Source organism: Pseudoxanthomonas daejeonensis, assembly GCF_010093205.1.
Taxonomy (GTDB): Bacteria; Pseudomonadota; Gammaproteobacteria; order Xanthomonadales; family Xanthomonadaceae; genus Pseudoxanthomonas; species Pseudoxanthomonas daejeonensis.
Genome location: NZ_PDWN01000009.1, coordinates 57672 through 169924, shown reverse-complemented (window position 1 = coordinate 169924; position 112253 = coordinate 57672). Strand labels below are relative to the sequence as shown.

At 69.7% G+C, this 112253-nt stretch carries 108 protein-coding genes (2 of these 108 cut by a window edge); 30 read left to right on the top strand and 78 right to left on the bottom strand.

The genetic code is table 11. The annotated features are described in order from the left end of the window. The 3 genes from CSC65_RS10750 to CSC65_RS10740 form a co-directional block, all read right to left on the bottom strand. A protein-coding gene (locus tag CSC65_RS10750; RefSeq protein ID WP_162410567.1) for a zinc-dependent alcohol dehydrogenase crosses the window boundary here: on the bottom strand, positions 1 to 221 show its start. 943 nt of this gene lie to the left of the window's left edge; the window shows 221 of its 1164 coding nt (coding positions 1-221); it begins with the start codon at positions 219 to 221; its stop codon lies beyond the left edge, outside the window. Continuing rightward, positions 221 to 727 (bottom strand): YciE/YciF ferroxidase family protein, encoded by a 507-nt coding sequence (locus CSC65_RS10745; RefSeq protein WP_162410566.1) that lies wholly within the window; start codon positions 725 to 727, stop codon positions 221 to 223. Before CSC65_RS10745 ends, CSC65_RS10750 begins: the two co-directional genes overlap by 1 nt. A gap of 299 nt (positions 728 to 1026) precedes the next feature. After that, positions 1027 to 1227 carry a hypothetical protein gene (locus CSC65_RS10740; protein ID WP_162410565.1) on the bottom strand — a complete coding sequence of 67 codons (201 nt, stop codon included), beginning with the start codon at positions 1225 to 1227 and terminating at the stop codon, positions 1027 to 1029. Between the two features lie 136 nt (positions 1228 to 1363). On the opposite strand from CSC65_RS10740, the gene CSC65_RS10735 reads away from it, so the two are divergent. The 5 genes from CSC65_RS10735 to CSC65_RS10715 all read left to right on the top strand — a co-directional run bounded on the left by CSC65_RS10735 (position 1364) and on the right by CSC65_RS10715 (position 5391). After that, positions 1364 to 2038, top strand: a complete 675-nt coding sequence (locus tag CSC65_RS10735) for a riboflavin biosynthesis protein RibA (protein ID WP_162410564.1) — start codon at positions 1364 to 1366, stop codon at positions 2036 to 2038. 132 nt (positions 2039 to 2170) lie between these two features. Continuing rightward, positions 2171 to 2662, top strand: coding sequence for a hypothetical protein (locus CSC65_RS10730; protein WP_162410563.1), 492 nt, complete (start codon positions 2171 to 2173; stop codon positions 2660 to 2662). Between the two features lie 271 nt (positions 2663 to 2933). Then, entirely contained in the window at positions 2934 to 3887 is a 954-nt protein-coding gene (locus CSC65_RS10725) for an acyltransferase (RefSeq protein WP_425501347.1), read from the top strand. Positions 3888 to 3917: 30 nt separating this feature from the next. Beyond that, on the top strand, positions 3918 to 5039 hold the full coding sequence (locus CSC65_RS10720; RefSeq protein ID WP_162410562.1) for a PAS domain-containing sensor histidine kinase: 1122 nt from the start codon (positions 3918 to 3920) through the stop codon (positions 5037 to 5039). 4 nt (positions 5040 to 5043) lie between these two features. Next, on the top strand, positions 5044 to 5391 hold the full coding sequence (locus CSC65_RS10715; protein ID WP_162410561.1) for a response regulator: 348 nt from the start codon (positions 5044 to 5046) through the stop codon (positions 5389 to 5391). 40 nt (positions 5392 to 5431) lie between these two features. Here CSC65_RS10715 and CSC65_RS10710 read toward each other — a convergent pair whose 3' ends face one another. Continuing rightward, on the bottom strand, positions 5432 to 6574 hold the full coding sequence (locus CSC65_RS10710) for a serine hydrolase domain-containing protein (protein ID WP_162410560.1): 1143 nt from the start codon (positions 6572 to 6574) through the stop codon (positions 5432 to 5434). A gap of 199 nt (positions 6575 to 6773) precedes the next feature. Between CSC65_RS10710 and CSC65_RS10705 the strand changes: the two genes are divergently transcribed. The 3 genes from CSC65_RS10705 to CSC65_RS10695 all read left to right on the top strand — a co-directional run bounded on the left by CSC65_RS10705 (position 6774) and on the right by CSC65_RS10695 (position 11040). After that, the gene (locus CSC65_RS10705; RefSeq protein WP_162410559.1) at positions 6774 to 7256 is read left to right on the top strand and encodes a YciI family protein; all 483 of its coding nucleotides are present in this window, start codon (positions 6774 to 6776) and stop codon (positions 7254 to 7256) included. 316 nt (positions 7257 to 7572) lie between these two features. Then, positions 7573 to 9312, top strand: a complete 1740-nt coding sequence (locus tag CSC65_RS10700; RefSeq protein WP_162410558.1) for a TIR domain-containing protein — start codon at positions 7573 to 7575, stop codon at positions 9310 to 9312. Between the two features lie 24 nt (positions 9313 to 9336). Then, positions 9337 to 11040, top strand: coding sequence for a hypothetical protein (locus tag CSC65_RS10695; RefSeq protein ID WP_162410557.1), 1704 nt, complete (start codon positions 9337 to 9339; stop codon positions 11038 to 11040). 33 nt (positions 11041 to 11073) lie between these two features. Here CSC65_RS10695 and CSC65_RS10690 read toward each other — a convergent pair whose 3' ends face one another. Continuing rightward, positions 11074 to 11277 carry a hypothetical protein gene (locus CSC65_RS10690; protein WP_162410556.1) on the bottom strand — a complete coding sequence of 68 codons (204 nt, stop codon included), beginning with the start codon at positions 11275 to 11277 and terminating at the stop codon, positions 11074 to 11076. A 17-nt stretch (positions 11278 to 11294) separates the two neighbouring features. Further along, positions 11295 to 11630, bottom strand: coding sequence for a YkgJ family cysteine cluster protein (locus CSC65_RS10685; RefSeq protein ID WP_425501349.1), 336 nt, complete (start codon positions 11628 to 11630; stop codon positions 11295 to 11297). 316 nt (positions 11631 to 11946) lie between these two features. On the opposite strand from CSC65_RS10685, the gene CSC65_RS10680 reads away from it, so the two are divergent. From CSC65_RS10680 to CSC65_RS10655, 6 genes are all read left to right on the top strand, one after another. After that, positions 11947 to 12864: a M14 family metallopeptidase gene (locus CSC65_RS10680; RefSeq protein WP_162410555.1), complete on the top strand. Its 918-nt coding sequence runs from the start codon at positions 11947 to 11949 to the stop codon at positions 12862 to 12864. Between the two features lie 245 nt (positions 12865 to 13109). Continuing rightward, positions 13110 to 13985, top strand: coding sequence for an HDOD domain-containing protein (locus CSC65_RS10675; protein ID WP_162410554.1), 876 nt, complete (start codon positions 13110 to 13112; stop codon positions 13983 to 13985). 108 nt (positions 13986 to 14093) lie between these two features. Further along, complete coding sequence (locus CSC65_RS10670) at positions 14094 to 14513, top strand: BlaI/MecI/CopY family transcriptional regulator (protein WP_162410553.1); 420 nt, start codon at positions 14094 to 14096, stop codon at positions 14511 to 14513. Then, positions 14506 to 16596, top strand: a complete 2091-nt coding sequence (locus CSC65_RS10665) for a M56 family metallopeptidase (protein WP_162410552.1) — start codon at positions 14506 to 14508, stop codon at positions 16594 to 16596. Before CSC65_RS10670 ends, CSC65_RS10665 begins: the two co-directional genes overlap by 8 nt. A gap of 436 nt (positions 16597 to 17032) precedes the next feature. Then, positions 17033 to 19645 (top strand): hypothetical protein, encoded by a 2613-nt coding sequence (locus CSC65_RS10660; protein ID WP_162410551.1) that lies wholly within the window; start codon positions 17033 to 17035, stop codon positions 19643 to 19645. Positions 19646 to 19648: 3 nt separating this feature from the next. Beyond that, on the top strand, positions 19649 to 20566 hold the full coding sequence (locus tag CSC65_RS10655) for a hypothetical protein (RefSeq protein ID WP_238390354.1): 918 nt from the start codon (positions 19649 to 19651) through the stop codon (positions 20564 to 20566). Positions 20567 to 20601: 35 nt separating this feature from the next. Here the strand turns inward: CSC65_RS10655 and CSC65_RS10650 are convergent, their stop codons facing one another. From CSC65_RS10650 to CSC65_RS10390, 53 genes are all read right to left on the bottom strand, one after another. Beyond that, positions 20602 to 22476 carry a chemotaxis protein CheA gene (locus tag CSC65_RS10650; protein WP_162410549.1) on the bottom strand — a complete coding sequence of 625 codons (1875 nt, stop codon included), beginning with the start codon at positions 22474 to 22476 and terminating at the stop codon, positions 20602 to 20604. 16 nt (positions 22477 to 22492) lie between these two features. Continuing rightward, on the bottom strand, positions 22493 to 23116 hold the full coding sequence (locus CSC65_RS10645; protein ID WP_162410548.1) for a protein phosphatase CheZ: 624 nt from the start codon (positions 23114 to 23116) through the stop codon (positions 22493 to 22495). Next, a complete protein-coding gene (gene cheY, locus CSC65_RS10640; protein ID WP_052633590.1) occupies positions 23113 to 23505 on the bottom strand; it encodes a chemotaxis response regulator CheY in 393 nt (130 codons plus the stop codon). Before cheY ends, CSC65_RS10645 begins: the two co-directional genes overlap by 4 nt. Before the next feature lie 71 nt (positions 23506 to 23576). After that, a complete protein-coding gene (locus CSC65_RS10635; protein ID WP_162410547.1) occupies positions 23577 to 24320 on the bottom strand; it encodes an RNA polymerase sigma factor FliA in 744 nt (247 codons plus the stop codon). Further along, positions 24317 to 25198 (bottom strand): P-loop NTPase, encoded by an 882-nt coding sequence (locus CSC65_RS10630; protein WP_162410546.1) that lies wholly within the window; start codon positions 25196 to 25198, stop codon positions 24317 to 24319. Before CSC65_RS10630 ends, CSC65_RS10635 begins: the two co-directional genes overlap by 4 nt. Continuing rightward, positions 25185 to 26621 carry a flagellar biosynthesis GTPase FlhF gene (gene flhF, locus CSC65_RS10625; RefSeq protein WP_162410545.1) on the bottom strand — a complete coding sequence of 479 codons (1437 nt, stop codon included), beginning with the start codon at positions 26619 to 26621 and terminating at the stop codon, positions 25185 to 25187. Before flhF ends, CSC65_RS10630 begins: the two co-directional genes overlap by 14 nt. 36 nt (positions 26622 to 26657) lie before the next feature. Next, the gene (gene flhA / locus CSC65_RS10620; protein ID WP_425501348.1) at positions 26658 to 28724 is read right to left on the bottom strand and encodes a flagellar biosynthesis protein FlhA; all 2067 of its coding nucleotides are present in this window, start codon (positions 28722 to 28724) and stop codon (positions 26658 to 26660) included. A 23-nt stretch (positions 28725 to 28747) separates the two neighbouring features. Beyond that, positions 28748 to 29902 (bottom strand): flagellar biosynthesis protein FlhB, encoded by a 1155-nt coding sequence (flhB, locus tag CSC65_RS10615; RefSeq protein ID WP_162410543.1) that lies wholly within the window; start codon positions 29900 to 29902, stop codon positions 28748 to 28750. Positions 29903 to 30042: 140 nt separating this feature from the next. Further along, positions 30043 to 32247 carry an EAL domain-containing protein gene (locus CSC65_RS10610; RefSeq protein ID WP_162410542.1) on the bottom strand — a complete coding sequence of 735 codons (2205 nt, stop codon included), beginning with the start codon at positions 32245 to 32247 and terminating at the stop codon, positions 30043 to 30045. A 201-nt stretch (positions 32248 to 32448) separates the two neighbouring features. Beyond that, complete coding sequence (gene fliR / locus CSC65_RS10605; RefSeq protein ID WP_162410541.1) at positions 32449 to 33243, bottom strand: flagellar biosynthetic protein FliR; 795 nt, start codon at positions 33241 to 33243, stop codon at positions 32449 to 32451. A gap of 17 nt (positions 33244 to 33260) precedes the next feature. Continuing rightward, positions 33261 to 33530 carry a flagellar biosynthetic protein FliQ gene (locus CSC65_RS10600; protein ID WP_162410540.1) on the bottom strand — a complete coding sequence of 90 codons (270 nt, stop codon included), beginning with the start codon at positions 33528 to 33530 and terminating at the stop codon, positions 33261 to 33263. A gap of 2 nt (positions 33531 to 33532) precedes the next feature. Then, positions 33533 to 34309, bottom strand: coding sequence for a flagellar type III secretion system pore protein FliP (fliP, locus tag CSC65_RS10595; protein ID WP_162410539.1), 777 nt, complete (start codon positions 34307 to 34309; stop codon positions 33533 to 33535). 1 nt (position 34310) lies between these two features. Then, positions 34311 to 34712, bottom strand: coding sequence for a flagellar biosynthetic protein FliO (fliO, locus tag CSC65_RS10590; RefSeq protein WP_238390361.1), 402 nt, complete (start codon positions 34710 to 34712; stop codon positions 34311 to 34313). An 8-nt stretch (positions 34713 to 34720) separates the two neighbouring features. Next, entirely contained in the window at positions 34721 to 34996 is a 276-nt protein-coding gene (fliN, locus tag CSC65_RS10585; protein ID WP_238390360.1) for a flagellar motor switch protein FliN, read from the bottom strand. Between the two features lie 59 nt (positions 34997 to 35055). Further along, positions 35056 to 36075, bottom strand: a complete 1020-nt coding sequence (gene fliM / locus CSC65_RS10580) for a flagellar motor switch protein FliM (protein WP_162410537.1) — start codon at positions 36073 to 36075, stop codon at positions 35056 to 35058. A 16-nt stretch (positions 36076 to 36091) separates the two neighbouring features. Further along, complete coding sequence (locus CSC65_RS10575; RefSeq protein WP_162410536.1) at positions 36092 to 36622, bottom strand: flagellar basal body-associated FliL family protein; 531 nt, start codon at positions 36620 to 36622, stop codon at positions 36092 to 36094. 240 nt (positions 36623 to 36862) lie between these two features. Then, positions 36863 to 37975, bottom strand: coding sequence for a flagellar hook-length control protein FliK (locus CSC65_RS10570; RefSeq protein WP_238390353.1), 1113 nt, complete (start codon positions 37973 to 37975; stop codon positions 36863 to 36865). 11 nt (positions 37976 to 37986) lie between these two features. After that, positions 37987 to 38445: a flagellar export protein FliJ gene (gene fliJ / locus CSC65_RS10565; RefSeq protein WP_162410535.1), complete on the bottom strand. Its 459-nt coding sequence runs from the start codon at positions 38443 to 38445 to the stop codon at positions 37987 to 37989. Then, the gene (locus CSC65_RS10560; RefSeq protein WP_162410534.1) at positions 38442 to 39875 is read right to left on the bottom strand and encodes a FliI/YscN family ATPase; all 1434 of its coding nucleotides are present in this window, start codon (positions 39873 to 39875) and stop codon (positions 38442 to 38444) included. Before CSC65_RS10560 ends, fliJ begins: the two co-directional genes overlap by 4 nt. Next, entirely contained in the window at positions 39872 to 40489 is a 618-nt protein-coding gene (locus tag CSC65_RS10555) for a FliH/SctL family protein (protein ID WP_162410533.1), read from the bottom strand. Before CSC65_RS10555 ends, CSC65_RS10560 begins: the two co-directional genes overlap by 4 nt. Beyond that, positions 40486 to 41505, bottom strand: a complete 1020-nt coding sequence (gene fliG, locus CSC65_RS10550; RefSeq protein WP_162410532.1) for a flagellar motor switch protein FliG — start codon at positions 41503 to 41505, stop codon at positions 40486 to 40488. The genes CSC65_RS10555 and fliG overlap by 4 nt, the downstream gene beginning before the upstream one ends. After that, a complete protein-coding gene (gene fliF / locus CSC65_RS10545; protein WP_162410531.1) occupies positions 41492 to 43216 on the bottom strand; it encodes a flagellar basal-body MS-ring/collar protein FliF in 1725 nt (574 codons plus the stop codon). The genes fliG and fliF overlap by 14 nt, the downstream gene beginning before the upstream one ends. Positions 43217 to 43235: 19 nt before the next feature. Beyond that, positions 43236 to 43616, bottom strand: coding sequence for a flagellar hook-basal body complex protein FliE (gene fliE / locus CSC65_RS10540; protein WP_162410530.1), 381 nt, complete (start codon positions 43614 to 43616; stop codon positions 43236 to 43238). Positions 43617 to 43748: 132 nt separating this feature from the next. Continuing rightward, complete coding sequence (locus CSC65_RS10535) at positions 43749 to 47282, bottom strand: glycosyltransferase (RefSeq protein WP_238390352.1); 3534 nt, start codon at positions 47280 to 47282, stop codon at positions 43749 to 43751. Then, positions 47279 to 48538 carry a CDP-glycerol glycerophosphotransferase family protein gene (locus CSC65_RS10530; protein WP_238390351.1) on the bottom strand — a complete coding sequence of 420 codons (1260 nt, stop codon included), beginning with the start codon at positions 48536 to 48538 and terminating at the stop codon, positions 47279 to 47281. The genes CSC65_RS10535 and CSC65_RS10530 overlap by 4 nt, the downstream gene beginning before the upstream one ends. Positions 48539 to 48576: 38 nt before the next feature. Then, a complete protein-coding gene (locus tag CSC65_RS10525; protein ID WP_162410529.1) occupies positions 48577 to 49704 on the bottom strand; it encodes a DegT/DnrJ/EryC1/StrS family aminotransferase in 1128 nt (375 codons plus the stop codon). Between the two features lie 87 nt (positions 49705 to 49791). Continuing rightward, positions 49792 to 51078 (bottom strand): ATP-grasp domain-containing protein, encoded by a 1287-nt coding sequence (locus tag CSC65_RS10520; protein ID WP_162410528.1) that lies wholly within the window; start codon positions 51076 to 51078, stop codon positions 49792 to 49794. Between the two features lies 1 nt (position 51079). Further along, positions 51080 to 54970, bottom strand: a complete 3891-nt coding sequence (locus CSC65_RS10515; RefSeq protein WP_162410527.1) for a CDP-glycerol glycerophosphotransferase family protein — start codon at positions 54968 to 54970, stop codon at positions 51080 to 51082. Between the two features lie 28 nt (positions 54971 to 54998). Continuing rightward, complete coding sequence (locus CSC65_RS10510; RefSeq protein ID WP_162410526.1) at positions 54999 to 55391, bottom strand: FAD synthase family protein; 393 nt, start codon at positions 55389 to 55391, stop codon at positions 54999 to 55001. 78 nt (positions 55392 to 55469) lie between these two features. Continuing rightward, a complete protein-coding gene (locus CSC65_RS10505) occupies positions 55470 to 56129 on the bottom strand; it encodes a TylF/MycF/NovP-related O-methyltransferase (protein ID WP_162410525.1) in 660 nt (219 codons plus the stop codon). Positions 56130 to 56141: 12 nt separating this feature from the next. Beyond that, positions 56142 to 57164, bottom strand: a complete 1023-nt coding sequence (locus tag CSC65_RS10500) for an XcbB/CpsF family capsular polysaccharide biosynthesis protein (protein WP_162410524.1) — start codon at positions 57162 to 57164, stop codon at positions 56142 to 56144. Positions 57165 to 57267: 103 nt separating this feature from the next. Beyond that, positions 57268 to 58716, bottom strand: a complete 1449-nt coding sequence (locus CSC65_RS10495; protein WP_162410523.1) for a sigma-54 dependent transcriptional regulator — start codon at positions 58714 to 58716, stop codon at positions 57268 to 57270. Next, a complete protein-coding gene (locus tag CSC65_RS10490) occupies positions 58713 to 59093 on the bottom strand; it encodes a response regulator (protein WP_162410522.1) in 381 nt (126 codons plus the stop codon). The genes CSC65_RS10495 and CSC65_RS10490 overlap by 4 nt, the downstream gene beginning before the upstream one ends. A gap of 12 nt (positions 59094 to 59105) precedes the next feature. Then, positions 59106 to 60533 carry an RNA polymerase factor sigma-54 gene (gene rpoN, locus CSC65_RS10485; RefSeq protein WP_162410521.1) on the bottom strand — a complete coding sequence of 476 codons (1428 nt, stop codon included), beginning with the start codon at positions 60531 to 60533 and terminating at the stop codon, positions 59106 to 59108. A gap of 179 nt (positions 60534 to 60712) precedes the next feature. Beyond that, on the bottom strand, positions 60713 to 61345 hold the full coding sequence (locus CSC65_RS10480; protein ID WP_162410520.1) for a response regulator: 633 nt from the start codon (positions 61343 to 61345) through the stop codon (positions 60713 to 60715). Between the two features lie 72 nt (positions 61346 to 61417). Further along, positions 61418 to 61990, bottom strand: a complete 573-nt coding sequence (locus CSC65_RS10475; protein WP_162410519.1) for a PilZ domain-containing protein — start codon at positions 61988 to 61990, stop codon at positions 61418 to 61420. Then, positions 61987 to 62226, bottom strand: coding sequence for a hypothetical protein (locus tag CSC65_RS10470; protein ID WP_162410518.1), 240 nt, complete (start codon positions 62224 to 62226; stop codon positions 61987 to 61989). The genes CSC65_RS10475 and CSC65_RS10470 overlap by 4 nt, the downstream gene beginning before the upstream one ends. Positions 62227 to 62264: 38 nt before the next feature. Further along, on the bottom strand, positions 62265 to 62570 hold the full coding sequence (locus CSC65_RS10465; RefSeq protein ID WP_162410517.1) for a hypothetical protein: 306 nt from the start codon (positions 62568 to 62570) through the stop codon (positions 62265 to 62267). Further along, complete coding sequence (gene fliS, locus CSC65_RS10460; protein ID WP_162410516.1) at positions 62567 to 62980, bottom strand: flagellar export chaperone FliS; 414 nt, start codon at positions 62978 to 62980, stop codon at positions 62567 to 62569. The genes CSC65_RS10465 and fliS overlap by 4 nt, the downstream gene beginning before the upstream one ends. A 123-nt stretch (positions 62981 to 63103) precedes the next feature. Continuing rightward, entirely contained in the window at positions 63104 to 64444 is a 1341-nt protein-coding gene (gene fliD, locus CSC65_RS10455; RefSeq protein WP_162410515.1) for a flagellar filament capping protein FliD, read from the bottom strand. Positions 64445 to 64706: 262 nt separating this feature from the next. Next, positions 64707 to 65531, bottom strand: a complete 825-nt coding sequence (locus tag CSC65_RS10450; RefSeq protein WP_162410514.1) for a flagellin domain-containing protein — start codon at positions 65529 to 65531, stop codon at positions 64707 to 64709. A gap of 498 nt (positions 65532 to 66029) precedes the next feature. Continuing rightward, positions 66030 to 67232 (bottom strand): flagellar hook-associated protein FlgL, encoded by a 1203-nt coding sequence (gene flgL, locus CSC65_RS10445; RefSeq protein ID WP_162410513.1) that lies wholly within the window; start codon positions 67230 to 67232, stop codon positions 66030 to 66032. Beyond that, positions 67232 to 69112 carry a flagellar hook-associated protein FlgK gene (flgK, locus tag CSC65_RS10440; RefSeq protein WP_162410512.1) on the bottom strand — a complete coding sequence of 627 codons (1881 nt, stop codon included), beginning with the start codon at positions 69110 to 69112 and terminating at the stop codon, positions 67232 to 67234. Before flgK ends, flgL begins: the two co-directional genes overlap by 1 nt. Before the next feature lie 5 nt (positions 69113 to 69117). Continuing rightward, positions 69118 to 70278: a flagellar assembly peptidoglycan hydrolase FlgJ gene (flgJ, locus tag CSC65_RS10435; RefSeq protein ID WP_162410511.1), complete on the bottom strand. Its 1161-nt coding sequence runs from the start codon at positions 70276 to 70278 to the stop codon at positions 69118 to 69120. After that, on the bottom strand, positions 70278 to 71423 hold the full coding sequence (locus CSC65_RS10430; protein WP_162410510.1) for a flagellar basal body P-ring protein FlgI: 1146 nt from the start codon (positions 71421 to 71423) through the stop codon (positions 70278 to 70280). Before CSC65_RS10430 ends, flgJ begins: the two co-directional genes overlap by 1 nt. Positions 71424 to 71465: 42 nt before the next feature. Next, the gene (flgH, locus tag CSC65_RS10425; RefSeq protein ID WP_162410509.1) at positions 71466 to 72152 is read right to left on the bottom strand and encodes a flagellar basal body L-ring protein FlgH; all 687 of its coding nucleotides are present in this window, start codon (positions 72150 to 72152) and stop codon (positions 71466 to 71468) included. A gap of 31 nt (positions 72153 to 72183) precedes the next feature. Further along, on the bottom strand, positions 72184 to 72969 hold the full coding sequence (flgG, locus tag CSC65_RS10420; RefSeq protein ID WP_162410508.1) for a flagellar basal-body rod protein FlgG: 786 nt from the start codon (positions 72967 to 72969) through the stop codon (positions 72184 to 72186). A 559-nt stretch (positions 72970 to 73528) separates the two neighbouring features. After that, a complete protein-coding gene (locus tag CSC65_RS10415) occupies positions 73529 to 74278 on the bottom strand; it encodes a flagellar basal body rod protein FlgF (protein ID WP_162410507.1) in 750 nt (249 codons plus the stop codon). Positions 74279 to 74327: 49 nt separating this feature from the next. Beyond that, positions 74328 to 75551 (bottom strand): flagellar hook protein FlgE, encoded by a 1224-nt coding sequence (gene flgE / locus CSC65_RS10410; protein WP_162410506.1) that lies wholly within the window; start codon positions 75549 to 75551, stop codon positions 74328 to 74330. A 47-nt stretch (positions 75552 to 75598) separates the two neighbouring features. After that, a complete protein-coding gene (locus CSC65_RS10405; RefSeq protein WP_162410505.1) occupies positions 75599 to 76264 on the bottom strand; it encodes a flagellar hook capping FlgD N-terminal domain-containing protein in 666 nt (221 codons plus the stop codon). A gap of 11 nt (positions 76265 to 76275) precedes the next feature. Next, on the bottom strand, positions 76276 to 76683 hold the full coding sequence (gene flgC / locus CSC65_RS10400) for a flagellar basal body rod protein FlgC (protein WP_162410504.1): 408 nt from the start codon (positions 76681 to 76683) through the stop codon (positions 76276 to 76278). Positions 76684 to 76712: 29 nt separating this feature from the next. Continuing rightward, complete coding sequence (flgB, locus tag CSC65_RS10395) at positions 76713 to 77126, bottom strand: flagellar basal body rod protein FlgB (protein ID WP_162410503.1); 414 nt, start codon at positions 77124 to 77126, stop codon at positions 76713 to 76715. A gap of 101 nt (positions 77127 to 77227) precedes the next feature. Then, on the bottom strand, positions 77228 to 78175 hold the full coding sequence (locus CSC65_RS10390) for a chemotaxis protein (protein ID WP_162410591.1): 948 nt from the start codon (positions 78173 to 78175) through the stop codon (positions 77228 to 77230). A gap of 128 nt (positions 78176 to 78303) precedes the next feature. On the opposite strand from CSC65_RS10390, the gene flgA reads away from it, so the two are divergent. The 4 genes from flgA (at position 78304) to CSC65_RS10370 (ending at position 80999) form a co-directional block, all read left to right on the top strand. Then, entirely contained in the window at positions 78304 to 78930 is a 627-nt protein-coding gene (gene flgA / locus CSC65_RS10385; protein WP_162410590.1) for a flagellar basal body P-ring formation chaperone FlgA, read from the top strand. Between the two features lie 127 nt (positions 78931 to 79057). Further along, positions 79058 to 79369, top strand: a complete 312-nt coding sequence (flgM, locus tag CSC65_RS10380) for a flagellar biosynthesis anti-sigma factor FlgM (protein ID WP_162410502.1) — start codon at positions 79058 to 79060, stop codon at positions 79367 to 79369. A gap of 3 nt (positions 79370 to 79372) precedes the next feature. Further along, positions 79373 to 79717, top strand: coding sequence for a flagellar protein FlgN (locus CSC65_RS10375; RefSeq protein ID WP_162410501.1), 345 nt, complete (start codon positions 79373 to 79375; stop codon positions 79715 to 79717). A 133-nt stretch (positions 79718 to 79850) separates the two neighbouring features. Continuing rightward, positions 79851 to 80999, top strand: a complete 1149-nt coding sequence (locus tag CSC65_RS10370; RefSeq protein ID WP_238390359.1) for an ATP-binding protein — start codon at positions 79851 to 79853, stop codon at positions 80997 to 80999. Positions 81000 to 81039: 40 nt separating this feature from the next. On the opposite strand, the gene CSC65_RS10365 is transcribed toward CSC65_RS10370, so the two are convergent. Together CSC65_RS10365 and CSC65_RS10360 are read right to left on the bottom strand one after the other, a co-directional pair. After that, complete coding sequence (locus CSC65_RS10365) at positions 81040 to 82758, bottom strand: EAL domain-containing protein (protein ID WP_162410499.1); 1719 nt, start codon at positions 82756 to 82758, stop codon at positions 81040 to 81042. 5 nt (positions 82759 to 82763) lie between these two features. Then, positions 82764 to 84794, bottom strand: coding sequence for a PAS domain S-box protein (locus CSC65_RS10360; RefSeq protein ID WP_162410498.1), 2031 nt, complete (start codon positions 84792 to 84794; stop codon positions 82764 to 82766). Between the two features lie 210 nt (positions 84795 to 85004). On the opposite strand from CSC65_RS10360, the gene CSC65_RS10355 reads away from it, so the two are divergent. Next, entirely contained in the window at positions 85005 to 87797 is a 2793-nt protein-coding gene (locus CSC65_RS10355) for an EAL domain-containing protein (RefSeq protein WP_162410497.1), read from the top strand. Between the two features lie 244 nt (positions 87798 to 88041). Here the strand turns inward: CSC65_RS10355 and CSC65_RS10350 are convergent, their stop codons facing one another. The 6 genes from CSC65_RS10350 to CSC65_RS10325 all read right to left on the bottom strand — a co-directional run bounded on the left by CSC65_RS10350 (position 88042) and on the right by CSC65_RS10325 (position 92512). Next, positions 88042 to 88260: a hypothetical protein gene (locus CSC65_RS10350; protein ID WP_162410496.1), complete on the bottom strand. Its 219-nt coding sequence runs from the start codon at positions 88258 to 88260 to the stop codon at positions 88042 to 88044. A gap of 103 nt (positions 88261 to 88363) precedes the next feature. Next, a complete protein-coding gene (locus CSC65_RS10345) occupies positions 88364 to 89557 on the bottom strand; it encodes a methyl-accepting chemotaxis protein (RefSeq protein ID WP_162410495.1) in 1194 nt (397 codons plus the stop codon). Between the two features lie 89 nt (positions 89558 to 89646). Then, complete coding sequence (gene hflD, locus CSC65_RS10340) at positions 89647 to 90258, bottom strand: high frequency lysogenization protein HflD (RefSeq protein ID WP_162410494.1); 612 nt, start codon at positions 90256 to 90258, stop codon at positions 89647 to 89649. A 170-nt stretch (positions 90259 to 90428) separates the two neighbouring features. After that, positions 90429 to 91529: a tRNA 2-thiouridine(34) synthase MnmA gene (gene mnmA, locus CSC65_RS10335; RefSeq protein ID WP_162410493.1), complete on the bottom strand. Its 1101-nt coding sequence runs from the start codon at positions 91527 to 91529 to the stop codon at positions 90429 to 90431. Between the two features lie 28 nt (positions 91530 to 91557). Then, positions 91558 to 92016 carry an NUDIX hydrolase gene (locus tag CSC65_RS10330; RefSeq protein WP_162410492.1) on the bottom strand — a complete coding sequence of 153 codons (459 nt, stop codon included), beginning with the start codon at positions 92014 to 92016 and terminating at the stop codon, positions 91558 to 91560. 4 nt (positions 92017 to 92020) lie between these two features. Beyond that, positions 92021 to 92512, bottom strand: a complete 492-nt coding sequence (locus tag CSC65_RS10325) for a type III secretion system chaperone family protein (RefSeq protein ID WP_162410491.1) — start codon at positions 92510 to 92512, stop codon at positions 92021 to 92023. A 97-nt stretch (positions 92513 to 92609) separates the two neighbouring features. Between CSC65_RS10325 and clpS the strand changes: the two genes are divergently transcribed. Further along, positions 92610 to 92930: an ATP-dependent Clp protease adapter ClpS gene (gene clpS, locus CSC65_RS10320; RefSeq protein WP_162410490.1), complete on the top strand. Its 321-nt coding sequence runs from the start codon at positions 92610 to 92612 to the stop codon at positions 92928 to 92930. Positions 92931 to 93054: 124 nt separating this feature from the next. Beyond that, entirely contained in the window at positions 93055 to 95340 is a 2286-nt protein-coding gene (clpA, locus tag CSC65_RS10315; protein WP_162410489.1) for an ATP-dependent Clp protease ATP-binding subunit ClpA, read from the top strand. Between the two features lie 108 nt (positions 95341 to 95448). Here clpA and CSC65_RS10310 read toward each other — a convergent pair whose 3' ends face one another. The 6 genes from CSC65_RS10310 to trxB form a co-directional block, all read right to left on the bottom strand. Further along, positions 95449 to 95799, bottom strand: a complete 351-nt coding sequence (locus tag CSC65_RS10310; protein ID WP_162410488.1) for a hypothetical protein — start codon at positions 95797 to 95799, stop codon at positions 95449 to 95451. Positions 95800 to 96032: 233 nt separating this feature from the next. Beyond that, the gene (locus CSC65_RS10305; protein WP_162410487.1) at positions 96033 to 96398 is read right to left on the bottom strand and encodes a hypothetical protein; all 366 of its coding nucleotides are present in this window, start codon (positions 96396 to 96398) and stop codon (positions 96033 to 96035) included. 252 nt (positions 96399 to 96650) lie between these two features. Next, positions 96651 to 96869: a translation initiation factor IF-1 gene (infA, locus tag CSC65_RS10300; RefSeq protein ID WP_162311621.1), complete on the bottom strand. Its 219-nt coding sequence runs from the start codon at positions 96867 to 96869 to the stop codon at positions 96651 to 96653. Between the two features lie 76 nt (positions 96870 to 96945). Next, positions 96946 to 97695: a leucyl/phenylalanyl-tRNA--protein transferase gene (aat, locus tag CSC65_RS10295; protein ID WP_162410486.1), complete on the bottom strand. Its 750-nt coding sequence runs from the start codon at positions 97693 to 97695 to the stop codon at positions 96946 to 96948. Positions 97696 to 97723: 28 nt separating this feature from the next. After that, entirely contained in the window at positions 97724 to 98854 is a 1131-nt protein-coding gene (locus tag CSC65_RS10290; protein ID WP_162410485.1) for a GNAT family N-acetyltransferase, read from the bottom strand. 85 nt (positions 98855 to 98939) lie between these two features. Further along, positions 98940 to 99893: a thioredoxin-disulfide reductase gene (gene trxB / locus CSC65_RS10285; protein ID WP_162410484.1), complete on the bottom strand. Its 954-nt coding sequence runs from the start codon at positions 99891 to 99893 to the stop codon at positions 98940 to 98942. A 221-nt stretch (positions 99894 to 100114) separates the two neighbouring features. Here trxB and CSC65_RS10280 point away from each other — a divergent pair, with 221 nt between their 5' ends. The 7 genes from CSC65_RS10280 to CSC65_RS10250 all read left to right on the top strand — a co-directional run bounded on the left by CSC65_RS10280 (position 100115) and on the right by CSC65_RS10250 (position 107746). Continuing rightward, the gene (locus CSC65_RS10280; protein ID WP_162410483.1) at positions 100115 to 102472 is read left to right on the top strand and encodes a DNA translocase FtsK; all 2358 of its coding nucleotides are present in this window, start codon (positions 100115 to 100117) and stop codon (positions 102470 to 102472) included. A gap of 140 nt (positions 102473 to 102612) precedes the next feature. Continuing rightward, on the top strand, positions 102613 to 103206 hold the full coding sequence (gene lolA, locus CSC65_RS10275) for an outer membrane lipoprotein periplasmic chaperone LolA (RefSeq protein WP_162410482.1): 594 nt from the start codon (positions 102613 to 102615) through the stop codon (positions 103204 to 103206). A gap of 138 nt (positions 103207 to 103344) precedes the next feature. Further along, complete coding sequence (locus CSC65_RS10270) at positions 103345 to 104640, top strand: replication-associated recombination protein A (RefSeq protein ID WP_162410589.1); 1296 nt, start codon at positions 103345 to 103347, stop codon at positions 104638 to 104640. Positions 104641 to 104643: 3 nt separating this feature from the next. Continuing rightward, on the top strand, positions 104644 to 105069 hold the full coding sequence (crcB, locus tag CSC65_RS10265) for a fluoride efflux transporter CrcB (protein WP_162410481.1): 426 nt from the start codon (positions 104644 to 104646) through the stop codon (positions 105067 to 105069). A gap of 89 nt (positions 105070 to 105158) precedes the next feature. Next, positions 105159 to 106715 (top strand): phospholipase D-like domain-containing protein, encoded by a 1557-nt coding sequence (locus tag CSC65_RS10260; protein WP_162410480.1) that lies wholly within the window; start codon positions 105159 to 105161, stop codon positions 106713 to 106715. Between the two features lie 106 nt (positions 106716 to 106821). Continuing rightward, positions 106822 to 107313, top strand: coding sequence for a hypothetical protein (locus CSC65_RS10255; RefSeq protein ID WP_162410479.1), 492 nt, complete (start codon positions 106822 to 106824; stop codon positions 107311 to 107313). 97 nt (positions 107314 to 107410) lie between these two features. Next, a complete protein-coding gene (locus CSC65_RS10250) occupies positions 107411 to 107746 on the top strand; it encodes a zinc ribbon domain-containing protein YjdM (protein ID WP_162410478.1) in 336 nt (111 codons plus the stop codon). A 38-nt stretch (positions 107747 to 107784) separates the two neighbouring features. Here CSC65_RS10250 and CSC65_RS10245 read toward each other — a convergent pair whose 3' ends face one another. Beyond that, a complete protein-coding gene (locus CSC65_RS10245; protein ID WP_162410477.1) occupies positions 107785 to 108024 on the bottom strand; it encodes a DUF2789 domain-containing protein in 240 nt (79 codons plus the stop codon). A 217-nt stretch (positions 108025 to 108241) separates the two neighbouring features. On the opposite strand from CSC65_RS10245, the gene CSC65_RS10240 reads away from it, so the two are divergent. Further along, the gene (locus tag CSC65_RS10240; RefSeq protein WP_162410476.1) at positions 108242 to 109396 is read left to right on the top strand and encodes an NAD-dependent epimerase/dehydratase family protein; all 1155 of its coding nucleotides are present in this window, start codon (positions 108242 to 108244) and stop codon (positions 109394 to 109396) included. A 126-nt stretch (positions 109397 to 109522) separates the two neighbouring features. Further along, positions 109523 to 109786 (top strand): DksA/TraR family C4-type zinc finger protein, encoded by a 264-nt coding sequence (locus tag CSC65_RS10235; RefSeq protein WP_162410475.1) that lies wholly within the window; start codon positions 109523 to 109525, stop codon positions 109784 to 109786. Between the two features lie 29 nt (positions 109787 to 109815). Here CSC65_RS10235 and CSC65_RS10230 read toward each other — a convergent pair whose 3' ends face one another. The 4 genes from CSC65_RS10230 to CSC65_RS10215 all read right to left on the bottom strand — a co-directional run. Then, positions 109816 to 110430 carry a mechanosensitive ion channel domain-containing protein gene (locus CSC65_RS10230; RefSeq protein ID WP_162410474.1) on the bottom strand — a complete coding sequence of 205 codons (615 nt, stop codon included), beginning with the start codon at positions 110428 to 110430 and terminating at the stop codon, positions 109816 to 109818. 46 nt (positions 110431 to 110476) lie between these two features. Continuing rightward, positions 110477 to 111517 carry a sensor domain-containing diguanylate cyclase gene (locus tag CSC65_RS10225; RefSeq protein ID WP_238390350.1) on the bottom strand — a complete coding sequence of 347 codons (1041 nt, stop codon included), beginning with the start codon at positions 111515 to 111517 and terminating at the stop codon, positions 110477 to 110479. Between the two features lie 136 nt (positions 111518 to 111653). Further along, a complete protein-coding gene (locus CSC65_RS10220; protein ID WP_162410472.1) occupies positions 111654 to 111884 on the bottom strand; it encodes an RNA-binding S4 domain-containing protein in 231 nt (76 codons plus the stop codon). 13 nt (positions 111885 to 111897) lie between these two features. Continuing rightward, positions 111898 to 112253, bottom strand: the final stretch of a protein-coding gene (locus CSC65_RS10215) for a tetratricopeptide repeat protein (RefSeq protein ID WP_238390349.1). It continues 763 nt past the right edge of the window; 356 of the gene's 1119 nt are visible here — the last part of the coding sequence; its start codon lies beyond the right edge, outside the window; its stop codon occupies positions 111898 to 111900.

Genomic DNA, 112253 nt, shown 5'->3' with positions numbered 1-112253 from the left:
GTGACCTCGCGCCCGGCCTCCTCGACCACGCCCATGAATTCGTGGCCGAGGATGTCGCCATCCTCCATCCCCGGGATCTTGCCGCGGTAGATGTGCAGGTCCGAGCCACAGATCGCGGTGGCGGTGACCCGCAGGATGATGTCGTCCGGTGCGACCAGCGCCGGATCCGGCACGGTCTCGACCCGCACGTCGCGCGCCCCCTGGTAGGTGAGGGCCTTCATCACGCAGCCCTGGATTCGCGCGCGGCGCGCTGGTTGCCACCCTGCTCGGCGAGCAGGGTCAGTTTCGCGTCGGTGGCCTTTTCCTCTTCCAGCGTCTCCAGGATCAGCGGCAGGGCCTGCTTGTAGCCCAGCTGCTTGGCCAGCGCGGCGAGGGTGCCGTAGGCGGCGATCTCGTAGTGCTCCACCTTCTGGGCGCCGCCGATGAGGGCCGCATCGCGCAACGGTCCGGCATCGATGGAGTCGATGATCTCCTTGCCTTCCTCTACCAGGCCCTCCATGGCGGCGCACTTGATCCGCTTCAGGCGGATGTCCAAGACCTCGACGATGCGGTCGATGCGTTCGATCTGTCCCTCGGTCTCGGCGAGATGGGTGGTGAAGCCGTCGGCGAGCGCGGGGTTGTCGGCTGCGCGCGCCAGCCTGGGCAGCGCCTTGGTCAACTGCTTCTCGGCGCTGTAGATGTCGGACAACTCATGGACGAACAATTCTTCGATGGTCTTGATGGTCATGTGGATTTGTTCCGATGTCGTGGTTCATGGGGTGGGGTGGGGTGGGCGCGGCCTGCGCTCGGCTTGCCGGTCGCGACGCTCGCGGATTCCAGGCTGGCCTTCCCGGGCGCCGGGCTGCACGGCGGGATCGTTGCGTTGGTCGCCCTCGCGCTTTTGCCCGTCTGCTCTCCGCGCCGCGGAAGCGGGGGATGCGCGGGAGGGGATTGCTCATGCTTCATGGCGTTCGCCTCGCAAACCCGTCAAACCAAGAGGGCCTCCGTAGAGGCCCTCTCCGCGATGACTGCGGCTCGTCTATGGGATCAGCGCTGCTGGCCCTGGTCGTTCCTGTTCTGGTCCTTGTCGCGATTGCGCTGCTGGTCCTGGTCCTGCTGTTGCTGCTGGCGGTTCTGGTCCTGCTTGCCCTGCTCGTCGTCGCGCGGGTTCTGCTGACCCTGCTGGCCCTGCTGGCCCTGCTGGCCCTGTTGCTTCTGGTTCGGCTGGTTCTGGTTCTGATTGGCCATCTCGGCGCTCCTGCTGCCATGGCCGGGTGCCATGGTTCGATTGCAGGATGCACAAGGCCGCATTACCCATGCGGCGTGTTTTCGGTGAAGGCCTGCTTTACATCTGTCGCTGGCCAAATCGTTCATCAAATGCCTGGTGCTGCACAGGCTGGCCTGCATCACCAACCTCCTTGCGGACTGCCTGAACATTCGCCCGATTTTCGCGTCCGGGCCTCACGTTCCACTGATCGCTCGGGTGGGAGCCTGCATGCGTTCCCAAATCAACGGCAGGCACGCCATGAACCTCCTTTCCTCCGTCACCGGCGAGATGTCCGACAGCAAGGTCGCGGCAGTGTTCGACAGCGAAGCGGAGGCGCGCGCGATCGCGCGCCAGGTCCAGCACATGCTCGGCGCGCAGCAGGGGCAGGTGCAGGTCATCACCCCGCTCGACACCCGGCCCGGTCGCAAGATGGAACCGGAAGGCCGCGGCATCTTCCGCACCATCCTCGTCGCGCACTACAAGCTGGGGCTTATCGGTTTGGCGATGGGCGCGACACTCTTCGCCGTGCTGTACATGTCCGGACTCGAGGCGGTGGTGCTGTCCCCCGGCCTGGCCGCCGCCCTGATCGTCGGCTACGGCGGCGTGTTCGGACTCATGGCCGGCGGCCTGGTGTCGCTGCGGCCCGATCACAGCCCCTACGTCGCCAAGGTCCGGACCGCGCTGAAGGAGGGTCGCTGCGCGGTCGTCGTGCACGCCTTCGACGACGCCCAGCGCGATCGCGCCCAGGAAATGCTGGCGGCCCACGGCGGCGACACCATCCGCACGCTGTGACCGTCGCCCTGTACTGCCGCGCAGCCACGGCGGCATTGGCCCAGAGGCCTACATCACCTGCGTTTGCGACCCGCTAGGCTGCGCCCAGTCCGTTGTATCCGACGTCGGTCAGCCAAGGGGAGCGCAGGTACGATGTTCAAGTCCGTGGTACTGGCAATCGGGTTACTGTCGGTTCTGCCGGTATCGGCGGCCGAGCCCGCTGCGGCTGGTCAAGCTGGCCAGAAGACGACCCAGCAGTTGCTGGCGGAGTTCCGCGACGAGATACAGGTGATCGAGACCGAGGTGGTGTCAAAGTCGATCTCGCTGACCGCCGACGAGGCGACGCGTTTCTGGCCCGTGTTCAAGAAGTTCCAGACCGAGAAGGCGGCCATCATCGATGGCCAGGTCGGGGCGATACGCGAGTATGCGAGCGAGTATGCGGATTTGAACGACGAAGAATCGATGGAATACGTGCGATCGCTGCTGGACCGCGACCAGAAGATCCATGACCTGCGCGAGAAGTACCTGGTCGAGTTCGCAAAGGTGATCCCGCCGGGCAAGGCCGCGCGCGTGATCCATGTCAGCCGCCGCCTGGGCCTGGCAGGCCAGGCCCGCTTGGCCCAGGCGATTCCGCTGGTGCATTGAGGCGGTCGTCGCGACGTTGTGGCAACCGGCGTCCTTCCCCTTGGCGCCGGGCGCACCGGTCCCCGCCATGGGGAAACCCTACCGGTGCGCGTGGGCGGCCGCTTCCACCAGGATGCGGCCGCTTTTTCTTCCGCGGCGCGGGCTCGCGAGCTTCCACGCCGGGCGGTGGCGCCTTGCGGCGCGCGCGTCCGCGGCATCGGTGCCGGGCGCCGCGTCGTGCGATCGATGACGAATTTGCTAGGCTTGCCGGCCCTCGTCTGCAGGTCCGACCGTGTCCCCCATCCTGTGGTTGCGTCTGGCGCTGATCATGGCGCTGGTGGTGCTCAATACGCTGGTCCATGCGCTGCCCCTGCTTGCGGTCGGCGTGCTCAAGGCGCTGCTGCCGTTCGCGCCGTTGCGGCGGGCGTGCAATTCGGTGCTGACCGGGCTGGCCGAGAGCTGGATCGCGGTCAACAGCGCGATGATGGCGGCATTCACCGGCACGCGCTTCGAGGTCGAACAGCACGGCACGCTTGAGCGCGACGGCCACTACCTGGTCCTGGCCAACCACCAGAGCTGGGTCGACATCCTCGTCCTGCAGAAGGTGTTCAACCGGCGCGCGCCGTTCCTGCGCTTCTTCCTCAAGCGCCAGCTGTTCTGGGTGCCGGTGCTGGGACTGGCCTGGTGGGCGCTGGATTTCCCGTTCATGGGGCGGTTCACGCGCAAGCAGATCGCGAAGAATCCCGAGCTGGGTCGCCGCGACATGGAGGCGACCCGGCGGGCCTGCGACAAGTTCCGCGACATCCCGGTGTCGGTGATGAACTTCGTGGAGGGCACCCGCTTCACCCCGCAGAAGCATGACGGCCAGGCCTCGCCCTTCCGGCACCTGCTCAAGCCCAAGTCCGGGGGTGTGGGTTTCGTGCTCGATGCGATGGGCGACGGCCTGCACGCGATCCTGGACGTCACCATCGCCTATCCGGGCGGTCGCCCTTCGATGATCGACCTGATGGCCAATCGCGTGCCGAACGTGCGCGTGCTGGTGCGACAGCGCCCGATCCCGGCCGAACTGGCCGCCGGCAACTACCAGGAGGATCGCGCCTTCAGGGCCCGCTTCCAGAAATGGATGAACGGACTGTGGGAGGAGAAGGACCGCGACCTGGAGCGGATGCTGGATCCGGGGACGGATGGTTCGGGCGCAGCAGCGCAGCCGTCCCGTTCCACGCCTCCGTCACGAACCGACGCCTAGATTGCCCAGCACAGCACAGTACGCGCATCCATGGCCGCCTCCTCGTTCCCGTTCAACGCCGAAGCGCTGCTGGTCCAGAGCCTCACCGACTACGCCATCTACATGCTTGATCCGGAGGGCCACATCCTGAGCTGGAATCCGGGTGGCCAGCGGATCAAGGGATATACCGACGCCGAAGTGATCGGCCACCACTTCTCGCAGTTCTACACGGAGGACGACGTGAGACGGGGCGAACCCCAGCGCGGGCTGGCCACGGCCAGGAGCGAGGGCCGTTTCGAAGCGGAGGGGTGGCGGGTCAGGAAGGACGGCTCGCAGTTCCGGGCCAACATCGTGATCGATCCGATCTGGCAGGACGGCGAGCTGATGGGTTTCGTCAAGGTGACCAAGGATGTCACCGAGCGGTTCAAGGCGCAGACCCGCCTGCAGGAAGCCGAGCGGACGCTGGCCCAGTCGCAGAAGATCCATGCGATCGGCCAGCTGACCCTGGGTATCGCCCACGACTTCAACAACGTGCTGGCGGTGGTCACGGCCAGCCTGGACCTGATCGCCAGGACCTCCTCCGAGGAGCGCCGCCAGCAGCTGGTGGATGCCGCCCAGAAGGCGGCGCATCGCGGCAGCATGCTGTCCCGGCAGATGCTCGCGTTCGCGCGCGGGCAGAACCTGTCGCCGGCGAACCTGGACGTCAACGAGCTCATCCGTGCATCGATCGAGGTGTACCGGCGCGCCGCCGGTGCGATCGCCACCTGCACGCTGGACCTGGTCGACGGTGACCCCGTCGCCTACGTGGACGGCGCCCGGTTCGAGGCGGCGCTGATGAACCTGGTGGCCAACGCGCGCGATGCGATGACCGCGCAGGGAAGCATCGTCATCGCCACCCGCGTCGTGCAACCGGCCGATGGCGTCCATCCCGATCTCCAGCCCGGGCGGCGCTACCTCTACATCACGGTCACCGACGACGGCCCGGGCATGGGCGAGGAGGTGCGCCTGCGCGCGATGGAGCCGTTCTTCACCACCAAGGACGTGGGGCGGGGCAGCGGCCTGGGCCTGAGCCAGGTCTTCGGTTTCGCGAGCCAGTCCGGTGGCTTCGCTTCCATCCACAGCGAGCCGGGTGCCGGGACCCGTGTCACCATCGCCGTTCCGGTCGTGGAGTAACAACGTGCCCAGACTGCTGTACGTGGAAGACGACGAGCTGTTGCAGATGGTGACCACCATCGCCCTGGAGGAGGCCGGTTTCGAGGTCACCCAGGCCAGCAACGGCCACTCCGCGCGCGAGCTGCTCGCCGCGAACGAAGGGTTCGACTACGTCGTCAGCGATATCAGCATGCCGGGTGGGGTGACCGGCGTGGACGTGGCCGAGGCCGCGTTGCAGGCGCGCCCTTCCTGTCGCACGGTGCTGATCTCCGGTTATGCGCTGGCGCAGTTGCCGACCTTGCCGGCGAATGCGCAGTTCCTCGAGAAGCCGTACCACGTGCGCGACCTGCTTGCCGCGCTGGGCGGGAACTGAGCGTTCGCCCCCGGCACGGCGGGCTGCCTCCCGCCGACGATCACTCCAAAGCGGCCAGTACCCGGGTGACCACGCCGGCCAGGTCCGGGGTCCAGCGGACTACGATCACCAGGTCGTGCTCGCGGTCGACGTATACGTGGTTGCCGCCGAAGCCGGCTGCCCAGAACGCGCTTTCGGGCGCGGCGGGAATGGCCTGGCGCCCGGTGTTGAGCCACCACAGGTAACCGTAGTCCGGCTTGACCGGCGAGGGTGCGACGGCCTGCGCGATCCATCCGCTCGACAGCAGCCGGCGGCCCTGCCATTGGCCGTCGCGCTCCATCAGCAGGCCGAAACGCGCCAGGTCGGCGGTACTGATGAACATGCCGCCGCCGAAGTGTCCGCCACCGGAAACCGCCTGCATGCGCAGCCCGTCCAGGGTGATCCACGAATTGTCGTAACCGTGCCAGCGCCAGGTGGAGGAGGCGCCGATCGGATCCATCAGCCGGCGTCGCAGCAACTGCGGCAGCGGTTCGCGCGCGACTTCCATCAGCGACAGCGCGAGCAGGTTCACCCGCACGTCGTTGTACTTGTAGCGGGTGCCGGGCACATGCAGCGGGCGCTGCGAGGGGTCGTCGCCTTCGGGCCGGTCGGCCCAGTCGTGCACCTCCCACAGCGTGCCGCTCCAGTCCGAGGTCTGCTGCAGCAGGTGCGCCCAGGTGATCGGGCCGTTGTGCGCGCCTTCGAACCACGGGCCGGGAACGTCGCGGGCGACGGGGCGTGCGGTGTAGGGAAGCAGGCCATCGTCGTGCAGCAGGCCTGCGACGTTGGAGAGCATGCTCTTGGCCACGCTGAAGGTCATTTCCGGGCGGCGGGTGTCGCCCCACTCGGCAACGATGCGGCCGCCACGCAGGATCATGCCGTTGGCGGTGCCGCGCGAGGCGACCGGGCCGAGGATGCGATAGCCCGGCTCCCGGGTGCCGAACGAGGCCATCAGCGTGTCGCGCAGGTCGGCCGGCTGTTGTTCGCCATGGGCCTGCGCCCAGGCCACGGCCGCGGCCAGCCGGTCGGGATCGAAGCCGGCGGCGGCCGGCGCCTGCCGCGCCCATTCCTCGCGGGTGGGCACGTAGTCGGCGGCCAATACCGGCGCGCATGCGATCAGCAGGACGGCGAGGACGGCGAGGGTGGGGCGGAGGATGCGCGGCATCGGGATGGGCCTGGCCAGTGGAGCGCCCATTGCACCTGATGACGGCGCGCGCGTCGATCTTCTCTTCCAGCGCGTCGCAGGTCACGCCGACAACCGTGCAACGGCGGACGCCCGGGGCGCGAGGTGCGAGGTTCCCGTACGAGGTCTATGCTCGCCGGACCATTCCGGTGTCACCGTAGCCCACCCGTGGAGTCAGGCCATGAGCCGCATCCTCTGCTGCCTGTTCGGCACCGTGCTCGCATTCGCTGCCCACGCCGATGAACCTCCAACGGGCGCCACGCCCGCGTTCGATGCGGGGCTTGCTCGGCAGACCGGTGCCGACGAACGGGGCATGCGTCCGTACGTACTGGTGGTCCTGAAGACCGGGCCACAGCGGATGCCCGACGGCGAGGCACGGGACGCGATGTTCGCCGGCCATTTCGCCAACATGGAACGCATGGCCACCGACGGGAAGCTGGTCCTGGCCGGGCCCTTCATGGAGGATCCGGCGGGCTGGCGCGGACTGTTCGTGTTCGCGGTCGACGACATCGAGGCCGCGCGGGCGCTCACCGCGACCGATCCGGTCATCGTCAATGGCGACATGGTCGCCGAGTACCACGCCTGGTACGGCAGTGCCGCGAACATGCTGGTGCCGGACCTGCACAAGCGGCTGGTCCCGCCTGCCGGGAAGTCCGCCCCCTGACGCCTGGCAGGAAGCCGCCGAGCGGAGGTACGTCGCGAAGCGCACGGCCGGCTCGCGCGATCGGCAGCCAGGCCGCCGCCGAGATCGCCACGCAGGATCCGAACACGATCGGCCACGCCGGAGTCCATGACCGCGCCTGGCTCGCCGGTTGACCTGAACGGCGGGGGAGAGCCTAATCGTCCGGCGGATCGACGGTCCGCGGGCGTGCGGCCGCTACGGCTGCGCGCGGGGGCATGGCGACCTGGCAGGCATCCCGGCACGGGTTGGACGGCAAGTGCGTGGCAAGTGCGACGCTTCTTCCGACTGGAGGCGATGCTTGGCCGACATCTTCGTTTCCTATTCCCGCCAGGATCGCGCCCGGGTCGCGCCGCTCGTCGCGGCGCTGGAGGCCCAGGGCTGGTCGGTATGGTGGGATCCGGAGATCAATCCGGGCGAGGAATTCGACTCCCTGATCTCGCGCGAACTCGAGGGTGCCCGTTCGCTGATCGTGGTGTGGACGCCGCAGTCGGTCGATTCGCGCTGGGTCCGCGGCGAGGCGCGCGATGCGGCCGACCGCGGCGTGCTGGTGCCAGTGCGTTTCGAGCACGCCAAGCTGCCGATCGATTTTAGAGCCCTGCACGCGACCGACCTGGATGACTGGAACGGCGATCGCGGCCATGCGGCGTTCGTGAGCCTGTGCAAGGCACTGGAAGGCAAGCTCGGCGCGCCCAAGCCGGCTCCGGTCCCCGCGCGCAAGAGCAGCCAGGTCAGCATCTGCGTGCTGCCGTTCGCCAACATGAGCGGCGACCCCGAGCAGGAATACTTCTCCGACGGCATCACCGAGGACATCATCACCGACCTGGGCAAGGTCTCGGCGCTGTCGATCGTGTCGCGCAACCTGGCGTTCTCGTTCAAGGGCGCGACCGGCGGGGTGGCCGACATCGGCCGCCAGACCAAGGCCACGCACGTGCTGGCCGGCAGCGTGCGCAAGGCGGGCGACCGGGTGCGGATCACTGCGCAGCTGGTCGACGCGGCCAGGGATTCGCAGGTCTGGGGCGAGCGCTACGACCGCGACCTCAACGACATCTTCGCCCTGCAGGACGAGATCTCGAAGGCCATTGTCTCGGCGCTGAAGTTGACCCTGCTGCCGCAGGAAAAGCAGGCGCTCGAGCAGCGCGCCACCACCAATGCCGAGGCCTACAAGCTGTACCTGATGGCGCGCCAGTTCTGGCTGCGCGACAACGAGCGCAACAACGAAATCGTCATCCGCATCTGCAAGCACGTGGTCAAGCTGGATCCGAACTACGCGCAGGCCTGGGCGACGATGGCGCTGGCGCAGTGGAACCTGTTCTGGCAGGCCGACCTGGCGTACGAAGACCTGGAGTATCCGGCCAAGCGGGCGCTGGAGCTGGGTCCGCACCTTGCCGATTCGCACGCGGCCTGGTCGGCGACATTGCGCAGCGTGGGCAAGTTCGGCGAGGCACTGGAAGCGGCGGACCGGGCGGTGGCGCTCGAGCCGGAGTCCTATGTTGCAAACCGGCTGGCCGGCCTGAGTTGCATGGGCCTGCGCCTTTACGACCGGGCCATCGGCTACTTCGAGGTCGCCGCCAACGCGATGGAGTCGGACTTCACCGCGGCCAGCTTCATCGTCCAGGCCTGCGAGACCAAGGGCGACGTGGCGCGGGTGCAGGCGGCCGCCGAGCGGACGATGAAGCGGATCGAGAAGATCGTCGCGGACGACCCGGGGCACGGGCGGGCGATCGGGTTTGGCGTCTCCATGCTGGTGACCCTGGGCCAGAAGGACCGGGCGATGGAGTGGGCCACGCGTGCGCACCTGGTCGATCCGGAGAACGCGAACCTGCAATACAACCTGGCCTGCGCGATGTCGCTGCTGGGCGAGTACGGTCGCGCCCTGGACATCCTCGAAGACGTGGTGTCGCGCTCGTCGCAGGGCATGTTGAGCTGGATCGAAACCGATTCCGACCTCGATCCGATCCGTTCCGATCCGCGGTACGACGGGATGATCGCGGGCGCCAGGGATCGCCTGGCCCTGAAGGCCGACGTGCAGCCTGCCTGAGGCGCGGGAAGAATGGGGATGCCGATGACGGACACCGACACAGACGAGGCTCCGTTGCTCACCCACAGCCTCGTTGTCGGAGTTACCGGCCACCGCAAGTTGCGCGACGCCGACCTTGCGGGGTTGCACGCGCGGGTACGCGCCGGACTGCAGGAGGTGCAGTCGCGCCACCCGAACCTGCCGTTGGTGCTGCTTTCATCGCTGGCCGAGGGCAGCGACCAGCTCGTCGCCGAGGTGGCGCTGGAACTGGGCGTGCGCGTGATCGCGCCGCTGCCGCTGCCGCTGGAGCTGTACCGCGAGGATTTCGACGCGCCGGGCAGGGAGCGGTTCGACGCCCTGCTGGGTCGGGTTGAAATGATGCAGTTGCCGCTGGAGCCGGGTACGACCCGTGCGTCGGTGGCCGGGCCGGGGCCGGAACGCGACCGGCAGTACGCGCAGGCGGGGATCTTCGTGTCGAGCCACTGCCACGTGCTGCTCGCGCTATGGGACGGCGAGGAATCCACGCGCCTGGGCGGCACCGCGCAGGTGGTGCGCTACCACCTGCATGGTTCGCTGTACGGGGAGGCCGAGCGGCGCCACGCGGCGGCGACATTGCTCGGCCCGGACCAGGAGAACGTGGTGTACCACCTGCCGGTGGCGCGCCAGGGCGATCCCGACCTGGCCGACACGCGGGGACGCTGGCTGGTGGCGGAGGAGGGGCGCGAGGTCGCAGTCCCGCTGCCGCCCGCATTCGCGCGGACCTTCCACCGGCAGGAGGCGTTCAACATCGACGCGCGCAAGTATGCGCGCCAGATCGCCGGGCAGGCGCCGACTTCCCCGGCGGCTTCGGCGTGCCCGATCTGGCGTACCTTCGCCGCCGCGGACTGGCTGGCACGCACCTACCAGCGGCGCGTGGCCCGGGTGCTGTGGATCACCTACGTGCTGGTGGCGCTGATGGGTTTCACCTTCTTCACCTACACCCACGTCGCCAGCCATGACCTGGTGATCTACGGTTTCCTGCTGCTGTTCCTGGTCGGGCTGGGCGTGGCGACGCTGGCCAGCCGTCGCCAATGGCAGCGCAAGTACCTGGACTACCGCACCCTGGCCGAAGGCCTGCGAGTGCAGTCGTACTGGCGGCGCGCGGGCATCGTGCAGCCCGGCACGCCGGCCGTGGCCCACGACAACTTCCTGCAGAAGCAGGACGTGGAGCTGGGCTGGATCCGCAACGTGATGCGGGGCGCCAGCCTGGACGGCATGCGCGTGCCGGTGCAGGCCGATGCCGCGGAAGTGGATGCGGTGATCGCCGAATGGATCGGCACGCCCACGTCAGGCGGGCAACTGGCGTACTACTCGTCGGCGTCGCTTCGCCGCGGGCGCCTGCACCATCGCGCCGAGTCGCTGGGGCTGGCGTGCATCGGGCTGGGCGTGGGACTGAGCGTGGTGCTCGCCCTGTTCGCGCGCCAGTTCGATGCGCACCTCAAGCACGTGCTGGTGTCGGCGATGGGCTTCGTCTCGATCGCCGCCGGCGTGCACGAGGCCTACGTGCACAAGAAGGCCGACAAGGAAATGGTCCGCCAGTACCGGTTCATGCAGCGGATATTCGGTTCGGCGCAGCGGCTGCTGCAGGGCGCATCCGGCCTGGCGGAGAAGCGCCGCATCCTGGTCGCGCTGGGCGAGGCCGCGCTGACCGAACACGCCGAATGGTCGCTCATGCACCGCGAGCGGCCGCTGCCGACCTCGCGCATCTGACGCCTGGCCGTCGCGCCGCCGCGCGCCGGCCGGTTATTTGCCCGGCTTCTTTTCCGGCTCGTCCAGGCGGGTGAGCACGCGGGTCGTGCCCAGCACTTCGATGCGACCTCCGGACTTGCGGAAGGCTTCCAGGTCGTCGGAGATGCGTTCGCTGGTCAGCGTGTTGCCGGATTTCGAGCTTTCGCCGGCAGGCTTGCGGTACGCGGTCGGGGTCTTGATCGGCTTGCGCGTCGCCATCTGGAAACTTCTCCGTGTCAGTACAGGGTCAAGGGGATGCCGCGCAGCCGCTGGTCGCGGTACGTGGCGCGTACATCCCGGCAGTAGGGCCCGCCCATCGAGAACCGGCGGCAGATGGAAGGCCTTTCGTCATAGATCGAGCAACGCATGTGCAGCGGGTCGATCGCCGCGCACCAGCCTTCCTCGTTGTGTGCCAGCACTTCCACGCCTTGGGCATTGCGCGTGACGAAGTGGCGGGGTACCTGGTCGTCCTCCGGCATCAGCACCACGGTCAGCCGGCAGCACACCGCATCGCAGCGGCTGCACAACGGCTCCGCCTGGCGCGATTGCTTGCGCCCGGGGGTATCGGTGATGGCTTCGTGGCCTGGCACGCGGAATCCGGTGGAGCCGCACGCATTGCGCGCGGGTGGGGCATCGATGAAGAAGCGAGGCGCACCGTCGCCCGGGTGGCGAGGGGTCGCGGGGATTGCGCCATGGGACGCCGGTCCATCCTACTCCATGCGCGTGAACCGGGCCGGAGCGGTGCCGGTCCAGGCCACTTGCGGGCACGCCCGGAGCAGGGCCGGAGCACGGCCGGCTTCAGCCGGCCGCGGCCTGGCTGGCATGCCTCGCCGGTCGCACGCCGGCACGCTGCTAGAGTGGCCGCATCACGAATGCGGGAGCCCCCCAATGATCGAGCGTTTCCATCCGATCGGCGTTCCCGGCCAGCCCTGGGGCGAGGCCGAGCGGTCCGCCTGGCGGGCGCAGCAGCGCCGCCAGCGCAGTTATGCCGAGGACGTGCTCGATCCGTTGGCCCGGTTGCACGCCCATTGGGACGTGCAGGCCTATGGCGAGCTCGACTACGCGCCCGACTTCTATCCGCTGGTCGCCCTGCACGGCTGCGACTGGGACCATGCGCGCCCGGTCGCGCTGGTGACCGGAGGCGTGCACGGCTACGAGACCAGCGGGGTGCATGGCGCGCTCAAGTTCGCCGCCGACTGCGGCAGCGCCTACGAGGGACGGATCAACCTGCTGGTGGTGCCCTGCGTCAGTCCCTGGGCCTACGAGCACGTCCAGCGCTGGAACCCGGCGGCGGTGGATCCGAACCGGTCCTTCGGCGAGCACGGCGCCGCGCTCGAATCCATCGCCTTGATGCGCTTGCTGGCGCCGCTGCAGGGTCGGGTGCTGGTCCATGTCGACCTGCATGAAACGACCGACAGCGACGAGTCCGAATTCCGGCCGGCGCTGGCGGCACGGGACGGCAAGCCGTTCGAGCCCAATGGCATTCCCGATGGCTTCTACCTGGTCGGCGACAGCGAGAATCCGCAGCCGCAGTTCCAGCAGGCGATCATCGCGGCGGTGGAGCGGATTACCCACATCGCGCCGGCGGACGCGCAAGGGATGATGATCGGCTCGCCGGTGGTGGCGCCGGGGCTGATCAACTATCCGGTCAAGTCGCTTGGCCTGTGCGCGGGCATCAGCGGTGCGAAGTACGTGACCACCACCGAGGTCTATCCGGACAGCCCCAAAGCCACTGCCGCGCAATGCAACGACGCGCAGGTCGCGGCGGTGTGCGCGGCGATCGACTACGCGTTGGCGCACGGCTGAGACCGGTACGCGTCGCCGGTGCGGCCTTGGCCGCAGCGCAAAGGCAGCGGTCTGCGGGAGCGCGCGGTGATGGATAATGCGCAAGGGATGCGCGCGTGCGCTGCCTGTCCGGCGATGACCGGCGGGCCGCCCACGCGTGCCTTGCAGTTTTTCCGGGGGATCGGATGTCGGGATGGATCGGTTTGGGGCTGCTGGCCATGGCGCTGACGGGTGGAGCGTGCGCGTGGATCTGGCGCGCCCGGGCAATGCCTGGGCGGTCGCAGGCGGGGCATGCGGCCGATGCGGCGCCGGGTGTCGATGGCAGCGACAGCGACCCCGGACGCCAGTGGGCGTTGCCGCTGGTGGAGTCGGCACTGGGCCATGACCGGGTCGCGCCTGGCGCTACCGACGACGAGGTCGTGCGCGCGGCGGAACGCGCGCTCTCGCGTTTCGCGTCCGAACCGCAGCGCCTGCCACGCCGGCCGCAGTTGCTGCCCGAGCTGCTCGGCACGCTCAACGACGATGAAGCCTCCGGCAAGCGCATCGCCGCGCTTATCGCGCGTGATCCCGCGCTCGCGGCCGCGCTGCTCAGGCTGGCGAACAGCTCCCTGTACCGGATCCAGCCTGCGCCCGTTGAAAGCCTCGATCGCGCGGTTGCACTGATCGGCACCGAAGGCCTTCGCCGCCTGGTGGCGGTGGCGCTGATGCAGCCGGTGATGCGTACCGAACGGGGGATGTTCGGGCGCCTGCCCGAGCGGATCTGGGAGCACACGCAGCACGCCGCGCTGGAAGGCGCGCGCGTGGCCCGGGAAGTGGAAGGGGAGGATGCCTTCGCCGCCCAGCTGCTGGCGCTGCTGCAGGGACTGGGCGCCATTGTCGTGGTGCAGACCCTGCGCGACGAAGCGGCCGGCCGCGGACAGGAAACCATGCCGCCCGAGAGGGTCGCCGACGTATTGCAGCGCTGGTCGCCACGCATCGGGCGGCTGGTGGCAGCGGAGTGGCAGCTGTCCCCGCGCCTGCTGGGCGCGCTGGACGAGCAGGCGCTCGATGACGTGGCCGCGATGGGCGGGCTGGGTCGGGCGCTGGCGTCGGCCGGACCCGCCGCGCTCGCTTCGATGGACCTCGGGCAGGCGCTCGCGTGAGGGCCGGATCCGGGCCGATGACCCATGACTTTTGACCTAGACAAATTGTTCTAGACAATCCTGTCTGGAAGGTGCAGGATCGCTCCATCGCCCGATGGATGCCTGCCCATGTCCCGACCCGATACCCGACCCCCGAAGCCGACCGCCGCCGAGCTGGACCTGCTGCGGGTGATCTGGCGGCAGGGCCCGTCGACTGCACGCGAAGTGCATCTGGCGCTGCAGGTGGAGCGCCCGGAAGTACAGCCGGCGACCGTGCTGCGCCTGTTGCAGGTGATGCACGGCAAGGGCCTGGTGGTGCGCGACGAGAGCCAGCGTTCGCATGTCTACGCCGCTGCGCATGCTCGCGATGCGCTGCAGACCAACCTGCTCGACGAGCTGATCCAGAAGGTGTTTTCCGGCTCGGGCAAGGCACTGGTGATGGCGGCGCTGGAGGGGCACGTCAGCGAAGGCGAGCGCGACGAGATCCGGCGCTTGCTCGAGGAAACCGAAGTGCCGCCCGCGGACCAGGGAGGAACCGGCCATGCATGAGCAGATCGCCGAACTGGTTCCGGTGCTGGGCCGGGCCTTGCTGCATTTCCTCTGGCAGGGCGGGCTGATCGGCCTGCTGTCGGCGCTTGCGCTGCAACTGCTGCGCAACGCGCGACCGCAGCTGCGCTACGCGGTGGCATGCCTGGCACTGCTGGCCTGCGTGCTCCTGCCGATGGCCACGGTCGCCTGGGAGCTGGCGGACATGGCGCCTGGCGGTCCCGCCGACATGGTGCCCCTGGCGGGTTTGTCCGCGGCGCCGGCGGCGGCATTCGCCGGACCGGCACTGCTCGCTGGCCCGGCGGAGTGGGGCGTGGACGCCCTGCTGCCCTGGATCGTCGCCGCGTGGGCAGCCGGGGCGTGCGCGCTGTCGCTGCGCATGGCAGCCGGGGTGTGGTGGGTCTACCGCCTGCCGTTGCTGCCGCTGCCGCACATCCAGCAGAAATGGCAGCAGCGGGTCGATGCGCTGGTGGCACGTTGCGGCGTACGGCGCACGGTCACCCTGCGCCTGGTCGACGAGATCGACACGCCGGCCGCGGTCGGCTGGTGGCGGCCGATGGTGCTGCTGCCGGTGTCGTTGCTGTCCCGCCTGCCGGCGGATTACCTCGAAGCGCTGCTGGCGCACGAGCTGGCGCATGTGCGCCGCCACGACTACCTGGTCAACCTGCTGCAAGGGCTGGCCGAAGCATTGCTGTTCTACCACCCGGTCACCTGGTGGCTGTCGCGTCGCATCCGTGACGAACGCGAGCACGTGGCCGACCGCATCGCCGCCGAGGCCATGGGCGATCCCCGACGGCTGGCCCTGGCCCTGGCGGCCCTGGCAGACGCACGCACCGCGCCTGGCCTGCTCCCGCAACCCGCACTTGCCGCGCTCGGCAACCACAGAGGACACCTCATGTCGCGCATCGAAAACCTCGTCCGTCCCGGCCGTGTCAGCAGCGGTGGCCGGCTGGTCTTCCCGCTGATCGGACTGGCTGCCGCCGGCCTGGCCTTCTACGCCCATGCCCAGCGCGATCCGCAGGCGTCGGTTGCGCCGGCGATCACCCTGGCGCCCGCCGCCGTGGGCGTGCTCGCCTCGCCGTCCGCCGCACCCGCGCCTGCGCCGCGCACTTCGACGACCGCGCAGGCCGCCCCGGTCGCGAAGGGAACGCGTGCGTCCACCATTCCGGCGCCGCCCGCGCCGCCCGCGCCGCCGGCAGCGCCGGCAGCGCCGGTAGCGCCGACCCTCAAGGCACCGCCTGCGCCCCCGGCGCCGCCGACCCCCAGTGCGGGCAAGGCGCCGCCTGCGCCTCCCGCACCGCCTGCACCGGTCATCGCCGGCATGCGCCAGCATGGCACCCAAGGCGAGCCGTACGCTTTGGTGCGCAAGGGCAGCGACGGCTACCTGATGTCCGGCTCCAGCGATGACATGCCGCAGATCGAAACGGTGCGCCGCTCGGTCGATGGTGACTTCCTCTGGTTCCGCCGCGGCGGCAAGGACTATGTGGTCACCGATCCTGCGACCGTGGCGCGCGTGCGGAAGTCATGGGCCGAAGCCGACGTGCTGAGCGAGCGGATGCGCGCGCTCAGCCAGGACATGGAAGGCCACGGCAGGAAGATGGAGGCCATCGGCCGCGAGATGGAGAAGGCTTCGGGCGACATGGGCCCACCGCCAGGCTTCGAAGCGGTGTCCCGCCAGCTTGAAGCGCTGGGTCGCGAGCAGGGCGAACTGGGCGAGCGCCAGGCCCGTCTTTCGCTGGCCCTGGCCGATGCATCCGCTGATCGCGACGTCAGGCGCCAGGCCGAGCTGCAGGACCAGATGCAGGTACTGGAGCGCGAGCAGGCAGCGCTGTCGAAGCGGATGGAAACCCAGTCGCGGAAGCTCGAAACGGAGGCCGGACGCCACCAGCAGCGCATGCAGCCCATGGAAGCGCTGTCGCGGCAGATGGAGCAGGCCTCCCTGCCGATGGAAGCACTGGGCAGGCAGATGGATGGCCTCGGCAAGCAGATGGACCAGGTAAGCCAGCGCGCCGAACGCGATACCCGCAACCTGATCGCCGAGTCGCTGGAGAAGGGGCTGGCGAAGCCGTCGCCGCAGCGGCAATAGCCGGTGGCGTGGCGGGCACCCGCGCGGGTGCCCGTACGCGCAAGCCGATGGCATGGGAGGCGCAAGGCGAGGCGTCTTCGACGGGATCCCAACGCCGCCTGCGCCAGCTGGCGTGATCGTTCGCCGCGCAACACATTCCGCCTGGCGTGTCCAGTCCTGATCGGGAGCTTTTCCAGCACCGGCCGCGGGCTAGGCTATCGCCGCCGCTGCCATGTCGCGCGCGTCCACGACGCGTTCGCCGGGCCTGCGACAGGGGGAACATCGAAGAGCCTGCGTGTGCGCGGCCACCACGGCCGCGCGGCGCGCATGGCGGCTCAACAAGGCCACATCGCGGCCGATATTCCCTCGAGGACATGCCCGCGGGCCCGGACGCATCCATGCGTCCGGGCTCCTGGCCGGCATTCGGAGTACGGAACAGGGGATATCGATGCGAAGGATGATCAAGGGAGTGCGGGCGATGCTGCTGGCGCTGTGCATGGGCATGCTGGCCTGTGCTGGCGCGTGGGCGCAGGCGCCGGTCGCCGCCGACGCGACCGCAGAGCCCGATGCGGCGGTGTGGGGCGTGTATACCCGGCTGGTGGGCAAGGCCTGGGAATCGCCGGGGCGTTACACCATCAGCTATCGCTGGATCGTCCCCGGCGAGAGCCTGCTCGAGACCGCCACCTCCAGCACGGGAACGGTGCAGGGCACGGTCACCGTGACCCCGGGCGAGCGCCCCGGCGAGCTGCAGGCCAAATCCTCGCCGTTGCCGATGAAGTGGGTGGGACGGATCGTGGACGCGGACACCATCGTGTTCCAGCGCGGGGCGGTGCCCAAGCTTCCGTACCAGGTGAAGTACGCCGATGGCGGTTTCGTCCATGAGCGGGTGAAGCTCGCGAATGGCGCAGTGGTGTCTTCCAGCGACAGCGCGCGCTACGAACTTTCGGCTGCGGACAGGCAGCGGGAAACCGCCAGGCTGGACGCCGAACGCCGCGCCGCGCGGGCGGCCGAAATCGCTGCCTGGGGCACCTACGTCGACCTGGTGGGACAACGGTGGCGCCTCGACATCGGCTCGCGCCCGCGCGTGTTCGAGTTCAGCTGGATCGAACCGGGCCAGCGCATGCGTGTCGCGGAGACCTACCTGGATAATGGCGGCGCATTCTCGACCACCACGATCAGCCGTACCCAGGTGCCAAGCGAGCTGCAGGTCGTGAACGAGCGCAAGGGATTGAAGACGACGCGGCTCGCGCGCGTCCAGGCCGACGGCTCGCTGCTGTTCCCGAAGGAAGGTGCGCTCAAGCCCGGCATGCGCATCGCCCGCCGCGACGACGGCAGCTGGGTCGAACAGCAGCTCAAGGGCGACAGCAGCGTACGCATGGAGTACGTTTACACCGCGCTGCAGGGCGCGGGTACGCATGCGCCGGTCGCGGCCGCCGCGAGTGCCGCCGCCGTGCCCGCCGCCGGCCTTGCGGTTTCCCCCGCCGGCGCCCCTGGCGCGGCCGTGCCAGCCGGCGCGCCTGCAACAGGCAACACGGCCGGCTCGCATCCGGTGCGCGTCATCAGCGGCACCGGAACCATCAACGGAACCTTCAGTCCCGGCGTGTCGGGCATCGATCGCCAGGGCAACCGCTACGACTGCTACCTGCTCCAGACCCAGCCGGGCGACCGCTGGGAAATCACCACCCAGGCCGACGATGTCTACGTTTCCGGCCTGGTCGTACCGCAGCTCGCAATGGTGCAGGGTCCCGATTGCATGGCCGGCCTGCAGCCGGTGGCTGGCGCCAAGAGCAGGGAGGCTTTCCTCACCTTCAACCGGATCCACTCGATGACCGCGGGCGGCGGCTATTACTGGTTCGTGCCCGTGGGCGTGCCGGGTCGCTCCTACACGCTGCAGGTCAAGCACAAGCCCGGCAAGCCCGGTGGCAGCATGGCCCCGGCCGGTGCCGCATCGATTCCTGTGCCCCTGGTCGCCGTGGATACGGGGCCGGCCGCGGCGGTGCTGGAAGATCCGGCGTGGCGCACCGAGCGGGTTTCGGCGGTGCAGGCGATCATGGCCCGGCTCGATCAACGCACCCTGCGCACGCAGTTCGGCTGGCAGGTCGAGGGCGAACGCGCATACATCCAGTGGAAGCAGTACCTGTGGGGGCGCAAGGACGGGGTGCTCCGCATCGTCGGGGGCACGGTCACCGACGCCGGCGTGAACCAGTCGTCGGAGATGACCGACTACCGCCTCGACCCGGCCGCGCAGGTCTATCGCACGGTGGACTCGAAGGAGAACAACGAGTTCCTGCCCCTCGACGCAGACACCCTCTTGGCCATCTTCTACGGGGTCGATGCCAACGGCCGGCCCACGCGCAAGGAAGCGATGGCGATCAAGTTGAACCCGGACGGCAGCCAGAGCTACAACGGTTCCCTGCGCTACTGGCCAAGCGATCGGGATGAGCTTGCCGCACTGGTGCCCGACCTGCGGACACGCCAGGCCCGGATGCGCGCCGACCTGGCGCGCGAGCGCGAGCGTGCCGCGCAGCAGCTGGCCGAGCAGCGGGCGCAGGAGGAGGCTTCCGGCGGCTCGGGCATCGGCCGCATGCTCGGCACCCTGGCCATCGCCACGGTCGGTGCGGCGACCGTCGGCTACCACGGCGGCAACGCCGAACAGATCATCGGGGGCGCGCTGGTCGGCGCGACGATCGCCAACCCGGACAGCGCCGCGGCCTCGATCCTGGGCGCGACGGCCCAGGAACTGGTCACCGGTGGCGTCTCCGGGATGGGGGCCGCCAGCAGCCTGGCCGGGATGGCGGGCGGCGGTGGCGGCAGCTATCGGACCAGGGAAAACCTGGCGCTCTCGTCCTGCGCCGGCTTCACCGAATCCAACTACCGGCAGAAGGCGGTGTCCGGCGGCGGCGACCAGCAGCTGTACGCGATGTGCGGACAGGCCTTCGAGTACTACACGATGTACAAGCGCGCGATCGCGCAGGGCTACAGCGAGGCCGATGCGAACCGCACCTACGCAGCCCACCAGCAGTCCGCGGAAGTCGCGGCCGGCTACCTCCAGAGCCACGGGGCGGACTGAGCCATGCGCATGAAGGTCCGTCTTTCCATCATCGCGTTCTTGCTGGCCGGCAGCGCGTCGTTGCCGGCGCAGGCGCTGAGCCACTTCTTCTGCTACGTCCCCGATCCGGCCAGCGGCGTGGTGTTCGTTTCGCCGGTCATGCCCATAGGCCCGGTGCCGGAGCGTTCCGGTTACGGGGCCGAATTCGTCCAATACCTGCGCGGCAAGGGTGCGCTGCGCGGGCAGGCGCAAGGCTACTGCACGATGCGGCCCTCGGCCGAGGCGATCGCGCGCGCGCAATCGCTGTTGCCGCAGGAAAGCTGTCCTGAATGTGCCGGCGCGACGCGTTTCCAGGGCGTGCCGTGGACCCGCAAGGGCGTCGCCGCGGCGGCGCCCGCGGTCGCTTCGGCACCGGCGCGGGGCAAGCCGTCGTCCTCGATCGAGATCCTCTCGTTCGATTCCCCCGACAGTCCGGCGTGGCTGCTGGTGATGGGCAACCGGAACAACGGGCGGGTGGTGGTGGCGGGCAACCGGCCCTCGCGCCAGGCCGTGGAGAAGCTGGAGGCGAAGTTCGCGACCGCCGACGGCTGGAAGACCTTGCTGATGACCAGTTCGCGCGGTGCCGGAGCGGTGGTGTGCGTACCGGAAGCGGGGGAAACCCGGTTCTTCCTGGCCAACGAACAGGAATCGACCGACAAAGCGGTCATGGAAGCGCGCCAGTTCGCGCTGCAGAACATCGACCATGCGATTCCCACCGCGCAGTTGAAGGTCTGCGGTGGTCCGTGGGACACGCGCGTGCCCGATGACGACTCGCAGACGATCAGCGACGACTTCATCCAGGAAGTCAGCGACGAGGTGAAGCGCCAGATCGGTTGCAATCCGGCGCTGGGCAAGCCGTGCCCGGCGCCGGGCCGGCCGGTCGGTACCGGAGTGCGGGGCTGAAGCAGTGGCGCGCCGGCTCCGCGCCGGCGTTCCGCTCAGCCCGACTCGCGCAGTCCGTCCACGTCCAGGATCAGGGCCAGGCGGCCGTCGCCGATCAGGGTGGCGCCGGCATAGCCGGGCAGGCCGCGCAGGGCGCGTGGCAAAGGCTTGATCACCACTTCCTCGCGGCCGCGGACCTGGTCGACGATCAGGCCGAAGCGCGAGTCGCCCATCTGCAACACGACCACGGTGAGCAGCGTCGCTTCGCATGCCTCGATGCCCAGCCAGCGGCGCAGGTCGAGCAGGGGCAGGGCATGCGACTGGCGGTCCAGCACCGGTCGGCCGTCGAACCAGCCCAGCGAAGCCGGCGCGGCGTGCAGCACTTCCAGCACGCGCGCCAGCGGCAGCGCGTACACCGCTTCGCCGGCCTGCACCAGCAGGGTCGGCAGGATCGCCAGGGTCAGCGGCACGCGGATCATGAAGCGGCTGCCGCGGCCCAGTTCGGACTGGATCTGGATCTGCCCGCCCAGTTCGCGGATACGCGACTGGACCACGTCCATGCCCACGCCGCGCCCGGAAATGTCGGTTACTTCGGCCTTGGTCGAGAAGCCGGGCAGGAAGATCAGGTGCAGGCATTCCTCCGGGCCCAGGCGCGCGGCGGCCTCGGGGTCGATCAGGCCCTTCTCGCGCGCTTTCGCGCGCAGGCGTTCGGGATCGATGCCGGCGCCGTCGTCCTGCACTTCGATGCCGACGTAATCGCCTTCCTGCTGCGCGGACAGGCGCAGCCGGCCCACGCGCGGCTTGCCCGCGGCTTCGCGCAACGCGGGCGCTTCGACGCCGTGGTCGATGCCGTTGCGGACCAGGTGCACCAGCGGATCGGCAAGGGCTTCGACCAGGTTGCGGTCCAGCTCGGTCTCGGCGCCGACCATCTCCAGTTCCACTTCCTTCTGCAGGGAGCGGGCGACGTCGCGGGCGACCTTGGGGAAACGCGAGAACACCTTGCCGACCGGCTGCATGCGCGTGCGCATCACCGCCGACTGCAGGCGCGCGGTGGCCACGTCGAGCGTGCCGACCGCGCGGTCCAGCTCTTCGTCCTTGAGCCGGGTGCGCAGGGTCTTGAGCCGGTTGCGGGCCAGGACCAGTTCGCCGATCAGGTTGACGATGGCGTCCAGGCGGCGCGTATCCACGCGCACGGTCTGCTCGGCTTCGCCGCCACCCGCGGCGCGCGGCGGCGCCGCGGCCGGCCGCGCTGCAACGGGTGCGGGCACGGCGGGAGAGGGTGCGCGCGCGGGCGCGCTGGGCGGCACGACGGCCGGCATGGCATGTGCACCGGGTGCGGCGGCGCCGTGCAGCTGGTCGAGCAGCGCTTCGAATTCGTCGTCGTCGATCATGCCCGAGGCGGGCCTGGACGGAGCCACGGCAGGGGGCTGCACGCCGGGCGCGGCCGTGCCGTGCAGCTGGTCGAGCAGCGCCTCGAACTCGTCATCGTCGATCATGCCGCCCGTTGCAGTGGCCACCGGTGCCGGCGACGCGACCGGTGCCGGCACGGCCACCGGATCGAGGCTGAACTGTGCGATCAGCTCGGCCGGTGCATGGACCGGTTCGGTTCCGCCGGCGACCGCGTCGAGCATGGCCTGCAGCCAGTCCAGCGAACGCTGCGCCGCATCGAAGTGCTGCGCTTCGAGCACGGCCTGGCCGGCGCGCACGCTGCCGAGCGTCTCTTCCGCCGCGTGGCACAGTTCGACCATGCCATGGATGCCGAGGAAGCCGGCTCCGCCCTTGAGCGTGTGGAAGCCGCGGAACACCGCATTGAGCTGTTCGCGGTCGTCGGGCGCATGTTCAAGCGCGACCAGCTGCTCGCCCAGCCGGTCCAGGATTTCCTGGGCCTCGACGATGAAGTCGGCCGCGATTTCCGGGGTCACGCCGCTCATGGCTCACTGTCCATCGTCAGAGCCCCAGGTCTGCCAGCAGGGCGTCGGCATCGACCTGCGAGACCGCGTGGCGGTCCAGACCGGCAACCGCCGGCCCGGCAAGTCCGGAACCCTCGTGTTCGCTTTCCTTCGGCGGCAGGCCGAGCGCGCCGAAGCCTTCGTGCACGGTGCGCACGATGCCGGCGACGCGGCGGATGATCTGCCCGGTCAGGTCCTGGTAGCTCTGGGTCAGGCCGATCTCGGTGAGATTGTGGCGGATCCGGTCCAGCACTTCGTCCTGGCGCGCGGAGACGCCTTCGATGCGCAGGTCCTCGACCAGGTCGCGGCACTGGTCGGCCAGGTCCAGGGTGCGATGCGTCGCCTGCTCGGTGACCGTGACCACGTGGTCCAGGCGCGCGCAGGCGTCGTCCAGTTCGGCGGCCTTTGCGTCCTCGCCGGGGATCTGCGGCAACTCGCCCAGCGCCTGGCTCAGCTCGCGGGCCAGGCGGCCCAGGCCCTGCACCAGCGGCCGGGTGCGTGCCGAGGCGAGGGCGTCGATCACCGCGCGCATGGCGGTCTCGTCGCCGCGCTCCAACGCGTCGAGGGCCTCGTGCAGGCGCTGGATCAGCGCAATGCGCTCGGGCGAGGTGCAGGCATTCATGCGGTGGCTGCCAGGCGCTCGAAGATCTTGCCGAGCTTCTCTTCCAGGGTCTGCGCGGTGAACGGCTTGATGATGTAGCCGTTCACGCCGTTCTGCGCGGCCTCGATGATCTGCTCGCGCTTGGCTTCGGCGGTGACCATCAGCACCGGCAGGGTCTTGAGCTTGTCGTCGGCGCGGATCGCGCGCAGCAACTCGATGCCGGTCATGCCCGGCATGTTCCAGTCGGTGACCACGAAGTCGAACGGGGCCGAGCGCAACGCGGCCAGTGCCGTGTGGCCGTCGTCGGCCTCGGCGGTATTGCTGTAGCCCAGGTCGTTGAGCAGGTTCTTGACGATGCGGCGCATCGTCGAGAAATCGTCAACGATCAGGATGCGCATGTTCTTGTTCACTTCGTGCTCCGGTTCTTGGGTGGTGCGTGCAACTGCGTGCGGTGCGGGATTGCGTTCATCGCGATGGCGGCCTATGCGTCTTCCAGGCCGGCGTCGCGCGATTCGTACTGGGACAGGCGGCCACGCAGGCGCAGCACGGCCTGGCCGTGGATCTGGCACACCCGCGATTCGCTGACCCCGAGCACCGCGCCGATCTCCTTGAGGTTCAGCTCCTGCTCGTAGTACAGGGACAGCACCAGCTGTTCGCGCTCGGGCAACTGGCCGATGGCCTCGGCCAGTTCGCGGCCGAAGTCGCCGCGTTCGAGGTTCTGCTGCGGATTGAGGCCGCCGCTGTGCAGGGTCACTTCGCCGTGGTCTTCCACGTGCGAGTCCAGGCTGAGCACCTGGCCGCGCGAGGCGTCCTCGAGCAGGCGCATGTACTCGGGCAGCGGCATTTCCAGTCGCGCGGCGACTTCCTGCGGCGTGGCCGCGCGGCCGGTGGCCTGCTCGAGCTGGCGCATCGCGGCGGCCGCGTCGCGGGCGCGACGGTGCACCGAGCGCGGGACCCAGTCGCCGCGGCGGATCTCGTCGATCATCGAGCCGCGGATGCGGATCGAGGCGTAGGTCTCGAACGAGGCCCCCTGGTCGGGGTCGTAGCTGCGCGAGGCCTCGATCAGGCCGATCATGCCGGCCTGGATCAGGTCGTCGACCTCGACGCTGGCCGGCAGGCGCGCGGCCATGTGGTGGGCGATGCGGCGCACCAGCTCGGCGTGGCGGGCGACGGCGTCATCGGCGGTGGAGCGCTGGACGGCGCGGTATTCGGCGAGCGCGTTCATGCCGTCGCTCCCTGGCCGAGCCTTTGCTGGATCAGCCTGTCCACGAAGAATTCGATGTTGCCGCGCGGTGCCGCCGGCGCATCCCAGCGGGCGGCGCGGCGGGCGATCTCGGCGATCGCGCGGGCCGAGGGGCTGGCCGGGTAGGCGGTGGCGACGGCCTGCTGGCGCTGCACGGCCATGCGCAGCCAGTCGCACTGTGGGACCGCGCCGAGGAAGTTGAGCGACACGTCGCCGAGGAAGCGCTCGCACACCCGCGCGAGCTTGTCGTACAGGCCGCGGCCCTCAGCTGGGCTGCGCACCATGTTCGCCACCACCTGCATGCGGTTCACGCCGCGCTCGTGGGCGAGCACCTTGATCAGGGCGTAGGCGTCGGTGATCGATGCCGGTTCGTCGCAGACCACCACCACCGCGTCCTGCGCGGCCTGGCAGAAGGTCAGCACGCTGTCGGTGATCCCGGCGGCGGTATCGACGATGAGGATGTCCAGGTCGCGCTGCAGGTCGTTGAACACGTTGACCAGGCCCACGTGCTGGGCCGGCTGCAGTTCGGCCATGTGCCGGCGCCCGGAGGCGGCGGGCACCACCAGCATGCCGTTGGGGCCTTGGAGGATCACCTCGTCCAGCTCGCAGCGGCCCGACACCAGGTCGGCGAGGGTGTGCTGCGGCGACAGCCCCAGCAGCACGTCGACGTTGGCCAGGCCCAGGTCCGCGTCGAGCAGCAACGTGCGCTTGCCCAGCCCGGCCAGCGAGGCGGCCAGGTTGACCGACAGGTTGGTCTTGCCCACGCCGCCCTTGCCGCCGGTGATGGCGATGCTGCGGACGGGGGCGCGACTCGGGTTGGCGGCTGACGGGTTCAAGTTGGCGTACTCACGCGACGGCATGATCGTGCTCCGGGATGTTCGGCTTATCGGCCGCGCGGCGCAGATCTTCAAGGCGAAGAACAATGCTGGCCGCATTGGCGCGGTGGAGGTCGTCGGGAACGCACTGGCCGTCGGTGATCCAGGTCAGCGGCAACTGGTGGTCCACGACCACCGACAGGGCGCTGCCCAGGCGGCCGGTCTCGTCCAGCTTGGTCAGGACCACGCCCTGCGGCTTGGCCGGGCCGAAGCGGCGGACCACTTCGTCCAGGTCGGCGTAATGGGAGTTGGCCGGCAGGACGAGCAACGTGCGCACCTCGCGGGCGGCGCGCAGCCAGTTGAGCTGGCTGGCCAGGGCGCGGTCGCGCTGGCCCAGCCCGGCGGTGTCGACCAGCACCAGCCGGTAGTCCTGCAGGCGCTGCAGCAGGGCGATCAGGGCGGCGTCGCTGTCGGCCTCGTGCACGGCGATGCCGAGCTGGCGGCCGTAGCTGTAGAGCTGTTCGCGTCCGCCGATGCGCGCGGTGTCGGTGGTCACTAGGGCGATGTTGCGGGCGCCATGCTCGGCGGCGAAGCGCGCGGCGAGCTTGGCGATGGTGGTGGTCTTGCCGGCGCCGGTCGGGCCGACCAGGGCGATCACGCCGCCCTGTTCCAGCGGATCGACCGGGCACACCGGCAGCAGGCGCGAGACCAGGCCCAGCATCAGACCGCGACCGCGGTGGTCGGGCGTGTCGGCCGGCACCTGCAGGACGATGTCGCGGGTGATCCCGGCATCGAAGCCGTAGTCCTCCATCAGTTCCATCGCCTGCAGGCGCACCGGCGAGCCGCGCAGGCGCTCGTCGGTGAGGCGGTGCATCTCGCGTTCGATCATCTGCCGCATCTGTGCCAGTTCGTCGCGCATGGCGGCGAGCTGCTCGTCGTTTGCCGGGACCGCGACCGGAACCGCGGTCAGCGTGGCGACCGCTGCAGGTGCCGGCATGGCGATGGTGTCGGCCTCGGCGACGGCGGCGTTCTCCGGAGCGGACATCGCGCCCGGAACCATGTTTGGTGCGGCGGCGGCCAGCGGTGCGTGCATGGCGTTGGCTGCCTGCGCGGTCGGCGTGGTCAGCGCCGCGGCCATCGCCGCGGCGAAATCGGCGGAGGTCGTTCGCGCGGCGGCCGGGACCGGCGCCGGCGGCATGTTGTCCAGGAAGGGATTGGGGCGCGGCGCGGCCGGTCGCGTGGCGACGGCGCGGGCGGCGGCTTCGGCGGTGGCCTCGGCCTCGGCGGCGCGCTGCGCGTCGAACAGCGCCTTCTGCACCGCGTTCTCGTCGTAGTTGCTGGCGGCGACGATCTCCACGCCCTCGTCGGTGCGGCGGTTGGAGAGGATCACCGCGTCCGGGCCATGTTCGGCACGGACCATGCGCAGCGCGGTGCGCATGTCGACGGCTACGAATCGTTTGATCTTCATGACTGCTCCTTACCGCTACCTGTTCACTTCATCGCATCAGCTGATCGTGCCGATCAGCTTGAGCCGCTTGTCTTCCGGCACCTCGGTGTAGGCCAGCACCGACAGCGAGGGCACGCTGTGGCGGACCAGCCGCGCCAGCGCGGCGCGAACCGTGGCTGGCACCAGCACCACCGCCGGTTCACCGCGCGCTTCCTGGCGGCCTGCGCAATCGGCCAGGCTCTGTTGCAACCGTTCGGCAAGACCCGGTTCCAGCGCGGCGCCGGAAGCGCCTTGCGCGGAATCCTGCAAGACCCGTTCCAGTGGCGCCGCCAGGGTGAACACCGGCAGCTCCGGCGCGGCACCGGCGATCTCCTGGACGATGAAGCGCCCCAGCGTGTTGCGCACCGCGGCGGTGAGCACGGCCGGGTCCTGGCTGTGCGCGCCGTGCTCGACCAGGGCTTCGGCGATCTTGCGCAGCTGGCGGACCGGCACGCGCTCGACCAGCAGGTTCTGCAGCACGCGCACCAGCACCGACAGCGACAGGGTCTTCGGGCTGAGGTCTTCGGCCAGCTTCGGCGCACGCTTGGCCAGGGTGGCCAGCAGCTCCTGCACCTCTTCGTGGCCGAGCAGCTCCGGCGCGTGTTCGCGGACCAGGTGCGAAAGGTGGGTGGCGACCACGGTGGCCGGGTCCACGACGGTGTACCCCATCGATTCGGCCTGCGCACGCTGGTGCGGCTGGATCCACACCGCATCCAGGCCGAACGCCGGGTCCTTGCCCTTGATCCCGTCGATCGCGCCCAGCGCGCCACCCGGGTCCAGTGCCAGGTCGCGGTCGGGATGGATCTCGCCGGTGGCCACCGGCACGCCGTGGACCAGCAGGCGGTAATGGTTCGCCGGCAGTTCCAGGTTGTCGCGGATGTGCACCGGCGGGATCAGGAATCCGATCTCGTGGGTCAGCTTGCGGCGCACGGCCTTGATCCGTGCCATCAGCTCGCCGCCCTGGGCCTTGTCCACCAGCGGGATGAGCCGGTAGCCGACTTCCAGGTCGAGCGGATCGACCGGGCGCAGTTCGTCCCAGTCCAGTTCGGCGCTGGACTGGCCCGGCGCCGGCAAGGCGCCGGCGACCGCGCCGTCGGCGCTGCCGTCCTGGCCCTGCTCGCTGCGCTTCCACAGTTTCCAGGCGCCGAAGGCCAGCGCACCGCCCAGTGTCAAAAAGGCGGCATTGGGCATGCCCGGGACCAGGCCGACCAGGATCAGGATGCCGGCGGCGATGGCCAGCGCCTTGTGCTGGCCGAACGCCTGGCCAACCATCGCCTGGCCCATGTCCTGGGCGCGCGAGGCGCGGGTGACCAGCATGGCCACGGCGGTCGACACCAGCAGCGCCGGCAACTGCGCGACCAGGCCGTCGCCGATCGAAAGCAGGGTGTAGGTCGCCGCCGCGTCGGCCACCGGCATGCCGTGCTGGAGCACGCCCACGCCCAGGCCACCGATCAGGTTGACGAACAGGATCAGGATGCCGGCGATCGCATCGCCGCGGATGAACTTGCTGGCGCCGTCCATCGCGCCGTAGAAGTCCGCTTCCTCGCGCACTTCCTCGCGGCGGGCCTTGGCCTCCTCGCGGGTCAGCAGGCCGGCGTTGAGGTCGGCGTCGATCGCCATCTGCTTGCCGGGCATGGCGTCGAGGATGAAGCGCGCCGTCACCTCGGAGATGCGCCCGGAGCCCTTGGTGATGACCACGAAGTTGATGATGGTCAGGATCGCGAAGACCACTATTCCGACCGCGTAGTTTCCGCCGACCACGAATTCGCCGAACGCGGCGATCACCTGGCCGGCGGCCTCGTGGCCGTCCTGGCCATGCAGCAGGATCACGCGCGTGGAGGCCACGTTCAGCGCCAGGCGCAGCATGGTCGTGGTCAGCAGGATGATCGGGAAGATCGTGAAGTCCAGCGGTCGCTGCACGTAGACCACCGCCAGCAGCACCACCAGCGAGATCGCGATGTTGAAGCTGAACAGCATGTCCAGCAGCATCGGCGGCATCGGCACCACGATCATGCCCAGCAGGGCGATCACCACCAGCGGTGCGCCCAGGCCGTTGCGGGCCAGTTCGACCAGGCGGCGCGACATCGGGGTGGACGAGGGCAGGGCGCTCATCGGCGGTTACCGCCCGGCTTTCCGTTGTCGGGGAACTCGTCCACGGCCACGGCGCCCAGCTGCGGCGAGGCGGGCGCGGTGCCGGCGCGCCAGGCGCGCAGCTGGTAGACGTAGGACAGGACCTGGGCGACAGCGGCGTACAGTCTCACGGGGATTTCCTTGCCGAGCTGGCTCTCCCTATACAAGGCGCGTGCCAGAGGCGGCGCCGACACGATCGTGACCCGGTGCCGGTCGGCCACTTCGCGGATGCGATGCGCCACTTCGTCCACGCCCCGCGCCACGACCGTGGGCGCGCGCATGTTGTCGCCGTCGTACTTGAGCGCCACCGCGTAGTGGGTCGGGTTGACCACGATCACGTCGGCGGCAGGCACCGCTTCCATCATCCGGCGCTGCGACAGCTGGAACTGCATCTGCCGGATCTTGCCCTTGACCTGCGGATTGCCTTCGCTCTGCTTGGCCTCGTCGCGAAGTTCCTGGCGGGTCATCTTCAGCTTCCGCAGCCAGTTCCAGCGCTGGTAGGGCGCATCGATCGCGGCCAGCAGCGCCAGCGCGCCGGCGGTGGCCAGCAGCAGGCGGCCGGCGAAGTGCAGGCCGGTGCGCGCAGCCTCCTCCAGGCTCTGGTTGGGCATGCTGCGCAGCACGTCCATGCCGTGGGCCAGGGTCAGGCCTGCGGCCGTGCCGACGAATGCGACGCGCATCAGGGACTTGGCGAGCTCGGCCAGGCTTTCCGGGCCGTAGGTGCGCTTGAGCCCGGACATCGGGTTGAGCCGGCTCAGGTCGGGCACGAGCGACTTGCCGGAAAACTGCAGGGCGCCCATCACCAGCGGTGCGACGAATGCGGCGAGCAGCGACACGACCGCCAGCGGCAGCATCACCCAGACCAGCTGCAGGACCAGCAGGCCCATGTGCCCGAACAGGCGTTCGGGCGCATGCAGCAGCGCCCGGTCCGGAGTGAGTGCGCCGCGCAGCCAGCCCTGGGTGCCATGCGCCAGCGCAGGCCCGTAGCTGAGCAGCGCGATCACCCCGGCGCCGAACACCGCGGCGGTCGCCAGCTCGCGCGATCGCGGCAGGTTTCCCTTTTCGCGGGCCTCGCGCAGCCGTTTCTCGCTGGGTTGCTCAGTGCGCTCCTGGCCGTCCTCGTTCTCGGACATCGCCGGTTCCTGCCCCGGGGTGGGGACCGGGAATCAGGTCAGGCGATGCAAGCCCCGTTCCACAACCGACGCGAACCCCGCCGGGACAGGCCCATGCAGGCCGGTGAAGATCGGCTCCCGCTCGCTGCCGCGCCGCGGGCTCAGGGCGACGACCCGGCCAGGCTCGGAAGGCTGTCCAGCGGCTGCGGCCGGCCGATGTGGTAGCCCTGGATCCAGTCGACCTGAAGTTCCTCCAGGACCGCCAGGATCGCGGCATCCTCGACGTACTCGGCGATCGTCTCGGCCTGGTAGGCGCGGGCGATGGTGACCATGGCCCGGACCAGGTCGCGGTCGCGCGGGTTGCTGGCGACATTGCGCACGAAGGTGCCGTCGATCTTGACCAGGTCGATCGGCAACTGCTGCAGGCGCTCGAAGCTCTGCATGCCAGTGCCGAAGTCGTCGAGCGCGATCAGGCAGCCGCGCTGGCTCAGCCCGTCCAGCAAGGGGCGCACCTGGACCAGGCCACCGGTGATCGCGCGTTCGGTGATCTCGAAACACAGGCGCTCGGCGCAACCGGGGAACACGTCCAGCTGGTACAGCAGCCAGTTGCGGAAGTTCTCCGACACCAGGCTGCGACCGGTCAGGTTCACGGTCAGCCGCGGGTACGGCAGCTGGTGGCTGTTGTCGCGCATCCAGGTCAGCAGGGTCTCGATCACCGCGCGGTCGAGTTCGACCTCGCCGCGGCTGGCGTCGAGCTCGTCCATGTAGTCGCGCGGCATCAGCAGGCGCCCGTCGTCGCTGCGCAGCCGGCACAGGATCTCGCCCATCTGCGCGGTGGTCGCGGACAGTCGGCGGATCGGCTGCACGTGCAGTTCGATCTTGCGCCGGCGCAGCAGCGAAAGCGCCAGGGAATGGGTTTCCAGCATCGCCCGCAGCGCGGCCGGGTCGCTGAGCCCGGGTGTCGCGAACAACGGGGCGGTCTCGCCACGCTGGCGCGCGGCCTGCATCGCGCCGTAGGACGCGTCCAGCGCCAGTTCCAGCGATTGCGCACTCGCGTCGCGCAGCGGGCACACCCCCAGGTGGGGCTCGATCCGCACCTGGGCTTCGGCATAGTTGAACTCGAACTGTTCGATCCTGGCCAGCAGCGCCTTCCACGACATGTCCGCGCGGGTCGGCACCAGCGCGAAGCGGCCCATGCCCAGCGTGTAGGCCTGCACGTCCGGTTGCAGGAAATCGTGGATCGAGGCGGTAAGCGCTTCCTGCGCCGGCAGGCCGTAGCCGGCCATCAGGTTGTCCAGGTGCTCGATGCCCAGGCAGCCGATCTCGGCGGGTGGTTGCCCGCCGTGGGTCAGGTCGTGGCGCAGCGCATTGATGTTGGGAACGCCGCTGAGTCCGTCGCGACGGCTTTCCTCGGCCAGCCGGGCGATGGCGCGGCGGTTGTCGCGCGCGATCACCTGGGTGAGCACCATGAGCTGCTGCAGCACGCTCATCTCGAAACCGATCTGCAGCAGGTGCAAGGCATCGCTGCGCAATCCGACCCGGGTGCCGGCGCCGACCAGGTAGACCAGCAGCAGGGTCACCGCGGCGATCAGCGGCGCCGACCAGCGCCAGGGCAGGCGCAGCACCGCCCAGACCATCAGCGCGGCGAGCATGAAGCGCTGGTCGAGCAGGCCGCCGAGGGGATGCTGGCTGCTCCCTGGCAGCGCCCAGAGCAGCGCCGTCAGCAACATGGAATAGCCGCCCAGCAGGACCCACTCCCACCAGAACATGCGGCTGGGCATCGGCGCAGGCTCGTTGCGACCGGTGAAGAACAGCACGATCGGCAGCGTCAGGCAGAGCACGCCGAAGAAGCGCGCGAAGCCGACCTGCAGGGTCTGGTCGAGGAGGTTGGGTGGTGCGACTTCGGAGAACAGGCCGTTGACCAGCTCGTGGCCCAGCGCCCAGCCAAGCGGGTAGAGCACCAGCGCGATCGCGCCGTACGGAACAATGTCGCGCTGGCGGATCCTGTTCTTTCCGGGCGGGCGCGGCCAACCCATCCAGTGGGCGCACAGTACGGTCCAGCCATACATCGCCGCATACAGCGGCAGCGAGCGCAGCAACAGCTCCCAGGTGCCGCTGTCGTCCTCGCGCAGCAGCAGTCGCACGCACCAGGCCAGGAACAGCGACAGGTAGCCGATCCGGAAGTAGAGCTTGTGCGGCGAGAGCATCGCCAGGGCGAGCAGCACGCCCCATTGAAGGTGGGCCAGCGAGGCGGTCGCGCCAGTGCCGAAGCCCGGCCAGTAGGGAATGGCGAGCAGCGGCAGGCCGAAGCAGAGCGCCGCGATCAGGATCGCGTCGCGGGTATTGCGCCGGGTCCATTGCTGCATGACGCCCCCTGCGTCAGTGCCCGACCGCACTATGCGGCCGCCATCGGCAAATGGAAAGCGTTGCCGCCGATGCCCTGGGCCGGGGCGGCGCAGGCCGGCGCCTCGCCAGTACGGGGTGTGCATCGGCGGAGCCTCCACGCCGCATGGGATTGCTGCGCTACTGGCTGGTATCGGCGTGGTGGCGGGCGATCTTGACCCGGCTCAGGGAGCGGCGACGCGGGCGCCGGTGGCCCAGGCTGCATCGAACAGGGCCTGCACCGGCGTGGCCAGTTCACCGACCAGCACCGCCAGCAGGAACAGGCCGGTCAGCACGGCCACCGGCAGGCCGAGCTGGATCGGGTTGAGCGCCGGTGCCGCGCGGGCGAGCACGCCGAAGGCCAGGTTGGTCGCCAGCAGCGCGACCATCACCGGCAGCGCCAGCGTCAGGCCGCCGCGCAGGACCAGCGAGAACAGTTCGACCACCACGCCCAGGCTGGCGCCGGTGTCGCCCCAGGGCGCGGCGATCGGCAGCACCTGGTAGCTGCGCACCAGCAAGGCGATCATGGCCAGGTGGCCGTCGGCGGCGAAGAACAGCAGCCCGAACGCGATGTAGAACCACTGCGCGACCACGCCCGAGCTGGTGCCGCGCAGCGGATCGTTCATCTGCGCGAAGGCCAGGCCCATGCCCTGCGACACCAGTTCGCCGGCGAGCGCGCCGGCCTCGAACACCAGCTTCAGGACGAAGCCCATCGCCACGCCCATCGCCACTTCGCGGGCCACGCCCAGCACGGTGACCGCGTCGATGCCGCCCGCCTGGGGCGGCGGTGGCAGCATCGGTGCGATCGCCATCGCCAGCGCGCCGGCCAGCAGCACGCGCAGGCGCACCGGCACCGCGCGCGTGCCGATCAGCGGCATGGCCATCAGCATCGCGCCGGTGCGCAGCATGGTCCACATGATCGTGCCCAGCATGCCGAAGGCTTGCTGGCCATCGATCAGCATGGCGGTGGCGGCATCCATCGCGCGTCGCGCCCGGGTCAGCCGATCAGGTGCGGGATGCGCTGGAACAGCGCGATGGTGTAGTCGACCAGGTAGGCGAGCAGGAAGCTGCCGAGCGCGAACAGTGCCGCGGTCAGGGTCACCGCCTTGGCGATGAACGCGATGGTCGGCTCGTTGAGCTGGGTCGCGGCCTGGATGACGCCCACGACGATACCGACCACCAGCACCGCCAGCAGCAGCGGGCCACCGACCCAGAGCGCAACTTCCAGGCCGCGGCGCAGTTCGGTCAGGGCGAGTTCGGGGGCCATGCTCAGACTCCGTTGAAGCTGGCGGCCAGGGTGCCGACGGTCAGGACCCAGCCGTCGACCAGCACGAACAGCAGGATCTTGAACGGCGCGGAGATCAGCATCGGCGACAGCATCATCATGCCCATCGACATCAGCACGCTGGCCACGACCAGGTCGATGATCACGAACGGGATGAAGATCAGGAAGCCGATCTCGAACGCGGTCTTCAGTTCGGAGGTCACGAACGAGGCCACCAGCACCGGGAACGGCACCGCTTCCGGACCGCTGTAGGTGTCGTGCCCGGCCAGGCCGGCGAAGGTCATCAGGTCGGTCTCGCGCACCTGGGCCAGCATGAAGCCGCGCAGCGGCGATGTGCCCAGGTCCCAGGCGGTACGGAAATCGATGCGGCCGTCGAGGTACGGTGCGAAGCCGAGGTCCCAGGCCTTCTGCCACACCGGCATCATGATCATCGCGGTCAGGAACAGGGCCAGGCCGACCAGGATCTGGTTGGAGGGCGTCTGCCCGGTGCCCAGCGCCTGGCGCAGCAGGGCCAGCACGATGATGATCCGGGTGAACGCGGTCATCACCAGCAGCAGCGACGGCAGCAGGGTGATCGCCGTCATCAGCAAAAGGGTCTGCAATGGCACGCTGACCGGCGCATCGCCGATCCGGCCGACGGTCACGTTCGGCAGCGTCGGCATCTGCGGCGCGACGGGCGCGGCCAGCGCCAGCAGCGGCGCGCATGCGACCAGCAGCAGGGCAAGCAGGATGAGGACGCGGGAAAGGCGGAGGCGCGGCATGTCAGGCGTCCTTGCGCAGCCGCTTGGACAGCAGCTGGGCGAAGTCAGGCAGGTCTTTCAGGGTGGGTAGCTTGGGGGCTTCGACTGCGGGCAGCGGCTGCGCCAGTTCGTGCAGGCGGGTGATGCCGGCCGGGGTCACGCCCAGCAGCAGTTGCGTACCGCCCACGTCCAGCACCACGGCGCGTTCCTTGGATCCCAGTTGCAGGCTGGCCACCACGCGCAGCCCTTCGGCGGGGCGGAAACCGGCGCCGGGCAGGCGCCTGAGCAGCCAGGCCAGGCCCAGGATCAGCCCCAGCACCAGCATCAGCGCCAGGAACGCGCCGAACAGGCCGGTGGGCGCGGCCTGCGCCGCCGGCTTGGCCGCGTTCGCGATGGCCGGCGTGGCGGCAGCCAGGGTGGACAGCGTGAGGCTCACCGCAGTCTCCGGATCCGCTCGCTCGGGCTGACCACGTCGGTCAGGCGCACGCCGAACCGGTCGTTGATCACCACCACCTCGCCATGCGCGATCAGGGTGCCGTTGACGTAGACGTCCAGCGGTTCGCCTGCGCCGCGCTCCAGTTCGATGACCGAACCCTGGTTGAGCTGGAGCAGGTTGCGGATCGGCATGCGCGAGCGGCCCACTTCCAGCGACAGGGTCACCGGCACGTCGAGGATCACGTCGAGGTTGAGGTCGCGCGCGTCGAGCATGCTGTCGGACTGCAGCGCGTCGAACTGCGCCAGCGCGGTGGCGGATTCTTCCTGGGTGTTCATGCGGATGTTTCCTCGGTATTGACGGGCGTGCGCGGCGCCGGGGCGCCGGGCGGGCGGGTCTGGACGATCTTCACCGCGTTGCGGCCGTTGGACAGGCCGAACTCGCCGGTGAAGACCGGAATGTCCTCGACGCATACCGGCACGCTCGGCGGCAGGTCGATGGGCAGGATGTCGCCGACCTTGAGCCGGGTGAGCTGGCGCAGGTCGATGCGCTTGCTCGCCAGCACGCTGGAGACGGTGACCTCGGCCAGCATCAGCTGCTCGCGCAGCGTGCTGTTCCAGCTCTCGTCGCGGTCGATGCGGTCGCTCTGGATGCCGGCGTCGAGCAGTTCGCGGATCGGCTCGAGCATGGAGTACGGCAGGGTCACGTGGATCTCGCCGCCGCCGCCCTCCAGCTCGACGTGGAAGCGGCTGACCACCACGTACTCGCGCGGGGTGACGATGTTGGCGAAGTGCGGGTTGATCTCGGAGTTGATGTACTCGAACTCCACGTTCATCACCGGCGCCCAGGCCTCGACCAGGTCGGCGAAGGTCTGCTTGAGCAGCAGCTGGATCACCCGCATCTCGGTCGGGGTGAACTCGCGGCCTTCGATGCGGGTGGGGTAGCGGCCGTCGCCACCGAAGAAGTTGTCCACCACGGTGAACACGAGCTTGGGCTCGAACACGATCAGGCCCATGCCGCGCAGCGGCTTGAAGCGGATCAGGTTGAGGTTGGTCGGCACGTACAGCGAATGCATGTAGTCGCCGAACTTGATCAGCTCGATGCCGCGCACCGACAGGTCGGCCGAGCGCCGGATCAGGTTGAACAGGCCGATCCGCCACAGCCGCACGAAGCGCTCGTTGACCATCTCCAGGGTCGGCATCCGGCCGCGGATGATCCGGTCCTGGCTGGCGAAGTCGTACTGCCGGGCGACGCCGGGATCGAACGGCTCGGGCTCGGTGCTGACGGCGCCGGAATCCACGCCATGCAGCAGCGCGTCGATCTCGTCCTGTGACAGCAGGTCGTTGATGCTCATGGCGCGCGGGATCCGGTTACTGGGTGACGAAACTGGTGAACAGCAGTTCTTCGACGCTGGGCGAGCCGGTCTCGGCGCGCATCAGCTTGCGCACTTCAGCCAGGGCCAGCGCCTGCAGCTTCTCCTTGCCGGTGCGATCGGCGATGCCCTGCGCATCCTGCTGGGCGAGCAGCATCAGCAGGCGCGCGCGGATCGCGGGGGCATGGCGTTCGAGCTGGGCCAGCGCGGCCGGATCGCGGGTCATCAGCTGGATCTCGACCTGCAGGTACTGCGGGCCGGCATTGGCGCCGGTGAGGTTGACCACGAACGGCGGTTCCAGCGCCAGGTACTGGGCGGGCGCGGGCAGCTTGGGCTTGCGCGCTTCGGCGGCGGCCTGCTCGGCAGCGGAGGCCTGGCGCGAACTCCAGTACCAGCCGCCGCCGGCGCCAGCGGCGGCCAGGACCGCGACAGCGCTGATGATCAGCGGCAGCTTGCTGCCGGCCTTGGTGGCGTGCGCGGCGCCTTTCTGGGCCGTGGCGCGGGAATTCTTGTCGGCAGCTGTGGCCACGCGTCGATCTCCTGAGGGTTGCCCCGGTCAGGATGCAAGCGGCGTGCCGTGGCTCCGGCGGGAAACCGGCGCGTGGGTCCCTGCGTACCGTGATGCCTGGTTTTCGTAGGAGCGGGCATGACCGCGACACCGACGCCGTTGGCCTGGGCGTCGTCGTCGTGGTTCCGATGGGCTCGGTGTCGCGGTCGTGCCCGCTCCTACAGGGACGGTGTAGTCCCGGGATTGGTGCCTGCGCCTGGATCAGGCGTAGGCGTCAAGCAGGCCGCGGGCGACCTGTCGTACCGGGGGCGGGGTGGCAGGGCCGTCATCCGTCCCGCCGCTTGCGCCACCACCACGGGAGCCATTGCCCTGTCCGCTGCCGTCCTGCTGCGACTGCTGGCCCACGCCGGCATGGGCCAGCTGGAAGCCGTTCTGCCCGAGCATTTCGCGCAATCGCGGCAGGCCGTTCTCCAGGGCCTGTCGCACTTCCGGCTGGGCACTGCTGAAGTCGGCGCTGATCCGGTCGCCGTCCAGCTGCAGGCGGATCTCCACCGGTCCGAGGTCCTGGGGCGAAATGCGGATGTGCGCGTGGCCGATCTTCTGCCCGGCCAGCCATTGCACGTGGGTACCGACGTCATCGGCGAAGGCTGCACCGTGCAGCTGCGGCGTCGGCGCATTGGGGGGCGTCGACAGCGGCGGCGTGGGCGAGGCCTGCGTAGCCGTCGCAGGTGAGGCCATCGCCAGCGGGAAGGCGCTTACGCCTGCGTTCGGCGTGGTGTCGGCACCGGCATCGGCGACCGGTTGCAGCAAAGTGGCCAGCGTATCGGCCGCTGCCGGGGTGGCCGCTGCATCGGCGGCGGCATCCGCGGTGCCGACGGCCAGTCCCCCGCTGGCAGTCATCGCCGCGGTGCTGGCAGCGCTTGCATGCGGGAACGGCGCGGCCATCGCGCTCGTCGGCGTGGGCGTGGGCGTGGGCGTCGTCGGTGGCGGTGTAGGCGTCGGCGCAAGACCCGGCGCGAGCAGGCTGGCCAGGCCCGGCGGCGGCCAGGCGGCTGCGGGGGCGGTAGTGGGCTCGTCCGCCGGCACCCGTTCAAGGGCGTCCCCGCTGGCGGCGCTCGCAGTGGGCGCCGGGGTGCTTTCAACGTCGCGCGCCGACGCGGCTTCTTGCGTCTTCGATGCGCGCGGCTGGGCGCTGTCGCGGCCACCGGATTCCGCCCGGCGGCCGGGGGCCTGCGCGGCCTCGCCCGATCCCGCCGGTGCGCCGCCGTCGAGCATGCGCGAAAAGTCCTCGCCCTCGCGGGCGTCACCTGCAGAAATGCCCGCCTGCTTGCCTGCCGAACCGGGCTGTGGCGCGGACGAAACTGCGCTGGCCAAGGCCGATGGATTCAACGCGATTCCCCTTCCGCATCGCCGGCCTGCTGGGCCGCGCGGACGCGTCGTGCGCCGAGGTCGTCCATCTCGCGCTGGCTGCGGCGTTCGTCGACCTTGCGCTCCTGCGCCCGGTAGCTGGCCGACAGCTGCTCGAGCACCTGCTTGTCGCGGCTGGCCAGGAGCAGGCGGGCGCGCTCGGCGTCCACGTTCTCGCGGCTGTGGTCCACGGTGCGGCTCTGCTGTTCCACCGCGCTCTCGAGCCGGTCCAGGAAGGCGCGGCGGTTGGCCAGTTGCGCCGGGCTGATCGCGGCCATCTGGCTGGAGGCGTACTCGTCGGCGTAACGGCGCAGTTCGGCCAGCCGCGATTCCTGCAGCTCGTGCGCGCGCTGGCGCTCGGCCAGGTCGCGGGCCACGGTGTCTTCGTGCTCCTGCGCGCGGCGCAGCAGCGGGTCGAAGCGGCGGGACTGCATCATGCGACGTTCTCCTTCTTGTGCAGCAGGCCGGGCTCAAGCAGGGCGGCCAGCGCGTCGCGGCTGTGGTGCAGGTCCGCGGCCCGGGCCACGTCCTGGCCGAGGAACTCGACGATTTCCGGCCAGCGGTCCAGGGCCTCGTCCACCACCGGATCGCCGCCGCGCTGGTAGGCGCCGATGGCGATCAGGTCGCGGTTGCTGTTGTAGGCGGAGACCAGGCGCTTGAGCGCGCGGATCCGTGCGCGCCAGGTGTCGTCGGCGATGTCCTGCACGACGCGGCTGACCGAGGACTCCACGTCGATGGCCGGATACAGGCCGGCATCGGCGATCCGCCGCGACAGCAGGATGTGGCCATCGAGGATCGCGCGCGCCGCGTCGGCGATCGGATCCTGCGGATCGTCGCCTTCGGTGAGCACGGTGTAGAACGCGGTGATCGAACCGCGGCCGGCGGCGCCATTGCCGGCGCGCTCGACCAGGGCCGGCAGCTTGGCGAACACCGACGGCGGATAGCCGCGGGTGGTCGGCGGCTCGCCCACCGACAGGCCGATCTCGCGCTGGGCCTGGGCGAAGCGGGTGAGCGAATCCATCAGCAGCAGCACGTTCAGGCCCTGGTCGCGGAACCACTCGGCGATGGCGGTGGCGCGATAGGCGCCATGCAGCCGCGCCAGCGGCGGGCGATCGGCCGGTGCGGCCACGACCACGGCGCGGCGCAGGCCTTCCTCGCCCAGGGTGGTCTCGACGAAATCGCGCACTTCGCGGCCACGTTCGCCGATCAGGCCTACGACGATCACGTCGGCGGCGGTGTAGCGGGTCATCATTCCCAGCAACGTCGACTTGCCCACGCCCGAGCCCGCGAACAGGCCCACGCGCTGGCCGCGGCCGATCGGCAGCAGTGCATTGATCGCGCGCACGCCCACGTCCAGCGGCTGGATGATCGGTTCGCGCGCCAGCGGATTGATCGAGACGCCGGCCATGCCGACGCTGCCTTCGGCGCGGATCGGGCCGCGGCCGTCCAGCGGCACGCCGTCGGAATCGATCACCCGGCCGAGCAGGCCCTCGCCGACTTCCACGCCGCCGCGGCGACGGACCGGGACCACCCGCGCGTTCGGCAGCAGGCCATGCAGTTCGGCGCTGGGCATCAGCGAGGTGCGTTCGCCGGCGAAACCGACGACCTCCGCTTCGACCCAGCCGCCATCGGCGACTTCGACCTTGCAGGTCGCGCCCATCGGTGCCTCGCAGCCGGTCGCCTCGAGGGTCAGTCCGATGGCGCGGCGCAGGATGCCTTCGCGGATCAGGCCGCGACCGCTGGACGGATCCAGCGCGATCGTTTCCAGGCGCGTGGCCAGGCGCAGGTTGCGTGCCGCCAGCCAGTCGGCCGGCACGGCGCCGGCGACGGCCGGAGCGGGGGAGGCGGGACTGGATTGCGGCGTCATGCGCGCGCTCCGGCCTTGTGGATCACGCTTTCCAGCGCGCCGCGCAGGCGGGCTTCCAGGGTGCCGTCGATGCGCACCGCTTCGGCGTGCACGCGCAGGTCGCCGCGGCCCAGGGTCGGGTCGGGCACCAGGCGCGCGCCGCTGACCAGGGCCAGCAGCGGGGCCAGTGCGTGGATGTCGTCCGGGTGCAGGCGCACCTCGACGTCGCGGCTGGTGCCGCCGACCGCGTCGAGTGCTTCGCCGACCAGGTCCGAGAGCAGCACCGGGTCGGCGCCATAGGCCCGACCGACCAGGCTGCCGGCGATGCGCACGGCCAGCTCACCGAGCGCCGCGGTGACCTCGTCCTCGAGGCGGGCGAGGGGGCGGGAGAAGTTGTCGAGGATGCCTTCGATCTGCGCGGTCAGGCGGCGCACTTCGGCCTGGCCCTGGGCGAATCCCTCCTGGTGGCCCAGCGCCAGCCCGGCTTCGTAGCCGTCACGGCGCGCGGCCTCCTCGATGGACTGGACCTCTTCCAGGCTCGGCGGCCGCGGCAGCGGCATGTCGCCGGGCGCATCGATCGCGGCGGCGGGCGTCGCATCCAGGTCCGGGGCCAGCCAGCGCACCACCGCGCTCATACCAGCTCCTCGCCGCCGCCGGCGCCGCCGAGGCTGACCACGCCTTCGTCGGCCAGGCGCCGCACGATGGTCAGGATTTCCTTCTGCGCGCCTTCCACGTCGGACAGGCGCACCGGTCCGCGTGCCTCCATGTCCTCGAGCAGGATCTCGGCGGCGCGCTGGGACATGTTGCGGGTGATCTTCTCGCGCACCTTGACGTCGGCGCCGCGCAGGGCGATGCCCAGGCGTTCGCCCGAGACTTCGCGCAACAGGGTCTGCAGTTCGCGGTCGTCCAGTTCGACCAGGTCGTCGAACACGAACATCAGGTCCTGGATGCGCTGGCTCAACTCGGCGTCCACCTGCGAAATCGCGCCGAGGATCGACTGGTCCTGGCCGGTTTCCAGGTAGTTGAGGATGTTGGCCGCGACCTTGACCCCGCCGATGTTGGAGGATTTCAGGTTCTGGTTGCCGGAGAACTGGCGCTCCATGATCTCGTTGAGTTCGTTGAGCGCGTTGGGCGGGATGCCGTCCAGGGTGGCGATGCGCAGGAGCACGTCGGCGCGGGTGCGCTCGGGCAGCAGCTTGAGCGTGTCGGCGGCGTGGTCGCCGTCCAGGTGCGAGAGCACGATCGCGATGATCTGCGGATGCTCGTTGCGGACCAGGTCGGAGATCGCGCGCGAGTCCATCCACTTCAGCGTGTCCAGGCCGGTGGTGTTGCGGCCGAGCAGGATGCGGTCGATCAGGCTGCCGGCCTTGTCGGCGCCCAGCGCCTGGATCAGCACGTTGCGGATGTAGTCGTCGGCGCCCACGCCCACCGAGGTCTGCTTGTCCAGCGCGCCGTCGAAGTCGTCCATCACCCGCAGTACCTGGTCGCGGGTGACGCCGCTCATGGTCGCCATCGCCAGGCCCAGCTTCTGCACTTCCTTGGCGCCCATGTGCTTGAGTACCTCGGCCGCGTCGTTCTCGCCCAGCGACAGCAGCAGCACCGCGGCGCGCTGCACGCCATTGAGTTCTTCGGTGGCGTTAGGTTGCTTCATTGCCCACCCACTCCCTCACCACCTGGGCGACCCGCTTGGAGTCGGACTTGACCGCTTCGCGCGCGTTGCGCAGCCGGTCCTCGTAGGCATCGGAGGCCAGCGCGATCGTCTGCTGGCGCGCGTGGCCGATGTGCGCGGTGTCGTTGGCCAGCGCCGGCATGTCGTCGTCGACCAGGGACACCTCGGCGGTTTCCTCGGCCAGGTCCTGGCGGTTGCGCGCCTTCGGCGCCGGACCGGCGATCTGGCGCAGCGCCGGGCGCAGCACGCCGAACAGCAGGGCCAGCACCACCAGCGCACCGAGCACCAGGCGCAGGGCATCGCGCACGCGCGGGTCTTCCCACCATTTGGGCGGCTCGATGGCATCGGCGTCTTCGCGTACGAACGCGGCATTGACCACCGAGACCACGTCACCGCGCGCGGCATCGAAGCCCACCGCCTGGCGGACCAGTTCCTCGACCCGCTTGACCTCTTCGGCGTCCATCGCCTGCAGCGTGGTCTTGCCGTCCTTGCCGGGGCGCGGCACGTGATCGACCAAGATCGCGGCGGTGATCCGGCGGATCCGGCCCGCCGGCTGGCGGGTGTGCTGCAGGGTGCGGTCCAGTTCGAAGTTGCGGGTGGCGCTGCGCGAGCTTTCGGTCGGACCGGCCGCGGCGACGGTGGCATTGGCCGGAGCGGCCGCAGCCGGATCGGCAGGGTTGGCGGCGCCGGCGGCGACCGGAGCATTCGCGCCGGGGGGGGTATTGCTGGTCGCGCCGGGGATGCCCTGCGGGCCCTCGGCGGCGGAGCTGTTCTCGCTGACCTGCTCGCTGCGCAGCTTGGCCGGCTCGCCGTTGAACAGTTCGCGCGCTTCCTCGGTGACCGAGAAGTCCATGTCCACGGTGACCTCGGCGTTGACCCGGCCCGGCCCGGTCAGCGGTTCGAGCAGCTCGCGGATGCGCTGGTTGTAGGACGTTTCCTGGCGACGGACCTGCTCGAACTGGGCGGCGCTGAGCGCCGATTCGCTGTCGCCGCCATTGCTGCTGAGCAGGCGGCCGTTCTGGTCGACCACGGTGACCCGCTCGGGGGACAGGTCGGGGATCGACGAGGACACCAGGTGCACGATCGCATCGACCTGGTTGCGCTCGAGCAGGGCGCCCGAACGCAGTTCGAGGACCACCGAGGCGCTGGCGGCCTCGCGCTGGCGGGTGAACGCCGACGGCTTGGGGATGGCCAGGTGCACGCGTGCGTCGCGCACCGGGCGCAGCGTGGCGATGGTGCGGACCAGCTCGGTCTCCAGCGCGTGCTGGTAGCGCGCGTTCTCGACGAACTGGCTCACGCCGAAACCCGGGTCGCGCTCCATCAGCTCGAAGCCCAGGCGGCCGCTCTCGGCCAGGCCGGATCCGGCAAGCTTCAGTCGCGCGTCGTGCAGGTTCTGCTCGGGCACCGAGATCGCGCCGCTGGCCTGGTCGAGCTTGAACGGGATCTGCGCGGCACGCAGCAGGTCGGCCGCCTCGGCGGTGGCCTTGGGGTCCAGGCCGGTATAGAGCGGGCTGTAGTCGGGCTTCTGCGACCAGAAGAACACGTACAGGCCGGCGGCGACCGCCAGCGCGATCATCGCCAGCGTGCCGGCCTTGCGGCCCAGCTGCATTTCCTGGAGCTTGACCACGGCCGAGGCGGCCTTCTCGGCGGCCTGCTCGCGGTTCAGTGATTCCCTGGATATCGAAAGCGCCATCGCGGTCCGGTCCCTGCGTTTACAGCGGCATGTTCATGACGTCCTGGTACGCCTGTACCAGTCGGTTGCGCACTTCCACGGTGGCGCGGAACGCCACCTGCGATTGCTGCGAGGCGACCATCACCCGGGCCAGGTCGGCACCGGGTTCGCCCAGTTCGAAGGCGCGCTGCAATGCGCCGGATTTCGCCTGGGCCTCGCTGACGCCATTGATCGCGCCGCGCAGGGTCTCGCTGAAACTGGTGCCGCCGACGGCGCCGGCCTGGCCGGGTGCCTGCAGGCCTCCGGGCAGGCCCTGGATCGCGTCGCTGCGCGCCATGTCGCCCGCGGCCCGCGGCGCCTGGCCCAGCTGGGTCTGGTAGGCACGGATCTGCGACAGGACGGAGCTGATCGAATCGGTCATGGGACCCCCGGGCAATGCACGCCGCTGTCGATGCAAGCGGCGTGCCGGAACCGTGCCGGCATTCCGGCAGGGGCAAGGGGCGGGTGACGCGGGGTGCGAAGGGAAGGCGCGCCGAAGGCGGCCCGTTCCGGGTCAGTCCGGCAGCCAGGCCCGGCGCCAGGCCTCAAGGCCTGGGCCTTCCAGCATCCAGTCGCGACGCACCGCGTCGCGCAGGGCCCCGCCGGCCGCGACGCTGGCCGCAGGCTCGGCCAGGTGGGCGCGGATGGCGTCGATCCAGTCGCGCGGGCGGTTGCGCACGCGGGTGGCGGGCAGGTCGCCGCGATAGGGCAACAGGTCGCTGCACACGACCGGATAGCCGCAGGCGCCGTATTCGAGCAGGCGCAGGTTGCTCTTGCAGGTGTTGAAAGGATGGTCTTCGAGCGGCGCCAGCGCCAGGTCCAGGCCAAGCGCGGCCAGCACCCGCGGGTATGCGCCGATCGGCACGCCGGGATGGAACTCGGCCACGTGCGGCCGCAACTGCTCGGGACACATGCCGAAGAACACCCAGTCCACCTCGCCGGCCAGCGCCTGGACGACGTCGGCGATCATCGCCAGGTCGCCATCGTGGCTGACCCCGCCGGCCCAGCCGACCCGCGGCCTGGCGCCCGGCTTGCGCGCCGTCGCGGGCAGGCCGGTCCACAAGCGCGGATCGAGCCGGTTCTCGACCACGCGGATGTCCGGGTGCCAGCCGCGACAGGCCTCGGCCAACGGCTGGGTGGAGACCACGAAGCGGTCGGCTTGGGCCAGGCCGCGCCGCAGCCGTTCGCCTACATCGCGCGGCATGTGCCGGCGATGGATGTTGCGCGCCGGCAGGTCGGGCAGCCAATCGTCCAGCTCGTAGACCTTGAAGGCCGGCGAGAAGCGCCGCAGGCGGGCCATGCGCGCGATGTCCTCTTCGCCGACGCGGCGCTGCATCACGATCACGTCGGGGCTGAAGCGTTCGACCTCCACCACGTCGAGTGCGCGCGGCGGCGCGGCGCCTTCGACCAGGCCCGCCGCCTGCAGCGCCAGGAACGGCTGCAACACGCGGTAGTGGCCGCTGCCATGGGCGTCGCTGGGCTGGGCCAGCACGCGGGGCAGCAGGCCGGCGGGCAGGGGCCGGCGGGAGAGGGCGGTCTCCTCGAGTTCGAAGCCGCCGGGCACGTCCAGGCGCAGGTTCGGGTTGTAGGCCGGGTCGCGCGCCAGCACCGGAAGCCAGCGTGCGTAAAGCGCTTGCTGCGTCGGGGCGTCGGTGGCCGCGGCATCGGCCGCATGCAGCAGCAGCGCGTCGGGGGTCCACACGGTGAGGCGGCCGGCCGCACCGGCGCGCAGGCACAGGTCGACGTCGGAGCCCTGGTCCGGAAAGGCATCGGCGTCGAAGCCGCCGAGCGCCGCGAATACTTCGCGCTCGACCAGCATGCAGCTGCTTGAGACGGCGGCGTAGTCCTGCGCCACCTGCAGCCGGCCCATGTAGCCGCCTGCGCCGACCGGCTGGCCAGCGAACACGCGTCCCCTGCCGGCATGCAACCCCGGTACCAGTCCGGCATGGGTGATGGTGCCGTTGGCGGCAACCGTCTTGGCCCCAGTAATGCCGACCTCGGGACGCTGGCCATGGTTGAGCAGGCCGTGCAGCCATCGGGGGTCCAGCACGGCGGCTTCGGCATCGAGGAACAGCACGAATCCATCGGCCAACGATTCCGCCGCGAGGTTGCGGGCGGCGGCAGGCGACGTGCCGGCGCCGGCATCGACCACGCGGACCCGGCCGGCGGCGAGCGGAACGACCTGGTCCATCCATTGGCGCAGGCTGGCCGGAGCGCCACGGTCGACCAGCACCAGCTCGTAGTGCGGCCAGGCGGTGTTTTCCAGCACCGACAGCACGCAGCGCTCCAGCGGTGCCAGCGCATCGCCGGCCAGCACGATGATCGACACCGCCGGCTGCCCTTCGTGTCCGTAGTCGATGCGGTGCAGGCCGGGGGCGCAGCCGGTCACGGTCGCCGCGGAATAGCCGCGCTCATGCAGGTGCCGGAGGATCGCGCCGCGCTGCGCCTCGTCGGCCAGGCGCGGTGGCGCGCAGGACAGCAGGGGTTCGGCCAGGTGGCCGAAGCCGGCCAGCCCGTGCCGCAGGACCAGGCGCAGGATCAGGTCCAGCTCCGCCGCGCCTTCGTGTGCCGGATCGAACCCGCCCGCATCTCGCACGCACTGGCGGCGGAAGATCCAGTGCCCGGCCATTGCGGCCGGATTGCCGAGCAGGAGGTCGAGGTTGAAATCCGGCCGCAGCGCCGGCGCGATGTGGCCGTCGTCGTCGCGATACCACTCGTCGGCGTAGAGCGCCTGCAGGCCCCCGGCCGTGGCCAGCTCGGGCAGCAGGCGACGCAGGCCGCTGCCGGTGAACTCGCTGCCGGCCTCGACCACCAGCACCCAGTCCACGTCCCAGCCGGCGAGCGCGGCATCGAGCGAGGCGGCGGTCGCGCCCGGTTGCCAGGTCACCGCTTGCGCGGGCATCGGTGCGTCTGCCGGCAGCGTCGCATCACCGGCCACGCGGACATCGATGCGCGCCTGCGCGGGCGCGTGGGTGGCCAGGCTCGAAAGCGTGGTGCGGAGTCCGTCCGGCGCGCGCGCGTCGGGGACCACCAGCACGCCCAGTACCGGCAGGCCCGGCAGGCTTGCCAGGTGTGCGTCGTAAAGCAGCGCCTGCGCCGGCAGGAGGCGACGGCGGGCCTGCCAGTCGTGCTTCTGCCACTGGCCCAGGCCGGCCGCGTGCGCGTCCTCCAGCGCCTGCACCAGGTCGAGCGGTTCTGCGGGCACGGAACGGTCCAGGGGGGCCGCCGCGACCATGCGCGTGTCGCGGTCGCCGCGATACCAGCCCAGCGCGCGGATGCCGTGGCGGAACGCCTCGTGGCCCGGATCTCCGACGCCTGGCCGGTCCCGCCCGGCCTGGCTGAACTGCTGGCGCGAGACGCGGAAGTCGAGCAGCGCCGTGCCGAGCATCGCCACCGGGCCACGACGCAGCAACTTGGCGTACAGGGCCAGGTCGGCGACCCAGGCGACGCGCACGCCATCCAGCACCGGCAGGTCGTCGCCCATCTCCAGCAGCGGCGCACGCCGGCACATGACCGCGCTCGGTTCGCCGAGGAAGTTGATCGTGCGGTCGGCGAGGAAATCGACCAGGTCGTGGCCGTCCAGCAGCAGGTCCCGGCGCGGGAAGGCGGTGGCCGGCGTGTCCGGCAACAGCGCGCCGTTACTGTCGACCCGCCGCCGCCGCGCGGTGGCGAGCACCGCGTCGGGCGCGCGCGCGAACGCGTCGACCAGCGCGGCGATGCAGCCGTCGTGCAACACGTCGTCGTCGTGCAGGAACTTGATGTACTCGCCGGATGCGAGCGCGATGGCGCGCGCGGTGCTGCGCGTCTCCCACAGGCGCGAGGGGTTGCGCGAATAGTGCACCGGGAAGCCGGCGGTGGCGGCGAACGCCTCGACCAGCGCCTGGACCCGGTCGTCGCGCGAGTCGTCGCAGACCACCAGTTCGAGCGGGCGATGGGTCTGCCTGCGCACGCTTTCCAGTGCCTGCCCCAGCCAGGTGGCCTTGTAGGCCGGCATCACCACGCTGACCAGCGCGGCGGCGGTGGAGGGTGCCTGCCCGCCGTCGCTCATCGTGCGCCCCGCGCGGCCACGGCCTGGCGCAGGCGCTCGACCAGGCGATGCGAATTGGCGCTGTCGTCATGCTGGAAGAACATCCGCCGCACCATGCAGTAGTGCGGGTCGGGATGATTCGCCGGACGGGAAAGCGCCGCGTCGAGTGCGGCCAGCAAGGCGTCGAAATCGGTGGCGACCGGGCCGGGGAAGGCCAGGTCCATGTCGTAGAGCAGGCCGTTCTGGTGGTCGCGGAAGTGGTCCGCGTCCCAGGCGAAGCTCACCACCGGCAGTTCCAGGTACAGCGCATCGATATACACCGACGAGTAATCGGTGAGCACGACCGCGCTCTGGCGCAGGAGCGGGGCGATCTCGTGGAAGGCGTCGTGTTCCAGCTCGAAGATGCGGCCGTCGAGGTCGCGGTCGCGGTCGAATGGCGATGGCGCGTTGGCCAGGTAGTGGCCGCGCACGCCGAGCACCGCGTCGTGGCGGGCGAGCAGCCGCTTCAGGCGTTGCACTTCGATGTCGCTGAACCGGTAGCAGCGCTCGTGGGCGACGCTGGCGTCGCGGTAGGTCGGCGCATACAGGACCAGGCGCCGGCCGTCGCGCAGCGCGCGCACGCGCAGCAGTTCCTCGCGCAGGCAATCCGGCAGGACGGCTTCATCCATGCGCAGGAAGTCGGTGCGCGGCAGCCCGGTCACCCAGACCCGGGAAGGCGGCAGCGGGTGGAAGATCGTGGCCATCGCATGGCCATCGACCGGCGAGGAGGCGACCAGGCCGTCGTAATGGCGGCGCTCGCGGCGGCGGAAGCGGTTGCGGTCGCCGTTCCGTCGCTGCGCGGGGTTGGCCATGGCGAACAGGCGCTTGAGCGGGATCCCATGCCACAGGTTGACCACCACGCGCCGGCGCAGCCAGGGCCGCGGCGCCGAATAGCCGCCGCCCTTCCACGCCATGGACATGTCCAGGCTCGTCGAATTGGTCAGCAGCAGCACGCCGCAGCGGGCCAGGGCCCACAGGCCGGCCAGCGTGTCCAGGTCCTGCACGCGGGTATGGGCCGATTCTTCCAGCCCCGGCGGGCGGTAGCCGCCCCGCACGAAGATCCAGCGCTCGATCGAGGGGTCGTGCCTGACGTGCTCGTACACCGCGCGCGCATTCTCGGTGAACTGGCCCGGCTTGAGCGGATGCACGAAGAACGCCCAGCGGTCCATCCGCTTGGGCACCAGCAGGTCGAACACCCGCCACAGGGCGAGCAGGGGCACGCCGAGCCATGCGTGCACGATCCGTCGCCGCCATGGCGGCATGCGCACCGGCCCGCTCACGCCGCCCGTACCCGTGCCGGCGCGGTGACCAGGTCGCAGATGCGCATGACGTCCTCGTCCGCCAGTTCCGGGTGGATCGGCAGGCACAACACCTGGCGCGCGGCGGTGCTGGCCACCGGCAGGTTGCCCGCAGCGGCCGAAGGCAGGCCCCGGTACATCGGGAATTCGCTGATGAGCGGGTAGAAATAGCGCCGCACGAGGACTTTCTGATCGCGCAGCAGCTGGTACAGCTGGTCCCGCTGCAGCGCGTACTCCTCGCCGACCATCAGCGGGAAGTAGGCGTGGTTGCCCGTCACGCCGGCCGGCGGGCGCAGGCTGCGCAGGCCGGGCACGCCGGTCAGCAGGCGCCGGTAGAGTCCGTCGATCTGCGCGCGCCGGGCGAGCGCGTGGTCGATGTGCTTGAGCTGGAGCAGGCCGAACGCGGCGCAGACCTCGTTCATCTTGCCGTTGATGCCCGGCGCGACCACGGTGGTCTCGTTGACGAAGCCGAAGTTCTTGAGGTGGTCGATGCGCTGTTTGGTACGCGCGTCGGGGCAGATGATGGCCCCGCCCTCGAAGGTGTTGAACACCTTGGTGGCATGGAAGCTGAGCACCGACAGGTCGCCGTGGCGCAGCACGCTGCCGCGCCCGTCGCGCACGCCGAACGCGTGGGCGGCGTCGTAGATGACCTTCAGGTTGTAGTTCTCGGCGATCCGGTCGATGCCGTCCACGTCGCAGGGCGTGCCGTAGCAGTGCACCGGAAGGATCGCGGTGGTCTGCGGGGTGATCGCCGCCTCGACCTTGGCCGGGTCCAGGTTGTAGGTGACCGGGTCGACGTCGACGAACACCGGCTTGATCCCGTTCCAGAGCAGCGAATGGGCCGTGGCCACGAACGAGTACGGGGTGGTGATCACCTCGCCGGTGATGCGCAGCGCCTGCAGCGCGGTGACCAGGGCCAGGGTGCCGTTGGCGAACAGGGCGATGTGCTCCACGCCCAGGTAGGCGCACAGCGCCTTTTCGAGCGCCTGATGCATGCTGCCGCCGTTGGTCAGGATCCGGCTTTCCCAGATCCGCTCCAGGTACGGGACGAACTCCTCGAGGGGAGGCAGCAGCGGGCTGGTGACTTGGATGGGCTTGGCATTCATCCGGGCGGCTTCGATGCGGCGGAAGGAGCGCGGCTCGCCTTGCGGGCCTCGTGTCCGGTCGATGCAAGCCGCGTGCCGTCGCGGGGCTCAGGCACGCAGGTCCAGCAGCTGCTCGATGGCGTCCGGGTCGAACACTGGGATTCCGGCGACCCGGTGGACGTCCTGCCGCTCCCGGAAGGAGTCGTCGATGAAGATCGCCGGCACGCCCGTCTCGATCGCCGCGCTCTTGGGCGAGCCGTCGCGCAGGTGCACGATGCGGCTGAACAGGTCCGCGCACACCCGGTGCCGGGCCAGGGCCTGGTGCGGGCAGCCTGCGTGGCGGGTCAGCAGCACCATCTCGATGCCGGCGGCGGCCCACTGGTAGAGCAGGCCGGCGAGTACCGGGTTGACCGCCCCGTCCACGATCAGGGTGTCGTCCAGGTCCAGGTAGACCCGGCGGTAGTCCAGCGTGGCGCGGTAGCGGTTGCCCAGCGCGCGGTCGAGCTGCACCGGATGCGACTGCGGCAGCACCGCGAACGGGCGGCCCAGGTGGGCGTAGACGTGGAGCAGGGCGTGGTTGACGCCGCGCACCCGCGACAGCGCCATCGAACCGGCGATACGCGGCGCGACCTCCAGCAGCTTGGGCACGCCGTCGGCGTCGCGCCGCGCCTGGAAGAACCATGCGCCGCGCAGGCGCAGCTCGCCGGCGATCGCCGTGGCCATCGCGGCCAGCGCGGGGTCGCCGGTGGCCGGTTCGGTGCGCACGCTGATCCCGTTCCTGACCCGGCTCCTTCGCCGCGGCGCGGCATGCAGCAGCACGCCATCGCCGTCGGACACGCAATCCACGGTGTATTCGTCGCCCGGCAGGTACTCGCTGATCACGTAGGGCGTGGTGCCCTCCAGCAACTGCCGGTGCCGCAGGACATCATCGACCCGCTCGGCGCCCTGGCTGCCCTGGCCGATGGCCGGCTTGGCGAATACCGGGTACGCGCCGCCCGGCGCGCCGGCGTCGTCGGGGACGATGCCCAGCGGGCGCAGGCGCGCGTGGGCCAGGCGCTTGTCGCGGCACAGCGCGGCGGTGTCCGCATCCGGCACCGCGGCCGGGGCGAGCAGGCGTTCGCGCGCGCAGGCCAGCAGCGGGATGACGCTGTCGTGCGCGGGCACGACCAGGTCGATGTCCCATTCGCGGATCAGCGCGTTCAGCGCGCCGACCAGGTCGCCGTCGACCGTGTCGGCATCGATCCGGCGATACCTGCGATAGGCGAATTCGCCGTGGTCGTCGACCGAGGACGCGCCATGCAGGCGCACGTCCTTGGCGTACCGCAGCGCGGCGTTGACCTCCAGCCCGATCTCCGAGCCGCAGGGGAACACCAGTACGTTGATCGGCCCGGACACGTCAGTCGATGCCCGCCACGGCGCGCTCGAACCGGGCCAGCGCCCGCCGCGAATATCCATCCGCGTCCCAGGCGGGGCCCGCCTGCGGGCGGTCCAGCCAGGCGCACATTCCCTCGGCCAGGCCATCGGTGGAATCGGCGACCAGTTGTCCGGCGCCATCGGCCAGCACGCTCTGCGGGCCGGGGATGTCGGTCGACAGCACCGGCCGGCCGAGGGTCAAGGCCTCCAGCAGGACGATGCCCTGGCCCTCGTAGTGCGACGACAGCACGAACAGGTCGAGCTCGCGCATCAGCGGATAGGGATTGGCGAGCGCACCGGTGAGCAGCACGTCGTCTTCCAGTCCCAGCTCGGCGATGCGCTGCTGCAGCACCGGCCGCTCCGGCCCCTCGCCGACGATCACCAGGCGCGCGGCCGGATGCGCGCGCCGCACCCGGGCGAACGCGTCGAGCAGGCGGCGATGGCCCTTCTCCGGCGACAGCCGGCCGACCGTGCCCAGCAGCATGTGGCCTTCGCGCCAGCGTGCCAGCCCCGGCGGCAGCTCCTGCCCGGCGCGGGCGCGGATGAAACCGGGGTCGATGCAGTTCTCCACGCTGTGGAAGCGGTCGGGCTGCTGCCCCGGCGCACCGGCGAAGCGGCGCCGGTTGACCGCATCGAGGCTGTCGGAAACCGAGACGAGCGCGTCGCACAACGGGTACTGCTCGAACACCTTGGCCAGTTGCGGATGGCGGCTGCGCAGCTCCTGGTCCATGTCGTTGTGCAGGTAGACCGCGCAGCGCGTCCCGGCCGGGCGGCCGCGCGCGAACAGCGCGGTCCAGAACGCGGCGTAGCCCGAGAAGTCGACCACCACGTCGAAGTCGGCGCTGCCGAACTGGCGTGCGTACTCGCGCACGTAGTAGGTGTCGAGCAGGCGCAGCTGGCGTGCGTTGAGCACCTCCCGGCCGCCCTGGCGTGCGCTGAGCCACTGCTGCTCGCGGTTGGCCACCGGGTAGCTGATCCGGCCCCAGCGCGCCACGTGCGCGGGCAGCTCGGCGAAGCGCTCCAGGCGCGGCGGGTAGCTTTCCAGGGTCCACGGATCGACGGTCACCGTGACCGACACGCGCGACGGGTCCAGCGAGCCGGCCAGCCGGTTGAACGAGGCAGTCACGCCGTTGGGACTGAAGTTGCCGACCTGGAAGAGCAGGGTGCGCTTGCTGCGCGGTGCCCGGGGGACCACGTGGCGCGTGTCGTCCTCGAAGAAGAACGCGACGGTGCGTGCGGCCGATCCACCGTCTTCCAGCGGCCAGTAATCCCGGCGCGCCGCCTCGGCCGCCGCCCCGGCGACCGCCGCTCCGCCAAGGGCCGCGGCGAGTGCCTGTTCAAGCGCATCGGGGGTGGCGCAGGCCCGCACTGGAAGGCTGTCCGGATCGAGGTACAGGCCGCGCTCGCGGCGGTACTGCTCGAGGTCCGGCACGTACAGCAGCACCGGACGACCGCTGGGCAGGAAATCGAACAGGATCGAGGAGTAGTCGGTGACCAGCACGTCCACCACCGACATCAGCTCGGTGATGTCCATGCCGGCGGGAACGGCCATCGCGCCGTCGGGCAGCGGGCCCAGCGTGCGCGCGACCATGTGGTGGCCGCTGAACAGCACGCGCGCGCCGTGGCCGGCCAGGCGTGCGATCGCTTCGGACACCAGCGCCGCGTCCAGCGAGGCGCCGTCGAGGCTGCCGCGCCAGGTCGGGGCGTACAGGATGACCTTCGCGTCCGCGGCCAGGCCCAGCCGCGCCTTCAGCCGTGCGCGCGCCTCGGCGTCGGCGCCGAGCATGAGGTCGATCCGCGCCTGGCCGGTGTCGGCGATGCGGGCGCCGATCACGTCCTCCACCTGCATGGAGGCCAGCAGCGTCTTGCGGGTGAAGGCGTTGGGCATCGCGACGTGGGTGGCCTGCAGCAGGTTGCGCAGCGCGTTCTTGTGGTCGAACAGCGCCCCGGGGATGTCGATGCCCAGCTTCTTCAGCGGGGTCCCATGCCAGGTGTTGAGGTAGCGCTGCTCCGGCCGTCGCACGAAGTACGGCATGAAGGTGTTGTTGTTGACCAGCCAGCCGGCGGTGGCCAGGTAGCGCGCATACAGCGGGCTGCCGTGCTGCACGAAGACCACGTCCGGCATCGCGGCCAGGTCTTCGGGAATGGCCGCGTGCGGCTTGACCGCCCACACGTGCAGCAGGTCGCGTCCGGCCAGGCGCTCGCGCGCGGCGCGGAACACGGCCAGCGGGTTGCAGCTCACCGAGTCGCCGTGGAAGCTCTCGTAGAGCACGACCTCGTCGCGGACCGGCAAGGTCTCGATGAACTCGGCGTACTCCAGCTTGATGTCGCGCGCCGGCAGTGGCTGGCCTTCGACAGCCGCCGCTTCGGGGACGATGTCGAAATCGCGCCGGAACAGGCGGGTGGCCAGGAAGGCGTGGCACGCTTCGGCACCGCGACCGGCGCGATGCAGGACGACGCCCAGGCGGAAATTCCAGCGCGGCGCGTGCGCATCGTGGCGGTCGATGCCGGCGCGGTAGGCCGCGGCGGCTTCGGCATGCAGGCCCAGGCGCTCGCACGCCAGGCCCAGTTCGAAATGAAGGTGGGGATCGGTCGTGCGCGCCTGCAGGTCGCCGAGCAGGGCATTGCGCCGCGCCGCATCGTCGACGCTGCTGGGCGGCGCGAACGGCGGCTCTTCCGGCACGCAGCGCAGCCATGCGTCGATCGCCGCATCGGTCTCGCCTGCGGCGTGGAGGCACGTGCCCTGGCGGTAGCGCCAGTCGGCGTCTTCCTGCCGCGCCAGCGCGCACGCGTAGGCCGTGGCTGCCTCCGCGGGACGCTCCAGGCGCTCGAGCATCCAGCCGCGGCGGTAGTGCCACCCGGCCTGCTCCGGTTCCAGGGCGAGCGCGTTCGCGTAGGCATCCGCGGCTTCCTCCCAGCGGTAAAGCGTCTCGAGCAGGTAGCCGTGCGCGAAATGCAGGCGGGCGTTTGCCGCATGGGCCGGGTCGGCCAGGCGCAACCGGTAGGCGCGCTCGGCGCCGGTCCAGTCCTTCTCGCGCTCGTGGCGCAGGCCGATTCCCAGCATCGCGACCTCGGGGTCCGTCGCCATGACCCGCACATAGCAGGCCTCGGCGGCATCGATGCGCCCACGTTGTTCCTCGATCCGCCCGAGCCGGTAGTGGGTGTCGGCGTCGCCGCCGTCGAGCGCCAGCGCGCTTGCGTAGGCGCCGGCCGCGTCGTCCAGCCAGCCGAGGCGTTCGCAGGCCAGGCCCAGCGCGTGGAACCAGTCGGCACGCCCATCCTCCAGCGTGGTCGCCGCGCGCATGGCCGTCACCACCCGGCGCCAGCCGTTGCGCTTGGCCACGATCGCACCGAGCAGGGCGTGGTGCGCGGCCACCTCGGGCTCCAGTTCGCAGGCGCGCACGGCGAACATGTCGGCCACGTCCCACAGGCGCAACTGCGCGAGGTTGGCGGCGATGCGACCGAACACCGTGCCTGCCGCCTGCAGTCCGTCGAGCAGGGCCAGGGTGCGCAGGTTGAACTGGGTCTTGCGCGCCACGTCCAGCCGTTCGCCGCAGGCCAGCGTGGTCTCCAGCCCGGCGGCGTGGCCGCTGCCGAGGTAGTGGGCGACCGGATCGCGGCGATGGTCGCCTTCCAGGTGCGCGGCCTGGTACCACCACAGGTCGAAGCCGGCGGCGGGGTTGCGGAATTCGCGCCAGCCATCGCTGCGGAAGTGGCGCCAGGCCGCGTTCGCGCCGCCGGCGACGTCCGGGTTGTGCGCCTGGTAGAAGGCGGCGTCGAACCACGCCGGCACGGTGTCCGTGCCGGTCGTGGCGTGCCCCGCACCGGCCTCGATGGCCGGGGCGGAGTCGTGGGATCTGCTGTGGTCGTCCATCGGGATGCCGTCGTGGGTGCAGGGCGGGTTACTGCACGGCGCGGATGCTGGCTTTCAGCGAGGAACTGGAGATGTTCTCGGTGCGCGCCAGGTAGCGGACTTCGCAGTAGCGGGCGAGCTCGTCGAAATGGCCGAGCCAGTCCGAGCCCATCACCAGGACGTCGGCGCCGTAGCGGCGGATGTCGCCGGCCTTCTGCTCCCAGGCGTCCTCGGGAAAGACATCGTCGACGTAGCGGATCGCGCGCAGCACCGCTTCGCGGTCGGCGTAGCTCTGGGTCGCGCGCTTGTGCTTGATCGCGTTGAAGCTGTCAGAGGACAGGCCGACCAGGAGGGTGTCGCCCAGGGCCCGTGCGCGCCGCAGCAGGTTGACGTGGCCGACGTGGAGCAGGTCGAAGGTGCCGTAGGTCAGGACGATGGTCATGCGGACTCCGGAAGGGCTTTGGCGATGCCCACCGGACCATGCAAGCCGCGTGCCGGGCCGCCCGGCCGGGTGCTGTCGTCAGCGGGTGACCCGGACCGCGACCTGCACCCACTCCGACTTCCACAGGTACTCGAAATCCCGCCCGCAGCGCGTACACCAGTCGAGGAGGGCGCGATGCTCGTCGTCGCGGAAGTCGTTGCCGGCCTGCATGAAATATTCGTCGAACAGGATCACCGTGCCGGGCGCGATCCGCGCATCCAGGCCCTCGAGCGCTTCGAAGGTCGAGCTGTACAGGTCCGCATCGGCGTGGAGCAGGGCAAGCGGCTGGTCCAGGCGCGCGGCGACGCCGGCGATCGTGTCGCTGAACCAGCCTGGCACGACCTCGACGTTGGCTGCCTCGAAGGTGGGGAGCTCGCCTTCGCCAAGCGCGAATGCACCCTTCTTCCACGGGCCCATCCAGTCTTCGGGCAGTCCCTCGAAGCTGTCGAGCAGGTAAAGCGTCCGGTCCGCGGACATGCGCGTGTGCAGGAAGCGCGCGCACTCGCCCTTGTAGACGCCCAGCTGGAGGAAATCGCCGGGCAGGCCAACCCCGCGCACCGCCTCGTCCAGCGCGGTGAGCTTGTAGCTGTACCAGGGGTCTTCGCCGGGGGCGAAGGTGCGGGTGCGCAGTTCCGGCACGCCTGGCAGGCGTTCGCGGACACGCTGGAAGGCAGGGGCCAGGCGGGGGTTGCCGTGCATCGGTGCGATCCGTCAGGCCGCGTTCGATGCGCGCAGCGCATCGAGCTGGTGCGCCCCGACCTCGACGCCGCAGAGCATCTGGTTGACCAGCGAGACCTGGAGGCCGAGCGAGGCCGGCGCCACGTCGGGGTGATCCATGATCGTCGGGCTCTGCACGTCGATGAATGCCATTTCGCGGCCGCGCGGGGAGTCCATGGCGATCTCGCGGATGTAGGGCAGCTGCGGCGAGCGGCTGGAATAGACCACCACGCGCTCGGCCCCGGGGCCATCGGCCGAGAGGTGGGCGGCGAACAGTTCGCGCTTGTCGCGCGGGAACAGGCCGCGGGTGAAGTGCGAGTCGCGGTAGCGGTTGACGTAGTAGTCGTCCGACAGGATCGGCTCCACGCAGACCGCCTTCAGCCCGGTCCTCAGCGAGTGCAGCAGGGCACCGGAAGCGCCCTTGGAGGTTCCGTACAGGACGGTGTATCGCGGGTCGACGGCAAGGTCGGCCATGACCTTGGCGATGAGCGCGGACACCCGCGCCTCGTTGTCGGGCTGGGCGAGGGTATCGGTATAGAACGCGCCGACCACGCCGCCGAGGTCGGCGATCCGCAGGATCGCGGTATCCGGCGGCGTGTACTTCGGCGCCTGGCTCAGGTTGCGCATGAAATAGCGGGCCGAGAAACCGGCCTCGTACATCTGGTCGACCTGCGACATGCTCGAGAAGATCACCAGCAGGCGGCGTGCGGCGCCGTGCGCCGGCATCTCCAGCCTGTAGCAGATGCCGCCGTGCTCGCGCAGGCCGAAATCCGTATGCCGCGCCCAGAATGCCGGCGCGATCGCGGCATGGACGAACGACGTGACCGCACCGCCTTCGCTGGCGAACTTGTAGACGAGGAAGCCATGGCCGGACAGGTGGGCCAGGGCCGCGCCCGCGCCTTCGTCCCGCCGCGACTGGTGGATCAGGTTTTCGTCGCCCGGGTGGCGCACATGCACGAACCTGCTGCCCAGTTCGGCCTGGAACAGGTGGTCGATGTCGATTTCCAGGCCTGCCACTATCGCTCGCTCCTCGTGCCGCGCGGTCCATGCGTGCGCGCACCGGCCTCAGCGCGGGCGCCCGCTCCCGTCATGCAAGGCGCGTGCCCGCGCCGGGCGCTGCTCAGCCGACCAGTTCCGCCGGGTCGCGCTCGATCCCGTACTTGCGCAGCTTCTCGACCAGCGTGGTGCGGCGCAGGCCCAGCAGCTGGGCGGCGTGGGCGACCACGCCCTGGCTGCGTTCCAGTGCTTCGCGGATCAGCTGGAGCTCGATACGGGCCATGTGCTCGCGCAGGTCCAGGCCATCCTCGGGAAGGCTGGCGGCATCGGCTGCGGGAGGAGTAGCCGCGGCGGCAACCGGCTCGCTGGCGGGCGCCTGCTGCGGCAGGGGCGCCGGCTCGCTGCCGGCCGGCACGTGCGCGCGGTAGCGCGCGGGCAGGTCGTCCAGCCGCACCAGGCCGCCGGGGTTGAGCACGGCCAGGCGCTCGACCAGATTGGTCAGTTCGCGCACGTTGCCCGGCCAGGCGTAACCGGCCAGGGCCGCGAGCGCTTCGCGGGCGAAGCGGACCTCGCCGCGGCCGGTGCGGGCCAGCTGGCCGGCGATGGTGTCCACCAGTGCCGGCAGGTCGTCGCGCCGCTCGCGCAGCGGCGGCATGTCGATCGGGAACACGTTGAGGCGGTAGAACAGGTCCTCGCGGAAGCTGCCCTCGGCGATCCGCTCTTCCAGGTGGCGATGGGTCGCGGCGACCACGCGCACGTTGCACTTGATGGTCTGGTTGCCGCCGACGCGCTCGAAGCTGCGCTCCTGCAGCACGCGCAACAGCTTGACCTGCATCGGCATGCTCATGTCGCCGATCTCGTCCAGCAGCAGGGTGCCGCCCTCGGCCATCTCGAAGCGGCCCTTGCGCGCGCTCAGCGCGCCGGTAAACGCGCCTTTCTCGTGGCCGAACAGTTCGCTCTCGAGCAGGTCCGGCGGGATCGCGCCGCAGTTGATCGCCACGAATGGCCCGTCGCGGCGCGCCGACTGCTGGTGGATCGCACGCGCGGCCACTTCCTTGCCGGTGCCCGATTCGCCCAGCACCAGCACGGTGGTGTCGAACGGGGCGACCTGGCCGATCATCCGGCGCAGGCGCTGCACGGCCACGCCGTTGCCGGTCGGGCCGCTGTCCTGCACCGCCACGCCGGCCTGGGCTTCGGCGTCCAGGCGCTTGAGGCTGGCCCGGCGCAGGCAGGCTTCCAGCTGGGCGTGGCGGATCGGCGATTCCAGCGGCCAGACCCCGGCTTCGTGCAGGCCATGGGTCGCGGCGAAGTTAGCGGTATCACCTTCAAGCAACAGAATCGGCGGCGGCAAGGGCGTGGCGCCGAGCCAGGCGAAGAAATCGCGCGCAGCCTGCGCGTCGTCCAGCTCGCCGACGACCAGGGCCATCCAGTCGGTCGGGCGCTGGCGGGCGGTGGCGACGTCGGCCGGCGAGGCCGACCAGCGCGGATTGAGGTCCATGAATTCCAGCAGGCCGCAGACGCGCTCGGCGCGCTCGGCCTGGCTGTCGATCACCAGGATGCGCGACTCGCTCACGGAGCGCTCCCTTGCGCCAGGCGCTCGAGGATCGGCATCACTTCCTGCAGGTAGGACAGCTTGCTGACGAAGCTGTCGGCGCCGGCGCGCATGGCATGGTCGCGGTGCTCGGAATCGTCGAAGTGGCTGGCGATCACGATGTAGGGCGGGTCGTCCTGGGCCTTGATCAGGCGCGTGGCCTGCAGCCCGCCCATCTCCGGCATGGCCAGGTCCATCAGGATCGCATCGGGGCGCAGCGCCTCGGAACGTTCGATCGCTTCCAGGCCGTTGCCGGCGGTGCCGGCGATCTCCAGCCATTCGACCTTGCGGAAGTGGCGCATCGCGGCGTTGATGAAGCCGTCGTGGTCGTCGACCAGCAGGACACGGATGTTGCGCATGGGAACTCCTCCTCAGCCCGCGCGGGCCAGCAGCGGGGCGGCGACGCGGCGGCGCTCGCGCGCCGGGGCAATGGACATCTGTTCGCGGTACTTGGCCACGGTACGCCGGGCGATGTGCACCCCCTGGCGGGCCAGCAGCGCGGCGATGGCGTCGTCGGCCAGCGGGCGCGCCGCCGGTTCGGACTCGATCAGCCGGCGCACCATCGCCTTGACCGCCGCGCCGGAGACATTGGCGCCTTCCAGGCGCACGGCGAAGAAGTGCTTGAGCTCGAAGGTGCCGCGCGGGGTCTGCACGTACTTGCCGCTGGTGATGCGCGAGACGGTGGATTCGTGCATGCCGATCTCGTCGGCGACTTCCTTCAGCGTGAGCGGGGCCATGCATTCGTCGCCGCGCTCCAGGAAGGCGGCCTGGCGCTCGACGATGACGCGCGCGGTGCGCAGCAGCGTGTCGTAGCGCATCGACAGGCCACGGGTCAGCCAGCGCGCTTCCTGCAGCAGTTCGCGCAGGCGGCTGCTGCCTTCGCTTTCCCCGGACTGGGCCAGGGCGCGTTCGTAGGTGCCGTTCACCGAGAGTTTCGGCGCGGTCGCAGGATTCAGGGCCACGCGCCACTGGCGGTCGGCCTGCCACACGACCACATCGGGAATGATGTAGCCCGAATCGACCGGGTCGACCTCGGCCTGCGCCGGGCGCGGCTGCAGCGACAGCACCAGCCGCACGGCCTCGGCGACGTCGCCTTCGTCGGCCTGCAGCTGGCGGGCGATGGCCGCATGGTCGTGGGCGGCCAGCGCCGGCAGGCACTGGTCGAGGATGCGCACGGCCAGGTTGAGACCGGCGCACGGCGCCGGCAGCGCGGCCAGTTGCGCCTGCAGGCATTCGTGCAGGTCGCGCGCGGCCATGCCGGCCGGCTCGCCGTGCAGCACGCGCTGGCGGACCGCTTCGATCCGCTCGGCGCTCACGTCGAAGCGGGCGCAGGCGCGCAGCAGCAGTGCTTCATGGTCGCCGTCGAGGTAGCCGGCGTCGTCGCAGTGCTCCAGCCAGAAGCCGGCGATTTCCAGCTGCCGGCTGTCCAGTTCCAGCTCCAGGCGCTGCAGCACGCGCACGCACGGGTCGCTGGAACCGGGCTCGGCGATGCGGTGCATGCGGTCTTCGCCTTCGCCGCTCCAGCTGGCGCCGGGCACGTCCCACATCGAGGATTCGGGCAGTTCGTCGAAGGCGGCTGTTTCGAGCTGCTGTTCGGCCGCGCCTTCCGGCACGTTCCCTGCATCTGCGTCGCCGGCGCTCGATTCCTCGTCGAGCTCGAGCATCGGGTTCTGCTCCAGCACGCGGGCCACTTCCATCTGCAATTGCTGCGCATCGAGCTGCAGCAGGCGGATGGACTGGAGCAACTGCGGTGTGAGGTGCAGTTGCTGGCCGAGCTGGACCGAGACGCTGGCTTTCATTTTGATCCCCGTGCGCCGGGCTCCCTGGCGCGATGGGGGCATCGTGCGCCCGGCATGACGGGAATTGAATCGGGGCGTCCCCGAGTCGGGTAGTCGATTTCCCTACATGGCGTAGGGGTTTCCCCGACATGGCCACGGATTTCCGGCGCCGCGGCCGACGGTCCGCTGGGAAACCGGCGTCAACCCAGTTCGTTGAGGTGCTTGACCGCGAGCAGGACCAGTTCGTTGGCGCGGCGGCATCCGAGTGCCTCCATCATCCGCGCGCGGTGGGTCTCCACCGTCTTGACGCTGATGCCCAGGTCGGCGGCGATCTCCTTGCTGCTCAGGCCACGACCGATCTGGGACAGGATCTCGCGCTGGCGTGGCGGCAGGGCCGCCACCCCGACCGGCTTGGACTTGCCCAGCAGCGGGGCGATCATCCTCGAGGAGATGCGCGGGCTGAGGAAAACATCGCCGCCGGCAGCCGAACGCAGCGCCAGTTCCAGCTCCAGCGGCGCGGCGTCCTTGACCACGAAGCCGACCGCGCCGCGATCCAGCGCATCGCGCACGTGCATCGCATCGTCGTGCATGGACATCATCACCACGCGCGTGGTGGGCACCTTGCCGAGGATGCCGCTGAGCGCCTCCAGCCCGTTGCGGCCGGGCAGGGACAGGTCGAGCAGGACCAGGTCCGGGCGGTGCATCACGGCCAGGTCGATCGCCTGGTCCGCATTCATGGCCTCGGCGACCACATCCACCCCGGTGAAGGTCTGCAGCAGCCGGCTCAGGCCGGCCCGTACGAGGGTATGGTCGTCAACGATCAGGACACGCACGGGCGGATGGGGGCTCCCCGGAACCGGCCCCCACCTTAGCCCAGCGGGGCGGCAGGGGAAAGGACGCCCGTCTCAACGCCTGCGCGCGGCGACCTCGCGGCGGTGCATCCGGAACAGGTGCCGTTCCAGCGCATCTTCCAGGCTGGCCGGCAACGGCCGGAAGCGCAGCCAGAGCCAGGCCTGGCCGTCGACCAGGGCGCTGGCGGCCACGGTCGCGGGCAGTTCCAGGTCGTCGGGCAGCCATTCTGAGGGCTGCAGGCGCACGATGCCGGCGCTGCCGATGGCCAGTCCGGCGTCGTCCGGCACCGCCAGGCGCAGGCCGTGCACCGACCAGCGCAGCGGCTGCGCGGGGAGCGCGTGCGCTGACTGGCGGACCAGCCGCCCCAGCAGGACCAGCAGCAGGTCCAGCTTGGCGTCCATGCGCTGGGCCAGTTGCGGCAGCTCGCCGCGCTTCTCTTCGCCGCTGTCCTCGCCCCGCAGGTCCTCGACCTGGGCCAGGCCCTTCAACAGGGCCTCGGCCTGCTGCAGTTGCGCGGCGCCGGTGCCGGGCGCGAAGCCGGCCGGGAGGATCGCTTCGCAGGCCAGTGTCTCGTCGAACAGCGCCGCTTCGACGCCGGCGGCCGCGTCGGGCCAGTGCGCGCTCACGACGACAGCCCATGGGGACGCGGCACCACGCGCGGATCCTCGTGCAGCAGGTGCTGCATCCGCAAAAGGTCGCGCAACGCCTGCATGGGTGCCTGCAGGCCGACGGTGTCGATGTACTGGCGCATGCGCCGGTCGTGCAGGGCCAGCACGTCGCCGGCGTTGCCGTAGTCCTCGCCGTCCAGCGCGTCACGCAGGTCCAGCAGGTCGGCATGCAGGGCGTCGAGCGTGGCGTTCATGGCGTGGCTGCGGTCGGTATGCGGGAGGTGGGCGGGGATCAGCGCGTGCCGGCGCGTGCGTACGCGCTCGCGGCCTGGGTCGACTGGCGCTGCTGGCGGATCAGGTCGAGCAGCAGGCCCTTGCGCTCGCGCATGCGTTCGATCGTGTCCAGCTGCAGGTCGCGCAGCGCACCGATCTCGCCGGCGAACAGGCGCGCATCGGGCAGGGCGCAGAACTCGCGGACGCCGACGTCGTAGTCGTCGATCATCGAGGGCAGGGCGGCCAGGTCGTCGCGCTCGAGCGTGGCACGGATCGAAGCCATCGCCCCGCGCAGTGCGTCCAGCCGTGCCGCCGTGCCGGTCATGACTCGACCGCCATGGCGCGCTGCGCCTCGGGGATGGCGTTCCATGCCGATTCGATCTCGCCGAGCAGGTCCAGCGACTCGGACAGCGCGGCCCGGTCGTTGTGCAGGTTGGCCTCGATCAGCCGGCGGACGATGTAGTCGTACAGCGCGGACAGGTTGGACGCCACTTCGCCGCCGGCCTCGTGGTCCAGCGAGCCGTTGAGGTGGCCGATGATCGCGCAGGCCTCGCCGATCGCCTTGCCCTTGTGCGCGGGATCGCCCTGCGCCAGGCAGGCCTGGGCCCGGCGGATGCGCTGCCCGGCGCCTTCGAACAGCAGCGAGATCAGCCGGTGCGGATCGGCCTCGTTGACCTTGGCGGAGACACCGGTCTTGCGGTACTGCTCGGCGAAGTGGCGGCTGGAACCGTACATGGAGTCATTCCTCGGAGAGCGGGACCGGTCGGGATCGAAAGGCGGGACAGCCTTCGCGGGTGGGGCCGCAATGCCGGATACGGTCCTTATCGGCAGGCCTGCCCGCGGGCTTGAGCGCCGGCATCAGTCGGACGGCGAAAGCAGGTTGTTGAGCGAGCTGGCGCTGCCCTGCATCTGCACGATCATCGTTTCCATCGCGGTGAACTGCGTGGTGTAGAGGGTGCTCAGGCGCGCCATTTTCTCGTCGAGGCGGTCGAGCTGGTCCTCCAGGCCGGAGATCTGCTTGTTGATGCTGTTGCTGCGCAGGACGAGCGTGCCGTCGATCGAATCGAGGTGGTTGTCCATCAGCTTGGCCACCGCGCCGCCGTAGCCGCCCTCCTTGCCGAGCAGGGCCTTGGCCGCTTCGGGATCGCCGGCGATCGCGCTGTCGAAGGCGGTGGCGTCGAAGGCCATCACCCCATCCTTGGACACGCTCACGCCGAGCGCCTTGAGCTCGCCCACGTTGGCGCTGACATGGCCGCGCAGCTGCTGTTGCAGGGTGCGCACCAGCGAGTCGCCGGTCAGCGCCGAGGCGGTGCGGGTATCGCTGTTGTAGGCGCTGGTCGACTTGAGCGTGCCGACCACGCTGTTGTAGGCGGTGACGTAGGCGGCGATCGAGCTCTTGAGGCTGCTGTTGTCCGAGGCGACGTTGACCGAGTACGAAGTGCCGGCCAGCGCCTTGGTCAAGGTCAGGTTCACGCCCGGGACCAGGTCGCCGATGGTGTTGCTGCTGGAAGTGCGCTCGAAGCCGTCCACCCGCACCAGCGCATCGGTGGCCGCCACGGCCTGGGTGAGTCCGCCGCCAGCGCCGTTGGTCAGCGCGGCCAGGCCGCCGTTGCCGCCGCTGGCGCTGATCGACAGCGTGCCCGCCGCGCCAGTGGTCGTGGCGCTGAACACCAAGTGCTGGCCATCGTCGGCGGTGACCACGCTGGCGGTGACGCCCTTGCCGCCCGCTGCGCGGTTGACCGCCGCGGCGATGTCGGCAAGCGTGGCATCGGCACCGATCGCGACCTTGGCGTTGTCGTCCTTGCCGCTGCCCCAGGTGATGGACAGGGTGCCGCTGCCGACCGTGGCGTCCTTGGCGAAGGCGGCCGAGGACAGCTTCTGCGCGCTGGCCAGCCTCACCACCTCGACGTTGTAGTCGCCGGCGACCGCCTTGGACGTGGTGGTGGCGGTGAAGCCCGCCCCGGACTGCACCGTCGCCTTGAACGCGGGCGTATCGGCCGCCTCGCCCATCTTCGCCAGCGCGGTCTGCAGCGAGGTCATGGCGCTCTTGATCTGCCCGATCGCCGACAGCTTGGAGGTGGCGGTGGAGCCGGCCTTGTTGATCCGGGTTTCGGTCGGGGTGCGCGCGGCCGTCACCAGCTGGGAGACCAGGGTGGGGATGTCCAGGCCTGAGCCGGACGCGGAGATCGTGTTCGCCATGTTCCTCTTCCTCGCCAGTCACGACAGGCCTGCCACGGCCGCGGCCTGGCCCTGCCAGTGCGCGCCACACGCAGGCGCGCGGGATTGCTGAAACCTCTATCGGCCGGATGCCCGCGGGACTTGAGCCGGGGGCTTCCGTGGTCCCGTTCCACAGGCAAGTTCCATGCCGTGGGAGGAGGCGGCGGCTGGAAGGCCGGAAACGGACAAGCCCCTCCGGAGAGGGGCCTGGCCGTATTGCGTGGAACCGCTCTGTGTTGCGAAGTTACTGCAGCAGGCCCAGCACGTTCTGCGGAACCGACTTGGCCTGGGCCAGCATCGCCGTACCGGCCTGCTGCAGGATCTGGGTGCGGGTCAGCTCGGCCGTTTCCTTGGCGTAGTCGGTGTCCTGGATCCGGCTGCGGGCGGCCGACAGGTTCTCCGAGCTGGTCTGCAGGTTGGAGATCACCGAGCTGAAGCGGTTCTGGATGGCACCCAGGTCGGCGCGGGCGGTGTTGACCGACTGCAGCTGGGTGTCGATCGCGGTCAGCGCGGCGGTGGCGCCGGAGGCCGAGGAGATGTCCAGGGCGGCGACGGCGGTGGCCGTGGCGCTCATGTCGACCGTGCTGATGGCGATCTGGTTGTCCGCGCCGGCGTCGGCACCGACCTGGATGGTGAAGCTGGTGGTCGAGCCGTTCAGCAGCTTGGTGCCGTTGAAGTTGGAGTTGTCCTTGACGCGGGTGATTTCGTCGGACAGCTGCTTGACTTCCTTCTGCAGCGCGCTGCGGTCCTCGGCGCTGTTGGTGCCGTTGGCGGCCTGCACGGCCAGCTCGCGGATACGCTGCATGTTGTCGCCGATCGAGCTCAGCGCGCCTTCGGCGGTCTGGGCCAGCGAGATGCCGTCGTTGGCATTGCGGGCGGCCACGTCCATGCCGCGGACCTGGGTGGTCATGCGCTGGCTGATCGCCAGGCCGGCCGCGTCGTCCTTGGCGCTGTTGATGCGCAGGCCCGAGGACAGGCGCTGGATGGTGGTCGCCAGGCTTGCGCTGTTGGTGGACAGGTTGCGCTGCGCGTTCAGCGACATCACGTTGGTGTTGATGACTTGTGCCATTTTGATTCTCCTAAGCGATTTATCCCGGGAAGGTTTCAGAGCCTTGGCCGGAGCCTCCGCAGGGGGGTCATCAAGTTGACCGATGCCGCTGCTGGTTTGGATAACGGCGCTTTGTCAAGAAGCTTTAGCGGGTCGGGAGAAAATCTTTCGGCTTCCCCGGTTTTTCCGCTGCAACCCGTCGCTGCGCCACCGTGGCGGTTTCCCGCCGGTACCAGTAACGGCACGCGGCGCCGGAAATTTAGCCCGGGTTCTCTGTAGGAGCGGGCATGACCGCGACACCGGGGTGGTTACAGTGCCGAGACCGTTGGAAGAGACAAGGTTCCTGGCGCAGGAAACGCCGCCGCCCCTGCCACCACCCCGGTGTCGCGGTCATGCCCGCTCCTACAAGGGGGATAGGGGGTGCGGCATGCAGCGATCGCGCCGGAAAGAAAAAAAGCGACGCAGGTGGCTGCGTCGCTTCGGGTGGTCTGGCACATGTGCGCCGTCGGCGCGGCGGTGTCAGCGCAGCAGGTTGAACAGGGACATGCCCTGCATCCGGGTGAACACGGTCTGCGCGGTCTGCAGCGCGGTACTTTCCATCTGGAAGCGGGTGATCGCTTCGGCGTAGTCCAGGTCGCGCAGTTCCGACAGCGTGCCCTGGATGATGACGCCGTTGGCATCGCGTACCGCGGCGGCTTCGTCAATCGTGGCCAGTTGCGCGCCACCGGCGGCGCGCGCGTCGATCATCTGTGCCGACGCCCGCGCGACATCGCGCATCGCGCCCTGCAGCGCGTTCTGGCGCGCGGCCTGTTCGGCCGGCGTGGTCGCCGTCGCTTCCAGCGCGCCGATCAGGTCCTGCAGGGTCGCGAACACGTCGCGGGTGCCGGCCGGGCCGACGTCGAAGGCATCGCCCGTCGCCGGCTGGCCACCGATGGAAACGCGCAGTCCGCCATGGACGATGTCCTCGCCACTGGTCCAGGTGCCGCCACCGACCGTGGCGCCGCCGCCATCTAGCACGTCGTAGGTGCTGGCGCCGGTGAAGAGGATCCGGTAAGCCTCGCCGTTCCAGGCGCCCGTGTTGCCGCGTCCGTAGCCGCCGATCACGCCGGTGCCGGCATTGGCCGGGTCGGCGCTGGCGTCCAGGGTCCCGTCGCCGGTGCGCACCCGCATGAAGATCTCGCTGCCGGGCGTGGCATCGGCGACGAACGTCTCCGGCGCGATCTCGATCCGGCGCTGGGTCTGGTCGCCGTTGTAGGCCACGCCCCCGGCGACGCGGCTGAAAGGGGCTGAATCGTCGGCACTGCCGCCGAACAGGTAGCGTCCGCTGCCGTCGGTACTGTTGGCCACGCTGATCATGCCGTCCAGGATCGAACGCAGCTCGGCGGCGATCGCGCTGCGATCGGCATCGGACAGGCTGCCGTTGTTGGCCTGGATGGTGAGCTCGCTGACCCGGGTCATGTAGTCGCCGGCCTGCGCCAGGATGTTTTCCTGCAGCCCCAGGCGATTGGCGACCGTGTTGGCGTTCTTGCCGAAACGCTCCAGCTCGGCCAGGGTGCGATCCAGGCCGACCGCGCTGCCGGCGGCGACCGGGTCGTCCTTGGCGGTGACCAGCTTCTGCCCGGAAGCGAGCTGCTCCTGCAGCGAATTGAGCTGCTTCTGCCGCGCCAGCATGCCCGACAGGGACTGGCTGTACATCATTCCGGTGGAGATTCGATCGGTCATCAGCGCACCGCGTTGAGGATGGACTGGAACATCGTGTCGGCCGTGGAAATGATCTGCGCGGCCGCCTGGTAGGCCTGTTGCAGGCGCAGCATGTTCGCCGCCTCCTCGTCCAGGTTCACCCCGGAGATCGAATCGCGCAGCGCCTGCGCGTCGTCGTGGATCACCTGTTGGGCGTCGTACGAGTACTGGGCCTGGCGCGCGGCCGAACCGACCATCGTGGTCAGTCCGCCCATCGCGCCGTTGAGGCTGATGGTGCCGCCGTTGAGTACGCGCGCATCGTCCAGGTTGGCCAGCAGCGCGGCGTTGCCGTTGTCGCCGGAACGGGCGCTGGTGCGGCCGATGCGGAACTGGTCCCCGGCAGCCGGCGCGCCGTCCAGGCTCACGCTCCAGCCGTTGGCGCTGATCGTCTGCCCCGGGGTGAACGCGAACGGACCGGCACCGTCGATGGTGTACTGGCCTGCGTCGAGGAATTCGATCACCGCGTCGTCGAGCAGGTTGGCGTCGCCGGCGTCGACGACCTTCAGGCCTTTCAGCGCGCCGGTGCCGACGTTGTCCAGGTCCGCCTTGCCCGAAACCGGGCTGGCCGCGGCGATCCGCGACGGATCGCTGATCGCCACGCTCATTCCCGCTGCGACGCCGGCGGTGGGCTGGAGCAGGAAACGGTCGCCAGCGACAGGCGGCGGGGTGGTGGAAACGACCAGGGCGATGCCATCCACCAGCAGCGGATCGGCGCTGGTGCCGGTGCCGGCCAGGGCCACGGCCACGCCGGTGTCGGCGCGCGTCGCGGTCCAGGCGCCGCCGTCGAAACGCAGCACCAGGTTCTGCCCGGTGACGGCGCCGGCGTCGGCCAGGGTCGCCTGCAGGCCCGCGCCACTGGCGTTGCCCCCGTGCCCGCTGACCTTCGGCGCGGGCAGCGAGAAGAAGTCGCCGCCCATGTCGCCGTACAGGTCCATGCCGGCGCGATGGCCGGCGTTGAACGTGTCGGCCATGGCGACGGCAATGCGGCCCAGTTCGGCCATCGCCGGATCGAGCACCGACGCGCGGAATTCGGCCAATCCGCCCATCCGCCCGCCGAGCGTGCGCTGGTCCAGGGCCACGGTTGTGCCCTGGCTGCTCAACGCCAGTTGCAGGCGTTCGGGACGGTAGGGATCGGCGACGGTGGTGACGGACGAGGGCTGGTTGCCGACCACCAGCGGCTGCCCGCCGGCGGTGAAGACATTGAGCATCCCGCCGTCCTGGACCACGGCGGTGCCGCCGGTATAGCCGACCAGCTCGCTGACCAGCCGATCGCGGCGGTCGAGCAGGTCAGGGGAAGCGCCCGCCACGTTGCCGCCGATGGATTCGTTGATCCGCGCGATCTCCGCGGCGAGCCGGTTGATCTCCTGCGCGCCGGCGACCAGGCCGTTGTTGACCTCCGCGTCCAGCGACTGCAGCTGGCCGTCGAGCTGGCGGAAGCGCGTCGCCAGCGACCCGGCCTGGGCAAGCAGGTCCTGGCGCTCGGCGGTGCCGGCCGCGTTGGAAGACAGCGCGCTGACCGAATCGAAGAAGTTCGACCACAGGCCGGCGACATTGGTGGCCTTGTCGGAGAACAGCTTGTCGACCCGGTTGGACAGGCCCGACAGCTGCTCCAGGCGCGCCAGTTCGCCGCCGCTGTCGAGCAGTCGCGAAGTGGCCAGCTGGTCGGCGATGCGCTGGATGTCGGCGATCTTCACCCCGTTGCCGACCTGGCCATAGCCGTAGTCGGTCGGGTTGCGCGTGGCGAACTCGACCCTTTGCCGGCTGTAGCCTTCGGTGTTGACGTTGGCGACGTTGTGGCTGACGGTGGAAAGCGCCCGCTGGAATGCGATCAGCGCGCCGGTACCGGTGGACAGGACGGACATCGGGCTTATCTCCGGAAGGCGGCGTCGAGGGAGCCGAGCGCGCCGGCGGCGGTGGCCACGACGGCGCCGGCGCCGGTGGCCGCATCGGCCCCCGTGCGCGCGGCGACGCCGGCGATCGCCTGCACCGCGCGGCCGATGGTCGGGCCGTTGGCGATCGAGGCGATCTTGGCCGCGTAGGAAGGATCGGTGGCATAGCCGGCGCTCTGCAAAGCCTGGGCGAAGCGCTTCACGTCGCCGCCGGACTGCAGGGCCTGGCGGTAGCGCGGGTTGTTCTTCAGCATCCGCACGTAGTCGGCGAAGCTTTCTGCCGGCGAGGCGTAGGCGCGGAAGTCGGCGGTCTCGCTGACGCGCCGGCCGTCGACGAATTCGTGGGTGCCGCTGGTGACGCGCTCGCCCTTCCAGCCGGTGGCCTTGATCCCGAACAGGTTGTGCGCGCTGGCACCGTCGCCGCGCTCGATCTGCTTGCGGCCCCAGCCGGTCTCCAGCGCGGCCTGGGCGACGAGCGCGCGGGCATCCACGCCCAGCTCCTTTGCCGCGGCCTGGGCGTGGTGCCAGATCTTGGCCACGAACTGTTCGGGGCTGCGCGGCGCGAAGCTGGCGGCAGCCTCGCTCGCGGCGGCAGCATCGGTCGTGCCGGTTGCCGCGGCGGGGGGCGTGGCCATCAGCCGCGCGACCAGTGCGTCCAGCGGCGACGTGGACGCGGACGCGCCGCCGTCGCTATCGCGACCGGCGATCAGGTCCAGGGCGCGATCGACTTCCGCGGTGGAGGTGTTGTCGCTGGCGCCGACGCGCGAATAGGCCAGCGCCGCGGCTGCGGCCCGGGTCGGGCCCGGCCGCGCGTCGACCGCGCCCGGCAACTGCGTGTCCAGCGCCGGTGCGGCCTGCGGGGCGACGCCGGACTGGCGGCCGAGCTGGCGCGCGATCATCGGCGCCAGGCCCAGTCCCTTGCCCTCGGTCAGGGCCTTGGACAGTTGCTGGTCGTAGAGGTCGCGGAAGGTCTGGTTCTCGCCGGGGAACAGCGAATCGCCGAAGCTGGCGTCGCGCATGCTCTTGACCAGCATCTGCGCGAACTGGCCCTCGAGCTGGCGCGCGACCTGGTCGATGCGCGCGGCATCGGGCCGGTTCGTGCTGGCCAGTTCGATCGGTGAGGGCGCCCCGATACGCATCAGATCACTTCCAGCTCCGCGCGCAGCGCACCGGCCTGGCGCAAGGCTTCCAGGATCGCGATCAGGTCGCCGGGCGCGGCGCCGACTTCGTTCACCGCGCGCACGATCTCGTCCAGGGTGGTGCCACCCTCGAACTTGAACATGCGGATGCCCTCCTGCGAGGTGCTGATGGTCGAGGAGGGCGTGGCCACGGTCTGGCCGCCACCGAAGGCGTTGGGCTGGCTGACGTCCACCGCTTCGCTGATGGTCACGGTGAGGGCGCCGTGGGCGACCGCGGCCGGCATCACCCGCACCTGCGCGCCGATGACCACGGTGCCGGTGCGCGCGTTGACGATGACCTTGGCCGGTGCGGTGCCGGGGGTGAGCTCGAGGTTCTCCACGCGCGCCAGGAAACCGATGCGCGCGCCCGGGTCCGACGGTGCGGCCACCGACACGGTGACGCCGTCGACCGCGCGCGCCGCACCGGAACCGAATGCGCCGTTCAACGCGTCGACCATGCGCGAGACGGTGGTGAAATCGTTCTGGTGCAGGTTCAGGGTGATGTCGCCACCGGAATCCAGCGCGCTGGGCACCGCGCGCTCGACCGTGGCGCCGTTGGGAATGCGGCCGACGCTGGGCACGTTCACCGACACGCGCGAACCGTCCTTGCCCTGCGCGCCGAAGCCGCCGACCACCAGGTTGCCCTGGGCGATCGCGTAGACCTGGCCGTCGGCACCCTTCATCGGCGCCATCAGCAGCGAGCCGCCGCGCAGCGAGACCGCGTTGCCGATCGAGGACACGGTGATGTCGATGGTCTGGCCGGGCTTGGCGAACGGCGGCAGCTCGGCGTGGATCGCCACCGCCGCCACGTTCTTGAGCTGCGGATTGACGTTGGGCGGGACGTTGACGCCCAGCTCGCCGAGCATGTTCTTCAGGCTCTGCACGGTGAAGGGCGCCTGGCTGGTGCGGTCGCCGGAGTTGTCCAGGCCGACCACCAGGCCGTAGCCGACCAGCGCGTTGCCGCGCACGCCGCCGACCTGGGCCAGGTCCTTGATCCGCTCGGCGTGGGCGGCCGGGAGGAACGCGGCCAGCAGCGCAAGAGCGAAGAGGATTTTCCCATTGAACCCCCGCACATGGATGTGCGGGCTCTTGCGAGGGACTCGCATGTCATCGTGCGGGCTTTTGCGAAGGACTCGCATATGGGGCTCTCAGTAGGGATACAGGCGCGTGTTGAAGAAGCGGCCCAGCCAGCCCATCGCGTTGGACTGGGCGATCGCGCCGCGGCCGCCGTAGACGATCCGCGCTTCGCCGACGCGGCTGGAAGGCACGCTGTTGTCCAGGTTGATGTCGGCCGGACGCACGATCCCCTGGATCTGGACCAGTTCGTCGCCCTGGTTCAGGCGCATGTTCTTCTGGCCCTGCACGACCAGGTTGCCGTTGGGCAGGCGCTGGATCACGGTGACGGTCACGCTGCCCTGCAGCCGGTTGCTCTGGCTGCTCTTGCCCTGGCCGTCGAAGTCGCGCTCGCCGCTGATCGTGGCCGACAGGATGTCGCGGCCGTTGTACGTCACCGGTGCGCCGAGGATCTCCGGCGCCGACATGCTGATGTCGCTGGTCTTGCCGACCTGGGTGGTGGCGCTGGTCTGCGCCGTGGTGGATTCGACCAGGTTGATGGTGAGCAGGTCGCCGACGTCGCGCGCGATGCGGTCCGAGTACAGCGACAGGCCGGGACCTGCCTGGTAGATCGCACCCGGCGTGGCCTGCGCGACGGGGGCGACCACCGGCACGACCGGCGCCATCGCCGGATAGGGGCGCACGTCGCCGGCGGCGACGCAGCCACCGAGCAGCAGCGTGGCGCACGGGAAGGCGAGGGCGGTCAGGACGTGGGTCTTCATGGCGGTGTCTCCTGCGGCGCCGTGGCGGCCGTCAGACGTTGCTGTTCAGATAGCCGAGCATCGAGTCGGTGGTGGAGATGGCCTTGGCATTCATCTCGTAGGCGCGCTGGGTCTCGATCATGCTGACCAGCTCCTCGACCACGTTGACGTTGCTGCCTTCCAGAGAACCCTGCACGACCAGGCCCAGGCCGTTGAGGCCGGGCGTGCCGTTCTGGGCGGGGCCCGATGCGGTGGTCTCGACGTAGAGGTTCTCGCCGCGCGCCTGCAGGCCCGCGGGATTGATGAAATCGGTGACGCTCAGCGAGCCCACTTCCAGCGACTGGCCTTCGCCGGCCATCTGCACGGTCACCGTGCCGTCGTTGCCGATGGTCATCGACTGCGCGCCCTCGGGGATCTGGATGCCCGGCTGCACCGGATAGCCGCTGCTGGTGACCAGCTCGCCCTGGGCGTTGACCTGGAAGCTGCCGTCGCGGGTATAGGCCGAGCTGCCGTCGGGCATCAGCACCTCGAAGAAGCCGCGGCCGTTGATCATCACGTCCAGCGAGCGTCCGGTCTGCTGCGGGTTGCCCTGCTGGAAATCCTTGGAGGTCGAGACCACGCGCACACCGGTTCCCAGCTGCAGGCCGGACGGAAGCTGGGTCTGCGCCGAGGTCGAGCCGCCGGGTTGGCGCAGCTGCTGGTACAGCAGGTCCTCGAAGTTGGCGCGGTCGCGCTTGAACCCGGTGGTGTTGGTGTTGGCCAGGTTGTTGGAGACCACCGACATGCGCGTCTGCTGCGCATCCAAGCCGGTCTTGGCGACCCAGAGTGCCTGATTCATGGCGCGATACCTCGTGAGGCGGATTGACGCCGGTGCAGATGCATGCGGCGTGCCAGAACGGGGCCGGGGGATCGGCGGGGGCTGAGATGACCTGGCGCGCAGGTAGGAAGCGCCGGCGGTGGCCGGCTTCGGGCCGAGCCGCGGCTCCGCTCAAATCCGAATGCCGTGGCCCTGCTTTTGTAGGAGCGGGCATGACCGCGACCCGAGGGCGTCGGCACAGGCGATGTCCCCGAGGTTCCAGCGCCCGTGTCGCGGTCATGCCCGCTCCTACAGGAAAGCGCCCGGTCACTGGCGACGCGTGTCGTAGAACGAAGCCACGCCCTGGAAGCGACCCGAGGCCGTCGTGTCCTGGGGATAGGGCGCAAGCAGCACAGGGATATGCTGCGCTCGATCCTCGGAGGCAGAACGCCGGAGCGGAGCGATGCGCGCTGCCCCCAGGGCACGACGGCCCCTTCCGAAGCGGGAGCTCTTGCTGCAGCGCCCTCCGACACCGCGGCCCGTCTGACGGCAGCGCCTTGCGCCTTGCGGCCCCTACGCCAAGCCTTCCCGGATGCCGGCCTCAGCCGCCCAGGCGCAGCAGCGAGTTGGAGGCCTGCGCGTTGTCGTCGCCGCGCTGGATCACCTTGACCTGCATTTCGAACTGGCGTTGCAGCTGGATCATCTGCACCAGCGCACCGGCCGCATCGACGTTGCTCTGCTCGAGCGCGCCGGTGGCCATCACCGCGCCCGGCGCCTGCGCGAGTGGCTGGCGCGGGTCGGTGTTGCGCATCAGCCCGTCCAGCCCGCGGGCCAGCCGGTCTGGCGTGGCTTCCACCACCTTCAGCCGACCGACGATGGCCATCGTGTCGGCGCCTTCGCCCAGCGGCACGATCGAGATCGTGCCGTCCTGGCCGATTTCCAGCGACTGGTGCGGGGGCAGGGCGATCGGGTTGCCCTCCTGGTCCAGCAAGGCGCGCCCGCCGGCGGTGACCAGCTGCCCGTTCGGGGTCAGCGACAGGTTCCCGGCGCGGGTGTAGGCCTCGCTTCCGTCGGGTGCCTGCACGGCCAGCCAGCGGTCGGCCTGCAGCGAGACGTCCAGCGGATTTCCGGTGACCTGCTGCGCACCGGCGCGGGCGTCGAAGCCCTCGTCGATGTGCATGGCCGCGGTGCGCGACGCGTAGCCCGGTCCACGCACCGGAAAGGCCTCGGTGTTGGCCAGCGCCGCCTTGAAGCCGGCAGTGTCGGCGTTGGCGAGGTTGTGCGACACCGTGCCCTGCGCCTGCAGGGTGGCGCGCGCACCGGTCATCGCGACATAGAGGGCCTTGTCCATGCGAAATCTCTTTTCGGTCTACAGGCGGGTTGCGTGCGGTCCATCCGCATCAGCGGATGTTGATCACCGTCTGGGTGGCCTGGTCCTGGGTGGAGATCATCTGCGCGTTGGCCTGGAAGTTGCGCTGGGCCACGATCATGTTCACCAGCTGCTCGGTCAGGTCCACGGTCGACGATTCCAGCGCGCCGGCCTGGATCTGGCCGAAGTCCGAGCTGTCCGGCGCACCGGTGCGCGGCGTGCCCGACGCGTGGGTCGCGCCCCACTGGTTGTTGCCCTGCGACTGCAGGCCCTGCGGATTGACGAAATTGGTCAGCACGACCTGGCCCAGGGCCACGTCGTCGCCGTTGGTGTAGCGGGCGAACACCACGCCGTCCTCGGCCACGCTGATCTCGCTGAGCTTGCCTGCGGCATAACCGTCCTGGTGCACGTCGCGCAGGGCGAAGCTGCCGCCGTACTGGGTGCTTCCGGACAGGTCCAGGGTCATGTTGAGCACGCCGGCGCCGGTGCCCGGCGTGTACGGGTCCATCACGACCTGGCCGTTGGCCGGGGTCAGCAGCGTGCCGGTGGAGGAGAACTGCAGCGTGGTCGGCGCGCCGACCGCAGTGCCGTCGACGTAGTTGTGGACCTGCCACTCGTTGGGCGTGGCGGTCTTGACGAAATACGAGGTCTGCACGTGGCTCACGCCCAGCGAGTCGTACACGGTGACGCCGCCGCTGGAGGAGGTGTAGCTGTTCGGGTCGGCCGGGTCGAACGGCGTGGTGACCGGGGCCGCGGCGTTGCCCGGCAAGGTCACCATCAGGTCGACGCTGGAGGTCTGCGCCGGCGGACTGTCGGTGGTCAGCAGCTGCAGGTCGCTCAGGCGGCCCACGTCGAAGCCGTTGCCGCCGGCGTTGGGCGCGAACACCTGCAGGCGCGCACCGTCCGGCGTCACCACGAAACCCTGGTTGTCGGTCTGGAAGTTGCCGGCGCGCGTGTACAGCGTGTTGCCGTTCTTGTTCACCGTGAAGAAACCTTCGCCGTCGACCGCGAAATCCAGGCTGCGCCCGGTCGGGTCGATGTTGCCTTGCGAGAACTGCTGGGCGACGTTGCTGACCTTCACGCCGGCGCCGATCGCGTTGCGCGACAGGCCGTAGGTCGTGTACGAGAACAGGTCGGCGAATTCGGCGCGCGATTCCTTGTAGCCGGTCGTGTTGACGTTGGCGATGTTGTTCGCGGTGACGTTGAGGTCGGAATTGGCCGCGTTGATGCCGGACAGTGAAGTGTTGAAGCTCATGGCGGACTCCTGGATGAAGTCTTGCGTGTCGCGTGCGGGAAGGAGGCTCAGCTGACGCGGAGCACGTAGTCGAGGGGAACGGTGCCCAGTCCGGGCAGGTCGAGGTAGAGGCCGTCGGTACCGACGGTGACGCTGTCGACGGTGCCCTTCACGTAGGTGTCGACCTTGGTGTTGGTGCCGTCGCTGCCGGCGTGGCTGGCGGTGATGCCGTAGCTGCCGGCGGGCAGGCGGTTGCCGAGCGCGTCCTTGCCGTCCCAGTTAAACGCGACTTCGCCGGCCTTGGTCGCGGCGAGGGTGAAGTCGTGCACCTTCTGGCCGTTGGCATCGGTGATGGTGAAGGTCACGTTGCCGGCGCCGGGTGCGGCGACCGCGCCGCTGGCGCCACCGTCGGCGCCGAGCGCGAGCTTGGACGAGGGCACCAGCACCTGGCGGCCGACCAGCGCCGCACCCCGCAGCACCTGGTCGTTGCCCAGCGAGGTGGAGAAGCCCTGCACCTGCGAGTTGAGGTCCTGGATGCCCTGCACGGTCGAGAACTGCGCGAGCTGGCCGAGGAAGGCACTGTTCTCCATCGGCTTGAGCGGATCCTGGTGCTGGAGCTGCTCGGTCATCAGGCGCAGGAAGTCGGCCTGGCCCAGCGACTCCTCCTTCTTCTTGGTGGAGGTGTTGCCGGTCATCCCGAGGCTGGAATAGATATCGCTGCCAATCGTGCTCATGCGCGGGTTCCTCAGCGGCCCATCGTCAGGGTGGCCAGGGCGAGATCCTTGGCCGTGTTGATGACTTCCACGCCAGCCTGGTAGCTGCGCGAAGCGGAAATGAGGTTGACCATTTGCGCGACCGGATCGACGTCGGGCGAGAACACGTAGCCGTCGGCGTCGGCCAGCGGATGGCCCGGTTCGTAGCGGCGCACCGGCGGTGCTTCGCTTTGCGCGATCTCGCGCACGCGCACGCCGGTGAGGCTGGGGTCGCGGCTGTTGGCCTGGGCCTGGAACACCGGCTCCAGCGGCTTGTAGACCGCATCGGCCGAACCGGCCACCGAGTCGGCATTGGCCAGGTTGCTGGCGATGGTGCTCAGGCGCACGGACTGCGCCTGCAGCGCGGAGCCGGCGACGTCGAAGATCGGCAGGTTGCTCATGGCGGCGACGTGTTCCCTGTGGGCCGGTCTTACTGGCCGGTGATGGCGGTGAGCAGCGTGCGCACCTTGGATTCGAGGAAGCTCAGCGACGCGCGGTATTCCAGTGCGGCGCGGCCGTAGGCGGCGCGCTCGGCATCCGGATCGACGGTGTTGCCGTCGAGGCTGGGCTGGCTGGACTGGCGGGTGAGCTGGAACGGCAGCTGGCCGGTGGCGATCGCATCGGACAGGTGGCCCTCGCGGGTCGTGGCCAGGCCCGTGGCCGGCGCCAGGCCTTCGCGTTGCATCCGCGCCGCGCCCAGCGCGGCGTTGAAGTCCATGTCCTGGGCCTTGTAGCCGGGCGTATCCGCGTTCGCCAGGTTGCTGGCGATGAGCTTCATCCGCTGCTCGCGCAGGGGCAAGGCGTCGGCGTGGACACCCATGTAGGAAGAGATCGGATTGGACATGCTGCCTCCGGACGGACCGTTGCCGTCACACAGGCAAGCGCCGTGCCAGAAGGAGCGGGAGGGCCGCCTGCCGGGGCCGTGAACCGCGCCGCCGGTGGGCCTCAGGCCGCGCGGGCGACCTGGTGCAGCCGCGCCAGCACGTGCTCGGCGAGCTCGTGCGGGCTGTACTTGGCGACGAAGGCGTTGGCGCCCACGCGCTCGACCATGGCGTTGTTGAACACGCCCGACAGCGAGGTGTGCAGCAGCACGTACAGGCCGGCCAGCCCGGGGTGGCGACGGATTTCCGTCGTCAGGGTGTAGCCGTCCATGGCCGGCATCTCGATGTCGGAGATGACCATGGCGTAGCGTTCGGCCGGGTTCTCGCCGGCAGCGTGCACCTGCAAGAGGTGGTCCAGCGCCTGGCGGCCGTCGGAGAGCAGGGTGACGCCCACGCCGAGCTGGTCCAGCACGCTGCGGATCTGCTGCCGGGCCACGCGCGAGTCGTCCACCACCAGCACCTGCAGCGGCGGGGCGTCGGCGGGCAGCGCCAGCGCGGGGTCCAGGGTCGCGTCCATCCGCGCCTGGGTGATGTCGGCCAGCACGCTTTCCACGTCGATGACCTGGATCAGCGCATCCTGGAAGCGGGTGACCGCGGTCAGGTAGCTGGCCTGCGCGCCCAGGTCCGGCGGCGGGTGGATGTCTTCCACCGCGATGTTGACGATCCGCTCCACGTCGCTGACCAGGAAACCCTGGACCGAACGGTTGAATTCGGTCACCACCAGGTAGTGCGTGCTCTCGCCATCGCCGGACCCATCGCGCTCGGGATGGCCGATGGCCAGGCCCAGGTCCAGCACCGGCACCGAGCGGCCGCGCACGTCGGCCACGCCGGCGAACTGGGGTGGCAGCCCCGGAAGCTGGAACAGCGCCGGCCGGCGCAGCACTTCCTGCACCTTGAACACGTTCACGCCGAACAGCTGGCGGCCGCCGAGCCGGAACAGCAGCAGGGCCAGCCGGTTGTGGCCGGCGAGCCGGGTCCTCTGGTCGATGCGGTTGAGCAGGTTGTGCGCCATGTGCCCGGTATCGGCGCCGACGGCGATGGCTTGAGCGGGCGCGCGGGGTCGCGGCGGCACGCCGCTTGCATGGTCGTTGCCACGACATTCCATGGGAGGCCGCCGTGCTCCTGATGCGCTCGATGCTCATGTTCCTGCTGGCGCTGCCGATGATGGTGGCGCTGGCTGCCGGTGGCTTCCAGCCGGTGGAGTCGATCCGTGCCGCCGCGCTGGGCGCGGTGCCGGGCGGCCAGGCCGAGGCCAGCCTCGACCCGGCCCTGCGCATGCCCGCCTGCGCGCAGGCGCTGCAGGCGCAGCAGGCCACCGCTGGCACGGTCGAGGTCGCTTGCCCGGATGGCTGGCGGCTGTTCGTGCCGGTCAAGCTGCGACGCACCCAGCCGGTGCTGGTCCTGGCCCGTGGCGTGGCCGCGGGCGAGCCCATACCGGCCGACGCGCTGGCCACCGAGACCCGCGACACCTCGCGGATCGCCGGTGCCGCCCTGTCCGATGCCGGGCAGGCCGTCGGCCAGGTGGCCCGGCGTGTCCTGCCGGCGGGGACGGTTCTTTCCGCCGGCGACCTGGTCGCACCGCGGCTGGTGCGCCGGGGCGACCAGGTGGCGCTGGTGTCGCGCCGGGGCGGCGTGGAAGTGCGGGTCTCCGGCCGCGCCCTGGGCGATGCCGGCGAGAACGAGCGCGTGGCGGTCGAGAACCTGTCATCGCGGCGGGTCCTGCAGGGCAGGGTCGGTCCCGGCGGCGAGGTCCTGGTGACCCGATGAAAGACTTCGCAAGCGCCGCTCCGGACACGCCGAAGGCGACCGCCGGAAATATTTTCAACCCGGGCCTAAAGTTCTCCCGCTCCCTTGCCGATACCCCCGGCGTACCCCGCAAGAAGGACTCACCGTGATGAGCCAGAAGATCGAAGGCACCCCGCCCCCGGCCGTGCGCAGCACCGGTCCGGTCGGTGGCCGCATCGCGCCCGCAGGCGCCGATCGCTCCAACCCGGTCGAAGCCAGCCAGCCCGGCGACAGCCTGCGCCTGACCGGCGAGGCCACCAGCCTGCAGGCCCTGCAGCGCGAGCTGTCGGCCGCTCCGGCGATCGACCAGGCCCGCGTGGCCGAGGTCAAGCAGGCGCTGGAATCGGGCACCTACCGCATCGACCCGGCGAAGATCGCCGAGCGCATGCTGGACCTGGACAAGCAGCTGGGCGGCGGCTGATCGATGGACGCCCCGGCCACCAGCGACGAGGCGCTCGACCGCCTGGCCGCGGCGCTCGCCGACGAGCGCCGGGCCCTGCTGGGCCACGACATCGAACTGCTGGTGCGCTCCACCCACGACAAGCTGGCGGCGCTACGGCGGCTGGAAGCGGACCTGCCCGGCGGCATCGCCGAGCGCCTGGCCGTACTGGCCGAGACCAACCGCAGCAATGGCGCACTGCTGGCGCGCCGCCGGCGCGAGGTCAACTGGGCGCTGCGCCACCTCGGCCGCGCCGAAAGCGCGCCGGCCTACGACGCGCAGGGCCAGGCCCAGCAGCTGCAGGCGCGCCGCGAACTGGCGGTGGTGTGATCGCCGCACGCGGCTGCCGATGCGCAGCCGGCTAGAATCGGATCCTGCGAACCCTGCTGGCAGTGCCGTGACCGAAACTCCAGACGCAGCACGCGTCCCCTCCGTGCAGACCATCCAGGCCCTGAGCGACCGCATGCTCGAGGGCGTGCTGCTGTATGGCGCCGACAGTCGCCTGCTCTACGCCAATCCGTCGGCGCATGCGCTGTGCCGGGAATGCTATCCGCGCGATCTCGCCAGCGGCCTGAGCCTGGAGCAGCTGCTGCCGCTGGACGCGCTGGTCCAGGCTCGCGCGAGCGGGCGCTGGAACGGCCACCTGTCGTTCGGACAGGACGCGATCCTGATGGTCCACCTCTACTTCGACCAGAACGAGGGCGGCCACTTCCTGGTGGTGATGCAGGACCTGAGGCAGATCCGCTTCTACGAGCAGGACCTGCTGCGCCGCCATGCCGAACTGAACGTGCGCCTGACCGCGGCGCAGGAGAAGCTGCTGCAGGCCGAAAAGCTGGCTTCGATCGGCCAGCTCGCCGCCGGCGTGGCCCACGAGATCAACAACCCGATCGGCTACGTGCATTCCAACCTGGGCAGCCTGCAGGAATACCTGCACAGCCTGTTCGCGCTGATCGAGGCCTACGAGCGCGCCCTGCGCTCGGCCGACCCGCGCGCGATGATCCCGGAGATCGACCAGACCCGTTCGCGCCTGGACATCGACTTCATCAGCCGCGACCTGCCGCAGCTGATGACCGAATCGCGCGAGGGCATCGAGCGGGTGACCCGGATCGTGCGCGACCTGAAGGATTTCTCGCGCAGCGAGCGCGACGAGTCGTGGAAGCTGGTGGACATCCACGCCGGCCTGGAATCCACGCTCAACATCATCTGGAACGAGCTCAAGTACAACACCACGCTGGAGAAGCGCTACGGCACGCTGCCGCCGGTGGAGTGCCTGCCGTCCGAGCTCAACCAGGTGTTCATGAACGTGCTGATCAACGCCGGCCAGGCGCTCGGCGAGCGCGGCACGATCCGCGTGGAAACCGGTCATGAGGATGACCACGTCTGGGTCGAGATCGCCGACAGCGGCCCGGGCATCCCGCCGGAGGCGCAGCAGCGCATCTTCGATCCGTTCTTCACCACCAAGCCGGTCGGCAAGGGCACCGGCCTGGGCCTGTCGATCTCCTACGGCATCGTCGCCAAGCACCACGGCCGGATCGACGTGGACAGCCGCATCGGCGAAGGCTCGCGCTTCCGGATCGTGCTGCCGGTGCGACAGCCGCAGCCGGCGGCCTGAAGCGCCCGGGCGATGCGGGGCCCGGCGGAGCGCATCGCGCTCACGCCATCGGCGGGCGCACCTGGTGGGTACGGAACGCCTGGCGGATGTGCTCGCGCAGTTCGTCGTCGTTCCACGGCTTGGTCAGGAACCGGTAGATCGCGCCGCGGTTGATCGCGTCGGTGACCGTGGCCAGGTCGGTGTAGCCGGACAGGACCATGCGCACGGTATCGGGGTAGAGCATCTTCACCCGGCCCAGGAACTCGGTGCCGCTCATGTCGCTCATGCGCTGGTCGGAGAGGATCACCTGCACGTCGTTGGTGGCGAGCAGGTCGAATGCATCGCGCACGTTGCCCGCGGCCAGGATCCGGTAGCCGTCGCGGCGGAACAGGCGCACCAGCGAGCGCAGCACGTTCTCCTCGTCGTCGACCAGCAGCAGGGTCTGGTCCTGCTTGCTGGCGGCGAACAGTTCCGGGCGCAGGTAGCGCCGGCGCAGGGCCAGGCCGGCGGCGTCGGCCGGCATCGGCTCGCCAAACAGGTAACCCTGGAAGACGTCGCAGTCGCTGCGCCGCAGGTAGCCCAGTTGTGCTTCGGTCTCCACGCCGTTGGCGATCACTTTCATGTTGAGCTGGTGGCCCATCGCGATGATCGCGCGCACGATCGCGGTCTCGCGCTCGCCGGCAGGAGAGCTGCGGATGAAGCTGCGGTCGATCTTGAGCTTGTCGACCGGGTAGCGCACCAGCGCGCTGAGGCTCGAATCGCCGGTGCCGAAGTTGTCCAGGGCCAGGCCCACGCCTTCGCGGCGCAGCGCGACCAGCCCTTCGTAGACCGGGATGACGTTGGCGGCCAGCGCGCTTTCGTTGATCTCCAGCACCAGGCACTCGGGCGGCACGCCGGCCTGGCGCAGCAGGGTGAGCACCTCGTCCGGGAAGCCGGGCCGCTGCAGTTGCAGGGTCGAGACGTTGACCGTGACGAACAGGTCGTCGAAGCCCGATTCGCGCCACAGCCGCAGCTGCTCGATCGCGTTCTCCAGCACCCAGCCACCGATCTGGACGATCACGCCCAGGCGCTCGGCCGTGGGCATGAAGCGCTCGGGCACCAGCAGTCCCAGGCTAGGCGACTGCCAGCGCACCAATGCTTCCATGCCGATCACGCGGCCGTCGCGGGCGCTGATCTCCGGCTGGAAGCGAAGGCGCAGTTCGCCATTGGGGATCGCATCGACGATCTGCCGCGCGATCACGCTTTCGTTGTGGACGTTTTGCAGGCTCTGGCCGCCGTAGAACTGGATGCGCTCGTCGCCATGGGTGGCCTGGCGCGAGGCGATCTCGGCCGTGCGCAGCAGCGTGTCGGCGTCCTGTGCGTGGCCAGGGCACAAGCTCACGCCCAGTTTGACGGTAAGGAACAGGGTGTACGGAAGCACGCTCAGCGGCAGCTCCGCTTCGCGCTGCAGCGCCCAGGCCACGTCGGTCGCATCGGGGCTGCCGGCAACCAGGGGAATCGCGGCGACGAACTCGTCGCTGCCATGCCGCCACAGCCGGCCACGGCCCTCCAGCGAAGCCTCCAGCCGGCGCGCCAGCAGGTCCAGCGCCAGGTCGCCCACGGCCACGCTCATGTTCTCGTTGACCGAGGCGAAGTGGTCGATGTCCAGGTGCACCACCATCAGCGGCGCGCCACCGGCCAGGGCGTCGTCGACCATCGCCTGCAGCGCCGGGTTGGCGGCGCCCAGGCGCGGCGGTGCCGCTACGCCGCCGTGGTCGTATGCGGGCAGGATCGGGGGCATGGCGTTCAGGACGTGGCCTGCTGCGCGTACGGCAGCTGGAGGTGGATGCGGGTGCCGCGGCCGGGCAGGGCGTCGATGCGCAGCTGGCCGCCGACGCTCTGCGCGCGTTCGCGCATGATCACCAGGCCCAGGCCGCTGGCATCGGCCGGCTCGAAGCCGCGGCCGTCATCTTCGATCCGCAGCCGCAGGCAGGTGCCTTCGCCATCCTCCAACGCCAGGCTCACGCTGCGCGCACGGGCATGGCGCAGGACGTTGGTCAGTCCCTCCTGGGCGATGCGGAAGCAGGCCTGCTCCACCTCACGCTCCGGGCGCTGCGGCAGGGCCTGGATATCCAGCTCCAGGTGCACCGGCGAGTTGCGCATCAACGTGCCCGCGTGCCAGCGCAAAGCCGCCTCCAGGCCCAGCGCATCCAGCTGCGGCGGGCGCAGCAGCATGGACAGGTTGCGCAGCTTGTCCAGGGTCGTGTCGGCGGTTTCGGCCAGCGCATGCAGGTCTTCCTGGCGCCGGTCCGCGTCGGCTTCGCCCATCGCGGCGTGCGCGGACAGCTTCATCGCGGTGATCGCCTGGCCGATGTCGTCGTGCAGCTCGCGGGAGATCGCCCGGCGTTCGTCCTCCTGCGCGGTGAACAGCTGCCGGCCCATCGCCTGCAGTTCCTGGTTGCTGTTGGCCAGGTCGTAGCGCATGCGCTCGGGCTCGCTCAGGTCGCGCATGACCAGCAGCTTGCACTGCTGCCCACCGTAGCGCGCGTCGCTGCACGACAGGGCGACCCGGAAGGTGCTGCCATCCTCGCGGCGCATGCAGGGCGAGGGCTCCTCGCCGGGAGCGCCCGACTGCAGGTATTCGCGCAGCCGCACCAGGTCGGGTGCGTCGACCAGCGCCGACAGCGGCTCGCCCAGCAGGCGCTCGCTCTGCCGGGCGAACAGTCCTGCGCAGGCCGGATTGGCGTAGATCACGTGTTCGCCGGACAGGATCATCACGCCATCGGGCAGGATCCTCATCAGTTCCGCGAACTGCTGTTCGCGCTCGCCCAGCAACCGCCGTGTCTGCTGCTCCTCGGTGACGTCCTGCGCGGTTCCGCGCAGGAGCCGGCGCCGGTCCTCGTCCACGGCCTGCACGCGCAGGCGCAGCAGGCGCTCCTGCCCGCCGGTGCCGATGAAGGGCAGCAGCACGTCCATCTTCTGCGCCTGCCCGCTGGCCAGTTCGTCGAGCAGCTGGTCCAGGCGCGCCTGGTTGACCGGATCCGCGGCGACCAGCACGTCCTGCAATGCGCGGGCCCGGTCGTCGCCACCGGCCTGGCCCAGCAGGTGCTGCAGGATCGGGCTGAAGTGGCCACGACGGGTCTGCGAATCGATCTCGAACGAGCCCAGCCGGGCCAGCCGCTGTGCTTCCTGCAGGCGCGCCATGGCCTGCTCCCGGGAGCGCTGCGATTGCAGCTCCAGGGTACGGTCGAAAGTCACGATCAGGCGGATGCGGTTGCCGCCGACGAAGACCAGTTCCGAACTGCGCATCTCGACGTCGCGATGGCTGCCGTCGCTGGTCCGCAAGCGCTCGATCCGCGCGTAGGGCTGGTCGGGCGCGGCGCGGATGGCGGCCACGCCGGCGTCGTAGTACTCCCGGCTTTCGCTGGGCCACAGCATGTGCATCTCCATGCCGCGCAACTCGCCACGCGACCAGCCCAGGAAGCTGCTGGCCGCCGGGTTGGAATCCAGGATCCGCATCGTCTCCAGGTCGTAGGTCCACATCGGGCTGGGACTGGCCTCGAACATCTCCCGGTAGCGCGACTCGGAATTCACGAGTCGCTGCTGCGCAAGGAGCAGGCGATCGACCAGCGGACGCAGCAGCAGGTACAGCAGCAGGCCGGTACCCACCATGTAGACCACGCCCTTCCAGCTCTGCAGGCGGGTGACGGTGCGGACGTCGGCGAACAGGCTGGCGATGAGCTGGTCGCTGAACAGGATCCAGCAGATGCCCAGGAGGACGTAGAACAGGGCGATGCGCCACACCAGGCCGCGCGCCTTCGATTCCACCAGTGGCATGCCGACCGCCGGGGCGGGGCCCTGCGTGTCTGGCTTTTCCTGTGCGCGCATCGATCCCCCCGGCGTGGATCGCAAGCATATCAGTGCCCCCGGCGTGCACAGCGCATGCGTGCCCGATGCGGGCGGGCGCACAGGCACGGCTCAACAAACGTCCATGGCGGCCGCTACCTCCTTGACGACCCGCTACGGGCGATTGCATGGAGTGCAGGCATGGACGCGGGTGCGATCGCTAGCCTGATGCAGCATCCGATCGACAGCGCCCTGCTGGTGCTCGATCGCGACGGCATGCCGTTGGCCGCGAACCCGGCCGCGCAGGCGCTGGGCCTGCAGCATGCGGCGGCCCGCTACGCGCCGATGCTGCAGGACCTGCGCCGGATCCTGGCCGCCGACGGCCTGCAGGCAGTGGCCTGCAGCCTGCCGGGGCCGCAACGCCGGCTCGATGGATGGCTGCGCGCGGTGCGCGCGCCGGAAGGGGGCGTGCTGGCCTACACCCTGGGGATCCCCGATCCGGAAGGCGTCGGCCGCTGGCAGGTGGCGCTGGACAGTGCCGGGCATGGCCTGTGGGACTGGGACATCGCCGCCAACCGCCTGTTCCGCTCGGAGAGCTGGCTGGCGATGCTTGGATACACCGCCGACGACGCGCCCGATACCAGCCTGGAGTCGGCGCTGTCGCTGGTCCATCCCGACGACATCGAGCGCGTGCGCCGTGGCGTGCAGGCGCACCTGGACGGGCATGCCGGGGTCTATGCCGGCGAGCACCGCGTGCGCCACCGCGACGGCAGCTGGCGCTGGGTCCGCGACAGCGGGCGCGTCGTGGCCTGGTCGGCCGACGGCCGGCCCCTGCGGATGGTCGGCACCCATACCGCGATCGAAGAACAGAAGCAGCTCGAGTCCGAGTTGCGCCGGCAGCAGGCGCTGCTCGAGGACGTCCAGCGCGTCGCCGCGATGGTGCCGTGGTCCTGGGATCCGCGCAGCGACAGCGGCTGGTGGCCGGCGGATCTCTACCACCTGGCCGGCCATCCGTTCCAGCCGCGCGACAGCGCCCGGGCCTGGTTGCGGCGGCTGCCGCGCGCGGCAGCCTCGACACTGCGTGGCGCGTGGCGGCGCATGCGCCGCGACGGCCAGCCGGTGCACTTCCACCTGGAAGTGGGCGATGCGCTGGGTGCGCCCCTGCAGCTGCAGGCGTGGGCGCGCCCGGAAATGGACGCGGACGGGCACATCGTCCGCGTGCTCGGCCAGGTCCAGGACGTGACCGCGCAGCGCAACGCCGATGCCCTGCTGCGCTGGCGTACCGAACTGCTGGACCGGGTCTCGTCGCTGGGCCACATCGGCGGCTGCGAGATCGAGCCGGTCAGCCGGCGCGTGCAGTGGACCGAAGAATGCTGCCGCATCCACGGCATGCCGCCGGGCCCGCTGGGCCTGGACGATGCCCTGGCGCTGTACACGCGCGACTCGCGCGAGGCGTTCGAGGCCGCGTTGGCGCGGCTGGTCGAAGGCGGTCCGCCCGAACAACTGGAGCTGTGCTTCTACCGCCACAGCGGACAACGCGTGTGGGTGCAGGTCCTGGTCGAGATGGATACGCGCCAGGGCCTGGCGCCGCGGCTGGTCGCGCTGTACCGCGACATCACCCGCGAGCGCGAGACCAGCGAGCGGATCGAACTGCTCTCGCATTACGACCTCCTCACGGGACTGCCGAACCGCTTCCTGCTGCGCGCCCAGGCCGAGGAGGCGATCATGGCGGCGCAGGACGAAGCAGGCGAGGGCGGCCTGTCGTTGCTGCTGGTGGACCTGGACGGCTTCAAGAACATCAACGATTCGTTCGGCCATGCGGCCGGCGACGCCATGCTCAAGGCCGCCGCCGGGCGCATGCACCACGCGCTCGGAAACGGCGAGTTCTTCGGCCGGCTTGGCGGCGACGAATTCCTCGTCGCGCTGCGCGGGCCGACCGACCCGGATGCCGCCGAGGCACTGGCGGCGAGGCTGATCGCCGCGCTCTCCGAGCCGCTGGCCTTCGGCAGCGAACAGCTCAAGGTCGGCGCCAGCGTCGGCATCGCGCTGCTCGGCCGCGACGGCGATGCCTTCGACGACCTGCTGCGCGCGGCGCATGCAGCGCTGCGGGCCGCGCGCGAACGCGGCCGCAACAGCTGGCAGCTGCACAACCAGGACATCCACCGCCAGACGCGGCGCCGGCTCGAGATCGAGCATTCGCTGCGCGGGGCGCTGGAACGCGAGGAATTCAGCCTGGTCTACCAGCCGCAGGTCAGCCTGCGCGATGGGCAGGCGCCGGGCATCGAGGCCCTGCTGCGCTGGCACCGGCCCGCCGGCCATTGCCATCCGGGCGAGTTCATCCCGGTGGCCGAGCAGTGCGGCGAGATCGTGCGGCTGGGCGAGTGGGTGATCGCGCAGGCCTGTCGCCAGGCCGTGGCCTGGCATGCGGCCGGGCTCGATTTCGGCCGGATCGCAGTCAATGTCTCCGGCGTGCAGCTGCGCGACCGCGGTTTCGCCGAACGCGTGGTGACCCTGTGCCAGCGTGCCGGCTGGCCGCCGGGCCGGTTGGAACTCGAGTTGACCGAGTCGGCCCTGATCGTGGACAGCGACAACGTCCGGCACTGCTTCCAGGTGTTCGAACGCCATGGCGTGCAGCTGGCGGTGGACGATTTCGGCACCGGCTTCTCCAACCTGCAGTACCTCAACCGATTCCCGGTGCAGCGCCTGAAGATCGACCGCAGCTTCGTCACCGACATGCTGGGTGATGCCAATGCCGGTGAAGTCACCCAGGCGATCATCCACCTGGGCCATGCGCTGGGCATGCGCGTGGTCGCCGAAGGGGTGGAAACGCTGGAAGAACAGGCGCAGCTCGCCCGCTGGGGCTGCGACGAGATCCAGGGCTACCTGTACACGCGGCCGCTGCCGCCACGCGAACTGGCGCAGTGGCTGCGCCAGCTGTCGCCCGAGGCCGGCCCTGCCGGCTGGACCGCGGGCCTGGCATCGCACGGCCGCTGAGGACTCCCCCGGGATCTGGAAGGGGCTGCCGGTGGCGGCCCTTTTTTCGTGGAAGGGATCTGGAGGTCACGTGATCACGTGGACGGTACTGAAGCCGATCTGCGCAGGTGCGCAGGCCCGGTCACGTCAGCGTCGCGAGGACGCCTGAGGCTTTCCCGGGGCACGCGTTGCAACTGGGGGCAGTGCAGGCTGCAGGCGGCGCGCGCCTGGCGCGTTGCGATGACGGCGTCAGCCTGCCGAAGCCTCAGCCGGTCGAGGAGTCCAGGTCCCAATCGATGCAGGCGGCCAGCACGTCGGCCATCTGCTTCGCTTCCACCAGCGCCCGTGCCGCTCCGATCTCGTCGTTGGCGAGCTGCTCCAGGCGGGACAGGACCGCCTTGCGGGCGGCGGGGGAGGCAGCTTCACTCCCGGCGTTCGCGGTGGCCACCGACTGATCGGGAGCCGGGACAGGGGCGGCTCCCATGGCCGCCTCGCTGCCGGCAAAGGCCAAGGCCCCGGCTAGGGGCCGGGGCTTGGCGGGGAGGGCCGCACCGGTATCGCGCGGCGGCATCCCGTAGTGCTCCATCTCAGAACAGCTCGACGGTACCGGCACCCATGCTCTGCTGGGCGACCGGCTTGTGCGGCGGCTGCTCCCAGTCGCCGCGCAGGTCGCGCAGGCGCTGGCCCAGGCGCTGCAATGCGCGCATCACATCCTCGTCGGCCGCGCCGTTGCTGCGATGGAGCAGCTCCTGCAGGGCCAGCGCTTCGCGGTTGATCGCATCGAGGCGGTCCAGGTGCACGTGTGCGCCGCCCAGGGCCTGGGTGGCGATGTCCTCGAACTGCAGGGCGCGCACCGCTTCGGCGACGGAGCCGTCGATGGCACGGCCGCATTCGGAGATCTCGCGCATGCCATCGCCCAGCGAACTGTTGATCGCCGCGACGTTCTGCAGCATCTGCGCGGCTTCGGCACGGGCTTCGCGGGAGCGGTCCAGGTCGCGCGAGGCCATCTGCGTGACCGTTTCGCGGACCTTCTGGATCGCGTCCTTGGAACTGTGCGCGAGCTTGCGGATCTGCTCGTTGAAGGTGGTCGACCGCTCGGAGAGGTTGCGCACCTCGTCGGCGACCACCGCGAAGCCACGCCCGGCCTCGCCGGCGCGGGCCGCTTCGATCGCTGCGTTCAACGCCAGCAGATTGGTCTGGTCGGCGATCGACTTGACGTCTTCCAGCAGGGCGAAGATGCCGTCGAGGTGCTGGGCCATCTGGTCGATGTGCTGCACGGTGACGGTGCTCTGCCCGGCGACCTGTTCCAGCGCCTCCACCAGTTGCTCCATGCGCGAGCTGGCGTGCTGGGCGAAGCGGGCGACATCCACGCCGCCGGCGCCGTCCTGGTCGGCGATGATCCGGGCCATCGCCGATCCCTGCTGGCGCGACTTGCGGTTCATCGCATCGAAGCTGCCACCCAGCCCGGCAACGGCCTGGCGGATCAGTTCACGGGCGCGTTCGACCTCGTGGCGCGAACCGTCGATTTCCTTGCCGACGAAGCTGCGCAGGTCGCCGAGCAGCTGTTCCTGCTCGCGCAGGACGCGCTGGTGTTCGGGCGAGCGCGCCGGCGTGCCGGCCCCGCGCAACAGCAGCCATGCCGCGAAGCCGAACCAGCTCAGGGTAAGGGTCGTCAGGATGGCCCAGCGCACCGCAGGCGGCCAGTCAAAGCCGATGGCGAGAGGGGTGAGGAGTGTCAGCACCAGCGGTGCTGCCATGCGGATAATCAGTCGGGGGTCCATGGGCGATCTCTGCGGAGCTACGTTCGCAGTATCGGCCGCAGCCCGGGGGGCTTTAGCACGACCGGCGCCTTCACGCGCCGGTAGCGTGCTCAGCGCAGCTGTCCGCCGACCGCTTCCATCATCGCCCGGCGGGCGAGCAGGAACTGCCACGGGTGGCCGCCGAGCTGGCGCCACAGCAGCGCCGAGCGCACCGCGGCCAGCAGCAGGGCGCGTATTTCCGAGACCACGCCGGGCTGGCCGAGGTAGTGCGGGTTGCCCTGGACCATGATCCGCGGCCGCAGGTGGCTGATGGTGTCCGCATACAGCCCGCCCAGCGCGGCCAGCACCTCCGGATGGGTGCTGTCGTGTTCTTCGGCCTGCGGGGCGATCGCGGCGATGCCGTTGGCCACCGCGGCCAGGGTGTTGGGCTCGCCGGTGAACCGGCGCTCGAGCTGGATCGTGGCCCACGCCAGCCGCGGCAGCATCGGGTCGTCGCCACGGCTGCCGAGGTAGTCGGCGAGCACGCGCAGGCCGGGTTCGAGCGTGCGCACGCCGCCGTAGATCTGGGCGGTGGAGTCGGCATCGATGCGGAACACGCTGTCCAGCACCGGGCGGGCGGCGCCGGTTTCACTCTGGCCGGTCTCGGCGATACGGCGTACCTGTTGCAGCGCCTGGGCCAGGCCGGCCAGCGCCAGCACGCGATCATCGTAGGGAGAAGTCATGCGTCCATTCTAACCGGCGGTTGCGACCGCGGCCGCGCCCATGCCCGATCGCGAGCGCAGCGGGCGTCGCAGGTGGCGGGCGAGGAAATGCGGCGCCGCAGTGTGACGTTCGTCCCGCGCCTGGCGCCGATCGCCCTCCATATCGCCAGCGGCAGAGAGAAAAGGGCGTCCTAGCGCCCCGGCGACGGTGCGTCGGTGGAATCGATCACGGCACCGCCCAGGCACGCCACGCCGTCGTAGAGCACCAGCGACTGTCCGGGCGTGGCTGCACGCTGGGCGCGCACGAATCGCACCGAGACGCTGCCGTCCTCCTCGACGCGCACGTGGCAGGGTTCTTCCTGCTGCCGGTAGCGGACCTGCGCGGTGCAGTCGAACGTGGTCGCCGGCGGTGCGCCCTCGACCCAGTGCATCGCCTCGCTGCGCAGCGCGTGCGACTGCAGCCACGGACTGTCGCGGTCCTGGTCGACATAGAGGACGTTGCCCGCCACGTCCTTGCCGACCACGTACCACGGCGCCGCCTGCCGGCCGCGCACGCCGCCGATGTTCAGGCCCTCGCGCTGGCCGAGGGTGAAGTAGAAGACGCCCGGGTGCATGCCGATCCGCACCCCGTCCGGATCTCGGATCTCGCCCGGCTGTGCCGGCAGGTAGCGGCCGAGGAATTCGCGGAAATCGCGCTCGCCGATGAAACAGATGCCGGTCGAGTCCTTCTTGGCATGGTTGGCAAGCCCTGCTTCGCGCGCCATCTGGCGCACCTGCGCCTTGGGCAGGTGGCCGATCGGGAAGACGGTGGCGGCCAGCTGGGCCTGGCCGAGCTGGTGCAGGAAGTAGCTCTGGTCCTTGTCGCGGTCGGCGCCGCGCAGCAGCCGCCAGCGGCCGCCGGATTCGACGACCTGCGCGTAGTGGCCGGTGGCGATGCGTTCGGCTCCCAGCTCGCGGGCCGCGTCCAGGAAGTGCTTGAACTTGACCTCGCGGTTGCACAGCACGTCCGGGTTGGGCGTGCGCCCGGCGGCGTATTCGGCCAGGAAGTGCTCGAACACGCCGGCCCAGTACTGTTTCGAGAAGTCGCGGAAGTGGAACGGGATGCCGAGCCGGCCGCAGACGGCGACCGCATCGCGGCGATCCTCCTCGGCACGGCACTCTCCGCTGCCGTCGTCGTCCCAGTTCTGCATGAACAGGCCCGCGATGGACTCGCCGGAGCGGGCCAGCAGCCAGGCGGCCACCGAGGAGTCGACGCCACCGGACACGCCGACCACCGTGCGCGGCGCGCTCATCGACAGGCCTCCATGCAGGCCGGCAGGGTCACAGCGCCTGCACCAGCGACAGCGGATGGCGCCGCCCGGCCAGCCAGTCGGCGGCGACCTGCCAGACCAGCGGGCTGCGGTGGTCGCCGGCCCGCGCGCGCAGTTCGGCCGGCGTCAGCCAGACGGCACGCTCGATGCCCTCGTCCAGCCGGCGTGACGGATCATGGGCCACTGCCCGGCCGGCAAAGGCGAACCGCAGGTACTGCTGCCCGCCCGGCGCGGTCCACTGGTAGGTGCCGATGAAGGCCTCCACGGCGATCTCCCAGCCGGTTTCCTCGAGGGTCTCGCGCACCGCCCCCTCGGCCAGGGTCTCGCCCGGCTCGAGGTGGCCGGCCGGCTGGTTCAGGACCAGGCGACCCTCGATGCGCTCTTCGACCTGCAACAGGCGCCCGTCACGGACGACCACGCTCGCCACGGTCACGTCGGGATGCCAATCGCGGACGGGCAGGGTGGCCAACGGCTCAGAACTCGTCGCTGTCGGGGTCGCCAGCCAGTTCCCGCTCCATTTCGTCGGCGCTGGTCACCGCGGCGTTGATCGCCTGGTCCAGCGCCTCGGCACCGGCTGCGGCGTCGAGCTTCACCACGAGCAGCGCATGCCCGTTGTGCTTGACCCAGGCGCCGAGCTTGAGGTCGTTCGACGCTTCCAGCAGCCGGTTGGCGACCGGCCCCGGGAAGGCGCCGCTGGACTTGTAGGCGGGCGACCAGATCTCGCGGATGCGATGGCTGCCATAGGTCTCCACCGGCGAACGGACGAATACCAGCTGGCTGCGCTCGGCGTTGTCCTTGCCCTCGAGGGCCATGATCATCTTGTAATCACCATCGCCATCCACTTCGTATTTGTAGCCCAGCTCGTCGAGCATTGCGGCTACCGACGGATCGGCTTTCGGTGCTGCGAGGGCGGAAAGCGGGAGGAGGACCAGCAGGAGCAGGACGGCGAGGCGACGCAGCGACATGGGAATCCCTGGTTTGAGTTGTGATGGTGGCGCGACGGTATTGTCCGGCAGCCAGCGCGATCGAGTCCATCGGCAGGCGACCGTTATAATCGCGGCCATGCCCCACACCCCCCGACACGAACACGAACACGGGACCCTGGTCGATCCGGGCAAGCCCGAAGTCGCGCCACCGCCGATGTACCAGGTGGTCCTGCTCAACGACGATTACACCCCCATGGACTTCGTCGTGGCGGTGCTGCAGCAGTTCTTCGCCCTGGACATGGAACGGGCCACCCAGGTGATGCTCCACGTGCATACCCGCGGCCGCGGCGTCTGCGGCGTCTTCACGCGGGAAGTGGCCGAATCCAAGGTCGCCCAGGTCAATGAATTCTCGCGGATGAACCAGCATCCCTTGCTGTGCAGCATGGAAAAGGCCTGAGCGGCCTGCCGGGCCGGAGGGCCCGGTCGCCCCGGCGTGCCGCAGGCTGAACGCAGCGATCCGAGGGGGTTGTGGAATTCCGGGTAACAGGCCGCATATTGTTGGCATACCGCCGGAGTCCACCATGTTCAGCAAAGACCTCGAACAGACCATCGGCCAGTGCTACAAGCGCGCTCGAGAAGCACGTCATGAATTCATGACCGTCGAGCACCTGTTGCTGGCGCTGCTCGACAATCCTTCCGCCCAGGCCGTGCTCAGGGCGTGCGGGGCCGATTCTGTCCGCCTGCGCGGCGAGCTCGACCAGGCCATCGAGGCGTCCGTCTCGCGCCTGGCCGAAGACGACGGCCGCGACACCCAGCCCACGCTCGGATTCCAGCGCGTGCTGCAGCGGGCCGTCTACCACGTGCAGTCCTCCGGCAAGAAGGAGGTGACCGGCGCCAACGTGCTGGTGGCCATCTTCGGCGAGAAGGATTCGCACGCGGTCTATTTCCTGACCCAGCAGGACGTCACCCGGCTGGACGTCGTCAATTACCTGTCCCATGGCATCGCCAAGCTCGGCGACGAACAGGACAGCGGCTCGTCGGCGCCGAGCGACGGCGAGGGCAAGGCCGAGGCCGGCGAGGGCGACGGCAAGACCGATGCCCTGGCCGAGTACGCCACCAACCTCAACGAACAGGCGCGGATCGGCAAGATCGACCCGCTGGTCGGCCGCGCCGACGAGATCGAGCGCACCATCCAGGTGCTGTGCCGCCGGCGCAAGAACAACCCGCTGTACGTGGGCGAGGCCGGCGTGGGCAAGACCGCGATCGCCGAGGGCCTGGCCAAGCGGATCGTCGAAGGCGAGGTCCCGGACGTGCTGTCGGATGCGGTGATCTACGCACTGGACCTGGGCGCGCTGGTGGCCGGGACCAAGTATCGCGGCGACTTCGAGAAGCGCCTGAAGGGCGTGCTTTCGTCGATCAGGAAGATCCCCGGCGCGATCCTGTTCATCGACGAGATCCACACCATCATCGGTGCCGGCTCGGCCTCCGGCGGCACCATGGATGCCTCCAACCTGATCAAGCCGGCACTGGCGTCCGGCGAGCTGCGCTGCATTGGCTCGACCACGTTCCAGGAGTACCGCGGCATCTTCGAGAAGGACCGGGCGCTGGCCCGCCGCTTCCAGAAGATCGACATCGTCGAACCGACCGTGGGCGAGACCTACGAGATCCTGCAGGGCCTCAAGCCCCGTTACGAGGCCCACCATGGCGTCACCTACGCCGACGAGGCGCTGCAGGCGGCCGTGGAGCTGTCGGTCAAGCACATCGCCGACCGGCTGCTGCCCGACAAGGCCATCGACGTGATCGACGAAGCCGGCGCGCGCCAGCGCCTGCTGCCGCCCAGCACGCGCAAGGAGCTGATCGACGTCGAGGAGATCGAGACCATCGTCGCCAAGATGGCGCGGATCCCTGCCAAGCAGGTCAGCGCCACCGACAAGGACGTGCTCCAGCACCTGGAGCGCAACCTGAAGATGGTGATCTTCGGCCAGGATCCGGCGATCGAGACCCTGGCCTCGGCGATCAAGCTGGCGCGCAGCGGCCTGGCCAACCCGGACAAGCCGATCGGCAACTTCCTGTTCGCCGGGCCCACCGGCGTGGGCAAGACCGAAGTGACCAAGCAGCTGGCGTTGCAGCTGGGCATCGAACTGGTCCGCTTCGACATGTCCGAGTACATGGAACCGCACTCGGTGTCGCGCCTGATTGGCGCGCCTCCGGGCTATGTCGGTTTCGACCAGGGCGGCCTGCTGACCGAGAAGATCGTCAAGACGCCGCACTGCGTGCTGCTGCTGGATGAGGTCGAGAAGGCGCACCCGGACATCTTCAACATCCTGCTGCAGGTCATGGACCGCGGCGTGCTGACCGACACCAACGGGCGCGAAGCGAACTTCAAGAACGTGGTGATCGTGATGACCACCAATGCAGGGGCGGCGCAGGCGTCGCGGCGTTCGATCGGCTTCACCCGGCAGGATCACTCGACCGACGCGATGGAAGCGATCCGCCGCGGTTTCAGCCCCGAGTTCCGCAACCGCCTCGACGCGGTGGTGCAGTTCCAGCCGCTGGGCTTCGAACACATCCTGCGCGTGGTCGATAAGTTCCTGATCGAGCTGGAAATGCAGCTCAACGAGAAGCACGTGGCCCTGTCGGCTTCGCCGACCGCCCGCGAGTGGCTGGCGCAGCACGGCTTCGACCCGCTGATGGGCGCCCGGCCGATGGCGCGTGTGATCCAGGACAAGATCAAGCGCCCTCTGGCCGACGAACTGCTGTTCGGCAAGCTGGTCGACGGTGGCCGGGTCGACATCGACGTCGTCGATGGGGTGCTCGTGGTGGAGAGCCACTCCGAACCGGAACGGCTGTTGCCCGCGACAGTGTGACCCTGCGCGCGCGCCGGGTGGCGAGAGCCCCGGCGCGCTAGTGGCCAGCATGCGCGGCGACCGGAATGTCCCACGCCTCGTACCCAGCGGCAGCCATGGTCCGCGGGTTCAATGCGGGTGCGCAGCAGGCGAAACTCCGATCGCCTCGATCCGCTTCACCTGGCAGATGTCGTAGCGGGTCTGCACCCGGGTACCCTTCGGGCACACGCGGTTGTCGACACCCTGGGACCTTATCGAAACCGACCGGGCCGAAGCCAACGAGTGGCAGGCGCCACGCAATTCGACGTGATAGTAGCTTTCGCCGTCGCGCAGGCTGAAGGACGACGTGCTGCCGTGGCGCGTGATGTCACGGTCCGGGCCCAGGTCGATGCATGTGGTGAGCGCGGGGGCTTCGTTGGCGGTAGCCGCGAAGGCGATGCCCGCAAGGAAAGCGGCAGCGAGAAAACGCTTGGTATCCATGGCAGTGTGGCTGGCGCCGGTCCGGATTGGACCGGACTCAGGCTAGGACCGCCGCACGGGCCGCGAATCTGCCTGTGGTGACAATGACCGTCGTCATTGGCCCGATGGGGGCGGTGACTTCCGGCGGTGCATCGAGCTATCGACGCCGGGCCCGACTTGAAGCCACGTAGATGGCAGGACCGCCGCCGCCCGCCACGACGAGGAGACGGTAGGCGACGGTCCTGCGCCGGAAATCAGCGCGAGATGCGCTTCTTGCGGCTGGCGAACTCTTCGGCTTCGAGCGATTCGACCTTGCCGACGCTGCACGTCGAACGGTTGGTCTTGACCTTGCTGCCCTTCGGGCAGAGGCGGTTGGCCGCACCATCGGTGCTGATCTCGATGCTGGTCGCGGTGGCCAGCGAACTGCAGTCGCCGCGGAAGCCGACCAGGTAGTGGGCGTCGCCGTCGCGCAGCAACATGTTCTGGGCGCCACCGCCACGAACGATCTCCTGGTTGGTGCTCAGGTCGACGCAATCGGTGATCGAAGTGCTTTCAGCGGCGTTGGCGGCGAACGCTGCGCTGGCGAGGAACACTGCAGTGCAAAGACGCTTGATGTTCATGGCGATATGGGGTCGGGTCCGGTCCGGATTGGACCGCGCACAGGCTATGCGCCACCCCGGATTCGTGAACCTGCCTATGGTGACAATGACCAAGGTCATGGAGGTGCCGACAGTAATGGCACGTTCATATCGCACGCACGGGTGTGCGTGACTGCCCACTTCAGCAGCCGTGCTTTTCCATCAGGACGCGCAAAGAAAAAGGCGGCCAATGGCCGCCTTCTTTCGCACGCATGGCGATCATGCCGTGGGCGATCACTTCATGCGATAGGTGATGCGTCCCTTGGTCAGGTCGTACGGCGTCATCTCCACCTTCACCTTGTCGCCGGTGAGGATGCGGATGTAGTTCTTGCGCATGCGGCCGGAGATGTGGGCGATGATTTCATGCCCGTTCTCCAGGCGTACCCTGAACGTGGTGTTGGGCAGCGTCTCGGCGACGGTGCCTTCGAACTCGATGGAGTCGTCTTTCGACATGCGGTTCCAGATTAGGCGCGGGCGGGCGGAAAGCCGGGTATTTTACGCCAGGCTGGCGGCAAAGGCAAAAATTATGTTAACAGGCGGTCGCAACGGTTAGCGTCGAGGCCTGCAGGGTGCCGAATGCCGCGGTCCAGCTTCCATCCCGGCCACGCTGGCCTACCAGCTTTTCCACCGATTCCAGGAAGCGCGCGCGCGGCCAGGTCTCGCCCCCCAGCGTGTAGAGGTGGGGATTCTCGACCTGGGCATCGAGCAGCGGCCAGCCCCATCCATCCAGCTGGCGGGCCAGTGCCGCCAGGGCCACCTTCGAGCCTCCGGGCTGGGCGCTGAACATGCTCTCTCCGAAGAACATCCGCCCGATCGCCACGCCATAGATGCCGCCCACAAGCTGTCCGTCTCCATCCAGCACCTCCACCGAGTGGGCGTGGCCCAGGCGGTGCAGGCGCGCATAGGCCAGTCGCATCTCCGGCGTGATCCACGTGCCGCGTTGCCCGGGGCGGGGTGTCTCGGCGCACGCGGCCAGCACCGCATCGAACGCGGTATCGGCGCGGATGCACCAGCGGCTGCGGCGCAGTTCGCGACGCAGCCGCGAGGACAGGTGCACCGCATCGGTGCGGAACACCATCCTCGGGTCAGGGCTCCACCACAGGATCGGCTGGTCCCGCGAGTACCAGGGAAAGATGCCGCCGCGATAGGCCGCCAGCAGGCGCCCGGGCGACAGGTCGCCGCCCACGGCAAGCAGGCCGTCGGGTTCGCGCAGGGCCTGGCTGGCCGGCGGAAACGGCGCGCCGGGGTCGTCCGGCAGCAGGTAGGGTCGGGCAGCCATCACGCGAGTCTAGGGTGGCCCGCGCCCATCAGGACGATGCCCGGAAGGGCGAGTGGGCGACCAGGTTGGCGGCATACCGCTGCACGGAACTGGTCTCCTCGGTGCACCAGTCGCGCAGCGCCTGCCGGAACTGTGGATGGGTGATCCGGTGGCGACTGCGGACAAGGGTCGGGAGAAAGCCCCTGGCCAGCTTGTGCTCGCCCTGCGCGCCGGGCTCGAACCGCGCCAGACCATGCTCCAGGCAGTACTCGATGCCCTGGTAGTAGCAGGTCTCGAAGTGCAGCCCCGGCAATACCCCGTCCGCGCCCCAGTAGCGGCCGTACAGCGCGTCGGTACCGCGCAGGCAGAGCGCACCGGCGACCGCGACGCCATTACGTATTGCCAATATTATCAATATATTGCGAGGCATTATTCGCGCAATATGTCCAATGAAATCCCGGGTCAGTGCGGGTGCGTTGCCGTAGTCGCGAAACGTCTGCAGGTAGAAGCGGTGGATCGCATCGAGGTCCCCGGGCGTGGCTTCGTCGCCATGCACTCGACGGAAGGTGACCCCGGCGCGCTGCACCTTCGCCCGTTCCTGGCGGATGTTCTTGCGGTGCTTGTGGTCCATCGCGGCAAGGAAGGCATCTAAATCCGCCCAGCCATCCTGGTTGTGCCAGTGGTACTGCACGTCTATCCGCGACAGCCAGTCCTCGTCGAACAGGCGGTCCTCCGCTTCGGTGTGGAAGTTGACGTGGGCCGACGACACGGCATCGGCCGCGGTCCGCCGCGCGATCTCGACAAGCAGTGCACGCCTGCAGGCCTCATCGCGCGCGAGCAGGCGCGGCCCGGTAACCGGGGAGTAGGGCACCGCGAACAGCCACTTGGGGTAGTAATCCAGTCCGTGGCGCGCGTAGGCATGGGCCCACGCGTGGTCGAACACGAACTCGCCGTGCGAGTTGGCCTTGAGGTAGCCCGGTGCCGCCGCCACCAGTCGCTCGCCCTCCCACAGGGTCAGGTGGCGCGGGGTCCAGCCCCAGTCCTCGCGCAGGCAGCCATGGCGCTCCAGGCCTTCGAGGAAGGCATGGCAGAGGAATGGATTGGCACCGTCGTGCAGCGCGTCCCATTGCACCGCGTCGACCTGCGCCAGCGCAGGCAGCAAGCGGACCTGCAGGGTCATCGCGGACGCTTGCCCCGAGCCATGGCGCCAGGACGTCGCGGACGGTCAGCGTGCCGCCGTACCGGGTCGGGACGGCGGCATCGCATCAGGCGCCCTTGTCGAGGTAGCGCTCTGCGTCCAGCGCGGCCATGCAGCCGAAACCGGCCGAGGTGATCGCCTGCCGGTAATGCTGGTCGGCCACGTCGCCGGCGGCGAACACGCCTTCTACCGAGGTCTGGGTCGCATTGCCGCCCAGGCCGGAGCGGATTTCCAGGTAGCCGTTGTCCATCGCCAGCTGGCCCTCGAACAGGCCGGTGTTGGGATGGTGGCCGATGGCCACGAAGAAACCATGCGCGGCGATGTCGCGGGTGCTGCCGTCCAGCACCGACTTCACCCGCACCCCGGTCACGCCCGCGTCGTCGCCGAGCACTTCGTCGACGGCGTGGTGCCAGACCGCTTCGATCTTGCCGGCCTGGATCTTCGCGAACAGCTTGTCCTGCATGATCTTCTCCGCCCGCAGGGTGTCGCGGCGATGGACCAGGTAGACCTTGCGGGCGATGTTGGACAGGTACAGCGCCTCTTCCACGGCGGTGTTGCCGCCACCGACCACGACCACGTCCTGGTCGCGGTAGAAGAAGCCGTCGCAGGTGGCGCAGGCGGACACGCCGCGCCCCTTGAACTTCTCCTCCGACTCGATGCCCAGGTACTTGGCGGTCGCGCCGGTGGCGATGACCAGGGCGTCGCAGGTGTACGTGGCGTTGTCGCCGCTCAGGGTGAACGGCTTCTTCGACAGGTCGGCGGTGTGGATGTGGTCGAAGATGACCTCGGTATCGAAGCGTTCGGCATGGGCCTGCATCCGGGTCATCAGGTCCGGGCCCATCAGGCCGTGCGCGTCGCCGGGCCAGTTGTCGACCTCGGTGGTGGTCATCAGCTGGCCACCCTGCTGCAGGCCGGTGATCACCACCGGCTTGAGGTTGGCACGGGCGGCGTAGACGGCAGCGGTCCAGCCGGCGGGGCCGGAACCGAGGATGAGCAGGCGCGAATGCTTGGTGGCGGTCATGCAGTCCGGAGATTATGAGGGAAGGTCGGCGTATAGAGTGGCGGCCGTACCGGGGCGAATCAAGGACGGGTCCGGCCGCGGCGCAGGTCCCCGGACAAATCCGGGGATGCCATGCAGCGCTAGGCAATGGCTGACAGAAGCGTTTAAGATCAAGGCCTAACATCGCATTCTGCGAGCGCTTCCAGACCCGCGCTTCCGGACCATAGGATCAATCTTCAGACGTGGCCAAGGCATTGACGGAACGCAGCAAGTCCAGCCGCGGCACGAACGCGCGCGACGACGCCGGCGCGGCCAGTCCGCGGCGTCAACGCCTGTGGCGCGACCTTGCGCTGATCGTCATCGCGCCACTGTTGCTGTACCTGCTCGCATGCCTGGTGAGCTATTCGCCCGACGACCCGGGCTGGTCCAACAGCGGCAGCGTGACCGGCCAGGTGCAGAACCTGGGCGGACTGGCGGGCGCCTGGATCGCCGATGTCCTGATCCAGCTGTTCGGCTACGCCGCATTCGTCCTGCCCGTGATCATCGGCGCGGTGGCATGGATTGCGCTGTTCGGCCTGGGCGAGGAAGACGAGCTCGGCCCGGCGCTGCGCCTGGTCGGCATCGTCGCTTTCCTCATTTCGCTGACCGGCCTGCTGCACCTGCGGATGATCGGCACCGGCGGCGTCGGTGACCCGGGCCAGGCCGGCGGCGGGATCGGCCAGCTGGTCGGCAAGTCGCTGGCCACCGGCTTCGGCGAACTCGGCGCCAACCTGTTCCTGGTCGTGCTGCTGCTGGTCTCGGTCACCCTGGCCACCGGCCTGTCCTGGTTCTGGGTGATGGAGAAGATCGGCGCCGGCGTACTCGCGCTACCGGACCTGCTGCGGCGCAAGACCCAGCAGGCCGAGGAGTGGAAGCGCACCCGCGACCTGCGCGAGGAGCGCGAGGAAGTCCGCAAGACCGACGCGGTCAGGCAGGCCCGCCGCGAGCCGGTGCGGATCGAACCGCCGGCCGCACCGGTGGTGGAGAAGAGCGAGCGGGCCAAGCGCGAGACCCAGATCCCGCTGTTCCAGGGCGCCGGCGGTACCGCCGACGGCCTGCCGCCGCTGGCCCTGCTCGACGATCCCAAGCCGCAGACCAAGGGCTATTCCGAGGAGACGCTCGAGACCCTGTCGCGGCAGATCGAATTCAAGCTCAAGGACTTCCGCATCGACGCGCAGGTCGTCGGCGCCTATCCGGGCCCGGTGATCACCCGTTTCGAGATGGAACCGGCGCCGGGCGTGAAGGTCAGCCAGATCAGTTCGCTGGACAAGGACATCGCCCGCGGCCTGTCGGTGAAGTCGGTGCGCGTGGTCGACGTGATCCCGGGCAAGTCGGTGATCGGCCTGGAGATCCCCAATACCGGACGGGAGATGATCTATCTGTCCGAGCTGCTGCGCTCCAAGGAATACGACAAGTCCGCCAGTCCGCTGACCCTGGCGCTGGGCAAGGACATCGCCGGCCGCCCGACCGTGGCCGACCTGGCGCGCATGCCGCACCTGCTGGTCGCCGGCACCACCGGCTCGGGCAAGTCGGTGGCGGTCAACGCAATGGTCCTGAGCCTGCTGTACAAGGCCAGCCCGAAAGACCTGCGGATGCTGATGATCGACCCGAAGATGCTGGAGCTGTCCGTCTACCAGGACATCCCGCACCTGCTGGCACCGGTCGTGACCGACATGAAGGAGGCCGGCAACGGCCTGCGCTGGTGCGTGGCGGAGATGGAGCGCCGCTACAAGCTGATGAGCGCGGTCGGCGTGCGCAACCTGGCCGGCTTCAACAAGAAGGTCAGGGACGCGCAGGACGCCGGCCAGCCGCTGATGGACCCGCTGTTCAAGCCGAACCCGGAGCTGGGCGAAGCACCGCGTCCGCTCGAGCCGCTGCCGTTCATCGTCATCTTCATCGACGAATTCGCCGACATGATGATGATCGTCGGCAAGAAGGTCGAGGAGCTCATCGCCCGACTGGCGCAGAAGGCGCGCGCGGCGGGCATCCACCTGATCCTGGCCACCCAGCGCCCGTCGGTGGACGTCATCACCGGCCTGATCAAGGCCAATATCCCGACCCGCATCGCGTTCCAGGTGTCGAGCAAGATCGACTCGCGCACCATCCTGGACCAGTCCGGCGCCGAGACCCTGCTCGGCCACGGCGACATGCTCTACCTGCCGCCGGGCACGGCCATGCCCGAGCGCATCCACGGCGCCTTCGTCAGCGACGAGGAAGTACATCGCGTGGTGGAACACCTCAAAGCCAGTGGCCGCGCCGACTACATCGAAGGCGTGCTGGACGAGGTGCAGACGATGGGCGACGGGGTGGTTGTCGGCGCGACCGGCTTGCCCGAGTCCGGCGGCGGTGGCGGCGATGAATCCGACCCGCTGTACGACGAGGCGGTGCGCATCGTCACCGAGACCCGCCGCGCTTCGATTTCCGGTGTCCAGCGACGCCTGAAGATCGGCTACAACCGCGCCGCGCGCCTGATCGAAGCGATGGAAGCGGCCGGCGTGGTCACGCCGCCCGAGCACAACGGCGACCGCAGCGTGCTGGCGCCGCCACCGCCGCGCGACTGAACACCGGCCCGCCTGTCGTGGAATTCTCGACGCCTGTTCAGGTTCGTCGCGCCACACTGGCGGCCACACTCCACCCTCGCGACCGACGCCCCATGCATCGCTCCCCGCGCACCGTTTCCCGAATCGTTCTTGGCCTGTCCATGTCGCTGCTCCTTGCGGGCAATGCCGTCGCCGGCGCCCGCGACGAGCTCACCCGCTTCACCTCCGGGCTCAAGGGCCTGGAAGGGCGGTTCACCCAGCAGGTGTTCGACGCCAACGGCCGGGCCAAGGAAAGCAGCAGCGGCACCGTCGCCGTCGCCGCGCCGCGCCTGTTCCGCTGGGAATACGTCAAGCCGTTCGCGCAGATGATCGTCGCCGATGGGCAGAAGGTCTGGGTCTACGAACCGGACCTGCAGCAGGCCACCGTCAAGACGCAGGGCGAGGAGGAGCGCAACAGCCCGCTGGTCGCGCTGTTCGACCCGGCCCGGCTGGACCGCCAGTTCGACGTCAGCGAGGAAGCGGCGGCCAACGAAGGCCTGCAGTGGCTCACCCTCACCCCGAAGGTCGATGCCGAAGCCAATTTCCAGATGGCGCGACTGGGCTTCGGAGCGCAGGGCCTGGCCCGGATGCAGGTGCTCGACCTGGTCGGGCAGAAGACCGAGATCCGCTTCGAGGGCTGGAAGCGCAATCCGTCGTTCGCACCGGGCACGTTCAAGTTCGTCCCGGGCAAGGACGTCGACGTCGTCGGCCAGTGATCCAACCACAGTGACTCCGGGGCCGCTCGCCGGGCCTGCGACCGCAGGCGCTAGGATGGCGTCATGAGTAGAACCCGTCGCAACCCCGAACCGGTTTCCGACGGCCTGCTGGCCGTCGATGAGGCAGGGCAGCAAGCCATGCGCCCGCTGGCCGAACGCATGCGCCCGCGCACCCTGGATGAAATGGTTGGCCAGCGCCGTCTGCTGGCACCGGGTTCAGCGTTGCGACGCGCGGTGGAATCGGGCCGGGTGCATTCGATGGTGCTGTGGGGCCCGCCGGGCTGCGGCAAGACCACGCTCGCGCTGCTGCTGGCCCGTTACGCCGAGGCTGATTTCCGTGCGATCTCGGCCGTGTTGTCCGGCTTGCCGGAAGTCCGACAGGTACTGGCCGAGGCCGCGCAACGCTTCGCCGAAGGACGCCGCACGGTGCTTTTCGTGGACGAAGTGCACCGCTTCAACAAGGGCCAGCAGGATGCGTTCCTGCCGCATATCGAGCGTGGCAGTATCGTTTTCGTCGGCGCCACTACCGAGAACCCTTCGTTCGAGCTCAACTCGGCGCTGCTGTCGCGCTGTCGCGTGCACGTGATGGAAGCGGTGTCGGTCGACGACATCGCTTCCGCACTGGTGCGGGCGCTGGAGGACGGCGAACGCGGACTGGGCGGGCAGGGCATCGAAGTGGAATCCGCACTGCTGCGCGAGATCGCCGGCGCGGCCGACGGCGACGTGCGCCGCGCCCTGACCCTGCTGGAGATCGCCGCCGAACTGGCGGTCGACGAAGGCGGCCGCATCACCGAGCAGACCCTGCTGCAGGTCCTGGCCGATCGCACCCGGCGCTTCGACAAGGGCGGTGAGCAGTTCTACGACCAGATTTCGGCGCTGCACAAATCCGTGCGCAGCTCCAATCCCGACGCGGCGGTGTACTGGCTGGCGCGGATGCTCGACGGCGGTTGCGATCCGTCCTACCTGGCCCGGCGCCTGACCCGGATGGCGGTCGAGGACATCGGCCTGGCCGATCCGCGCGCACTGCAGATGTCGGTGGACGCCTGGGACACGTACGAACGGCTGGGCAGCCCGGAGGGCGACCTGGCCCTGGCCCAGGTCGCGATCTACCTGGCCAGCACGGCCAAGTCCAACGCCGCCTACAACGCCTACAACGCCGCGCGGGCGGACGTGCGCGAATACGGCACCGCCGAGGTGCCCTTGCACCTGCGCAACGCGCCGACCAGGCTGATGAAGCAGCTGGGCTATTCCAAGGGCTACCAGTACGACCACGACAGCGACGACGGCATCGCGCTGGACCAGACCGGTTTTCCCGATGCCATGGGCGAGCGCACCTACTACTCGCCCGTCGAGCGCGGGCTCGAGATCCGGTTGAAGGAAAAGCTCGATCGCCTGCGTGCGGCACGCGAACAGGCGCGCAAACCGCAGCGATAGCGCATGCCGCCCAGACGCGGGCAGAAGGAGGATGCGGTGGACCTGGTGCGTTCTTTCATCGCCGTCGGCAGTGGCGCGGCCATCGGTGCCTGGATGCGCTGGGGGCTGTCGGCCTGGCTCAATCCGTCGCGCAGTCCGGTAGCCCTGGGGACGCTGGCGGCCAACCTGGTCGGCGCGTACGTCGTCGGCATCGCGCTGGGCTGGATCACGTTCCGGCCGGGCATCGCGCCGGAATGGCGCCTGTTCCTGGTCACCGGACTGTTGGGTGGCCTGACCACTTTTTCGACCTTTTCGGCCGAGATCGTCCAGCACCTGACCCGCCAGCAGTACGGCACCGCGGTGCTCGGCGTGGCCCTGCACCTGTTCGGTTCGTTGCTGCTGACCGCGCTGGGCCTGTACACCTACCGCGTGCTGCGCATGGGCGCTTGAAGCGCCCCGCGGTATCGGTGAGGATCGGTTGCGGCCTGAGCGCGTCCCGACGGGACCGGCCTGAGCAGGGGCAGGGGATGGCAACCGGCATGAATGTGTCCTACGACCTTTCCGGAGCTGCGCGATGCTGCCGCAGCCTGGCCCTGGTCGTCCTGCTCGGTGTCGTTGCCGGCTGTGCCCGGCTGCCGCCTCGCGCGGAACTGCCCGACGAACCGGCGTTGCCCGCCGCCACGGAGGGCGTGATCGCCGGCCGGGTGGTCCCGCTCACGACGGCGAACCCGGGGCAGTCCGGCTTCCACCTGGTGAGCGATGGCACCCAGGCGTACGCGCTGCGTGCCTACAGCGCGCAGGCGGCCACGCGCAGCCTGGATATCCAGACCTACATCTGGCATGCCGACCTCACCGGCAGGCTGCTGGCCCGCCAGGCCCTGCAGGCGGCGGACCGCGGCGTGCGCGTGCGCATCCTGGTCGACGACCTGGACGCGCGCGCCAAGAACGCCGGGCTCGCCGCGCTGGATGCGCATCCCCGGATCGAGGTGCGCCTGTACAACCCGATGGCCAGTCGTTCGGGCAAGCTCGGCATGGCCGGCGAATTCAGCACCGGCTTCAAGCGGCTCAACCACCGCATGCACAACAAGAGCTGGATCGCCGACGGACGCATGGCGCTGGTCGGCGGGCGCAACCTCGGCAACGAATACTTCAATGCCAGCGACGGCGCCAACTTCATCGACCTGGACATGCTCATGGTCGGCCCGGTGGTGGATGCGGCAGCGAGCAACTTCGATCGCTTCTGGAATTCACCGTCCAACTACCCGATCCACCAGCTGTCCCCCGAAGCGGTCAGCGACGAGAAACTTGAGCGACTGCGTACCGTGCTCGAAGCCAGTGTCGAGGAACTGGCCGGCAGCGGCTATGCCACGGTGCTGCGCGAAGATCCGCGCGTGCAGGACATCATCGACGGAGGCACGCAGTTGCACTGGAGCGGGACCTGGCGTTTCGTCAGCGACGATCCGCTCAAGGCGCGCCTGCCGCTGGAAAAGCGTTCGGAGGTGGTCGCCGCGCTGTTGCCCCAGATCGCCGGCGCGCGCCAGCGGCTGCTGGTGATCTCGCCGTATTTCGTGCCAGGCGAGCGCGGCACGGCCGAACTGGTCGGTGCGGCCGGGCGCGGCATCGACGTGCGCATCCTGACCAATTCGCTGGCCGCCAACGACGTGGCGGCCGTGCATGGCGGCTACAGTCGCTACCGCCGCGACCTGCTCGAAGGCGGCATCGGCCTGTGGGAGCTCAAGCCCAGCGGGACCCCGGCGAAGTTCAGCCTTGCCGGATCCTCCGGCTCGAGCCTGCACACCAAGGCGATGATCGTCGACGAGGGGGTGTTCGTCGGTTCCTACAACCTGGATCCGCGTTCGACCTCGTTGAACACCGAGCAGGGCGTGCTGGTCGGGCATCCGGCGCTCGCGTCGGAACTGGCGCTGCTGTTCGCGCGCCAGACCGCGCCCGACCACGCCTGGTCGGTCACCCTGGACCACGGCGACCTGCGCTGGAGCGATGGAGAGAAAACCTGGACCGGCGATCCGGAGGCTACCGGCTCTCAGAAGGCGCTGGCGTGGCTGATGCGGATCCTGCCGGTGGAATCGCAGCTGTAGCGGCGTCGCCGGGCGTGGCATCGATGCGCACCGGGCATCCGCTGTTTTTTTGGCCACCTGCCGCAGTTGATGCATGATGGCCTTTCCCGCAACAAGGAGACGCACCATGCGCACACCCCTGCTTGCCGCGAACCTCTGCCTGACCGCGATCCTGTGCCTCGCCCTTGCGGCGTGCCGGAAGGATGCGCCTCAGGACACCAGCGCCGACGCCGCAGTCGCAGCCGCCGGCGAAGTTGCAGCGACGCCGCCCGCATCCGCGGGGACGGCTGCCGATACGGCCCTGCAGGGCGACGTCATCGCCTCCACCAACGAGCCGTTCTGGCACGCCCAGGCCTCCGGGCCGGTGTTGACCCTGCGCGGCATCGAAAGCGAGCGCCAGCTGGCCATCAGCACCAACGATGTCGCAGGCGATACGCGCACACTGCGCGCGTCCGACGCGAACGGACTGGTCGAGCTCAAGATCGTCGCCCGCGAATGCCAGGACACCATGGCCGGTGCGAGCTTTCCCTACACAGCGGTGCTGGTCATCGACGGTGGCACGCCGGTGAACGGCTGCGCCCGCCCGGCTTCGATGCCGCCACCGGGCGAGCCCCGGTAGATTCCATGGTGTGCCGGCGTCGTTGACGCTCCACGGATTACCGCCGCCGGCAGGTGCGGGTAAAATGGCGCGCCTTGCATCCGGAATGGAAACAGTCATGCCCACGTCGCCCACCTGCCCGCAGTGCGGACTGGAAAATACCTACGTCGATGGCGCGCTGTGGATCTGTGCGGATTGCGGCCATGAATGGGGCGCCGAGGAGGCTGCCGCCGCCGGCGTGGTCGTGCGCGACAGCAACGGCAACGTGCTGGTGGCCGGCGATACCGTGGTGGTGATCAAGGACCTGAAGGTGAAGGGTTCCTCGATCCCGCTCAAGCAGGGCACCGTGATCCGCAACATCCGCCTGGTCGAGGACGACGCCGAGCACATCGAAGGCAACTCGGAGAAGATCAAGGGCCTGGTGCTGAAGACCATCTTCCTGCGCAAGGCCTGAGCGCGCCGCCGACGACCCTGGCGGCGCACCCGGTTACTTCAGGCCGGCGCGCGCAATGCCAGGTTGAGCTGGTCGACGACGATGGCCCAGTCGGCATCCTCGATCCGCTCGTCGCGAAGCAGCTGGGCCTGCGATGCCGACCAGAACGGGGCGTCTTCCAGGCGGATGTTGTCCGCCAGCGGCGCATGGGTGGCGATGAAGCCGCGGATGCTGGGCGCATCATTCGGCAGGCCCAGTTGTGCGAACAGGTCGGAGAACGCGTGTACGGTCGGTTCCATGGACAGCTCCGGGGGAGGGCGGGTGCGCCAGCGTGACGCCAGTGGCGTCAACGCGGGATCAGGTCGATCGATGCGCGCGACGTACCTCGGGTGACGCCGTGCCGATCAGCCCCCCGACTTCCGTCATGGGCATGCCCGGCGGGGTGATGCTATCAATCCCTCCGCCATGGGGAGGCGCTCCATCCCGGGGTGTCCCCGCCGCAAGGAGGAAGGCCGCATGCGTACCACCCGTCGAGAACTGATCAGGCTCGGTGCCCTGGCCGCGGCTGCGATGGCGTTGCCCGGCCTGGCCCATGCGGCGCAACCGGTACCGATCGCGCGCGCGGCCCGTCCAATGCGGATCCTGATCCTGGGCGGCACCGGTTTCACCGGACCCTTCCAGGTCCAGTACGCACTGGCCCGCGGCCACCAGGTGACCCTGTTCAACCGCGGCAAGCGGCCATCGCCGGAATGGCCGGGCGAAGTCGAACAGCTGCACGGCGACCGCAACAGCGGCGACCTGTCCGCGCTGCGCGGACGCCAATGGGACGTGTGCATCGACAACCCCACCAGCCTGCCGTTCTGGGTGCGCGACGCTGGCCTGGCGTTGAAGGGCAATGTCGGCCACTACCTCTTCATCTCGACCATCTCCGTCTACGCAGACGGCAGCCGCCCGGGCATCACCGAAGACGCGCCGCTGGCGGCGTACAAGGGCAAGGATGCGATGGCCGAGACCCAGCAGACGCTGATGGCCGACGTGGAGAACCTGTACGGCCCGCTCAAGGCACTCAGTGAAGCCGAAGCGTGGAAGCAGTTCGGCGACAACGTGGCCGTGGTGCGCCCGGGTTACATCGTCGGACCGCGCGACGAGACCGATCGATTCACCTACTGGCCGCACCGGGTCGCGCAGGGCGGGGAAGTGCTCGTGCCCGGCGATGGCAAGGACCCGATCCAGGTCATCGATGGCCGCGACCTGGGTGAATGGATGATCCGCCTGGCCGAGGCCCGCACCTTCGGCACGTTCAATGCGGTCGGCCCGCGCGAGCCGCTGCTGATGGACGCGATGCTCGAGACCTCGCGCTCGGTGAGCGGCAGCAGCGCCACGTTCACCCATGTCGCCCCGGAGTTCCTGGTCGAAAAGAAGGTCGACCTGCCGATCTGGGTGCCGCGCGGAGAAGGCCCATATGCCGGCTATGGCCAGGTCAGCAATGCGCGTGCGGTCGGTGCAGGGCTCACCTTCCGTCCGCTGGCCACCACCGTGGCCGAGACGCTGGAGTGGTTCGGCAGCCAGCCGGCTGAGCGCCAGGCCAAGCTGCGTGCCGGCATCACCCGCGAGCGCGAAGCCGAAGTGCTCAAGGCCTGGCATGCGCGTCCCAGGGCCACGGCCGGCTGAGATCTTCGCGTCGGAGGCCGGGCCCAATCACCCCGCGACAAGGCCGGATGAGCCACGAAGCCGTGGCTCGGCCACGGTTCATCGTGAGGGGGGCACGCTGGGTCGAAAGCGTAAGAGGACAGCGCCATGGCAACCGGCTGGGCAGGCGACAACGCGGTCAACGAGCAGATCGACGCGACGGTGAAGGACGCCGTGGAACGCGCGCGCCGGCAACTTCCGCAGGGGCCCGGCCTGGAGCGCTGCGAGGAGTGCGACGCGCCGATACCGGTCGCGCGTCGCCGCGCCGTGCCCGGGGTGCGCCTGTGCGTCGCCTGCCAGGAAGCGCATGACGAAGAGAACGGCTTCAGCGGCTTCAATCGCCGTGGCAGCAAGGACAGCCAGTTGCGCTGACCGCGATCGCGCGGACAGGGTGCGTCGCGTCAGCGCCTCTCCTGCGTTGCAGGATCGGGCGGCGGCGGAGCGAGCCACCGTTGTGGCACCTGGTGGCCACGCCATCGGCGCACGGTGCGCTGGAAGAACAGGCTGTTGGGTATCTGCAGGACGCTGCCCTCGTCGGTGGCGTCCACGGCCACCTCCTGCAGGGTGGTGAAGATCAGGTTGATGTCGATTACGCGGCCCTTGAGTCCCGGCTTCTCGCCGTTCTCGAGTACCTCGATGTGGTCTTGCAGGCGGAACGGCCGCGTGCTGAAGATCAGCACCGTGCAGAAGATGTTGGACAACACGCTCCATGCGGCGAAGAACGCCACCGCACCCACCGCGGCGAAGCCGGTGAACGCGGTCCAAAGGACCGTGCCGGAAACACCCAGCCGCTCCAGCACCAGCAGGAGCGCGGCGCAGGCGATCAGGGTGGCGGATACGCGGCGCAGCACCGCCGCCATCTCCGGTGGCAGGCCCCGATGCGCGACCAGGCGGCGCACGACCGCGCGAACCAGGCGCTGCAGGACCCAGGCAACCACCAGCACCAGCAACACTTCGCCGATCGGCAACACCGTGCCCAGCCAGTCCTGCACCCATACGGGCAGACGTTCCCTCATCCCGCGGATGCTCCTGCGTGGCCGGCGCGATCGCCGCCCGGGCATTCTAGGAGATGCGGTCGCTCCGGTCCCGCACGGGCGTCGCGGCGACCTGGTTGCGACCGGCATGCTTGGCCGCATAGAGCGCCCGATCGGCGGCCTCCAGCCATTGGCGCAGGCCGGGATCGGCAGGATCGGCCTCGGCCACGCCGATGCTCACCGAACAGCGCAAGCCGCCAGCGTGCCGGGCGGAGGTCTCGGCGGCCTCGACGTCGCGGCGCATGCCTTCGGCGATCGCGAACGCTTCGTCGCGCCCGATGCCGGCCAGCACGACCGCGAACTCGTCGCCACCGAAGCGCCCGGCATTGTCGGCATCGCCCAGGCGCCGGCGCAGGAGGCCAGCCACCAGGCGCAGCACGTCATCGCCCGAAGCGTGGCCGTACTGGTCGTTGATGTCCTTGAAGCGGTCGATGTCGACCATCAGCAGCGTCGCCACGGTCCCGTCGTCGCGCAGCCGGCGAAGCGCGGCCTCGGCCTGCTGCTGCCAGTGGCGGCGTCCCGCCAGGCCGGTGAGCGCATCGATGCGCTGCAACTGGTCCAGGGCGCGGTTCTGCTCGCGGATCCGGGCGATCAGGCGGTTGGCCGCCAGGCTCACCGCGATGGTGTGGATCAGCAGCATCGGCAGGCAGGCCAGGATCACCAGCATGCTCGTGGCGGGCTGGAACGCGAGGCCCGCCACCACGCTGCCCAGCACCATCCCCGCCAGCATCACGGGCAGCGACTGCAGCCACAGCCGCGGCACGCCGGTGCTGATCTTGTCCACCGTCGCCAGGGTCAGCAGCAGCACGCTGGGCAGCAGGTTGAAGTGCATCAGCGGCACCCAGATCCCGGCCAGCGCCGAATCGAACAGCAGGTTGCGCACTTCGGCCCGGTGCGGATGCCGGCTGCGCAGCGCCGTCCACAGGGCCAGCTGCGGCCACAGCAGGGCAGTGAACCCGAGCCATGCCCAGGATCCGATGCCGGCATTGTTCTCGTACAGGACCGCGGCCAGCGCGATACCGCCCAGGCCCATGCCGAGCACGCGCAGCGGATAGACCTGGCGTGGCATGCGCGCCTGTCGCCCGGAGGCGGCAGAAGTCAGCCCGGTCGCGGAACCCGGCGGCGCATCGGTGTCTGGATCCAGGGAAACCCCGGTAGGCATGCGGCGTCCCCCGTCGCGCAAGTTCCTGGCGGAATGATACCGCTCAGGCGGGCAGGGGGCCGGGCAATACCCGGATCGAGACCCCGTCGCATTCCACGCGCTGACCTGCGCGGATCTTGCAGGTCTTGCGCAGCTCGACCGCACCATCGACCTGGACCTGACCGTCGGCCACCAGGGCCTTGCCGGCACCGCCGCTGTCGCAGATCCCGGCCAGCTTGAGCAGCTGGTTCAGTTCGACGTACTCACCTTCCAGCTCGAAATCGACGTTTTCCATCTTGCCTCGTAGTTCAGGGGCGGAACTGGCTCGACGCCTGCTCGCGCCAGCGGCGCAGGCCGTCGAGCTTCTGCCGGTAGACGCTGCGTACCTGCTCGTTGCCGCCAAGGGTATAGGCCCGGCCGAGTTCGCGCTGCGCGCGCGACAGGTCCCCGGACAGGAAGTAGGCGCGTGCCAGGCCGAAATGGAACTGGTGCTGCTCGCCCTGCAGGCGGATCGCGCGCCGATAGCGGGCGATGGCGCAGTCGTACCGGGCGTCGTTCTCGCATTCCAGCGCGATCATGAACTGGTGGAACGGATCGGTGGCCTGGACCCGGTCCAGCCGCCACTCGTAGCGGCGCTGCATGCGTGCATCGCCCGCGCGCCGGT

What these genes read in the sequence shown, in the direction of transcription:
- CSC65_RS10745 (WP_162410566.1), bottom strand. Translation starts at nt 727, where the DNA reads ATGACCATCAAGACCATCGAAGAATTGTTCGTCCATGAGTTGTCCGAC.
- CSC65_RS10740 (WP_162410565.1), bottom strand. Translation starts at nt 1,227, where the DNA reads ATGGCCAATCAGAACCAGAACCAGCCGAACCAGAAGCAACAGGGCCAG.
- CSC65_RS10730 (WP_162410563.1), top strand. Translation starts at nt 2,171, where the DNA reads ATGTTCAAGTCCGTGGTACTGGCAATCGGGTTACTGTCGGTTCTGCCG.
- CSC65_RS10720 (WP_162410562.1), top strand. Translation starts at nt 3,918, where the DNA reads ATGGCCGCCTCCTCGTTCCCGTTCAACGCCGAAGCGCTGCTGGTCCAG.
- CSC65_RS10710 (WP_162410560.1), bottom strand. Translation starts at nt 6,574, where the DNA reads ATGCCGCGCATCCTCCGCCCCACCCTCGCCGTCCTCGCCGTCCTGCTG.
- CSC65_RS10705 (WP_162410559.1), top strand. Translation starts at nt 6,774, where the DNA reads ATGAGCCGCATCCTCTGCTGCCTGTTCGGCACCGTGCTCGCATTCGCT.
- CSC65_RS10695 (WP_162410557.1), top strand. Translation starts at nt 9,337, where the DNA reads ATGACGGACACCGACACAGACGAGGCTCCGTTGCTCACCCACAGCCTC.
- CSC65_RS10690 (WP_162410556.1), bottom strand. Translation starts at nt 11,277, where the DNA reads ATGGCGACGCGCAAGCCGATCAAGACCCCGACCGCGTACCGCAAGCCT.
- CSC65_RS10680 (WP_162410555.1), top strand. Translation starts at nt 11,947, where the DNA reads ATGATCGAGCGTTTCCATCCGATCGGCGTTCCCGGCCAGCCCTGGGGC.
- CSC65_RS10675 (WP_162410554.1), top strand. Translation starts at nt 13,110, where the DNA reads ATGCCTGGGCGGTCGCAGGCGGGGCATGCGGCCGATGCGGCGCCGGGT.
- CSC65_RS10670 (WP_162410553.1), top strand. Translation starts at nt 14,094, where the DNA reads ATGTCCCGACCCGATACCCGACCCCCGAAGCCGACCGCCGCCGAGCTG.
- CSC65_RS10665 (WP_162410552.1), top strand. Translation starts at nt 14,506, where the DNA reads ATGCATGAGCAGATCGCCGAACTGGTTCCGGTGCTGGGCCGGGCCTTG.
- CSC65_RS10660 (WP_162410551.1), top strand. Translation starts at nt 17,033, where the DNA reads ATGATCAAGGGAGTGCGGGCGATGCTGCTGGCGCTGTGCATGGGCATG.
- CSC65_RS10655 (WP_238390354.1), top strand. Translation starts at nt 19,649, where the DNA reads ATGCGCATGAAGGTCCGTCTTTCCATCATCGCGTTCTTGCTGGCCGGC.
- CSC65_RS10650 (WP_162410549.1), bottom strand. Translation starts at nt 22,476, where the DNA reads ATGAGCGGCGTGACCCCGGAAATCGCGGCCGACTTCATCGTCGAGGCC.
- CSC65_RS10645 (WP_162410548.1), bottom strand. Translation starts at nt 23,116, where the DNA reads ATGAATGCCTGCACCTCGCCCGAGCGCATTGCGCTGATCCAGCGCCTG.
- CSC65_RS10635 (WP_162410547.1), bottom strand. Translation starts at nt 24,320, where the DNA reads ATGAACGCGCTCGCCGAATACCGCGCCGTCCAGCGCTCCACCGCCGAT.
- CSC65_RS10630 (WP_162410546.1), bottom strand. Translation starts at nt 25,198, where the DNA reads ATGCCGTCGCGTGAGTACGCCAACTTGAACCCGTCAGCCGCCAACCCG.
- flhF (WP_162410545.1), bottom strand. Translation starts at nt 26,621, where the DNA reads ATGAAGATCAAACGATTCGTAGCCGTCGACATGCGCACCGCGCTGCGC.
- flhA (WP_425501348.1), bottom strand. Translation starts at nt 28,724, where the DNA reads ATGTCGCGCCGCCTGGTCGAACTGGCCCGCAACGGCCTGGGCGCACCG.
- flhB (WP_162410543.1), bottom strand. Translation starts at nt 29,902, where the DNA reads ATGTCCGAGAACGAGGACGGCCAGGAGCGCACTGAGCAACCCAGCGAG.
- CSC65_RS10610 (WP_162410542.1), bottom strand. Translation starts at nt 32,247, where the DNA reads ATGCAGCAATGGACCCGGCGCAATACCCGCGACGCGATCCTGATCGCG.
- fliR (WP_162410541.1), bottom strand. Translation starts at nt 33,243, where the DNA reads ATGGATGCCGCCACCGCCATGCTGATCGATGGCCAGCAAGCCTTCGGC.
- CSC65_RS10600 (WP_162410540.1), bottom strand. Translation starts at nt 33,530, where the DNA reads ATGGCCCCCGAACTCGCCCTGACCGAACTGCGCCGCGGCCTGGAAGTT.
- fliP (WP_162410539.1), bottom strand. Translation starts at nt 34,309, where the DNA reads ATGCCGCGCCTCCGCCTTTCCCGCGTCCTCATCCTGCTTGCCCTGCTG.
- fliN (WP_238390360.1), bottom strand. Translation starts at nt 34,996, where the DNA reads ATGCTCGACGCGCGCGACCTCAACCTCGACGTGATCCTCGACGTGCCG.
- fliM (WP_162410537.1), bottom strand. Translation starts at nt 36,075, where the DNA reads ATGAGCATCAACGACCTGCTGTCACAGGACGAGATCGACGCGCTGCTG.
- fliJ (WP_162410535.1), bottom strand. Translation starts at nt 38,445, where the DNA reads ATGATGCAGTCCCGCCGCTTCGACCCGCTGCTGCGCCGCGCGCAGGAG.
- CSC65_RS10560 (WP_162410534.1), bottom strand. Translation starts at nt 39,875, where the DNA reads ATGACGCCGCAATCCAGTCCCGCCTCCCCCGCTCCGGCCGTCGCCGGC.
- CSC65_RS10555 (WP_162410533.1), bottom strand. Translation starts at nt 40,489, where the DNA reads ATGAGCGCGGTGGTGCGCTGGCTGGCCCCGGACCTGGATGCGACGCCC.
- fliG (WP_162410532.1), bottom strand. Translation starts at nt 41,505, where the DNA reads ATGAAGCAACCTAACGCCACCGAAGAACTCAATGGCGTGCAGCGCGCC.
- fliF (WP_162410531.1), bottom strand. Translation starts at nt 43,216, where the DNA reads ATGGCGCTTTCGATATCCAGGGAATCACTGAACCGCGAGCAGGCCGCC.
- fliE (WP_162410530.1), bottom strand. Translation starts at nt 43,616, where the DNA reads ATGACCGATTCGATCAGCTCCGTCCTGTCGCAGATCCGTGCCTACCAG.
- CSC65_RS10535 (WP_238390352.1), bottom strand. Translation starts at nt 47,282, where the DNA reads ATGAGCGACGGCGGGCAGGCACCCTCCACCGCCGCCGCGCTGGTCAGC.
- CSC65_RS10525 (WP_162410529.1), bottom strand. Translation starts at nt 49,704, where the DNA reads ATGAATGCCAAGCCCATCCAAGTCACCAGCCCGCTGCTGCCTCCCCTC.
- CSC65_RS10515 (WP_162410527.1), bottom strand. Translation starts at nt 54,970, where the DNA reads ATGGACGACCACAGCAGATCCCACGACTCCGCCCCGGCCATCGAGGCC.
- CSC65_RS10510 (WP_162410526.1), bottom strand. Translation starts at nt 55,391, where the DNA reads ATGACCATCGTCCTGACCTACGGCACCTTCGACCTGCTCCACGTCGGC.
- CSC65_RS10505 (WP_162410525.1), bottom strand. Translation starts at nt 56,129, where the DNA reads ATGCACGGCAACCCCCGCCTGGCCCCTGCCTTCCAGCGTGTCCGCGAA.
- CSC65_RS10490 (WP_162410522.1), bottom strand. Translation starts at nt 59,093, where the DNA reads ATGCGCAACATCCGTGTCCTGCTGGTCGACGACCACGACGGCTTCATC.
- rpoN (WP_162410521.1), bottom strand. Translation starts at nt 60,533, where the DNA reads ATGAAAGCCAGCGTCTCGGTCCAGCTCGGCCAGCAACTGCACCTCACA.
- CSC65_RS10470 (WP_162410518.1), bottom strand. Translation starts at nt 62,226, where the DNA reads ATGAACGCCACGCTCGACGCCCTGCATGCCGACCTGCTGGACCTGCGT.
- CSC65_RS10465 (WP_162410517.1), bottom strand. Translation starts at nt 62,570, where the DNA reads ATGACCGGCACGGCGGCACGGCTGGACGCACTGCGCGGGGCGATGGCT.
- fliS (WP_162410516.1), bottom strand. Translation starts at nt 62,980, where the DNA reads ATGTACGGTTCCAGCCGCCACTTCGCCGAGCAGTACCGCAAGACCGGT.
- fliD (WP_162410515.1), bottom strand. Translation starts at nt 64,444, where the DNA reads ATGGCGAACACGATCTCCGCGTCCGGCTCAGGCCTGGACATCCCCACC.
- CSC65_RS10450 (WP_162410514.1), bottom strand. Translation starts at nt 65,531, where the DNA reads ATGGCACAAGTCATCAACACCAACGTGATGTCGCTGAACGCGCAGCGC.
- flgL (WP_162410513.1), bottom strand. Translation starts at nt 67,232, where the DNA reads ATGACCGATCGAATCTCCACCGGAATGATGTACAGCCAGTCCCTGTCG.
- flgK (WP_162410512.1), bottom strand. Translation starts at nt 69,112, where the DNA reads ATGTCCGTCCTGTCCACCGGTACCGGCGCGCTGATCGCATTCCAGCGG.
- flgJ (WP_162410511.1), bottom strand. Translation starts at nt 70,278, where the DNA reads ATGCGTATCGGGGCGCCCTCACCGATCGAACTGGCCAGCACGAACCGG.
- CSC65_RS10430 (WP_162410510.1), bottom strand. Translation starts at nt 71,423, where the DNA reads ATGCGAGTCCCTCGCAAGAGCCCGCACATCCATGTGCGGGGGTTCAAT.
- flgH (WP_162410509.1), bottom strand. Translation starts at nt 72,152, where the DNA reads ATGAAGACCCACGTCCTGACCGCCCTCGCCTTCCCGTGCGCCACGCTG.
- flgG (WP_162410508.1), bottom strand. Translation starts at nt 72,969, where the DNA reads ATGAATCAGGCACTCTGGGTCGCCAAGACCGGCTTGGATGCGCAGCAG.
- CSC65_RS10415 (WP_162410507.1), bottom strand. Translation starts at nt 74,278, where the DNA reads ATGGACAAGGCCCTCTATGTCGCGATGACCGGTGCGCGCGCCACCCTG.
- flgE (WP_162410506.1), bottom strand. Translation starts at nt 75,551, where the DNA reads ATGAGCTTCAACACTTCACTGTCCGGCATCAACGCGGCCAATTCCGAC.
- CSC65_RS10405 (WP_162410505.1), bottom strand. Translation starts at nt 76,264, where the DNA reads ATGAGCACGATTGGCAGCGATATCTATTCCAGCCTCGGGATGACCGGC.
- flgC (WP_162410504.1), bottom strand. Translation starts at nt 76,683, where the DNA reads ATGAGCAACCTGCCGATCTTCGACGTCGCCGGCTCCGCGCTGCAGGCG.
- flgB (WP_162410503.1), bottom strand. Translation starts at nt 77,126, where the DNA reads ATGTCCAATCCGATCTCTTCCTACATGGGTGTCCACGCCGACGCCTTG.
- CSC65_RS10390 (WP_162410591.1), bottom strand. Translation starts at nt 78,175, where the DNA reads ATGGCGCACAACCTGCTCAACCGCATCGACCAGAGGACCCGGCTCGCC.
- flgA (WP_162410590.1), top strand. Translation starts at nt 78,304, where the DNA reads ATGTTCCTGCTGGCGCTGCCGATGATGGTGGCGCTGGCTGCCGGTGGC.
- flgM (WP_162410502.1), top strand. Translation starts at nt 79,058, where the DNA reads ATGAGCCAGAAGATCGAAGGCACCCCGCCCCCGGCCGTGCGCAGCACC.
- CSC65_RS10375 (WP_162410501.1), top strand. Translation starts at nt 79,373, where the DNA reads ATGGACGCCCCGGCCACCAGCGACGAGGCGCTCGACCGCCTGGCCGCG.
- CSC65_RS10370 (WP_238390359.1), top strand. Translation starts at nt 79,851, where the DNA reads ATGCTCGAGGGCGTGCTGCTGTATGGCGCCGACAGTCGCCTGCTCTAC.
- CSC65_RS10365 (WP_162410499.1), bottom strand. Translation starts at nt 82,758, where the DNA reads ATGCCCCCGATCCTGCCCGCATACGACCACGGCGGCGTAGCGGCACCG.
- CSC65_RS10360 (WP_162410498.1), bottom strand. Translation starts at nt 84,794, where the DNA reads ATGCCACTGGTGGAATCGAAGGCGCGCGGCCTGGTGTGGCGCATCGCC.
- CSC65_RS10355 (WP_162410497.1), top strand. Translation starts at nt 85,005, where the DNA reads ATGGACGCGGGTGCGATCGCTAGCCTGATGCAGCATCCGATCGACAGC.
- CSC65_RS10350 (WP_162410496.1), bottom strand. Translation starts at nt 88,260, where the DNA reads ATGGGAGCCGCCCCTGTCCCGGCTCCCGATCAGTCGGTGGCCACCGCG.
- CSC65_RS10345 (WP_162410495.1), bottom strand. Translation starts at nt 89,557, where the DNA reads ATGGACCCCCGACTGATTATCCGCATGGCAGCACCGCTGGTGCTGACA.
- hflD (WP_162410494.1), bottom strand. Translation starts at nt 90,258, where the DNA reads ATGACTTCTCCCTACGATGATCGCGTGCTGGCGCTGGCCGGCCTGGCC.
- mnmA (WP_162410493.1), bottom strand. Translation starts at nt 91,529, where the DNA reads ATGAGCGCGCCGCGCACGGTGGTCGGCGTGTCCGGTGGCGTCGACTCC.
- CSC65_RS10325 (WP_162410491.1), bottom strand. Translation starts at nt 92,512, where the DNA reads ATGTCGCTGCGTCGCCTCGCCGTCCTGCTCCTGCTGGTCCTCCTCCCG.
- clpS (WP_162410490.1), top strand. Translation starts at nt 92,610, where the DNA reads ATGCCCCACACCCCCCGACACGAACACGAACACGGGACCCTGGTCGAT.
- clpA (WP_162410489.1), top strand. Translation starts at nt 93,055, where the DNA reads ATGTTCAGCAAAGACCTCGAACAGACCATCGGCCAGTGCTACAAGCGC.
- CSC65_RS10310 (WP_162410488.1), bottom strand. Translation starts at nt 95,799, where the DNA reads ATGGATACCAAGCGTTTTCTCGCTGCCGCTTTCCTTGCGGGCATCGCC.
- CSC65_RS10305 (WP_162410487.1), bottom strand. Translation starts at nt 96,398, where the DNA reads ATGAACATCAAGCGTCTTTGCACTGCAGTGTTCCTCGCCAGCGCAGCG.
- infA (WP_162311621.1), bottom strand. Translation starts at nt 96,869, where the DNA reads ATGTCGAAAGACGACTCCATCGAGTTCGAAGGCACCGTCGCCGAGACG.
- aat (WP_162410486.1), bottom strand. Translation starts at nt 97,695, where the DNA reads ATGGCTGCCCGACCCTACCTGCTGCCGGACGACCCCGGCGCGCCGTTT.
- CSC65_RS10290 (WP_162410485.1), bottom strand. Translation starts at nt 98,854, where the DNA reads ATGACCCTGCAGGTCCGCTTGCTGCCTGCGCTGGCGCAGGTCGACGCG.
- trxB (WP_162410484.1), bottom strand. Translation starts at nt 99,893, where the DNA reads ATGACCGCCACCAAGCATTCGCGCCTGCTCATCCTCGGTTCCGGCCCC.
- lolA (WP_162410482.1), top strand. Translation starts at nt 102,613, where the DNA reads ATGTCGCTGCTCCTTGCGGGCAATGCCGTCGCCGGCGCCCGCGACGAG.
- CSC65_RS10270 (WP_162410589.1), top strand. Translation starts at nt 103,345, where the DNA reads ATGCGCCCGCTGGCCGAACGCATGCGCCCGCGCACCCTGGATGAAATG.
- crcB (WP_162410481.1), top strand. Translation starts at nt 104,644, where the DNA reads ATGCCGCCCAGACGCGGGCAGAAGGAGGATGCGGTGGACCTGGTGCGT.
- CSC65_RS10260 (WP_162410480.1), top strand. Translation starts at nt 105,159, where the DNA reads ATGAATGTGTCCTACGACCTTTCCGGAGCTGCGCGATGCTGCCGCAGC.
- CSC65_RS10255 (WP_162410479.1), top strand. Translation starts at nt 106,822, where the DNA reads ATGCGCACACCCCTGCTTGCCGCGAACCTCTGCCTGACCGCGATCCTG.
- CSC65_RS10250 (WP_162410478.1), top strand. Translation starts at nt 107,411, where the DNA reads ATGCCCACGTCGCCCACCTGCCCGCAGTGCGGACTGGAAAATACCTAC.
- CSC65_RS10245 (WP_162410477.1), bottom strand. Translation starts at nt 108,024, where the DNA reads ATGGAACCGACCGTACACGCGTTCTCCGACCTGTTCGCACAACTGGGC.
- CSC65_RS10240 (WP_162410476.1), top strand. Translation starts at nt 108,242, where the DNA reads ATGCGTACCACCCGTCGAGAACTGATCAGGCTCGGTGCCCTGGCCGCG.
- CSC65_RS10235 (WP_162410475.1), top strand. Translation starts at nt 109,523, where the DNA reads ATGGCAACCGGCTGGGCAGGCGACAACGCGGTCAACGAGCAGATCGAC.
- CSC65_RS10230 (WP_162410474.1), bottom strand. Translation starts at nt 110,430, where the DNA reads ATGAGGGAACGTCTGCCCGTATGGGTGCAGGACTGGCTGGGCACGGTG.
- CSC65_RS10225 (WP_238390350.1), bottom strand. Translation starts at nt 111,517, where the DNA reads ATGCCACGCCAGGTCTATCCGCTGCGCGTGCTCGGCATGGGCCTGGGC.
- CSC65_RS10220 (WP_162410472.1), bottom strand. Translation starts at nt 111,884, where the DNA reads ATGGAAAACGTCGATTTCGAGCTGGAAGGTGAGTACGTCGAACTGAAC.